Consider the following 114,190-nt stretch of genomic DNA (forward strand, 5'->3'; position numbering starts at 1 on the left):
TCGCTTTAAAATTGAATTCTCATTCGAAAGCAAAAAAATTTCAGCACAAGAATTCAATTTTGCAAATATCGGCAATCTCGAATATGCGAATACCTCAATGCATTGATCTTGCCTTGTAGCAAACTCGGAAAAAGTTTGCGCAAATTTTGCTGGGCCACCAGTCTCGGGAGCGTATATTCCTGAGAAAAGAGAGATTTTCCGTTTCATTATTCCAACTTACTACAAAAGCACCAAATCTAGCTTTAAGTTGGCTATTCTATGTATATGGATTCTAGATTCCAGCCCCTATCAAACTTGATGATTATAAAAAGATCAGCAAACGTTTTAACCCGAAGCGAGAGAATAAAAGTTCTAATTGTTGTTGCGATTCAAATATTCCTAAGTCTACTTGATTTGCTTGGCGTTGCACTTGTAGGCGTTCTGGGGTCGCTAGCAATTTCGGGGGTTGGTTCTCGCAAGCCGGGAAATAGAGTTTGGTCATTCTTGGAGTACTTGGGAATTCAAGACCTAACTTTGCAACGACAAGCTTTGATTTTGGGAATTATGGCTGCAAGCGTACTTGTGATAAAAACTGCTTGCTCAATGTTTCTTTTGCGAAAGGTAACTTTTTTTCTTAGCCGTCGAGGTGCTTTAGTATCTGCACGATTGCTGTCCAAACTACTATCACAGCCAATTTCCAGCCTTCAAAACCGTTCAATGCAACAAACGCTCTACTTAGTCAATACAGGCGTCGACTCCATTACCATGGGGATTCTCAATTCTGCCACCCAAATGACTTCCGATGCATCGCTTCTACTAATATTGCTGGCAGGACTTTTTTTGGTAGATCCAATAATTGCCCTGAGTACTCTTTTGGTTTTTGTAGGTGTAGCTTGGGTGCTCTATCGTTTACTAGAAGTCAAATCGAAGCAACTAGGAATTTCAGAAGCGTCACTGAGTATTGCAAATAACGAAAAAACTTTAGAAGTCTTGAATTCCTATCGAGAAATTATTGTAAGAAATAGAAGAAGCTTTTATGCACGTGAGATTGGAAAAATTCGAATGCTTGCAGCCGACAATGCTGCAAGTCGTAATTTCATGCCCAACATAAGTAAATATGTAATTGAACTTACCCTCGTTCTTGGTTCGCTTAGCATCTCGGCCATACAATTCATCCTTAATGATGCTGCACACGCAGTGGCGGTTTTGTCAGTCTTTATGGCTGCAAGCACCAGAATTGCACCTGCAGTTTTGCGAATGCAGCAAGCAGCATTGAATATTAAGGCACGAATGGGATCCGCAGAGCCAGCATTGGCTCTTATTGAGGAACTGGAGTCAATCCATCCGGTTGAAAAAGTTGATGACTCAATCCAATACACTCATCGAGGATTTGTACCAAAACTGACCCTCGAAAAAGTTTCATTTTCTTATCCAAATTCTAAATTAGCGGCGATTTCCGAAATTACACTAGATATTCAACCGGGAAGAATGGTTGCAATAGTTGGTCCATCTGGATCTGGAAAGACAACTCTCGTCGACTTAATGCTTGGAATACTCGAACCTAGCTCAGGGACTATTGGATTAAGTAGCCAGAAGCCTCTTCAAGCGATTTCACAGTGGCCTGGAGCAATCGGGTATGTTCCGCAAGATGTAATGATCTCGAATGGAACAATCGCAGAGAATATTGGGATGGGTTTTCCAACGCATGCCATAACTGACGAAGCGATATTGCAAGCCATTAAAGTCTCCCAGCTAAGTGATTACTTAGATTCTTTGCCTCGAGGCATTAATACCAAAGTGGGTGACAAAGGGAATTTAATGAGTGGTGGTCAAAGGCAGAGATTAGGAATTGCCAGAGCCATGCTCACAGTTCCAAAGTTGCTAATACTTGATGAAGCTACTAGCTCGCTAGATGGAGAAACTGAGTCCAATGTGACGAGCGCTCTCCTCTCATTAAAGGGAGAAGTCACGGTCATTCTTATTGCACACAGATTATCGACCATTCGGGAAGCGGACGATGTTGTATATATGGAGAATGGAAGTATTGTCGCAAAGGGAACTTTTGATGAAGTAAGAAATAGTGTCCCAAATTTCGAGAAGCAGGCTGCATTGATGGGACTTTAGAACCGTGTGAAGGTCGACATTTCTCTGGATTCCGACAACCTTTAGGTGATCTGCCAAGCAATACACGCTCTCGAGCGCCCTGTCGGAGTACTCCCAAGAGAGATTAGCTTCCTGTAAGTATGAAATGTCCGTTTTGTCCACTTCCCACTACAAACTAGACTGGAATTCGTAGTAGGGGATAGAGGCAGCGACGGCTGGCTCTGTAGGACATAACCGGTTAATGAAGGATCAATACAGTGGCACTTAGCGTATGGACAGTTGCTGAACTGGGGGCTTTTTACACTGAGCACCGTTCAGAGCTACTCGCGCATGCCAATCGCGTATTGAAGGATTCAGCTAAAGCTGAAGAAATCACCCAAGACTCACTTATTAAGTTCATGCTTGCTGCCCCTGAGCTTGAATCACAAGAACACGCACTCTCTTATTTGCACCGCACCATTGAAAACCTCTGCATCGACTACTTCCGCATTGAAGGGCGCCGTCCAAACCTTGTTGTTCTAGATGATGCCCAAGCTGAAGTTGAGGCTGCATGGCAGGTAAATGGTGATCACTCAGAAGTTCTTACTCAGGCTGAAGACGCAGCGATAATTCGCCAGGCTTTGGCTCTACTTTCTCCTGCCGAGCGCGCTGCGCTCGTTATGTGGGAGATGGAGGGTCGCTCAACAGAAGAAATCGCAGCTGAGCTTGGAATCAAAGAATCTGCAGTGCGCCACACTGTTTCGCGCGCTCGCACATCCCTTCGCCGCGTACTTTCAGAGCTTGTTATCGATCAAGAGCGTGGCCTTACAGCCCTCGACATGCTTTCAACTACCTACAAGAAGGCATCCGAGCTTGCAGCTAAGTCTTCGAAAGTTGCATTGTCCTTACTATTAGTAGTCACAGCATTCCTTGGCTTTAACTCAATGACAGGACGCGAAGGCGTACTTCCAACAGTTAACTCAAATGACTCAACAGGCGCAGTTGCTGGATCTGCTTCAACAGATTCACCGTCACCTGCTCCATCTATCTCGATGCCAGCTAAGAAGTCATCAACCATGGTTTCTGGCGTATACGTCAAGAGCGCAAAGGCCTACTGGCCTGGCCTTGATAACGAGGGCGTCCCAACAGGATTCACCGTCGCAGGTGAAAATGGTCCAATCGGAAAGATACGCGTAAACCGCAATACTCCGATTGCGACCGAAGAAGGCACAATTTTGGCCACCCAGGCCATCACATCTGGGGGTGGACCAAACGTGATGATCGATCAGACCATCACAGTCGATGGCAACGGCACAAAGTATGAGGTTAGTTACGTTGCGCTTGGAATGAAGGGCTCTTGGGCGGTAGCTAACGCTGACGCCACGAGCGTGGATTTTGAGCGTATGTCCAATGGCCAGTACCTTATGACCGTTACAATTTCCCTACTCTCTACCCCAACTTCAGAGTTCGTAATCCCCGTGGGCGACCGCGGCTACGACCTTGTTGGCACACCTAAGACGATCACGTCTCGTCTCTTGCTCAATGCGAGCAAGACCCAAATTTTAGCTCAGGCGGTATTAGTACCCGGAGCATAATTAAATAAGTTTCTTCACCGCGTCCGGATACACGGTGGAGAATTTGATTCATCAGCACGTGCGATGAATCGAGAGGAGTTAGGAAACTAATTCCAAGCCGACCTACGGAAATTCCGTAGATCGACTATCGAAAGGAAACAAATGTCTACAAAGACAACATTCAAGCGCATCGCGCTTGTAGCTGTTGCTGCGTTGGGCCTCGGAGTTCTCTCTGTTGCGCCATCATCAGCGACTGCGACTGCTGTTACGGTAACAGGTGCCAACGGTACCTCTACTCTTTCAGCTGATGCGGCAAATATCTCAGATTCAACAACAGCAGCGACTGTTACAGTTTCTGGTCTTCTTGATGCTGCAGTTCGCGCGGATACAATCACTGTTTACTTCCTGCAGAAGTCAGTTCCTTCAGGAGCTACAGGCACTGTCTACTCATACCTTATGGATACAACAACCCCAAACGGTAAGACTCTCGTAGATACAAACGCTGCAGTTGCAGCGGTACATCTACCTAACCCAGGCCAGAAGTACCTGAGTGCATTTGACACCAAGTCAGCAGCTGTACCAATTGGTGGAGCTACTGCTTTCCGCCTTATTGCTGATACAGCAGGATACGTTGGAGCTAAGTTTGCCGTTCAGCTTGACTCAGCTACATCTCGTATTGCTGGCACATACACATACACAGCTGTAATCAAGTCATATTCAGCTCTTGTTGCTGCCCCAGTAACAACCACACAGGATGTAAGCATTGTAGTTGCAGCTTCTGATGCAACTGTTGCGCTTACAGGTGCAACTGCTATTGATGCAGGACGTACCCGTGCGTGGATGAACGCTGGATCAACTTACACAACTGCTAACGATTCAGCGGTGTCTGTGGTCTCAACTGCAGCTGCAACTGATCACGCAGCGATTCGTGTGACAACATTTACGGCAGCTGGAGATGCAGCCCCTGAATCAGTAACTGTAACTCTTACAGGTGCCGGCGTTATCTGTCAGAGCACTGTCTGCGGAAAGAGCATTAAGGTTATTGGAACTGGTGGTTCTACAGACTTTACTGTTCGCGCAGATGGAACAGCTGGAACAGGTTCAATCGTTGTTGCTACAACTTCAAAGACATTCCCAGCTAAGACTGTGAACTTCTTTGCGAAGGCTGCAAGCACATTTGCTGCTCCTTCAGTAGCGCGTCCAGTTATCGACACAACAGCTACAAATGATGTTGTTCGCGTAACAGCAGCTGATGCAGCAGGAAACCCTTGGACTGGTGCGGCATACATCTATGCAACATCAGCAGCTTCTGCACTTATTGCAGGATCTGAGACACCAGTTGCATGTACTTTCGATGCAGCCGACAATCGCCACGAGTGCCCAGTAACAGGTAAGGCTTCAGGAACAGCATCATTCAAGATTATCGATGCTTCAACAGTCGCACTTGCTACAGCTACTTCAGCTGAAGTTTCAGTTCGTGTTTCAGTTGCAACTGCAGGTTCTGTAAGCCTTGCATTCGATAAGTCTTCATATGTTCCTGGAGAGCGTGCGATTATTCGTGCGACTGTCTTGGATACAGCGGGACTTGCAATGCCAGAGACAACTCTTGCAAACCTCTTCGCTACAGGCGCTATCTCGTCAAACATGGGTCTCACAGCAGTGAGCTCAAACGTTTTGACAAGCGTTTCTGGAACAGTCAAGGGCGCAAATAGCTCATCAGATGTAAACAACCTCGCAACAGCGGGAACTGTTACATACATCGTGACTATGCCACAGACAACTGGAACAGTTACTCTCACAGCTAAGGGCGGCACAAGCCTTGCTCTTGCTGGTCAGGTAACAGTTACAGCTTCAGCAGAAGTTACAAATCCTTCAGCAGATGCAGCTACAGATGCAGCTAACGAAGCTACAGATGCAGCTAACGCAGCTACAGATGCAGCACTTGCAGCAGCAGATGCAGCAGATGCAGCAACAGCTGCAGCTCAGGATGCATCAGATGCAGTTGCAGCACTTTCAGCAACTGTTGCTAAGTTGGTCGCAAGCCTCAAGGCTCAGATCACATCATTGACTAACCTAGTCATCAAGATCCAGAAGAAGGTCAAGGCTTAAGTAGCCCCTTTAACTGAAAAGATCAGAACCGAATCCCGGTTCCCCTTCGGGGGAGCCGGGATTCGGCCTTTCTAAAGATAAGATACGCACATGCTCAACAAGGAATCTGAATCATTACTTTCAAAGCTGCTATTAGTGGGACCTGCACTTGTAACTATCTTGGTTTTTACTTCGGGGGTTACTGACCCAGTCAATGTAAACAAATTACTTGCACTAGGAATAGTCTCTTGTTCAGCAATTGCAATACTAACTGTAAAGTCTTATCGCTTCATTTGGGCAGAACACAAATTCCTCATATTGACGCTTTTTGGATTCTTGCTTGCTTCAATAAATTCAATCATTCAAAGTGATTCTCCAATAACACAACAACTCTACGGCGTATATGGACGAAATAATGGTTTTCTACTTTACCTATTTTTGCTTCTCATTTTCATCGCAACTCTCTCAGCAGGGAAAATTTCAACTTCGAAAAACGTAGTTTATTCCCTTGTGGTAGCGGGTGCAGTAAACATCATTTATTGCGGATGGGTACTTGCTTTTGGAGATTTCGTAGGATGGACAAATCCCTACGGAAATATCCTGGGTACTCTGGGTAATCCTAATTTCATAGGCGCATTTCTAGGCATGTTTTCCTCTGTGTTGATTACTTTGGCTATTGCTAACTTTAAGAATCCAAAAATATTTCTTTTGATTACAACGACTCTTGGAGTTACAATCTTTGAGATTGTGAAGTCCAATGCCATCCAAGGTCGTGTTCTATTAGTCGTCGGTCTAGCAATCAATGGCTTCTTCTTCATCAGATCCAGATTTAAAAGCCAAATTCCTGCAGTAATTTACTCGGCCATGTGCACTCTGGGTGGCGTTGCAGGATTACTTGGGGCTCTGCAAATTGGTCCACTTGCAAAGATTATTTATAAAGATTCAGTCTCGCTACGTGGGGAGTACTGGAATGCAGGACTGAACATGGCAAAGACTCATCTATTTTCAGGGGTCGGCTTTGATTCATATGGTGATTGGTATCGATTGTCTCGCAGGGCGTCAGCTCTAGTTAAGCCTGGACCAGAAACAGTAAGCAATGCAGCGCACAATGTAGTAATTGACATATTTGCTTTTGGGGGACTTCCTCTACTCATTTCTTACTTAGCTATAATGGGGATCGTTCTTCAGTCAATCATCAGGCACACCTTGAGAAGCCAAGCGTTCGATTATGTCTTTGTCAGCCTTATTGGAGCCTGGCTGTGTTTTCAGCTGCAGTCAGTAATTAGCATTAATCAAATTGGATTAGCAGTCTGGGGCTGGGTACTTGGAGCAGCGATCGTTTCGTATGAACGGATTAAGCGAGTAGACAGCAGCCCAGAATTAACTAAATCTAAAACAATTAGATCAACAAGCGCAGAGGTCATCTCTCCGAATTTGCGTGCAGGCGTAGCCCTTGTTTTGGGAGCACTCATTGCAGTTCCACCCTTTTCGGCAGATGTTAAATGGCGTAGCGCACAAGTATCAATGGATGCGGCGAAAATCGAAGCGGTCTTAGTCCCCAGTTATTTCAACCCACTGGGTACCTTCAAATACCTTCAAATTGTTGGTGCGTTTGAGGAGAGCAACCTACCCAACTTGGCTCATAAATATGCAGTGGAAGCAGTAAATTTCAATCCACACAGTTATGAATCATGGCGCCTTTTTACCTTAATCCGAAGCACAACACCAGAGGAACTACAGATTGCATTGAGTAATATGAAAAAGCTCGATCCGAAAAACCCAAGAATTATCTCTGAATCTAAATGAAAATTGCAATTATAGGGCAGGGTTATGTTGGCTTAACCATTTCAGTATTTGCCGGTGAGTTCTACGAGGTTTTAGGTTTTGATAACAATTCAAAAATCGTGGATCAGCTGAATCGGGGTATCTCTCATATTGAAGGTGTAGCAAGCCCTACCTTGCAGAATTGGATCAAGGCTGGGCGCTATCGCGCAACTAGTATGGGAAGCGACATTGCTGATGCAGATTTGGTCGTGATTGCCGTACCTACACCGCTAACTAAAGATCGTAAACCAGATTTAACTTTTATCGATGCTGCATGTAAAACTATTGGTGAAAACGTGAAGAAGTCCGTACTAGTTATCAATGAGTCTACTTCTTTTCCCGGGACTCTCCGAAACTACATTAAGCCTGCCATCGAAAAGTATTCAAAAAGCCCAATTGAGCATTTGTATGCAATTTCACCAGAGCGAGTAGATCCAGGCCGCGGAGACTTTAATCAAAAGAACACCCCGCGTCTTTATGCAGGACTAACTCCTGAAGCTTCTGCCAAGACTTATACTTTTTATTCTAGGTTCTGTGACGAGCTAGTTGAGGTTTCTTCCCCCGAGGTTGCCGAGGCGGCTAAGCTATTTGAAAACTCATTCCGCCAGGTGAACATTGCACTTGTTAACGAATTTGCTCAGATTGCGCATTCACTCGGGATAAGTGTCTATGAGACTTTAGACGCAGCGAATACAAAACCGTATGGATTTATGAAGTTCACACCAAGTGCCGGAGTAGGTGGGCACTGCATCCCAGTGGACCCAACCTACTTGGCGGCTGTAGCTGAGGAACATGGGGCTCCTGCAACCTTCATTCGCCGAGCAAATGAAGTCAACTTAGAGATGTCGAAGTATGTGGTTGATCGAGTTCAAGCCGATAACGGTGGATCACTTTTAGGTAAGAGTGTTCTTGTTGTCGGAGTTGCCTACAAGCCAAACGTCGCTGATGTGCGAGAAACAGCAGCGAAGGTTGTCATTGAGCACTTGCGAGTACGAGGCGCAGTTGTTTCTTGGCACGATGACGTTGTCGGAAGTTGGGATGGCGAGAAGTCATCGCCGTTGTCGGGAGCAGATATTGCTCTTGTAGTAACCAAACACGATGACGTCAAGGAGAGCGATATCTTGGCAAGTGCACCGTACGTCTTCGATACGACTGGAAAAATTGCTGGAACTAAGGGGCTTTAAGCGAAACTCTTTGCAACGCTGTCGATAATTGAATCCAGAGTATGTGTTGGTGACCAGCCAACAGCTTTTTTGATCTTTGAAACATCAGGGACTCGGCGTTGCATATCTTCAAATCCCGCAGGGTAGGCATCCGAATATGGGATAAACTTAATACCTGAATTTGAGTGTGTTTGATATATGACTTTTTCGGCGAGCTGTTTGATTGTTACTTCACCAACTCCACCCACATTGAAGTAGTCGCCAATTGTTGAGTCAGAGTCCATGAGTGTAAGTACTGCCCGAACGGCATCTTCCACGTGGCAGAAGACGCGGGATTGGCTGCCATCGTCATAAATTGTGATGTCCTCGTTCTTCAGGGCTGCTTGAACAAAGCGAGGAACAACCATTCCGTATTGGCCGGTTTGGCGCGGGCCGACGGTGTTGAAGAATCGAACTGTGGTGACTTTGAGGCCGTGTGTCTTGTGAAGCGTGTGTGCGACGGCTTCTTCCAGGGCCTTTGCATCAGAGTAGGTCCAGCGTATTTTTTGAGGTGCGCCGACTACACGATCTGATTCTTCGTGAAGAGGTTGATTTGGATTCTTGCCATAAATCTCTGAGGTAGATGCGATGAGAAGACGCTTGTCATGCTTTGTAGCTGCATTGAGAACCACTTCAGAGCCTGTGAAATTGCGATCAATGGATTCGATGGTGTGCTCCATGATGTTCTTAACGCCAAGGGCTGCAGCCATATGGAAGACGATGTCGGATTCAGCGACTAACTTGTCGACGAGATCTTTATCGCGAATGTCGCCTTCGTGGATGCTGATCTTGCCTTCGAGATGAGTGATGTTCTTTTTCGAGCCGGTGGAAAGGTTGTCGAGGATTGTGACGCTATCGCCACGGGCGATGAGGGCATCGGTAAGGTGTGAGCCGATGAAACCGGCACCACCGGTGATGAAAGCGCGCATGGGTGTGAGTCTATCTTTTATGTTGGTTTGTCCAGACTTGTGTTACTGGGGGTGGCTCGGGTTTCATGCAGGTGGTTCTCAGGAAAGTAGGAGAAGGTTTGAGTATGAAAAGTACTGGGGCCACGTATAAGAAGTACTCATCAGCTGGGGTCGACTGGGCTTCGTGGTTCTTGGGGATTGGCTTAGGGCTGACGCTGGCAACAGCGTTGATGGTTGATGGGGTAGATGCGCAGAAGTGGATTGGGCGAGCAGAGCTTGCTGGATACTCTTTTTGGACAATCAATCGCCATGATGGTACTGCCTGGTCCTATGGTTCCAATAAGGGGTATTGAGTACGGCAAGATAGGCGAGTGGTTACAACCGGTGGGTTTACAAGTGAAGGTTTGGCTCTTGAGGCCAAGGCTTTGCAGTTGTCATCTTTGACGCAAGCAGAGGCACTTGAAATCGGTGCGATTGCACAGGCGATTGGTTTAGAGCGCAAGCTCCCGATTGCTGTTGAAGTTCGGATGAAAGATTGGATTGTCTTTCATGCATCGTTGCCGGGATCATCACCAGAAAATGATTGGTGGATTGGTCGCAAAGCTCGCGTTGTGAATTTAACGGGGCGTTCGACAATGCATGAGCGAGTGATTGCTGAAGAGCAAGGAATTAATTGGCATGTGAGCAAAGGCGTGGAAGAAGAGCTATATGCCATCCACGGAGGCGGTCTTGCACTTAACGTTGTGGGATTAGGATTGACAGGTATTTTGATTATTAGTGGCTTGCCACAAGTGGAAGATCACTTACTTGGAGTTGAAGTCATTACTGAATATTTGGCACGTAAGGGAGAACAGCAGTGAGCATCTGGGTGTGTGGTGAGGTGCTGATTGATTTAATTCCTGGCGCTGATGGTGTGAGAGTTCCGCATGTGGGTGGAGGGCCTGCAAATACTGCCAAAGCGCTGGCGCGCTTGGGTCATGATGTGCAATTCATTGATGGAATTTCCAGTGATCAGTACGGGCAGATGTCTCGTAAAGAGCTGCTCGATGATGAAGTGAAGTTAGATCTTGCTTTAAAGAGCGATAAGCCAACCTGCACAGCTGAAGTAACTCTTGCTGCCGATGGAAGTGGTTCCTATGTTTTTAACATTAATGGCACAGCAACTTTTGATTTCTCATTAGATTGGTTGCCAGATCCTTCTCGCTATAAGCCACAGGTGCTCCATATAGGCACCCTGGTCACTGTTATTGAGCCAGGGGCAGAAGTTCTCTATGACTGGGCTATTCGTGTGGCTGAGTTTGCACCCATTGTCTATGACCCCAATATTCGACCATCAGTGATGGGAGATCGAGATAGGTATCAAGCATCTGTGGAGAAGTGGGTTGCAATTTCATCAGTGATTAAAGTAAGTGATGATGATGTGGAGTGGTTATATCCAGGTGAGAGTGTTGAAAGTGTTGCACAGCGCTGGATTAACGATGGTGCTGCACTCGTTGTGATTACTCGCGGCATCAATGGACTACTTGGAGTAACAGCAAGCGGTTCTGTGGAAGTACCGGGTGTGAAGATTGAGGTTGCAGATACTGTTGGAGCAGGAGATACGGTGGGTGCGATCATTGTTGAAGCGATGATTGAAAAGGGAATCTTAAACTTGACCGATGAAGTATTGAAGGCAACTCTGCATCGCGCGGCAGTTGCTGCAGGGATTACATGTTCTCGTAAGGGAGCTCAACCTCCTTACAAGCATGAGTTGAAGGGTGTTTGATGCAATTTATTGATGATGCAGAGTTCCAGGTCGCAATCGATCTCGATGGCGGTGGAAAGATCACATCTGTTAAATGGCGTGAGATGGAATTTACTGTTCCATTCCGCGGCAACGTTCTTTCTAACGGTTGGTACCCAATGGCTCCGTGGGCTGGGCGTATTCGTGATGGATTGATTACATCTAGTTCAGGTGTTGAACATCAACTCCCCACGAACATTGACCCACCGAATGCAATTCATGGATTTGGTTTCTCCTCCTCTTGGCAAGCGATTGGTCCAGGGCGTTCTTTACTGCATTTACCAAAGCCATATATGGGCGCAACAGTTGAACAGACGATTGAAGTCTTAGATGATGCAATTCGCTGGTCTCTTGAATATGACGATAATGGTTGCGATATTCCTGTTTGGCTTGGAATGCATCCATGGTTTGCTCGTGATCTAGAACGAGGCGGAGCAGCTGAAATCGAATTTAGCGCAGCAAAGATGTTAAAGCGTGGCTCTGATGGATTGCCTACGGGTGAACTCATTTCACCAACGCCAGAGCCTTGGGATGATGCATTTACGCAAGTTCGTGGAACACCATCGGTTATTTGGGAAGATGTTGCACGTATTGATATTGAATCTGATGCGCCATGGTGGGTTGTCTATAACGAAGACCCAGATGGAGTTTGTATTGAGCCACAGACCGCACCTCCTGATGCGGCTAATTTAGGCATTAGTGGTGAGAACTACATTGAAGCCCTCTTTGTTTTCTCTGAAGGCTAATTAGGATTACTCGTATGAGCACTCAGATTAATCGCCAGCATCTTAAATCACTTCGCGCGAAGGAAGAACAGCGCTTTCTTGATACCCATAAGAAGTCAGCTGCAGCCTTTGAAGATTCGAAGAAGGTCATGCACGAGGGTGTGCCAATGTCTTGGATGGCTAAGTGGCCAGGTGCTCACCCTGTCTTTGTGAAAGAAGCCAAAGGTGCGCGCTTTACCGATGTTGATGGCCATACCTATGTTGATTTTTGTTTAGGTGACACAGGGTCAATGACAGGTCACTCACCGGATGCAACTGTGGCTGCAATTCGCGAGCAGGTTGGTAAAGGCATTACTGCGATGTTGCCTACTGGGGATGCTGCGATTGTCTCTGGTTTATTGAAGGAACGTTTTGGTCTGCCTTTGTGGCAATTTACGGTCTCAGCTACCGATGCAAACCGCCACGTTATTCGTTACTCCCGCATGATCACAGGACGCAGCAAGATTGTTGTCATCGATCGTTGTTATCACGGCTCTGTCGATGAAACCTTTGCAACTTTGGATGATGCAGGTTTTACGGTCAAGCGCGAAGGAAATATTGGAGCACCTGTTGATTTAGCTGAGACAACTCGCGTTGTTGAATTTAATGATTTAGCTGCAATGGAGAAGGCTCTTGCACACGGTGATGTTGCAGCAATCTTGATGGAACCTGCCATGACAAATATTGGAATTGTTCTGCCGCAAGATGGTTATTTAGTTGGTGTGCAGGCTCTAGCAAAGAAGTACGGCACGTATTTGATTATCGATGAGACCCACACAATCTCTGTGGGTCCTGGTGGAATGACAAAGGCGCTTGGTTTGAAGCCTGACTTCCTTACTATCGGTAAGGCACTTGCTGCAGGTATCCCAACAGGAACTTTTGGAATGACTCAAGAGATTGCGGATGCAATCAAGAAGATGGTTGAACTGGAAATTATCGACCTTGGTGGAATTGGTGGAACTCTTGCAGGAAATGCTCTGTCACTTGCTGCGATGAAGGCGACGCTGACTCAAGTACTAACAGAGGCAAACTTTGAGCGCATGATTGCTCTGGGTAACCGCTGGTGCGATGGCATTGATGCTGCAATTAAGGAGTTTGATCTTGATTGGCACTGCAACCGTCTAGGTGCACGCGGTGAGTACATCTTTAAAGGCAAGCAGCCTGTGACGGGTAAAGAAGCGGCTGATTCAGGTGACTTCGAACTTGAGCAGTACATTCACTTGCGTCTACTTAATGATGGTTACTTGATTACGCCGTTCCACAACATGGCTCTGATGTGTCCTGATACAACTCAAGGCGATGTTGATGGCCACACAGCAGCATTTAGGACAATGTGCGCGGAGCTTGTCTACTAATTCTCATTCGGCTGTAGTATTTAATCAATCGACTCAAAACAGAAAGTTGAAATGTGAATAATTCGCGATCCAAGTTAGCTGACAAACCCAGACTTTTTCTACTGGTTTCGAGTACTTGGAGATTTGTAAGATATTTTTTAATTGTTATTCGCCTGAAGGGTGCACGAAGTGTTGGTGTCGATGAATTTGAAAATGGATTACTAGTTCTGAATCGAACCACTTCTTTGGGTGAAAGGGGTGAACTAGTCACTACCCCTCGGGATGAAACCATTTACAGGTTTGTTGTTGAACATGGTGAGTGGGAGCCCGACGAATCTCGCTACCTCTCGAACCGACTAATCGCGGCCGAAGATGCAGGAGAGAATGGGCTGAAGATTGCACTTGTTGATATAGGTGCGAATTCTGGCCTTGTAACGAGGCAGGTACTAAACCTTTCAGGGAGCGCCTGTGAAGTAATTTTGGTTGAACCCATCCCGAATCATGTTCTTGCTATCCAAGCAAATTTGAAGAAGTGGGGTGACAGGGACCAGGTGCGAATTGTGGAGGCTGCGCTGGGTGAAATAAATGGCCAAAGCGAGATAAGTATCGAGAAGTCAAATAGAGGTAATTCTTCGCTTCTTTCAAGTGCAATGCCAGCAGCTGGAACTTTGAAGTTGTCCGTAGAAATTTTGGCAGTAGAGGATTTCTTTAAAAATTTCTTATCAAACCTTGACCGCTACATAGTTAAGTCAGATACACAAGGATATGATTCAAGAATTCTTTCTCTCCTACCCATTGAATTTTGGAATAAATGCCAAGGTGCGGTCATCGAAGTCTGGGCGCTTCCTGAAATAGAAGTTCTCCCGGTGCAGCTGTTGTTAACAAAGTGGCAGAGTTATTGGGATTTTAATTGGGCGGCAGATGGCTCATCTCCAACAAATCTTGAAGAAATCGGATCTTTCTGGTTAAGCAAGTCAGGAAAATCTAAAAACTTATTCATTAACTGTGCTAGATAGTTGTGTTTAATTGAATCCAAGGCTTTGATATAAGCCTTTCCCAGCTTCGTTATCGTCATCGACATACAACATGGCCTGTTTGATGCCCTTTTCCTTTAGGTAGATTAGACCCCCTGTGCAGACCGCTTTGCCAATACCTTTGCCTGATTCGCTTGGGTCAACGCCGATGACATATAGCTCACCGATTGGGTCCTGGTTAACAAATTCATGGTGAATCTTGGTCCAGCAGAAACCTGCAATCTTGCCGCCCTGAACACAGAGGAAGAATCCCTTTGGATCAAACCAAGCCTCTTGCATTCTGTTTTCTAGATCTGCCAATGCCCAATTTCCTTGGTCGGGATGTCCTGCAAAGATGAGGTTGTTGAGGTCGAGCCAGGCTTGGTCGTGAATTTCTGGGTCGAAGGTAATGAATTGATAGTTATGCGGAATGTGCGAAATTGGTGCTTCAAGTGTTCGGTAGAGCTTAAGAATGTGGCGCATGGTTAAACGAGTTCAGAAATAGAAGTTTCCTTGCCACCGTTTTGTACGGTGAAGCGGTATCCGACATTGCGGACAGTGCCGATGATTGATTCAAATTCAGGGCCGAGCTTTGAGCGAAGGCGACGGATGTGAACGTCTACTGTGCGAGTGCCACCGAAGTAGTCATAGCCCCAGATTTCTTGAAGAAGCTGCGCGCGAGTAAATACGCGACCTGGGTGTTGTGCGAGGTACTTCAGTAATTCGAATTCTTTAAATGTTAAATCAAGGGAAGTGCCCTTGATCTTGGCCGTGTAAGTATTTTCATCGATGACGACATCACCTTGACGGATTTCAGATGATGTGGGATCAAGGGACTCAAGTTGTGCGGCATGTGCCCCAACTGCGATGCGGATACGAGCATCTACTTCAGCTGGTCCCGCCGTATCGAGGATGACATCGTCAACGCCCCAGTCTGCAGTAAATGCTGAGAGGCCTCCTTCGGTTGTGATTGCAATAATGGGTGCACCGACTCCAGTAGTTGAGAGAAGTCGTGTGAGTGATTTTGCTGTGGGGAAGTCGCGACGAGCATCGACGAAGACAACATCCATAAGTGGTGTGTCGACGAGAACAGATGCTTCAAGTGGCATGACTTTGCAAGTGTGTTGCAAGAGGGCGAGAGCAGGAAGAACTTCTGCGCTTGCTCCTTGCGAATTAGTCAGTAGCAACACCTTGGCCATTGTGTGAGAATACTCTTGTGAAAACCTATCTTCCACTCGTCATTGTGCTGGCTCTTGCTTCAGCATATGGATTCTGGTGGAAGCGTAAACAAGGCGCTATCCGCTCCAATAAAGCTATTCCAGGCCATCGATTGACTCCTGCGGTACTGGGTGAGGCCCTGGGATCACGAGCGACCATGGTGCAGTTCTCATCAGCTTTCTGCACTCCGTGCAGAGCAACCCATGCACTGCTCTCTCAGATGGTCATTTCTATGGCTGATGTGAAGCACATTCATATCGATGCTGAGTCTCATCTTGAGTTGGTGCGAGAGCTCGATATCCGATCAACGCCAACAACCTTGTTTATCAATAAGGATGGGGTTGAGGTAGGCCGCGCTGCAGGAACACCTAAGCGTGAGCAGGTTCTGGCTGCGTTAGCAAGAATTGGATAAACGTTAATTAGGAATTTTCTTTTGCAGAATACATATGAGCATTCCGGTTGCAATTGGTTCTAGGATTATCTTAATTTCACAATCAACGAATAATTCCTGAAGCTGTGCTCTTGTTTGTATTCGTTCACTACCTTTCAGTATTCCTGGAACGCCATTCAACATCTGAATTTCTGAGACTTTTTCCACAGATATTGCAATTAGCCCCCCGGCGCTGGTAACTCTCATCATTTCCTTTGCTGCTTGTTTTGGATTAGCAGAATACGAAAGAGTCCATGAACAAAGCAAGTATGAAAATTCATTATCCGGGAAATTCATCTCATGCATATCACCGATATCGACCAGAGGTGAGTAAGAGAATGTGTCAAGAGTAGAAATAGACTTTAAGTCAAACCCTAGACTTCGAGCAATATAGATCTCATTTTCATATCGAGGGCCAAGAATAAGAAGTCTCTTGTTTAGTTCGGTTGGAATGCACATCATCGCGAATATTGGGTTATAAATTCGGGCGAGAGGTGTAAACTTACCGAATTGCTCTCGGGAGTATGAGACACCCAAAGTCGTATTCCTATTGACATCAAAATTTAATTTTCGTAGAATTTTGATGTAATAAAACCAGCGAAGAAAAGCAATTTGGTTCCCATAAGCCCAAAAAAACCCCGACCTTGTTCTTCTAAGAATCAGACTTGGTCTAAAGGTGTTCAGAAAATACAACAATGTTTCCATAGGATAAAACTACTTGTATTTGATCAGTCTCCCGGGATTTAGCACCTATACACCGACTCCCTTCGCAGTTGCCCAGAATTAGCAGTTGAAACATTTTTTGCAATGATGGCACCTCATGCCTTGGCCTCCATGCACTCGAGATTGCCACTAATCCAATAGTGCGAATCATTCGCAACTCGCTTATGTCAGGACGGTTCTCTACCCTATAGCCATGTCCGAAATTCTAGAAAAGCCAGAAGTGCAAAAGATTTATATCGATGCACGTGGTCCACGATTTTCTGCAAGCTTCACGGCAATCTTTCTTGCAACAGCCTTAGTAACTCATAACGTCTGGGTTCTTGTTGCTCAAGGGCTTGTCTTTCTTATCGGTGCTACTCGCGGTCCTCAGTTCACTCCCTACGGTTTGCTCTTTAAGAACCTCATCAAGCCTCGCTTGAAGAAGGAGGCTCCAACGGAGGATGTGCGCCCACCTAAGTTTGCGCAATCTGTTGGATTTGGATTCGCACTTGTTGGAACAATCGGCGCATTTGCTGGCGCAGATATCGTCTTCACGGTTGCAACCGCATTCGCACTAGCTGCAGCGTTTCTTAACGCTGCCTTTAATTATTGTTTGGGTTGTGAGATGTATCTGCTGCTCGTCCGTTTTAGATCTAAATAATTAAATACACATTTACCAACTAACCTAATAGGAGAAGAAAATGTCACGTGAAACATCGCTGGTTACCGCTGATTGGGTAGCTCAAAACTTAAATGACCCAAAGGTTGTTATCGTCGAGGTTGACGAAGATACAACCCTCTACGCACAGGGCCATATTGAAAATGCCATTACCTTCCACTGGCGCGAAGATCTACAAGATGGCTTGATCCGCGACCTCATCTCAAAGGAGAAGTTTGAAGCTCTTCTTTCAAAGAGTGGAATCTCAAATGATTCAACAGTGATCCTCTATGGAGGTAATAACAACTGGTTTGCTACCTATGCGTTCTGGTACTTCAAGGTCTATGGCCATGCAGATGTTCGCCTTCTTGATGGTGGTCGTAAGCGCTGGGAGCTCGATGCTCGCCCATTCGTAAGCGAAGTTCCTTCTCGCACACTTACTCACTACGTTGCAAAGGAGCGCGATAACTCAATCCGCGCATACCGCGATGAAGTGATTGCAGCTATTGGCACAAAGAACATCGTTGATGTGCGCTCACCTGCAGAGTTCTCAGGAGAGCTTGCAGCTCCTGCTCACCTTCCACAAGAAGGTGGACAGATCAAGGGACATATTCCAACAGCGAAGAACATCCCTTGGTCAAAGGCTGCAAATGAAGATGGGACGTTTAAATCAGATGCTGAACTTAAGGAGATCTACCAGAGCGCTGGTGTTGATCTAGCTAAGGACACTATTGCTTACTGCCGTATTGGTGAGCGCTCAGCGTTCTCTTGGTTTGTGCTTCACGAACTACTAGGTGTTAACAATGTAAAGAACTACGACGGATCATGGACTGAATACGGTTCACTCGTCGGAGTTCCTGTTGCAGTTGGCGCATAACTAACTATGCGTACTTGCGGTGCAACACCTGGTGGACCATCTCTTGATGGCATAGATCTATCTCAGCAGACCGTAATTCAGGGACAAATACTTCGGGACGGGAGTTCTGATTCAGTGCCCAATGGCACTGCGGTTGCTAATGGACATGTGCGATTACTTGATGCATCAGGTGAATTCACCGCAGAGGTTCCGACCAATAGTGATGGTCAGTTCTGTTTCTTCGCAGCTCCTGGTTCCTGGACTCTTGTGGTTCAGGCACCGGGTGCTCGCGTAGAGCAGAAGCTCATTGCCGCTCGTGGTACGCCTACAGATCTTGTTATCCACATTTGATTTAAGAAAGTAGACTTATCGCATGGCTGAAAAACACGAACTCCACGAAAAGGGCTTACGCCTTACGCCGCAGCGCGAACTTGTTCTCTCTGCTGTTCGTTCCCTAGGACACGCAACACCTGAAGAGGTGGCAGAGAAGGTGCGCCAGACACACCCTGGAATCAACCTTTCAACTGTCTATCGCAACCTTGAAACACTGGAAAACGTTGGCCTTGTTCAGCACACACACCTAGGCCATGGTGGTGCTACCTATCACGCAGCCGAAGAGCTAACCCATTTACACCTTGTCTGTGGCACATGCGGATCAGTGGGAGATGCTCCCATCGATGTTGCAGCGAACTTCGTGCAGAACCTTTCTGATGACTACGGCTTTAAGACCGATGTCACACACTTTGCCATCTATGGCACCTGTGCTGCCTGCGTTAAATAGCAGTTATTCGATGTCGCTCGTAGACTTACGAGCATGACAGCCGTATTTGTAGAAGATGGCCCCGATAAGGGCGCCATCTGGCATTTCGGTGAACCCAATAAAGAACAACGCGCACTGGCTGAAGGCAAAGCATGGGCGGATTTATCTCATCTTTCAGTCATTGCGATATCAGGAGATGATCGCCTGAAGTGGTTACACGATTTAACAACCCAGTACCTCGTTGATTTCGGTGCTGGCATGTGGCTATCTGCAATGGTCTTGGATCCACAGGGACATGTTGAGTATCAATTCAATGTTGTTGATGATGGAACCACTTCTTATCTTGTGATGGATCCACACTTTGTTGAAGGTTTGTCAACGTATTTGAACAAAATGCGATTTATGTTGCGCGTGGAAGTCCGCGATGCCACATCTGAATTTGCAGTCCTGCGCGCACCGGGAGCAGCCAATGAAATCGGTGGACCTTTTGCGCTGGTTCCCCGCGCAGAACTTGAAGAGATGAAGTCCGCATTTAACTCAACAGCCACACAGGTTGGCACATGGGCACTGGACGCCGAACGTGTTGCTGCAGGGCGCCCACGACATGGGATTGATACTGACTTTAAGACAATTCCTAATGAGCTCGGTGTGTTAAATGGCGCAGTCCATATGAATAAAGGGTGTTATAGAGGACAAGAGACAGTGGCAAAGATTTATAACTTAGGTAAGCCACCTCGTCGCCTTGTGATGTTGCACCTAGATGGCCATGCAGTTGTGATGCCACCAACGGGTACTCCTGTGATGAATGGTGAGACCCAAGTTGGATTTCTTGGGACTGTGGCTCGCCATCATGAATTAGGGCCGATTGCACTTGCAATTGTGAAGCGCAATACGCCAGTTGATGCGCAGTTGATGGTTGAGGGTGTGGCTGCATCACAGCAGATCATCGTGGAGGCATAAGGTGAAATTTATTGGCCAATTGTTTGTTGTTTCATTGGCTTGCCTTGCAATCATGTGGGCTGTTCGTAAGCTTTAACAGTTACTCTTACCCCATGGAGCTCTTCACAACAGTGGTACTGGCACTTGTCGCATTGGTTGTGGGTGTAGGGCTCGTTATCTATGGGATACGCGGTACTCGTGAATCTCAAGCTCGTGATGGGCGCACATATAAGAGAGGCAGGCTCTAATGGCCTTCACAATCCCTGAAGGACTACATCCTGATCTCAATCCACTTGCGTGGATGATTGGAACTTGGCGCGGTAAGGGCCGTGGTGAATATCCAACGATTGAAACCTTTGAATATGCCCATGAGGTGGTCTTTAACCATGATGGTCGCCCTTTTATGAATTACTACTCACGTTCATGGATTATTGATAAAGATGGGGAGATTATTCGCCCTGCGGCCTCTGAGACAGGTTTCTGGCGCGTGAAGGAAAATAATGTGTTAGAAGTTGTGATCTCACATAACACTGGAATCTCTGAAGGTTGGGTCGGACAATTTGATGGTCCCAAGATTCAATTAGTGATGGATCAGGGGTATTCAGCACCGAGCGCGAAGATTGTTACAGCGGGTGTGCGCTTGTATGGTCTTGTTGCAGGAGAGCTCTTCTTCGCCTATGACATGGCAGCTGAAGGACAAGAACTTCAGGCACATATCTGGTCAACACTTGAGCGTCAGTCTGAGTAGAGGCGAATAAATGAGTGATGCAGTATTAGCAGAGTATGTTCGCGATGGCGTTGTGGAATCTGTGCACCGCGGGTATTTGCTTGCACTCAACGCTGATGGTTCCGTCAACCTTGCTCTCGGTAGTTCTGAGCAGTTGATCTTTCCTCGCTCATGTGTGAAATCAATTCAAGGCGCTGCGATGGTGCGCGCAGGGTTGAAGTTAGAGCCGCGTCTACTTGCTCTCAGTTGTTCAAGCCATTCAGGCACAGCGGAGCATTTAACTGCAGTGCGCGAAATCTTGTCACTTGCCAAACTCGATGAGAGTGCGCTGCAGTGCATGCTAGATAAGCCGTTGGGGGATGAAGAACGTCGTGCTTGGGCAGATAAGGCACCTACACGTATTGCAATGAACTGCAGTGGAAAGCATGCTGCGATGTTGTTGACCTGCGTTACTAATGGTTGGCCTATTGCAAACTATTTAGATCCATCGCATCCTTTGCAAGTTGCTATTAAGAGTGAGTTAGAGGCGTTAGCAGGGGAATCAATCACACTGACATCTACTGATGGGTGCGGAGCACCGTTGTTCTTACTCTCTGTCACTGGTTTGGCACGTGCTGTTCGTGCAATAACTATCTCCAGTGATCCTGTGCATGTGAGTGTGTTGAGTGCATCGCGGACATATCCGCAGATGGTTGCAGGTAAGGGTCGTCTTACAACGCAGATGATGGAGGCTGTGCCTGGGCTCTATATGAAAGATGGCGCAGAAGCTGTTGAAGTTGCATCGATGCCTGATGGGCGAACACTGGTATTTAAAGTCTCTGATGGCTCATTGCGACCCTTTCGCGTATTGGTCCATGCAGGTTTGAAGCGATTGGGTATTGATAGCCCGTATGAGGCTGAGAACGTGCTTGGTGGTGACCGAGTTATCGGTGCCATTCGCGCAACCTTTTAATCGCGCGTACCCTTTCATCTATGACTTCTCGTCGCATCGCCACCTTGATGGTGCATACCTCACCTCTTGATCAAGCAGGCACAGGCGATGCTGGTGGCATGAATATCTATGTCGTTGAAGCAGCACAGAATATGGCTGCGATGGGCGTGCAGGTAGATATCTTCACACGTAGAACAAATACAGATATTGCAGATGTTGTCGATGTTGCACCGGGAGTGCGCGTCATACAACTCAACGTTGGCCCTGTCAGTGGTGTGACAAAAGAGCAGCTACCTAAGCTGATCCCTGAACTCTCAGTAGCTTTTAGTGATGCACTGAGCAAAACAAAGTACGACATCATCCATTCGCATTACTGGATCAGTGGCAAGGTTGCTATGCCGGTTGCTAAAGAGCTGGGTATTCCTCTTGTGCACACCATGCACACCATGGCAAGGGTTAAGAACTTGAATTTGGCAGAAGGAGAAACTCCTGAGCCAATGATTCGTGTGCAGGGTGAGACTCAAGTGGTTGCAGCAGCCGACGTACTCGTTGCCAATACCGATGCTGAGGCAGCATCTCTTGTCTCTCTCTATGAGGCATGTCCAGATAATGTTTTGGTGGTCAGCCCTGGTGTGAACCTGAAAGTCTTTACGGCCAGTACTGGGCGAGCAGCTGCCCGTGATGTATTAGATCTTGATAAGAGCGCTCATATCATCACCTTTGTGGGTCGTATTCAGCCGCATAAGGGCCCTGAGGTACTAATTCGCGCTATTGCAGAGCTTGTCTCGCACTCACCACATCTGCGTACTAAATTGATTACCAACATCATTGGTGGAGCATCGGGTGCTAACCAATCAGAAGTTGAAAGACTAAAAGAGCTCACCACATGGCTTGGTATTGATGATGTGGTGCGCTTTGCTCCTCCTGTGCCACGTGAAGATCTGCCGCAGTGGTATCGCGCATCTGATTTAGTCTGCGTACCAAGTTATTCTGAGAGCTTTGGTTTAGTTGCCCTTGAAGCACAAGCCTGTGGCACGCCAGTTGTTGCAACAGCGGTTGGCGGCCTTCGCACAGCGGTTGCTGACGGTATTTCAGGTGTTCTCGTTGATGGACATGATCCACGTGCTTGGTCATCTGTTCTCTCTCGCCTTCTTCAAGAGCCACAGCGCCGCGTGCTGCTCTCCATGGGTGCTATCGAGCATGCATCGCACTTTGGGTGGGATGCAACATCACGGGGCACCCTTGATATCTATGACCGTGTTCTCTCAGCCCGTGCTGATGCCCAGAAAAATATTGGATAGATGGCACTTGATCCACGGGAGGTCATTGAAGATTTCCTTCAATCCCACGATTTAGATTTTGATCGCAAGGATGCAAGCACCTTTATGGTGACGCTGCCTGGGGAGAAGAAACTACAGACTCATTGCGCTCTCGTTGTGGGAGATCACTCTTTGAGTATTAATGCCTTTGTTATTCGTAAGCCTGATACTCATGAAGATGCTGTGCATAAGTGGTGCATGACAAAGAATGCATCGATGTATGGGATTGCCTTTGCCATCAATGAGCTGGGAGATATCTATCTTGTGGGGCGTCTGCCACTGGATGCTGTGAATGCGCAAGAGATTGATCGTTTGATTGGATCAGTGCTGCAGTATTCAGATTCATCTTTTAATCCGCTATTGGAATTGGGCTTTGCAGATGCAATCCGCCGAGAATGGGCATGGCGAGTAAGCCGTGGTGAATCTCTTGCAAATCTTGAAGCCTTCAAGCATCTTGTGTGATGTGAGAAGATAGGCACATGTCTAACTACAACTTGATCTTGCTACGCCATGGCGAATCCGAATGGAATGCCCTCAACCTCTTTACAGGCTGGGTTGATGTGCGCCTATCTGAAAAAGGTATTGCAGAAGCCAGTCGCGGTGGAAAGTTACTTGCAGAGCGTGGTTTGTTACCTGATGTAGTGCACACATCTCTTCTTCGTCGCGCTATCCACACATCTCAACTTGCTCTTGATTCCTGTGATCGCCACTGGATTCCAGTAAAGCGTTCTTGGCGTCTTAATGAGCGCCACTATGGCGCGCTGCAAGGCAAGGACAAGGCGCAGACGCTGGCTGAATACGGCGAAGAGCAATTTATGTTGTGGCGCCGCTCCTATGACACCCCACCACCGTTGATTGAAAAGGGCTCTGAGTACTCACAAGATGCTGATGCGCGATATGCAGATCTTGGCGCAGAGTTGCCACTGACAGAGTGCCTGAAAGATGTTGTGGTGCGCATGGTTCCTTACTGGACCGAATCAATCATTCCTGACCTCAAGAGCGGCAAGACAGTGCTTGTGACAGCTCACGGCAATTCACTGCGCGCTCTCGTTAAGCACCTTGAAGGAATAAGTGATGCTGATATTGCTGGCCTTAATATCCCAACGGGTATTCCACTGCTCTATGAGTTAGATGCGAATTTCAAGCCAGTCATAGCTGGCGGTGAGTATTTAGATCCTGCGGCAGCTGCGGATGCAATTACAGCAGTTGCGAATCAGGGCAAAAAGTAATTAAGGAGTGACGTTTGCGTAATCATCGCGCTTATCGCGGATGATGACGTTGACTGTGACAACTCCTGCGCGAGCAAAGGCAAGTTGTAGTTCAACATTCTTACCAGCTTGTGCTCCAACGCCTGCAAAGACAGCTTTAGCGTTTGCAGAATCTCCTTCAAAGCGGATTGGCTTATCTCTCAGTAGGTTCTGCTCACCTGACAGGGTTGCTGTTGTGCCACCTGCTGAAATACCTAGGAGAGCATCTGCCTCATCCATGTAATTAACCATTGTGCCCACTACAACAGCTGATCCATCTTCTGTTGCAACAAGGAGAAGATTTGAGATGGAGAGATTGCTTCCATTTGTTGTGACTGTGGCTTCAGCACCGTCAGTAACGCGCTTGATTAAACGAGTAGCAGCATCTGGACCATAGCCACATGAAGTCAGTGAGAGAGTCAGTGCTACTGCTGTGATTGCAGTGGTGAACTTCTTAATATGTGGACGGCGCATGGGATGAATTATCGCATGTCAAATTAGCCTTATTTAACGCCGGTTTAGGCGCTTTAAATGGGGTTTTCTATGTCAGAGATGGCTGGTAGAATTGGTCGTCTATCGAAGGGCAATACATGTCATTTAAGGTCGGCGAAACCGTTGTTTATCCCCATCACGGAGCAGCTCTTATCGAGGCAATTGAAACTCGAGTCATTAAGGGCGAAGAGAAGACCTACCTCGTTCTCAAGGTTGCACAAGGTGACCTCACTGTGCGCGTACCTGCAGATAATGTGGATCTCGTCGGTGTCCGCGATGTCGTTGATTCAGCAGGCCTAGATCGCGTATTTAACGTCCTTCGTCAGCCATATACGGAGGAGCCAACAAACTGGTCACGTCGCTATAAGGCAAACCTCGAAAAGCTTGCATCCGGTGATGTCATTAAGGTCGCAGAAGTTGTCCGCGATCTCTACCGTCGCGATCTTGATCGTGGCCTTTCTGCCGGTGAAAAGCGCATGCTCGCCAAGGCGAAGCAGATTCTCGTCTCTGAGCTCGCTCTCGCTGAGCGCACAGATGAAGAGAAGGCTGCAACTCTCCTTGACGAGGTTCTCGCTTCGTAATTTAGTAACACTGTCATCATGATTGCCGCAATCGTCGCTGCCGCAGGTAGTGGCGAACGTTTCAGTGCATCTATTCCCAAAGCGCTCATTGCCTTAGGTGATCGCACACTCCTTGAACATGCAATCTCATCACTGTCTGCTGTCGCAGATCAGATTGTTGTCACAGCACCCGCAGGCTGTGAAGATCAGATCCGCGCGCTCGTTGGCGATGCCGTCACTGTCGTAACAGGAGGCGCAACTCGCTCAGATTCTGTGCGGGCAGGACTTGCGGTAATTAGCGGCGCAGACTTTGTCCTGGTTCACGATGCAGCGCGCGCTCTTGCAACACGAGAGCTAGCAGCCAGTGTTGTTGCAGCACTTCGTGCAGGAGAAGTCGCAGTAGTTCCAGCACTGCCGGTAGTCGATACGTTGCAGAACGTTGGCGCAGATGGGTATGTCGTAACGGCCGTTGATCGCACACCCCTTCGCCGTATTCAAACACCACAAGGTTTTTCATATGCAGTCTTGAAATCAATTCATGAGAGTGCAAGTGATGCAACAGATGATTCAACGCTGGCGCTCAATGCTGGCCATAAGGTGCGCGTTGTAGCGGGTGAAGAGCGAGCACTGAAAATCACAACCCCATCTGATTTAGCAAGGGCTCTTACATTCTTAGGCGATGCCGCAACATTTACTACTGGTGTGGGAGTTGATGCTCATGCATTTGGTGAGGGGCGCGAGCTTTGGCTTGCAGGACTTCATTGGCCTGATGAGGTGGGCGTTGAAGGCCACTCTGATGGCGATGTGGCAGCTCATGCAATCTGCGATGCGCTCTTTGCAGCAACTGGCCTTGGCGATTTAGGTAGTAACTTCGGCACATCGCGTCCTGAATATGCCGGTGCATCGGGAGTGACTCTCTTGAAAGAGACATATGAGTTGATATCTAGCGCTGGTTATTCGATCTCGCATGTATCTGTGCAGATCATCGGCAATCGTCCTCGAATTGGTGCTCGTCGAGCTGAAGCGATTTCAACGCTGTCACAAGCCTTAGGTGGGGCAGAGGTTGCGATTCTTGCAACAACGACCGATGGCATGGGCCTTACCGGTGAAGGCAAGGGCATTGCAGCGATTGCATCTGCGCTTGTAATCAAGCGTTAGAATTGCCTAATGAGTTCGCTATCTTTATATGACACGCTAACGCGAACCACCTCCGAATTTGTCCCCCTTAAAAAAGGTGAAGTCGGAATCTATTTGTGTGGTGCAACTGTTCAAGCACCTCCTCATATCGGCCATGTGCGCTCAGGCGTTAACTTCGACATCTTGCGCCGTTGGTTAACAAAGTCTGGTTACAACGTCACCTTTATTCGTAATGTCACAGATATTGATGACAAGATTTTGCATAAGGCTGTGCACGAGGAGATGCCTTGGTGGGCAGTTGCTATGAAGTATGAGCGTGCTTTTACTGATGCTTATGCTGCTTTGAATGTATTGCCACCAACCTATGAACCACGAGCAACAGGCCATGTCACTCAGATGATCGAACTGATGCAGTTGCTCATTGAAAAGGGTGCCGCATATGCCCCTGGCAATGGCGATGTGTATTTAGAGGTTCGCAAACTCTCTTCTTACCTCACACTTTCACGTCAGAAGCTTGATGATTTGCAACCGGCTGCGGACGCTGATGAAACTTATAAGAAAGATCCGCGCGATTTTGCTCTGTGGAAGGCTGCAAAACCCGGAGATCCATCATGGCCAACTCCGTGGGGACCAGGGCGTCCTGGTTGGCACCTTGAATGTTCTGCGATGGCGCATCAGTATTTAGGTGAGAGCTTTGATATCCACGGTGGTGGACTTGATCTGATCTTTCCTCACCATGAGAACGAGATTGCACAATCAGAAGCAGCAGGATTTGCCTTTGCTAAGCGATGGCTGCATAACGCATGGGTGACAGCATCCGGTGAGAAGATGTCGAAGTCTTTGGGTAATTCACTTCAGGTTCATGAATTGTTGAAATCTGTTCGCGGAATCGAACTTCGTTGGTATTTAGGTTCTGCTCACTACCGTTCGATGCTTGAGTTCTCACATGAAGCACTTGCAGAATCTGCAACAGCGTTTCGTCGTATTGAAGGTTTCTTGACTCGCTCTGTTGAGATTCTTGGGTCAGAGCCAACACCAGTTATTAGTGCAGCATTTACGGATGCCATGAATGATGATTTAGCTGTGCCGACAGCACTTGCCTCTATTTCTGAGGCGCTACGCATAGGAAATAGCGCAATTACTGCAGGAGATACTGCTGTTATTGCTTCTGCTGCCAATGAAATCCGTGGAGCACTTGATGTCCTTGGCTGTGACCCATTTGATCCTGCCTTTGCAACCAATGGTGGAAGTGAAGACCTCACCGCGGCCCTTGATGGCACCATCACATTAGCTCTAGAACAGCGCACGGCTGCGCGCGAGCGTAAAGATTTTGCAGCATCTGATTCAATTCGTGATGGGTTGGCAGCACTTGGAATTACTATTGAAGACACTGCACAAGGGCCACGTTGGTCAATCTCTAGAGATGGAAAATAACAATGGCCGGTAATGCAAAACCTAGAGGTGCAGTTCGTAAATCTAAAAAGGGTCCTTCTGCTGGTACTGGTGGAAATAATAAGCGCCGCCTTGAAGGTAAGGGGCCAACACCGAAGGCTGAAGATCGTCCCTATCACGCAGCTGCTAAGCGCAAGAAAGCTGCAGAGAAATCTGCGGCTAAAAAGCCAGCTGCAGCAACTCGTAAATACACCAAGGGTGATGGACTCCGCGGTGAAATAGTTGCAGGGCGTAATGCGGTCCTTGAAGCTCTGCGTGAATCTGTTCCAGCAACTGAGTTGTTGGTCGCGCGCAGTATTGATGTGGATGATCGCGTCGCAGAGTCCTTACAGATTGCTTTAAACTTAGGTTTATCAATTCGTGAAGCACACCGTGCTGAGGTTGAAGGAATTTCACCTAATAGCCAAGGAATAATTCTTTCGATTAAGCCTTTCCAATATTCATCCTTTGAAGAGATTATTCAGCGCGCAAAGAAGCCGATGCTTTTGGTTGCACTCGATGGTGTGACAGATCCACGTAACTTGGGTGCAATTGTTCGATCTGCTGCAGCCTTTGGCGCATCCGGTGTCTTGATGACTGAGCGTCGCGCAGCAGGTATGACAGCATCTGCGTGGAAGTCTTCCGCTGGTGCAGCAGCTCGTCTGCCTATCGCACAGGTGACAAATCTTGCTCGCACTATTGATGAAGCAAAGAAGCTGGGCTGCTTTGTTGTGGGCCTTGATGGTGAGTCTGATACAGCGATTGCAGATATGAAGGTCGCAACAGAGAACATCATGGTTATCGTGGGTTCTGAAGGTAAGGGGCTAGCTCGCCTCACACGTGAGAAGTGCGATCTGATTGTCTCTATTCCGATTAGCGCATCAACTGAGTCACTGAATGCATCCGTTGCAACATCTATCGCTTTATATGCAGTCGATGAGGCACGCCGTAAGGGCTAAGTAGCTATGGCATTTCAACGTTTCATTGTCTGTGGAGATTCATACTCTGAAGGTATGACTGATGAAGTCATCGATGGCAAATATCGCGGATGGGCAGATCGTGTTGCAGATGTGATGACAACAGCGCATCCAGATTTCACCTATGTGAATTTAGCTGTGAGAGGCAAACTCATTGCCCAGGTTGTTGAGAGCCAAGTCCCAGTCGCACTCAAGCTTGTCACTGGCAAAGAGACTCTGGTTTCATTTCATGCCGGTGCCAATGATGCGCTGCGTCCTGGATATCAAGCATCGATTGCTATTCCGCTCTATCAAGATGCTGTGCGATTGATTGCCAAATCTGGTGCAACGCTGATGCTCTTCACTGTTCTTGAAAATACAGGCAATAAAGGAAGAGGCTCCGAAATTTGGGAGAAGCGATTCTCTGAATTTAATCAAGGAGTTCGCGCAGTGGGTGCTGAAGTTGGCGCGATTGTCGTTGATGCCAACCAAGAGAAGTTCTTTAGTGATCGCAGATTCTTAGCATTTGATCGATTGCACCTTAATGCCGAAGGTCATAAGCGATGCGCTGATGCTGTGCTTGAAAGAATTGGGCTGCCATTTGATCCATCCTGGCGCACACCTCTGCCGCCTGCGAGAAAGACTCCGTGGGTTATTGAGAAGGCAATCACCGTTGTGTGGTTTGTGACCTTTGCTCTTCCTTGGGTTGTGCGTCGCTTGATGGGTAAATCATCAGGTGATGGGCGTAGTGCTAAATACCCAACACCTGTGAAGTGGCCTCTTCGTTAAATAGCGCGAACTGTCCAGGTAAAGTTATAAGTACCGCCAGATACTAAGTATTGCGGCAGAGTATCTGGACCACAGGATGCTGTTCCCACACCGCGATGAGCGGCATCGATATGAACAATGGTGTTTCCTGTTGGCACTAACTCAACATCATGTGTGGCATCAGCTAGCTGCTGCGCCCTAAATGGTGTTGCAGATACTTGACGTGGTTTATCTAGATCGATGCGCACACCGTGGCCTGCGTGATCTGTGAGAGCAAACCAACGAACCCCAGCATGTCCACCATTTTCTTGTGGTCGAACATAGGGAACATATTGCTCTGCAACTGTTGATACCCACTTATGAACGCGACCGATCTTGCGATCTGGGTAGTTCTCGTGTGAACCGATACCGAAGTAGGTGTAGTTGCTCAAAGTTCCATCAATCTCAAAGTTGATACCGATGCGAGCTAAATCTGTGAATTGCTTAGGGACAGTGATTGTCTCCTTCACCGAATAGCCACCTGCAACAGGTGTCACAAGTTGAACTTGCTTAACCTTATAGCCGGTACTTGTCTGCCATTCGCTAACTACTTTGTATGACTTGGCAGTCTCTGTAATGGTGCAATCTGTGCGCTCGAGCTCGCGCACGCCATATTGCTCCCACTTTGTTGTGATGCGACCGATGCGATCGTTATCTGTGGGTGCACGCCATAGTGAAAGCTCAGGTGCTAGAACACCAAATGGAATCTGGATTTCACCTGCATCATCGACAGCAATCTCAAAGAGATTGTTTGTCTTAGCAGTTTGAATAGTCTCTTTGCGTGATGGAAGTGCGAATTGGCTCCAGCCCACTTCATGACCAGCTGGCGCCCAATCGGTGCGGTTCTTGCGCACGATGGTGAAGTTGATAAAGCGCTCACCTGCAGCATCTGGCTTTAGGAGAGATTTTGATTTCACTGAAATCTTTGCACTCTTTTGTGGTGCGATCTTTGGCAAGACAACCTTGCCGCTATCGATGACTTCACCGTTGCGGTTGATGCTCCAAAAGAGGTCAAAATCAGCTACATCCTTGAAGTATTGGCGGTTGGTGACTGTGAAAGAACCTGATGATGCCTTCGTTGTGGTGATGACTACAGGGGCTGCAATTGCTTTGAACTCATGCATCGCAGGCTTTGGTGTGCGATCAGGAAAGACCATTCCATCGCAGACAAAGTTTCCATCATGAGGAGCTTCACCAAAGTCTCCGCCGTATGCAGAACGCTTTGTGCCATCAGGCAGAGTCTGTTCAATTCCGTGATCCCAGAACTCCCAGATAAATCCACCTTGAAGTCCAGGTGTTGAATGGATGGCATCCCAATACTCTTTGAGAGTTCCATTGGAGTTACCCATTGCATGGGAGTACTCACACATAATCAATGGGCGATCTTGTTTGCCTGACTTCACATAATCAAGGATTGCCTTAATCGATGGATACATCGGGCTGACGACATCTGTGAGTGAATGTCCACCGGTCCAATTTCCGTTGATGCCACCCTCATAGTGAAGTGGTCGTGATGGATCGAGTGCGCGAGCAAAAGCTGCTGCACCTTCATGGTTCTTGCCACGACCTGATTCATTACCGAGTGACCAGAAAATTACTGATGGGTGGTGCATATCGCGCTGGACCATGCGGCCAACGCGCTCAAGGAATGCTGATGCATAACGTGGGTCATCAGCGATGGAGTCATAGAAAGCGTGGGATTCAATATTTGCTTCATCGATGACATAGAAACCGAGTTCATCGCAGAGATCATAGAAAGCTGGATCATTGGGGTAGTGAGATGTGCGCACAGCGTTGAAGTTCCAACGTTTCATCTCAAGAAGATCCTGGCGCATATCATCGCGAGTAAGGACGCGACCTGTGAAGCGATTGAAGTCATGGCGGTTAACGCCATAGAGGTAGATGAGTTTGCCGTTGAGCAACATCTCACGGCCCTTGATGACGATAGAGCGAAAGCCAATCTTCTGTTGAGAGACTTCAATGACAGTGCCACTAGGGCTGACTAATTCAATGCGAAGTGTGTATAAACTCGGGGTTTCAGCAGACCAGGCTGCAATCTTTGGAATGGTGGTTTCAAAAACAACATGCCCTGGCCATGGTGATTTGAGCTTAAGGCGCATCGCCTTAGCGGACTCTGGAATATCACCTCTCCAGTATTCGCCAGCGAAGGATTTACGATCTGCCTCGCGCATCTCCGCAGTCATCTCAGTGAACAGTGGTGAGACATGATCCTTATAGGTTTGTGAAAGCTGTGCTGACTTTGTCTTAGGAAGTTCATCGATAAATGTGCGAAGGGTGTAACCATCAATGCTCTTGCCACCGATGGAGCCGATGATTGCATCGATCTTTAGCGTGCCTGTTGTGCCATCTGCCTGAAGACCTGCAGTTGTTGCAAATCTTTCGATGAAGACATGCTCGGTTGCATAGAGTTTGACGGAGCGAGTGATGCCACCGTGCCACCACTGATCTTGATCTTCGATATAGGTGGCATCTGACCATTTAGTGACTTTGATTTCAAGATTATTCTTACCGCGCTTAATCTGGCCAGTAATATCAAATTCTGCTGCAAGACGTGAATCTTTTGTTAGTCCTACTTCAACACCGTTAACAGTAATGAGTGCAACAGATTCATATCCACCTAAGTGCAAGACAACTCGCTTACCCTCCCATGATGCTGGGATATTGAAATCTCTTTCATATATTCCTGTTGGGTTCAGTGCTGGAACATCTGGTGCAACGTGATCCCAAGGCATTTGTGTATTGGTGTAGTGAGGCTTATCAAAGAAGTCATCACTTGTTGGTTGCATTGTCCACAAACCAGGAACAGGAATTTTGTTCCATCGTTTGCGTGAATCATCAGTGGGCGAATTTAAGAGTTGGAAGCGCCATGTGCCATCGAGCGAAATAGTTTCGAAGTGCTCGATGTTGAGCATCCCAAGTCGATTGATTGAATTGGTCTCAGGGCTCATCCAGTAGTTAGGCAACATGTCAGCAATCCTCTCACTTGAACTTGCATAAACGAATTCAAAATTGGCCCAGAAGTGTTGTTTTATAGGGCGAATTTGCCGATTTTTACTATCTGCCAATAACTGCCATAATTACGCCCGCAGTACGCCTCCCTAGCTCAGTGGTAGAGCAGCTCACTTGTAATGAGCAGGTCATCCGTTCAATCCGGATGGGGGGCTCCAGTATTACTCCATCGCAATGGAAGGAGCCGACATGACTGATAACTCTTTCCCTCACGATTCCTTCGATGATCTCTTGGCAGCAAATGCTGAATATCAGAAGAGCTTTAAATACTCAGGGCTCACTGGATCTGCAGCTAAAGGCTTAGCAATTGTCACCTGTATGGATTCACGTATCAACCCATTGTCTGTCATTGGATTGCGTTCAGGAGATGCCAAGATTCTTCGTAATGCAGGCGCTCGAGTCACTGAAGACGTAATTCGTACTCTAGTTCTTGCGACCTACCTTCTCAATGTAAGCCGCATCTTGGTGATGCCACATACTGATTGCAAGATGGCTGAAAATGATGAGGCCGATTTCCATAAGCTCATTGATGAGCAATATGGCGTCAACACATCAAGTCTTGAATTTCGCACATCGCGAGATCAGCTCGGAGCCCTTGCCTCTGACTTAAATCGAATTCGCTCATACCCACTCTTGCGTGATGGCGTTGTAGTCGCAGGTGCGATTTATGATGTGAAGACTGGAACAATTACTCCGTACGAGGGTTAGTACGGCGCATCGGCATGCGAGTTACTGGGTAACTCAAATCTTCAAGAAATTCACGGATCAATAGCTGGGCTAGAGCTGGTCGCTCTTTAATAAATTTATGCGATGTTGCAGGCACGATGGCCAGTTGTCCTAGCGGAATATTTTCATAGAGCTCAACGGTGTGGTTGTGCTGGATGACATCATCATCTCCTGCCATAACCATTACAGGGCATTGAATTTTCGCTAAATCCTTTGGAGTTAAATCTGGCTCAGTTCTCTGGATATTAATCATCTTCTGAATCTTCTTAGCCAGTGTCTCTGGTGCGTCAGGGGATGTGCGGTTGTACTCCTCTTGATTCTCAGCGGAAACAACACCATCAAAGTCATCGATATGAACGACGCCATTAGGGTGAAAGTTGGCACCGAGTGTGATGATTGAGCGCACAAGCTCTGGGCGTTGCATCGCAACCATCAGAGCCACAATTCCGCCATCGCTATAGCCGATCAGATGTGCTGGCTCTTTCACAACTTCCTCTAAATATGCGATCGCCTCTTTGGTTTGAAATGCATAATGAAAACTCTCTGTGCGATCGCCGGTGAAGCCATGTCCTGTGCGGTCATAGGCATAGACATGAAAATCATCTTCAACTGCTGGAAGGATGTATGAATCCCAGTGGGATGTTTGGCTTAGGCCACCGTGAAGAAGAACTACTGCTTCACCATTGTTATCCCATTCGTATGAATAGACCTGATGTCCATCAACGGTGAGATAACGCTCCATATTGTTAGAGAGTATCCATGATGTGTCGATTGCCGCGATCGAAAGTTAAGTAGTTCCAGGTCCAGTCAGCGATGGTGCCAATCTTGTTACGGCCACCAAGGAGATAGAACAAGTGAAGGAAGAGCCATGCAAACCAGGCAAGAGGGCCAGTCATTCTAAAGTTACGTACTTCAACAACTGCCTTGTGGCGACCAATGGTTGCCATTGATCCCTTATCGCGATACTTAAAGGGTTTGAGAGCTTTACCTTCATGCTTGCGCAAGATTTGTCTTGCAACCCATTTACCTTGTTGCAGAGCAACAGGTGCGACCATGGGATAGAAGCGACCATCTTTACCCTTTGAGCCGTTGATATCTCCGATGGCCCAGATATTTGGGTAGTGATTTACTTCTAGGTTTTCATCAGTATCAATACGCGTTCCAGCGATAGGAAGGTTGAGTAACCCTGCTGTTGGTTCACCCTTCACGCCAGCTGCCCAGATGGTGACTTCTGCTGGGATGGGTTCTCCAGTTTTGACAATAATCTGACGTGATTTGATTTCGCGCACAGAAGTATTTGTCTTCACAAAGACACCCAACTTATGAAGATCTGACTCTGCGCGGGCTGAGAGCTTCTCACTAAACATAGGAAGGATGCGAGGGCCTGCTTCAATCAAATAGATATCAATATGATCTGCAGCATGTGCCAAATCGTTCTTCAGTGGTCCGCGCTTAAGTTCTGCAAGTGCGCCAGCCATCTCAACGCCTGTGGGACCACCACCGACAACTGCGATAGAGAGTCGAGTGTTATCTTCAAAGCGGCATAAATCTTCAAAGCGGCGCATAACCTCTGCGCGAATCATGAGAGCCTCGTGAACACTCTTCATACCAAGGCCATGTTCGCTTACACCCGGAACTCCAAAGTCAGCAGTGGAAGAACCGAGTGCGACGATGAGGTGATCAAATTCAAGAGTCTCTGATGAATCAAGTTTGACCATCTTGTTCTTATGATCGACAGAGATGGGTGATCCCATTCGGAATTTCACTCCCGTATCGCGAAGAGCTCCGCGCACTGGGTGGACTACGTGATCGGCAGCCAATCCTGCAGTTGAAACCTGATAGAGAAGAGGGAGGAATGTTTGAAAGTTATGGCGGTCAACGAGTGTGACATCAGCCTTTCCGGCCAGAGCCTTCGCAGCACCTAGGCCACCGAAACCGGCTCCGAGAATGACGACGCGAGGTCGAGTAGAAGAAGGCATGAGGTAAGTCTAGGCTCAGATACATGAATACGCAGAATCACCAGACATCGCCTGAGGGGCGTCTCTACCTTGTTACCGGCGCATCTGGATATGTGGGTGGTCGTTTAGTCCGAGATCTGCTCAGCGATAAGAAGCGTGTGCGCGTATTTGTGCGCGATGCCAAGAAGATTCAAGGTCAGAGTTGGGCCTCACAGGTTGAAGTCGTTGAAGGTAATGCAAGTAATGTGCAAGATCTCGAGCGCGCACTTGCAGGCGTGAATACTGCTTATTACTTGCTGCACTCCATTAACGTTGCAACAGACTTCGGAGATATTGAATCTGCGATGGCACGCAGCTTTGCACTCGCCTCAGAGGCAGCACATGTGGCACAAATTATTTATCTTGGTGGAATTGCTAACGATGAGAATCGAAGCCGCCACTTAACCTCACGAATGAATACTGGCTCTCAACTGGCATCGACATCAGTGCCTGTTCTTGAGCTGCGAGCCGGCATCATTATTGGTTCAGGGTCAGCATCCTTTGAGATGTTGCGCCACTTAACTCACCGTCTGCCGATTATGACTACTCCTAAGTGGGTCTCAAATCGCACGCAACCGATTGCTATTCGCGATGTGCTCTACTACCTGCGCAGCGCTGCCAATTTAACAAAACCTGAAAATCGCATCTGCGATATTGGTGGACCTGAAGTTGTTACCTATGCCGCGATGATGCAGAACTTCTCCAAGCTATCTGGACTTCGTAAGCGCATCATCATTCAAGTTCCAGTTCTGACACCAAAGCTTTCAAGTCTATGGATTGGCTTTGTAACGCCTGTGCCCACTTCTCTTGCAAGACCCCTTGTGGAGTCGCTGATTAGTGAGGTCGTTGTTGATTCTCGTAAGAGCGTTACTGAGTTAATTCCTCTTCCACCTGAAGGTCTTTTGACTGTCTCGCAAGCGATTGAGTTAGCACTGACCCGAGTTGCAGAAAATCACGTTGACACACGGTGGTCTGATGCATCTTTCCCCATGGCACCGTGGCAGAAGGCGCAGAGCGATCCTGATTGGGCAGGTGAGCTAATGCTCAAGGATCATCGCGAAATTGAATCCGATGTTTCTATCGAAAAGATTTGGGAACAGATCGAAGGCATTGGCGGAGAACGCGGATGGTTTGGCTCTGGCTGGCTCTGGTATTTGCGTGGCCTGATCGATCGCATGGTCGGTGGAGTTGGACTTCGTCGTGGTCGTCGCGATCCTGTGCACTTGCGTGTTGGTGACACCGTTGATTTCTGGCGGGTGGAGGCGATGGAACATGGAAAGAGTCTGCGTCTCTATGCTGAAATGATTCTTCCCGGCAAGGCTTGGCTTGAATTCACATTGAGTGAAAGCGATGGCAAGAGCGTTGTGACGCAAGATGCACTCTTTGAACCACGTGGATTAGGTGGCCAGATTTATTGGTATCTAGTCTCACCATTTCACTTCTTTATCTTTCCTACGATGCTGCGCAATATCGTTAAAGCTGCTCGTAAATCCCACACTTCATAGCCACTCCAATCTAAGATTAGGTCTATGTCTGCGCTAGAAAATAACGAGACGGCTGGTTCACACTTGACCGACCTCGAAACGCGCATCCTGGACTTCGAACGCAATTGGTGGCGCTTTGCTGGAGCTAAAGAGACTGCGATTAAAGAGCTCTTTGACCTCACAGCCCCTCGCTACTACCAACTCCTGAATGACCTGATCGATCGCGATGATGCCCTTGCCGCCTCTCCGATGCTGGTCAAGCGCCTTCGCCGCCTGCGCGAGGCCCGCATGCAAGCCCGCACAGCCCTCTAAAGCACCTCAAGCCCACCCCTCGTTTTGCCCCGTGGAATAAACCCGTCTAGATTTGGCGTTAGCACTCGAGGGTCGAGAGTGATAATTCGGCCCAGTTTCAATTGATACATAGGAGCTAACAACTATGGCAAAGATGATTGCCTTTAATGAAGAAGCCCGCCGCGGTCTAGAGCGCGGAATGAACGTACTCGCAGATGCAGTCAAGGTAACCCTTGGACCCCGCGGACGTAACGTCGTACTTGAAAAGAAGTGGGGCGCACCAACTATTACTAACGATGGCGTCTCCATCGCTAAGGAAATTGAATTAGATGATCCTTGGGAGAAGATCGGTGCGGAGCTCGTTAAGGAAGTTGCTAAGAAGACAGATGATGTCGCAGGCGACGGAACAACGACTGCAACTGTTCTAGCTCAGGCTCTCGTTCGCGAAGGACTTCGCAACGTTGCAGCAGGATCAAACCCAATGGCGCTAAAGCGCGGAATTGAAAAGGCAGTAACAGCGATTGTGACCGAGCTCGGTGCAATGGCAAAGAGCGTTGACTCTAAAGAGCAGATTGCAGCAACTGCATCTATCTCTGCAGCAGATGCGACGATCGGCCAGATGATCGCTGAGGCGATGGATAAGGTCGGCAAGGAAGGCGTCATCACTGTTGAGGAGTCCAATACATTCGGTCTTGAGCTAGAGCTCACTGAAGGTATGCGCTTTGATAAGGGTTATGTCTCACCATATTTCGTCACAGATACAGATCGCATGGAAGCAGTTCTTGAAGATGCTTACATCTTGATCACCAGCAACAAGATTGGAAATATCAAGGAGCTCGTTCCTGTGCTTGAGAAGGTCATGCAATCAGGTAAGCCACTTGCAATCTTGGCTGAAGATATTGAAGGCGAAGCACTTGCAACTCTCGTGGTCAATAAGATCAAGGGAACATTTAAATCAGCAGCTGTTAAGGCTCCAGGCTTTGGAGATCGTCGTAAGGCGATGCTTCAAGACATTGCAATCCTTACAGGTGCGACAGTGATCTCTGATGAAGTAGGTCTGAAGCTTGAAACAGCTGGACTTGAACTTCTTGGTCGCGCTCGCAAGGTTGTTATTTCTAAGGATGAGACAACAATCATCGAAGGTCTTGGCGATGAAGCACAGCTCAAGGGCCGTGTTACTCAGATACGCACAGAGATCGAAAACTCAGATTCAGATTATGACAAGGAAAAGCTTCAGGAGCGCCTTGCAAAGCTTGCTGGAGGAGTTGCTGTCATCAAGGCAGGAGCTGCAACAGAAGTTGAACTTAAAGAGCGCAAGCACCGCATCGAAGATGCTGTTCGCAACGCAAAGGCTGCGGTAGAAGAAGGAATCGTCGCCGGTGGTGGCGTTGCACTTCTTCAGGCAGCAACTGCAGCATTTAAGAAGCTCAAGCTTGAAGGCGATGAAGCAACAGGTGCAAAGATTGTTGAACTCTCCATCGAAGCACCACTGAAGCAGATTGCAGTGAACGCTGGTCTTGAAGGTGGAGTTGTTGTTGAGAAGGTTCGCCACTTAGATGCTGGCTTTGGCCTTAATGCAGCAACTGGAGAATATGTAGACATGATTAAGGCTGGCATCATCGATCCAGCTAAGGTCACACGTTCTGCTCTTCAAAATGCAGCATCGATTGCAGCTCTCTTTATTACAACAGAGGCAGTCATCACAGATAAGCCAGAACCAAAGTCATCTAACCCAATGCCACAAGGCGGCGGGGATATGGACTTCTAAACTACGCGTAATCCGTTAGAGAAGGCCCTCGAGATTAACCTCTCGGGGGCCTTCTGCTTTACGATTAGAACATGAAGACATTTGATGCACAGACCGTTGCACGCGATGCCGCACTTCTTGAGGCAGAGTTTGCAACACAGGTCGGCGACTTTGTCTCAGTTGATTACGATGATGACAATCGCGTAGCGACATATTTATTTATTGCAGATATCGCTGGATACCGTGGATGGCGTTGGTGCATCACCGTTGCAAAAGTTGATGACGATGCGCAAGCAACCGTCTGTGATGTTGTAATCTTGCCAGGGCCTGATTCACTTCTAGCGCCCGATCACATTCCTTATATGGAACGAATCCTTCCTGAAGATATACAGCCAGGAGTAATTGTTCCAAGCGTTCTTGAAGATACTCGCCTTGTTCCTGGCATTAATGCACTTGCGCAAGATGAAGGCCTTGATGCCACTGAAGTATTTGATTTAGGTTTGATGCGTCCACGCGTTCTCTCAATTGAAGGTCGCGATCAAGCAAGCAAGCGTTGGTATTTAGGTGATCGCGGACCGAATACTCCTCTTGCACAAGGTGCTCCTAAGCCATGTGCTTCATGTGGATTCTTTATTCCTATTGCAGGTTCACTTCGATCATCATTTGGTGTCTGCGCCAATGCGATTGCACCTGATGATGCACGCGTAGTTTCAGTCGACCATGGCTGCGGCGCGCATAGCGAAGCAACGCTCTAAGCCCATTCACGCCTAAAACTAGGTCGCACGCCCCATCGCAGATGCGATAAATTAGCCCCCTGTCCGAATCCCCTCGGCTACACCACACGGAAATTCTTAAGGAGTAAGTGCAATGCCTACAGGAAAAGTTAAATGGTTTTCCCTTGAAAAAGGTTTTGGATTTATTGCCTCCGATGAAGGCGAAGATGTTTATTTAGCATCATCAGCACTTCCTGAAGGTGTTTCAACTGTTAAGCCTGGCACCAAGCTTGAGTTCTCTGTGATTGATTCACGTAAGGGACCACAGGCAATGTCAGTGCATATTGTTGATGCACCAGTTTCACTTGCTGAAAATTCACGTGTGAATAACGATGATCTTGCAGCGATGATTGAAGACACCATCAAGATTCTAGATCGCGTTGGAAATGGTCTTCGTCAAGGACGCCATCCATCAGGTGCTGAGGCAGAACGCCTTGGCCGTGTATTGCGTGGCATTGCTTCTCAGCTAGAGGCTTAAATACCCGTGCGACGTGATCGTCGTATTGAGTAACGAATACCCATCGCACCTAAAACTGCGCCCACTACGCATGTCCAAATAATCTTGGACTCAGCCCCTGCTGCAATAGCAACTACTCCTGCTGCAAGCCAGCAGATGGAGCCAATAGCGATTAGAGTTACAACAGATTTAATGTTTGATGCCATGGGAAAAGAGTAATGCGAATTAAGGTTGATGAGAACGGAAACTGGCGCTCGTTTCGCCATCGCAACTTCCGCATCCTCTACCCAGCCAATGCGATGTCGAATATCGGCACATGGGCACAGCGCGTTGCACAAGATTGGCTTGTTCTAGAGCTAACTGACAATAACGGTTTCTATCTCGGCCTTGTCACAGCTATCCAATTCGCACCTGTGCTGCTCTTTAGTCTGCAAGGTGGTGCGATGGCAGATCGCATCGATAAGCGAAAGTTATTGATCTGGACAAATATCGTCGCTGCCCTTGCCTGTTACACACTTGGCATTTTGGTTGTGGCAGAGGTAATTCAACTCTGGCATGTCTTTGTTTGTGCAGCTGTCTTAGGTATTTCATCAGCGCTAGATGCTCCCATTCGTCAGAGCTTTACGGCTGAGATTGTCGGTCACTCAGATGTTGCTAATGCAGTCAGTCTGAACTCAGCGAATTTCAATGCAGGACGCTTAGTAGGACCGGCTCTCTCTGGTTTTCTCATCGCCCGCTTTGATACAGGCCCTTCCTTTCTTATCAATGCAACTACTTATCTCTTTGTAATCCTTTCGCTATTTTTTATGCGCTCATCCGACTTCTTTATCCAGAAGAAGGAAGAGACTCTTGGCACCATTCGAGAAGGTCTTCGCTATGCCAAAGCTCGCCCTGATCTCTATGTTGTGATGGCGCTAGTCTTTTTTGCAGCAACCTTTGGTCTGAACTTTCAAATCTTTAATGCGTTGATGGCTTCTAAAGAATTTGGAAAAGGCCCTGCAGAGTTTGGCCTTCTTGGAACTTATATTGCAGTGGGTTCATTAACGGGTGCGCTACTGAGTGCTCGTCTTGAGCGCTTTAGAGATGCAAAGCTTGTGATGCGACTTGGTGTGTGGTTTTCAATTGTGGTCATTGTTCTATCAGTGATGCCTACCTATACCTGGTACTCACTCTGGTTACCTGTTTGTGGAATATCAGCGCTCACAATGTTGATTAGCGCTAATTCTTATGTGCAGGTCAATAGCGATCCTGCTGTGCGAGGGCGCGTAATGGGTATTTATCTCTTGGTATTTATGGGAGGAACTCCGGTTGGTTCACTTCTCATTGGTTATCTGACTGAAGCGCTGGGAACGAGAGAGACGATTGCGCTCTGCGGTGGATTCTCGTTGTTGATGTGTGTGCTGATCTGGGTCTTCTTCAACGACAAAGTTGAACGTCCTGCAGATTTACGAGTCTCTAGCGTCCTAAGAGAACAATAAGAACTAGCCCAATGAGTGTCAGGGCTGTGATTAATCTGCGGCTCTTAAAGTTCATTATCTATAAGGACTTTCTGTGGGACATATGATGGCGCAATCTTCACGATGCCATAAGCAATAAGAATCAATACCGGCACCATCAAATAGGCACGAGATATGCCGAAAGCATCACCGAGAACACCGAGTAAGAATGGTGATCCACCGATTGCAATACCTGCAGCGATAGAGCTGCGACCAATTGCAAGATCTGGTCTGTTATCGCTAAAGGCAATCATGCGAAGGGATGCCAGTGCGAATTGGTTAGAGATACCAAGGCCAGCAATGAGCACACCAATAAAGCTGATCTGTAAATTATGTGAGAACCAGACGATGGTGAAACCCACAGCTTGAATTCCAATAAAGGTATTGAGCTGCGTATCGATCTGCCAGCGCTTTAATATCCGCCCGCCATACCAACGACCCAGCGCCATTCCAGTGCCGAGTGCTGCAACGGTCAGAGTTGAAATAGCAGGTGTTGCACCTGTGCGATCGATGATGAGCGCTGCTGCCCAGAATGAAATAGCAAACTCACTTGAAATACAGGCAACATAGCCAACCCATGAGATCCAGAAAGCACGAGAGAGCTTTCCTGATTGAGAACCATCTTCGTGAGGAATGTGTACTTCTGTTGTCTTATCGCGCATTCCAAAGAAGAGAAATGCTGCAAGAGGAAGTGCGATGAGCATTCCAAAGCGCCAGAAGTCGCGGTAGTTATTGGCAATCGTTCCAACAATCAAAGTTCCTGAGACATACCCGCATGATGCAATGGCATTTGCTTGTGTGAGCGCCATAGGCGACATCTCTTTGTAGTGAGTGGTAATTGCAGTAATTGCATTGTTAATTGTGATGGAGATTCCAAAGCCTGCGATGAGGGCTGCGGGAATAGAGAAGAGAACAGAAGGCGATGCAACGAATGCAATAAGTCCCACGGAGAAGAATCCAATACCGATCCATGCAGTGACAGGGCGTCCAAAGCGATGAGCTAGGTGAGGATTAACAAGGCCTGCCAAGATAGATGCAACACCCATCGCAGTTCCGTGAAGGCCTGCAATAGTTAGTGATGTTCCTTGATCTGCACGTAGGAGTGGCTGAGAAGGACCAAAGCTTCCAAGGAAGATATTGACGCAGACTGTTTGTAGAGCGACAGTCCAGAAATATCTGTCGCGAGTGATCTTATGAGTCACTATGAAAGGTTAGCTACGACGTAGTCGATAGATGCTGTGAGGGCATCAATATCTGATGGGTCGATTGCAGGGAACATTCCAATACGAAGCTGGTTCTTACCGAGCTTGCGATAAGGCTCTGTATCAACAATTCCATTGGCGCGAAGGGCAGCTGCAACCTTTGTTGCATCGATTGCATCATCGAAGTTGATTGTGCCAACAACCTTGGAGCGCTGTGCTGGGTCTGTCACAAATGGAGTTGTGTAGCTTGTCTTTTCAGCCCATCCATAGAGGCGAGATGCTGAATCTGCACTACGACCTGCAGCGAACTTCAAACCACCGTTTGTATTCATCCACTTGAGCTGCTCATCGAGCAACATCAAAGTGATAAGAGCTGGAGTGTTATAAGTCTGATCAAGTCGTGAATTTTCAATCGCTGTTCCAAGATCGAAGAATGCTGGGATCCAACGTCCTGATGCTTTGATCTTCTCAGCACGTGCAATGGCAGCAGGGCTCATCAGTGCAAGCCAGAGACCACCATCTGATGCAAATGACTTCTGTGGTGCGAAGTAATAGGTATCAAATTCTTTTGCATCAACATCAAGTCCGCCTGCAGCAGATGTTGCATCAACGAGCACAAGTGCGCCATCTGTTCCTGCTGGGCGCTTGATTGGCATTGCAACACCCGTTGAAGTCTCGTTATGAGTGAGAGCGTAAACATCGATGCCTGCTTCAGCGCTAGCTGTAGGGTGTGTGCCGGGTTCAGATTTAACAACTGTTGGCTCACCAAGAAATGGTGCTTCCTTTGCAGCAGATGCAAACTTGGATGAGAATTCACCGAAAACTAAGTGCTGTGAACGATCTTCAATGAGACCAAATGTTGCGATATCCCAGAACGCTGTCGATCCACCGTTGCCGAGTATTACTTCATAACCTTCAGGTAGTGAGAAGAGTGAGTTCAGACCTTCGCGAACGCTTTTGACAACGTTCTTCACAGGCTTTTGTCTGTGTGATGTTCCAAGGATGTAGTTACTTCCAGGCGCAGTTAGTGTTGCAAGTGCTTCGGGGCGAATCTTTGAAGGACCACAACCGAAACGACCATCTTTTGGCTTGAGATTATCTGGAATAACAATGTCTGCGCTCATGGGGCAAGACTACGGGTAGTACCTATGTACTTCCCAATCGGATGCGATGTTAGACCGCTCATAGCGAAGGCGATCATGCAGGCGTGAGTAACGGCCCTGCCAGAATTCAATGTTGACCGGCGTCACACGATAGCCGCCCCACTGTGGTGGACAAGGAACTGTTGTTCCTTCAGGCCACTTCTCCGATGCGCCCTTAAAGCGTTGTTCGAGTTCTTCGCGAGATGCTAGGGGAGCCGACTGCGCAGATGCCCATGCACCAATCTGTGATGACCATGGACGCGTTGCAAAATAATCTTCTGATTCTTGCCGCGCAATTTTTTCTGCAAATCCGCTGATGGAAACTTGTCGCTCCATCGCATACCAAGGAAACAGGAGTGTGACTTGCGCATTCAATTCGATTGCTTGAGCTTTGCGAGATCCATAATTGCTAAAGAAGGTAAAACCACCTTGTGAGACATCTTTAAGCAAAACTGTTCGTGTGGTGATGGCATCTGCGCCGTTCTCATCTGTGCCAAGAGTTGAGAGCACCATCGCATTTGCTTCGACGATAAAGGCATTGGCTGCAGCTTCACGTAGCCACGAGTGAAAGGCTTCGAAGGGATCGTTGGGTAACGATTCAAGGCCAACCTCGCCATAGGAGCGACGCATTGCCCGGATGGCATCGCGTTCTAACTGTCCGTTTACCTGTTGGTCATCTTGGCTCATGGATGTATCGAACCTCACTTTCGGTAGGAGTGCATCCCCGTAGCAAGTGGTGGTCAGCACCCCTGCGGGAGGTGCAGAATTGCCCACAGGATTACAAGAGGAGCTCACCGTGTCAGATGATTTCAAGCCAGGTCTTGAAGGCGTAATTGCATTCGAATCAGAGATTGCAGAGCCAGATAAAGAAGGTAGCGCGCTTCGTTACCGCGGTGTTGATATCGATGATCTCGTAGGTCGCGTCTCATTTGGAAACGTATGGGGACTTCTTGTTGATGATGAATTTAATCCAGGGCTACCTAACGCTGAGCCATTCCCACTTCCTGTTCACTCAGGTGATGTGCGCGTAGATATTCAATCTGCGATTGCAATGCTTGCACCAGCCTGGGGCTTTAAGCCAATTCTTGATATTTCAGATGAAGAAGCTCGTAGCAACCTTGCACGTACTTCAGTCATGGTTCTTTCATACCTTGCACAAGCGGCTCGTGGACTTTTCAATCCAATGATTCCTGAGTCTGAAGTTGATAAGGCACATACTGTTGTTGAGCGCATGATGATTCGTTGGCGCGGAGAGCCAGATCCATTACACGTTCGCGCAATCGATGCTTACTTTGTATCTGCTGCAGAGCACGGAATGAATGCATCAACATTTACAGGCCGCGTTATTGCATCTACTGGTGCTGATGTGTGTGCTGCACTCTCTGGTGCAATCGGTGCAATGTCAGGTCCACTTCACGGTGGTGCGCCATCTCGCGTATTGCACATGATCGAAGAAGTTGAAAAGACTGGTAACGCTGAGGCCTACGTCAAGGATCTTCTAGATCGCAAGGAACGCCTTATGGGATTTGGTCACCGCGTCTATCGCGCTGAAGATCCACGCGCTCGCACACTTCGTCGTACAGCGAAAGAACTTAACGCTCCACGTTACGCAGTAGCTGAAGCGCTAGAGAAGGCAGCGCTTAAAGAACTTCACGAGCGTCAACCAGATCGCGTTCTTGAGACCAACGTTGAATTCTGGGCAGCAATTATCTTGGACTTCGCAGAAGTTCCAGCACCGCTCTTTACATCGATGTTTACAGCAGCTCGTACTGCTGGCTGGTCTGCACACATCCTTGAGCAAAAGCGCACCGGTCGTTTGATCCGTCCATCTGCTCGCTACGTCGGAAAGGCTCCTCGTAAGCCTGAAGATGTACAGGGCTGGGATGCTTCTGTTGAGCAACTTCATAAGTAACTAAGTACTCTCGCTCCATGCGAAATATCGTCTGGTTCCGCCGAGATTTACGTATCGGCGATCACCCAGCGCTCATCGCTGCCATGGAAGGCGCCGATGAGATAGTTCCTGTATTTATACTCGATAAGCAGCAGATTTCTGAAGCAGGAAGCAAACTCCTTGCCTATATGAGCCAATCACTTCGCGCACTCGATGAATCCCTGGGTAACCGCTTACACATCATTGAAGGCGATCAAGTAGAAGTATTGAAAGAGTTGATTGATCTTTATGATGTGAAAGAAGTTCATATCTCAACTGAGTATGAGCGCTATGGCGCAGAACGCGATGCACGCGTTGAAGCAGCTGGCATTCCACTTGTTCGCACAGGTTCTCCCTATGCAGTTGCACCGGGTCGAGTTCTCAAACCAAGTGATGCAACGCCATACAAGGTTTACACACCGTTCTATAAAGGTTGGTGTGCTCACGGTTGGCGTGCTCCTGCTAAGACGCCGAAAGAGATTAAGGCGCCGAAGCCCTCAGATAAATACCGCGCATTTCCTGACTTTCCTGTCCCTGAGGGAACAACAATTATTGAAGCGGGTGAAGCTGCTGCGCTCAAGCGCTTTAAGGAATTTACTAAGAATGGTCTTGATAGTTATGACGAGAACCGTAACTTTGCAGGAATAGATGGCACATCAAAGATGAGTAGTTATCTCAAGTTTGGCGAGATTCACCCGCGCACACTGCTTTTAGGTCTTGGTGAGACCAAGGCTCATGACACATTCCGCAAGGAGATTGCCTGGCGTGAGTTCTATGCAGATGTTCTCTTTAACAATCCCAATACCGATACTGAGTACTACGCACCGAGATTTAAAGAGATGCGTTATGACAAGCCAGGTAAGCAATTTCAGGCTTGGTGTGAAGGCAAGACTGGTTATCCATTTGTTGATGCTGCAATGCGTCAATTAGTTATTGAAGGATGGATGCATAATCGCACGCGAATGGTTGTTGCATCATTCTTGGTTAAGGACCTCCATCTTGAATGGCAGCTAGGTGAGCGATTCTTTGCAGAACACCTGACTGATTACGACCCAGCATCAAATGCCCATGGTTGGCAGTGGACAGCCGGCACTGGCACAGATGCATCTCCGTATTACCGAGTCTTTAATCCCATCGAACAAGGGCGACGTTTTGATGAAAATGGCGATTACATCCGCAAATATGTTGCAGAACTGGCCCACTTAAGTGCTGCTGAGATTCATGAGCCTTGGCTATTCCTCGATGGATATTCACATGGATATCCAGAGCGCATCGTCGATCACGCAGTAGAACGTATTGAATCTCTTGAAAGACTTAAAGAGATTAAGGCTGATAAGCCTGAACAACCCATAAAGAAATAATTGCTAAATACTCATTTTTACTATCTGCAAGTAATTTGCAATTTTACAACTCTGGATTAACTCTCTATCTTTCTCGTAATTAAGAACCTAGCGAGAGGTGGTCACGATGTTCCTTACTAAGCGTCGCGTTATTGACTACTGCCGCATCACAAGCACCAGCTGCTGATCTTTCCTTTTTTCTCATCCCTGTAACACAATTTTTTAAAACCCAAAAAACTAACAAAGGATAAAAATGTCAATTTCAAGAAAGTTAATCGCAGGAGCAGCAGTTGCTGGTCTCCTTTCGACGGTCGGAATCGTTCCTGCCGAAGCACGTCCAAAGAATCAGGCTCGCGCAGTTGCACAACCAGATTGGCTTGAGCAGAACATCGATAACCCTAAGGTTCGCATCATTGAAGTAAGCACTGAACCTGGTATCTATGAGCGCGGACATATCAAGAACTCAATCAAGTTTGTGTGGCACACAGATCTTGTTGACACAGTCAACCGCGACATCATCAGCCAGGCTAACTTCACAGCACTTGCCCAGAAGGCTGGCATCAGCGATGACACAACAGTTGTTCTCTACGGAGATAAGAACAACTGGTTTGCTGCATGGGGCGCATGGATCTTTAACATCTACGGTCAGAAGGATGTTCGCATTCTTGATGGTGGACGTGTGAAGTGGGAGAAGGATGGTCGTGCTCTCACAACAGCAGTTCCAACATTTAAGGCTGGTAACTTCAATGCAAATCCAGCTGATAAGAATCTTCGCGCAAACATCATCAAGGATGTAATCCCAGCAGCAAAGAAGACAAAGGTTGCAGCACTTGTTGATATCCGTTCAGCTGATGAATTCAGTGGAAAGATCTTTGCACCTGCTGGTTTCCAGGAGCTTGCAGTGCGCGCAGGACATATCCCAGGAGCGGTCAATATTTCTTGGGGACAGAATGTCAATGCAGATGGAACCTTTAAGACTGTTGCAGAGTTGAAGAAGCTCTATGCAGATAAGGGCATCACCGGAACAGATCAGATCATTACCTACTGCCGTATTGGTGAGCGTTCATCTCTCACATGGTTCGTGCTCAGTGAAATCCTCGGATTCCAGAAGGTAAAGAACTACGACGGTTCATGGACTGAGTACGGAAACACAATCGGTGCACCGATTAGTAATCCTTCAGGCACAATCTGGGGAGCAGCGTAATTTCCACCCTTCCAACACAGAGCAGCAACCTCGGAGATCCCGGGGTTGCTGCTTCTGCGTGGACGGCTAAAGAGAAGGTTCGCACTGCAATCTCCTTTGCAGTGATTGCCGCACTTCTTCTCCTTGCATTTATTCTCTCTTCAAATATATCTAATTCAACAGCGCCAATCTCACTTCTTATCGGTATGAGCCTTGGCTTATTGCTTGAGCGTGGTCGCTTCTGTTTCTTCTGCATCTTCCGTGATGGCATTGAAGATAAGAACACCACACCATTTCTCTCAGTATTGGTTGCGATTGCAACAGGATCTATTGGTTACGCACTCATCTTTGGTCAATTCCTTCCTGATACCAGCACCGATCGACTTCCACCGGTGGCACATATCGGACCGGTGAGCTGGGTCTTAGTAGTTGCAGCCTTTGCCTTTGGAATCGGAATGTCCTTATCTGGAGCCTGCATTAGCGGTCATCTCTATCGTCTTGGTCAGGGATACCTTCGGGCAATTCCCGCACTCATTGGAACATTGATTGGTTTTGTTCTTGCATTCTTATCCTGGAACTGGCTCTATCTCAACGCTATCTCTGATGCACCAACTATCTGGTTGCCACATTACGTTGGTTACTCAGGTGCTCTACTCATCACCTTATCTGCGCTCCTTCTCCTTGCCTTTATTGCAATTCGTAGAGGCACCAACTCAGATCCGATTCGCAAGGTGAGCGCTGCACCTCTCTCGCTCTCAGGAACTCTGAAAAATCTGATCACAGAGCGATGGAGCCCTATTGCGACAGGTGCTATCGCTGGAGTTCTAGGAACCATTGCTTACCTTCGCGTTGAACCACTCGGTGTGACACGTCAGCTCAGCACTACTGCTCGAACATTTATGGATTCCAACAAGATTGGACCTGAATCTCTTGTTGGCCTCGATCGCATGGCTGGATGTGTTGCAGTTGTTGCCGAGGCAATTACCAATAATGGCTGGCTTGTTATTGGAATTATTGGAACCTCATTTGCCGCTGCCCTTGCTGGGGGACGCTTTAAATTCTCTCGCCTGACTCCTACAAATTCAGCCACAGCACTGATTGGTGGAATCTTGCTCGGTTGGGGCTCGATGACATCCCTTGGTTGCACAATTGGTGTTCTTCTCTCTGGAACACAAGCATTTGCACTCTCTGGTTGGGTCTTCTTCGCCTTTGTATTCCTCGGTAGCTTTGTTGGAATCAAATTGAAATTTCACACAACAGGCTGAGCCTGAACAACCCCCACACCGCTCCTCTTAGCTTCATACATCGCAGCATCTGCACGTTCTAGTAGCTCTCCAGCTCCATCATTATGAACATGGCCGATGCTCACACCGATCTTTATTGAATGGCCTTCAAAGAGAAATGGATAACTACAGGTTGCTTGCAGCGCATAGGCAGCCTCCAAAGTCTCTTCATAACTTCCGTTTATCAGGACTCCGAATTCATCTCCACCAAGTCGGGCAAGGACAGAACCTGTGGGAAGTGAACGGGTGAAACGTTGGGCAACTTGTTGCAGAACAACATTGCCAATTTCATGGCCGTAGGTGTCATTGACTGGTTTGAATGCATCGAGATCAAGTAGTAGTAGCGCACCTTCTGTCTTTGAAAAGGTTGCGAGCTCTGCAATCAATCTGCGTCTATTGGGAAGACCTGTAATGTCATCGGTGCGGGCAAGTACTTTCTCTTCACCTAAATTCTTTGCTTGACGAATAACGATACTCATTCTAAAGAATGCCATAAACAGCGTTGCAACTGCAGGGGCCACGATGTAGATGGGAAAGATTCCAGGGCGCAGGGCGATGAGCGCTAACAAAGTGGGGCTAATGAAAATGGAGAGTGCAAGAAATGCAGGATGGATTCCCACATCGTATTCACTTTTACTTTGTGGCAACCAGAATGATGATGCAATCAGAACTATTCCAATCAACCATCCATCATCGGTGAGTTGGCCAAATGTGTAGGTTCCATTGACTGTGAGCCAGAGATAGAGAAGATCTGACATTGAAAAGAGTGCAATACCGAGAAAGAGAATGGCTGCCCGCATCTGAAGTCTGTGTGTGACAAGTGCAATGGAGGCGATAATCAGAAGGAGTAGGTCGCAGATGGGAAAGAGCAGTGAGAAGAATTGGTCCTGCAGATTAATCAGTGATTGCGGAAAGACGCGATTAAGAAAGAGCGCTGTGGCGATGGAAGAGATTCCAAGGCCGAAGATCGCTGCATCCAGAAGTTCAAGCGGGTTGAGCTTTCGACCTCGCGCTAGTGATCGTGGAATGGCAATAAGAGCCAAGGGATAGAAGAGGGTGTAACTGAGCTGGGCCAAGAGCCCTGCACTTTGAGGAAGAGAGTAGAAATCGCTATAGCTATTGAGTATTGAACCAAAGCCCCAGAAAGTAATTGCAAGACAAGCTGAAGCAAGTGCAACAGGATCATTGCTCAGTGGTGATTGTGCTATTGCTGCAATCGCGCAGATCCAGATTGCGTTATAGAGAAAGAGGTCCAGAAGTATGGAGCGCTCTGTGAAAATAGATTTAAAGGCGATATGAGAGAGCAAGAGCCATAGTGGCGCCCATCGAAGTACTCGGTACACCTGTCACATTAAATAAGTAAGGCTCCCACCTATAAATAGGGGAAGCCTTACTTTCGGGGCGTTGAAAAAACTCTTATACGTTAGAAGCCCTTAGCGCAGAGGAGATTTGCTGAAGCCTTCGCATCTGCTGCATTGGTCTTGAGCTGTCCTGGAGCGCCCAGAAGTAGCGCCTTCTTCGCTTCAAGGTCCTTTACCTGTGCAGAAAGTTTTGTCTTAGAAGCGCTCAATACAAGAACTGCATTGGCAAGCTTTGAGATTGCACCAGCAAGCTTCTGCTTATCTGCAGCATTTGTGGATGCATTCATCGTTGCCTGGAATTGGATTACTTGAGTACGCGCTTTGTCATAGGCGGCTGTGGTGCTGGCAAGGGCTGCTGCTGCTGCGGTGTATTCAGCATCAAGTGCTGCAGTCTGATCAGAGACATTGGCAAGATCTGCTTGAGCCTTTACCGCTGCTTGGAACTGTCCTACTGCAGTGAGGCACTCAGCTGAGAGCCATGTGAGCTTTGAATTCTTCACCAATGGGTTCTTTGCACACTTGTACTTATACCCAGCAACTGTCGTTGTTGCATTGACCTTCTTGCAGGCTGTGCCGTTGCTGATCTTTGCAGCAGCTGATGCTGGAACTGCAGAGATACCGCTTGCGACAATCACGGCAGAAAGTAGAGTGATAGATACCTTGCGAAACATAAAGTCCTCCATTAGATATGTTGCTATGGTATCGAGCCAATATTGAATTTTGAGCGTAACTCGGCGGTAGGACTATGGAATTTCATGTGAATTAGCACTGTCTTGCATCCTGTATGATTAAGCCATCGAAGCATCCCGCATCGATGTACTTCCCCCCAAAGTGCGCCACATGGCCACTTACTTGCGAGTCTTATCAAGACCCTGATGGCGCTGGTTTTTTAGCCAGTTTGAGACCATCTAACCGAGACGCGCTTGTCGTCTCGATTGGTGTTGAATTTTCTATGTCTCTACAATCCCGTACTGCTGCGCCCGGAAAAGCTCGTCGCGCTGCCAAAGGTAAACCCCGCCACACAACTGCCGAGAAGGCTGCCCGTAAGGCAGTCGTTGCAAAGCCAGCTGCTCGTGGAACTGCAAAGCGAAGCGCTCCTGTGAAGGAAGCAGCATCTACTGCAGCACGCACAACAGCTAAGACCACACGTTATTCAGATCGCGAGACTGGTACTAAGAAAGAAGTACGTCTTGCAGATCGTTCCAAGCTACGCGCACAGCGTTTTCAAGAGCGCACAGCATCAAAGTCTAAGAACGTCGAGGGTGCCATAAAGGGCAACCCAAAGCAGTCTCGTGAAGAGCGCACCTTCGAAAAGCCAAAGAGAGCCTTTAAGCCAGCTGGTGCAAAGCCTGTTGTGGGCCGTACAGCACCTGAGAGAACTGCAAAGCCACAATCACGTGCTGCAAAGTTCATTGCAGATCGCACAGAACGTTCAGAGCGTCCATTTCGTCCAGAGCGTTTAGAGCGTCCAGCAAAATCTGATGTTCGTCCAACAACTCGTCGCGAAGCGGTGAAGGCAAAGGTTGCTCACTCAGATGACGGCCGTCCAAACTTTGTTCCACAAAAGCGTGAAAAATATAATCCAGCAGCACCACAGTCAGCTGCGCAGCGTCGTGGAGATTCTCCTCGCACACCTGCAAAGCCACCACGCGATCGCCGCAATGATTCACGTGGTGAATCACCAGCATATGCACGCGATGATTTCCGCGCATCAAAGACTCATAACAAGGCAGCTGTCGATTTCGGCGCTGATGATAATTACATTTCAGTAAACCTTGCCGATGCAAACCTTGTTGAAGCAACACCGCTCACTGAGGTAACAACATCATTCCGCGATCTCGGTATTGCACCGGCGCTCGCAAATGCACTCAATGCTCAAGGCATTACGCATCCATTCCCAATCCAGATTGCAACACTTCCCGATGCTCTTGCAGGTCATGACATCTTGGGCCGTGGACAGACTGGTTCAGGAAAGACTCTGGCATTCAGCCTTGCACTTCTTACAAATATTTCAGATAAGACAGCGCGCCCTCACAAGCCACTGGCACTTATCTTGACCCCTACACGTGAACTCGCGCAGCAGATTGACGAAGTTCTTCGTCCATTAGCACGCGCTGTTGGCCATGAATCAGTAGTTATCGCAGGCGGAATGCCATATGCAAAGCAAATCACTGCAATGCGTAAGGCGACTGCAATCTTGGTTGCAACTCCTGGTCGCTTAATTGACCTTCTCAATAAGAATGAAGTTCAGCTCGATCAACTTCAGATCACTGTTCTTGATGAAGCAGATCAGATGGCAGATATGGGATTTCTTCCAGTAGTGAAGGAAATTCTTGATCAGGCTCGTCTTGATGGACAGCGTCTTCTCTTCTCAGCAACTCTCGATCGCGGTGTTGATTCACTCGTTCGTCAGTACCTCAAGAACCCAAAGACTCACTCATTGCAGAATGACCGTGCTTCTGTTTCAACTATGGAGCACCACGTTCTTCAGATGCACCCTGGCGATAAAGATGACATCACATCACAGATTGCAGCTCGTAATGGAAAGACAATTCTCTTCGTAAAGACTCAGCGCGGTGCAGATCGTCTTGCTGACAAGCTTGCTAACGCTGGTGTTCCAGTGGGTGCGTTGCACGGTGGAAAGTCACAGGCAGTTCGTACTCGCACACTTGCACTCTTTAAGGAGCAAGATAATTCAGCTCTCGTTGCAACAGATGTTGCAGCACGCGGAATCCACGTTGATGGAATCTCACTTGTTGTTCACGTTGATCTTCCACAAGATCACAAGGATTACTTGCACCGTTCAGGTCGCACAGCTCGCGCTGGCGAATCAGGAACTGTTGTTACCTTGTCATCATCAAAGAATCAGCGTGCAGTATCTGGTCTTCTCGGTCGTGCAGGTGTGACACCGAAGTTCCACGATGTGCGCCCTCTCGATGAGAAGCTCATGGTTATCACTGGTGCTCAAGAGCCATCAGGTGTTCCATATATTCCGCCAGTAATGGAGCGAAAGAGCCCAGGTGGTTCACGTTCAGGTGGCGGAGCTCGTCGCGGTGGTTCAGGTTCAGGTAAGTCTGGTGGATACCGTGGTGGCAATAGCCGCCGTGGCCGCTAACTAACGCTGCTTCTTACGAACATTCATTCCGATCTGGCGTACAAATTTTCTTGGAATAGTTGAGATAACTCCCACAAGAAGTTTGTATTGCCAGCCAGGAATGCTCACTGGCTTATTTGCCAGGGCATCTTTCCACGATTGAGCAACTAACTTATCGGCGTTAAGCCACATAAAGTTTGGTAGCCCGCCCATCTTCATTCGCCCTCGCTCGTGAAATTCTGTGCGAGTAAATCCAGGGCAGAGCGCTGAGACTTTTACCCCACTGCTTGCAAGTTCGGTATTCATGGATTCAGAGAGCACAGTCATATATGACTTGGCAGCGCTATATGTGCCACCTGCGATAAAGCTTGCAACGGATGAGTTATTGATAATGATTCCAGATTTGCGCTCTTTCATTCCAGGGATGACGGTGTGCATAAGGCGCATAGGTGTTCGCACCAATACATCAAACATCTGTTGTTCTGCATCCATCTGACTTGCACTAAATGCCTTATTGATTCCAAATCCAGCGTTGTTAATCAACACTTCAATCTCATAGGTGCTGATGTAATCCTCAACTGATCGACAACCTTCATTAGTTGAAAGATCTGCAGGCAATACAAATGTCTGCACGCCATACTTTTCACGAAGCCCCGCTGCGCGTTCATGAAGACGAGCTTCATCGCGCGCAACGAGTGCGACGTTATAACCCTTAGATGCAAGTAAGCGAGTGAAACTTTCACCAATTCCAGCAGTTGCACCTGTAACAAGAGCCCATTGCGCCATTTAAGCCACGATCCCCTTTGGTTCTTCTTCGCGGATATGCCATGAAGATCCGTACTCGGAGATTAAATCAAGGAAGGGCTGTGCTGGGAACCATTCAGGGCCAGATATTCCTGTTGGCTTCCATTCACCACTTGCAATGAGCTCCATTGCAATCAATGGGTTGATAGCTGTCTGCCATACAACTGCTTGATTGCCATAATTCTTCATCGACCATTCGTTATCGACAACGTTATAGATATAGACAGCCTTTGGCTTGCCGTCCTTACCTAAACCTTTAACGAGAGTTCCTGCACAGGTTTTTCCGTGCATTTTGTCACCGATAGTTGCAGGATCTGGAAGTAGGGCTGCAAGAAGTTCGCGAGGTGACACCTCAACTCCTTGCACGGAAACCTTCTCCTTCTTATCAAGTCCCAGTGTGTGAATAGTCTTCAAGGTCTCAATAAATTGAGCGCCAAGTCCATATTTAAAGCGAACTTCCTTCGCCTTGACCTTCATTGGAATCAAGACAGCTTCTTCATGTTCAACGTTGACGCATTCAACTGGTCCAATGCCATCTGGGAAGTCATATGTTTCTAGTTCGCTAAAAGGCTCAGTTGTATACCAACCGCGACCTTCTTCGAAGATCAAGGGTGGATTCAGACACTCTTCAATCGTTGTCCAGATAGAAAACGATGGTGCGAAGTCATAACCATCAACGGTGAGGTTCGAGCCATCCATGACAGCTAAGTAATCAATGCGAGAGAAGAGTTCATCTTCGGCATAACGGGCAAAGACATCGCTCATTCCAGGTTCAATACCCATTCCAACAACAGCGTAGTTACCGTTCTTGTTCCAAGCATCTGCACGAGCAAATTGCTCATCACCTAACTTAACTCCAGGCTTATTCATCGGATCTGTTGGATGCGGCGTCGATAGTGACATCGCCATATCCATGTAATTAACTTTCTCTTCTTCACATGCCAAAAAGATTGGCATAACAAAGCGCGGATCTACCGCGTTCACGACAATATCGGGAGCAGCTTTACGAATGAGAGCGCGAATATCGTTCACATCAGAGGCATCCACCTCCTGCGCAGAAAATCGTGGGTCATTGACCTTTGTTACGGCTGCTTGAGCTCTAGACAGGCTGCGATCTGCAACGACCATTGACGTAATAAATGGTCTACGTGATGCGATATTTGCGATTGCACTGCCAACTCCGCCTGCGCCGATAACGAGCGCTTTCATGGGTGGCCTTTCATTCTTAGTTATACGCGCTTGAAATAAGTGCGTTAAGGCAAGGCTATCTATACCGATAACCTTTGCCAAGTAACTTCGCTATTGAAGTGCCCACGTCCCCGTAGCTCAGTGGATAGAGCAACCGCCTCCTAAGCGGTAGGTCGCAGGTTCAACTCCCGCCGGGGACACTCACCTAGGATTGCATTATGAAATTTCGAATTGCAATTGTTGTGTGCGTCATCACAGCCTTTGCAATTCTTGCAACACAGCCCATATCGAGTCCATTAAAGGGCAATAAAAGTAGAGATGTAGTTATTAATGTCGTTGGCGATATTCATGGCGAGAGCGCCATTGATCGCACTGCAATTCCAGCCTTGAAGCGATATTTTGCAGATGGCAATCTCAATATGTTTAATCTGGAAACCGCAGTCACGAATGAAATGAAGAAAGAAGTGAAGGAATATAACTTCAAGACAGATCTTGAATTTCTTCAATCACTTAAATCTGTGGGATTAAATGTTGCAACCGTTGGCAATAATCACAGTTTTGACTATGGCTCACAAGGCTTCCTCGACACTCTGCAGAACCTGACAAAAGCTGGAATCTCCTATGTTGGTGGTGGGGTCAATAGCGATCTCGCATATCAAGGTCAGATTTATAAGGTGAATGGCTTAAAGATCGGCGTCTTAGGTCTTGCAAAGGTCAATGGTGGACCTGGCTCAATTGCAAAAGTAGATAGAGCTGGAACAACAAATGGTTATGACGCACGTTCCACAGAGCGAGCAATCACAGCCATGAAGAAGGTCAGTGATGTATTGATAATTCTGACCCACTGGGGCGAAGAAGGCTTCTTCTGCCCAAGAGATTATGAACTCTCCAGTGCGAAGAGATGGAGCGCACTAGGTGCTGACATCATTCTGGGAAGCCATACCCATACTCTGCAGCCGATTACTTATGAAGATAACAAGCTTGTGGCCTACTCATTAGGCAATTTCATCTTTTACTCATCAAATATCGAAAATAGAAGTACTGGGATATTGAAAATTCGAATTACTCCCAACAAGGAGATTACCTACACACTTCAGCCAATGCTAATCAATAACCAGACCAAGGTTCCAGAGATAAGTGCCGCTTTTTACACACCCACTATTAATTGCGAAGATCAGGCAAAGACAACGGTGCGATGACCGACGATAAAGATTCGATCTTCTGCATAGAGCTTTACTGCGCGCGCTAGAACACGTCGTTCGATATCGCGACCAAGAGCAATCATTTCCTCTGGTGTTGCTGAGTGATTTACGTGTGCAACATCTTGTTCGATGATTGGACCTTCATCCAAGTCAGCTGTAACAAAGTGGGCAGTTGCGCCAATGATCTTTACGCCACGCTCATGTGCTTGGTGATAAGGCTTTGCACCCTTAAACCCTGGCAAGAATGAGTGATGGATGTTAATTATCTTTCCAGGCATCGCAGCTGTAAATGTGGAAGAAAGAATCTGCATGAAGCGAGCAAGGACAACGAAATCAATCTTGAGTTCTGAAATCTTTGCAAGCATTACTTTCTCTTGCTCAGCCTTATTCTCTTTAGTCACTGGAAGGTAGAGGAATGGAATTCCATGGGATTCAACAAGTGATTTAAGTTCTTCGCGATTTGAAATAACAAGTGGGATTTCAATGGGAAGTTCGCCAAGTTCAAGCAAATACATCAAGTCACGAAGACAGTGGCTCTCTTTTGTAACTAAAACAAGTGCGCGAGGCTTCTGAGCCGTTGGACGAATATGCAGAGCAGGTGAGAATTTACCTAGGCTTTCATTGAGGCTCTTCTGTGCAGCTTCAAGTCCTTGAGTTGTTTCAAAGCGAGTGCGCATTACAAAGGCGTTAGTGGTGGTGTCGGTGAACTGTTGGTTCTCAATGATGTTGCCGCCGCAATTGAGCACGGCAGTAGTCATCGCGTGAACGATGCCTGGCTGATCGGCGCATTGCAGGGAAGCGATGAGATCCATGCGATGAGTTTAAAGGAAACTAGTGGGTAATCGTAAATCGCTGTAAACGCTTAGGAGCCCACCAGTTGCGCTCACCGAAGAGTCGCATCAGAGCAGGCACGAGAAGGGCACGAACGATGGTTGCATCCAGTATTACCGCGAGTGCAACACCAAAGCCCATCGATTTAATCGATGTGACACCACTTGTGATGAAAGCTGCGAATACAACAGCGAGCAAGACTGCAGCCGCAGTAATGATTCGTGCTGAACGCTGAAGGCCAGTTGCAACTGCTTCAACATTGCTCTTACCTGCCAAGTGTTCTTCACGAATACGTGAGAGCAAGAAGAGTTCATAGTCCATCGATAATCCGAAGACAACGACGGCAATCAAAATAACAATGGAGGTATCAAGTGTTCCCGTGAGGGTGAATGAACCCACCAGCCATTGCAGATGTCCATCGATAAATACCCACGTGAGCACACCCATCGTCGCTGCAAGAGAGAGCACGTTGAGCAAGACTGCCTTGATTGGCAAGATGATGGAACCGGTGAAGATAAAAATCAGAACAAAAACGCTGAGTGCAATCCAACCGAGAGCCCATGGAAGTGTGGATGAGATTGCATCTTGAGAATCTGTGTAGTCAGCGGCAACTCCACCAACAAGGGCACCTTGTGGCGCTGGAATATCTCGAATTGTGTGGATCAAGTTCTGAGCTTCGGGAGTTCTGGGCAACATTGCTTGGTATGCAACGAGTCGAACGTCCTTGCCGATTACCTCTGGCGCTGCAACGCCAATTACTCCGGAGACTGCTGCAATCTTCTTGGCATATGTTGCAACTTCACCAGTTATCTCTGCACCATCAAAGATAACTATTTCGATGGGAGTTCCAGTCTGCCCAGGAAATCTCTTATCTTGAAGTGCAGTTGCAATAGCTGCTTTATTGGTAGCGGGCAGCATTCGAGAATCACCTTGCGCGAATTTAATGTTCTGCACTGGGGCAGCAAGAACACCTAGAACTATGAGAGAGACAATTACGACAGCTGCAGGGCGTTTCATCACCATGCGTGCTGTATCAGCCCAACGCCCATCTTCTTTAGGTGTGATTGCAGATTTTCTCACTACACCTTTATCAATTTTCTCACCCATAAGAGCAAGGATTGGTGGAAGTCCAAAAATTGCACCTATGACTGCAATTGCTACTACTGATACTCCTGCATATCCAAATGATTTTAAGAATGGAAGTGGGAAGAAGATGAGCGAAACCATTGTGACGAGGACAGTGAGCCCAGAGTAAAAGACCGTCTTTCCTGCTGTGCCCATTGTGGTCACTACTGCATCTTCAACACTCTTTCCATGGTGGATCTCTTCGCGGAAACGATTGACCATAAGTAAGGCGTAATCGATACCGAGTCCAAGACCCATACCTGTAGTGAGGTTGAGTGCATAGACACTGACATCAGTGAAGAGTGACAAGAGGTAGAGAATAAAGAATGCTCCCAAGATTGCGGCAACACCGACTATGAGTGGCATTGCAGAGGCAGCTAATGCACCAAAGACAAATGCAAGGAGTATGAAAGTCAGTGGAATTGAGATTACTTCAGCTAACTTGAGATCTTTTGAAATCTTCTCTGTGATTGCGTTACCAACAACGCCAACTCCGCCTGCATAGAGAGTCAAGCCATCAATCTTGCCGTCATATTTTTCCTGAAAAATCGCTCCGAGCCTCTGGCTTTGTGGTGTGAATGCTTCGCCTTCACCGTAGATGAGTACGAATGCAGCCTTTCCATCAGAGGATTTCAGTGTTGCCTCACCACCAGAGCTCCAGAATGAAAGAGTCTTGGTGACACCATCTTCTTGCGACATCTTCTTTTCAAGAGCAAGAGATTTCTGTGTAACAACAGAATCTGTGACATCGGTGTTTCCCGCATCAATGACGACGACAACAGCAGGATCTTGAACCTTTAATTCATCGCGCAAGTACTCGTATACCTTGTATGAATCACTCTTTGGGTTTGAGTAACCACCTGAATCAAGTCTGCTGAAGATCAGTGAACCAATCGCCCCTGCCAGCAGAATGCCAATGACAAAGAGTGCTACCGCCATCTTGCGATAGCGGACTAATACATGACCTAGGCGCTCGAACATAGGGTTAAGTATGTAGGATGGTGTAACCGCTATCGAATTGAAAGAACAGGTGTTCCCTCATGAGCGATGTGTTTCCTACAACACCTGATGATGAACGCGACCCTCGTGAAGACCAGAAGGAAGATAAAAAGCGAGAAGAAGAGATTAAGGGCGATAAGCCCCCACACCACGGCTAACTTTTATCAGTTGTAGCTGCAGGTTTTGTAACAGAATCGGTTTTATAGAAACCAGATCCTTTAAAAACAACTCCGACTGCCGAATACACCTTGCGAACTTCACCCTTACATTCAGGGCATTCAGTAAGTGGTGATTCTGAAAATGACTGGAAAGCCTCAAAGGCATGGTCACACGCAACGCATGCATATTGATATGTAGGCAATGTGTGACCTTTCTCTTCTCGGGTATCTATGCCTAAGTCTAAAGAAGTGAGACGATAGGTGCGAATCCGCAGGGGTTCTGAGCACAATCGCCGATGTTTAAGAGGAGCATGAAGACTATGAAGAAGGTCAGCGCTATTGCAGTGGTTATAGGAGCAATTCTCTTCACGCCAATAGCTGCCTTTGCTAACTCTCTCGTTGCGACATCTCCAATGTCCGGTGCGACACTTCAGAGCGCACCGAGTGCAATTACCGTCACCACTGAAATTGCTCTCATGGATGCGGGTAATGAAATCTCTGTAACTGATCCAACGGGAGTTCGTGTCGATGATGGCGCGCTCACCATTGATGGAGTCAATGCTGTCATTGGTTTAAAGCAATTAGTGAAGACTGGAATATATACAGTCAATTATTCGTTGCTTGCCGAAAATGACATCCCACTCATTGGGAAATTTACCTTTAACTTCGCTGAGCCAACGGTGATTGCAACAACTGCTCCTGCACCTACAAATGCACCAACTCCTTCAGGAAATAACCTTGGAACAACAATCTTTGTTCTTGGCCTTCTTGCAGCGGCAATTGTTGTGACTGTTGCACTCTCTCTTTATGCGCGAAAGCTCTATCGCGACCGATGAACCTTCTGTCAGGAAATCTGACTGCTGTTGATCCTTTGGTAAGTGCCCTTGGCACACTGAACAAATCAATCTCACTCTTTGCAGCTTTTAGTCTTGTTGGCGTATTGCTCTCACTCTCATTCTTCTTAATAGAGCGCGAAGGTAAGTTAGAAGAGAATGCGCTTCGACTTCGCAATATTGGCAAAGTCCTTGCTGGAGTCTGGTTTCTTACCAGCGCCTTTCAAATCATTATCACCTTAGCCAATATTTTGGGAACTTCTCTTGGTTCAGCCCTCGATCCAACAACGCTAAGTTCATTTGTGCGCCAGATTGATCTGGGCAGATTCCTTGCATTTCAAACTTTCCTCGCAGGCGTTGTCTTGATCAGCCTTACCTTTCTTCGACGAGTATTGCCTGCAACTGTTCTTCTTGGAATCTCATTACTCGCACTTGTTTCACCAGTCTTTCAAAGTCACTCAGCATCAAGTGGATCGCACTCTTTAGCTATCGGGTCACTAGTGATTCACGTTGTTGCCCTCTCACTGTGGGTCGGTGGAGTTTTTGCTCTTGTTCTGCTCAATGATTCAGATCGCAAAGTAGCGCTACCTCGCTTTAGCCAGTTAGCTCTCTGGGCTGCAATTGCAGTGGTGGCAAGTGGACTCATTAATGCGTGGACACGACTTAACTTTGCATCCGCGTGGTCTTCTTCCTATGCGCGCATCATCATTGTGAAAGCACTCCTGACTGTTGTACTTCTTGTGATTGGTTACCGCAATAGAAAATCACTTGCTCAAGGAGATAAGACGGGATGGAATCTTCTCTCTCGAGTAATCATCGTGGAAGCGTTGATCATGGGAGCCGTCGTTGCACTTGGTAGTTGGTTATCGGGTTCTCAACCACCGGCTGGAAAAGAGTTGCCGTTTAATGCAGCACTTTCCATTGTTGGTTATCCAACTCCTGCTGCTCCGAATTTCACTCGATTACTGACTCTTTACGATCCAGATGCGCTCATTATCGGAATTCTCATCACACTTGTTGCTCTCTATATCAAGGGTGTAGTGATCTTGAAAAAGCGCGGTGACTCATGGCCTGTGGGTCGCACGGTTGCATTTGCATTGGGAGTTTCAGCAATGGATTTTGCAACAAGTGGTGGTCTTGGTGTTTATGCAAAGTTCTCATTTGAATATCACATGATTGCTCACATGGTCATTGGAATGGTTGCACCTATTGGATTAGTACTTGGAGCACCAATAACGTTGGCACTTCGTACACTCCCACAAGGGCGAACACCTGAGGAGCGTGGAGTTCGCGGAATGCTGATTGCGCTCCTACATTCGCGCTACTCAATCGTGTTGACCAATCCGATAACAGCTCTTGCACTCTTTGATGGCTCACTCTTTGTTCTCTACTTCACCGATCTCTTTGGTAACTTGATGCAATCTCATGTGGGACATCTCTTTATGAATGTGCATTTTCTTTTGGCTGGCTACCTTTTCTTCTATGTCATTATTGGAATCGACCCAAATCCGCGCAAGGTTCCGCACTTATTTCGCATAGTCATTCTCTTTGCTGCAATGAGCATTCATGCCTTCTTTGCTATTTCACTTCTTGCGACTACAACGCTGATTGATAAGGGTTACTACGGCTCTCTCAATACTCCATGGCTAGGTGATTTATTAGCTGACCAACATGCAGCCGGTTCGATTGCCTGGGGGATGGGTGAAGTTCCCATCATCTTGGCTTTGATTGCAACCTTTATTCAATGGATGCGTGATGATTCACGCGAGGCAAAGCGCATCGACCGCAATGAAGCCCGCATGGCTGCACTGGGTGAACCTGATGAACTTGCTCAATACAATAAGTACCTGAGCCAACTGCAGAGCCGCGATAAGAAAGAAGGTGGGTCATGAGTTTAGAGAACATATTCACGCTACCCTCTGAATACAACGATCTTCGCGATTCAGTTCGTGCTCTCTCTGAAAAAGAGATTGCACCTCATGCCCATGCAGTAGATGAAGACCATCGCTATCCACAAGAGGCACACGATGCTCTTACCAAGGCCGGACTCTTTGCAGCACATGTGCCCACTGAATTCGGTGGCGATGGCGCTGATGCACTTGCTGCATGCATCATTATTGAAGAAGTGGCACGAGTATGTGCATCATCCTCACTTATTCCTGCAGTGAATAAATTAGGTTCATTGCCACTTATTCTTGGTGGAAATAAAGAACAGAAAGAACGTTGGCTTCGCCCATTGGCACAAGGAAAAGGTTTTTCTTACTGTCTCTCAGAATCTGAAGCAGGCTCTGACGCCTCCGCCCTAAAGACAAAGGCTGAACGCAAAGGCGATGGATGGGTTATCAATGGAAGTAAGAAGTGGATTTCAAATGCAGGAGAATCACATTTCTATACCGTCATTGCTCAAACTGATCCTTCACTTGGATCCAAGGGCATCACAGCATTTATAGTTGAGAAATCTGATCCAGGTGTTTCATTTGGGGCGCCAGAGAAGAAGATGGGCTTTCGTGGATCTCCCACCCGTGAGGTCTATTTCGACAATGTGAGTATTGGCGATGACCGTCGCATCAGTGAAATAGGTAAAGGTTTTTCACTTGCCATGGACACTCTCGATCACACACGCATCACTATTGCGGCCCAGGCTCTTGGAATTGCACAAGGTGCCCTAGATACTGCCAAGAAGTATTCACATGAGCGTAAGCAATTTGGCAAAGAGATCTTTGATTTCCAAGGTGTTCAATTTATGTTGGCAGATATGGCTATCGCTGTTGAGACTGCGCGCCAGATTACCTATGCAGCAGCTGCAAAGAGTGAGAGATTAGATAAGGATCTGAAGTTCTTCTCCGCCGTAAGTAAGACATATGCAACAGATGTGGCAATGAAGGTCACAACAGATGCTGTGCAGATTCTTGGTGGATATGGATATGTCTCTGACTATCCAGTTGAGCGCATGATGCGCGATGCCAAACTAACTCAGATCTATGAGGGCACAAATCAGATTCAGCGCATTGTGATTGCGCGCAATCTTCCTTAATTACTACCTTCGAAAGCGCAGAACCAGATCTGGAGTTGCTGCTGCATTGAGCGGTTGATCCCATTCTTGGCGAGGTAAATCTTCACTCGATATCTCATCAGGATGAATCAAACCAATAGACCATGCGCGAAGTTTTGGTAGAGCGCGGTCGTAGTAACCACCACCTTGACCTAATCGATAACCACTTCGGTCAATACGTAGTGCTGGAACAATGACGACATCGATTGTGGCAAGGTCGTTGAAGACATCACCAGCTGGTTCAAGAATTTTCTTCTTGGCAACAAGGCTAGATTTTGATCCATCCCACTTCACCCAATCGAGTTGGTCGCCATTGATTCTGGGTAGTAGAAGAATCTTTCCCGCTTTGATAAGAGCAGTATTTAATGAAGATGTATCAGGTTCATCGCCATAAGACATATAACTTGCGATTATCTTCGCCTGTGAAATTTCAGGGGATGTAGCCAGAAATTGAAAGCTGTGTTCCATGTAACGCTCGTTACGTTCGTGACGATATCGAGTGCGAAGTGCTGACTTTTCTTCGCTCTGACCCATGGAAATCCCCTAGTAGTAAGTGATGTACAAGTAAGGTTAGTGATTATGTCAGAACGTATGCGTGTAGATGAAGTACTTACCTCTCTTCTAGATCTATGCCGTCCTCTTGAGCCCTTTGATATGCCGCTACTTGATGCACACGATGGAACTCTCGCTGAAGATATCTATGCGGGAGAACGTCTTGTCATGAAGGCCGGCAGTCGCATTCGTTCAACCCAGATTGGTTTGGCTGCATCGATTGGCCTTGATCATCTTCCTACGCGCCCGCATCCACGCGTAGTTGTAATTTCAGCAGGTCCTGACTTAGTTGAACCTGGCATCCCACTTAAAACTGATGAAGAGTATGAAACTAACTCCTGGTTACTCACAACTGCAGTTCGTGAAGTTGGTGCAGTTGCCTATCGCGTGCACTCCATTCCTGATGATGAGTCGCAATTGCAGAGTGTGATTGAAGATCAGCTCGTACGCGCCGACCTCATCATCATTAGCGGTGAACGCCATGATGATTCATTTGATCTCATCACTCGCACCTTAGAGAAGATGGGTGAGATTAAGACTGTTGAAATCTCCATTGAATCAAGTGGCCGCCATAATTTTGGAACTATCGGACCCGATAAGACTCCGGTTGTCACACTTCCAGGTGATCCGATTGCTGCATACATCTCCTTTGAACTTCTGATCCGCCCGATGATTCGCACAATGCTTGGCACAGTAAATATCCATCGCCCATCAGTGAAGGCAAAGCTTGAGAAAGCTCTGACTTCTTCAGGCGGTAACCGTTCTTATGTGAGAGCAATTTTGAGTGAAGATGGAAAGTCTGTGGCGCCACTGAGTTCTCAAGATGAACAGGCAACGCTTTCGGATGCTAATTGTTTTATTGCAGTTCCTGAAGGTGAAACTAGTTTGTCTGCAGGTGCGCAGGTCACTGTCGTAGTTCTTGAGCGACGTTATCTCTAAGCAGGTGAGTTGATCTCATGTGGCCGGTAACGCTTTATGGTGATGAAATCACTCTTCGCCCGGCCCGTTTCCGAGATCGCACTGCATGGAATGATGTTCGTGCAGAAAATAAAGAGTGGCTCACTCCATGGGAGGCAACCCTTCCTGTGCTTCCGCAGGATTCACCCGCATATGAGAATCAGGGCCGACCATCCTTCTATGAAATGGTCCATCTCCTTCGTCGCGAGGCCCGTGCTGGGCGTTCCTACTCATTTCTAATCTGGAATGAATCCAATCTCATCGGCCAGATAACAATGGGTGGCGTTATGCATGGCGCACTTCGTGGGGCGCATATCGGTTATTGGATTGATCGAAACTATGCCAATCGCGGCTTTACTACGCAGGCGGTAAAGCTAGTCACTGCTTTTGGATTCTCTCAAATAGGGCTGCATCGCATAGAGATAAATGTGCGCCCTGAGAATGCTGCCTCCTGCAGAGTTGCCGAGAAAGCTGGGTATGTTCTAGAAGGTGAGCGCAAGGCCTTCTTACATATCGATGGTGCATGGAGAGACCATCTGTCCTATGTAAAGAGCAATGAATTAATCCAGTAAACCCCCCTTGAAATCCACAGAGTTACGCTCAGTCGCCTCTAACCTTTACCCATCATGGCCTCAGGAATTATCTATCTAGCAATTATTGGCATGTGGGTTGCCTATTTTCTGCCACGCTGGGTACATAACAAGAATGAATTCTCCGGTAAGAGCGTCGAACGTTATAAGAGCGCACTCCGAGTAGTTGCAAGTACTACACCGGGTGCACAAATTGGCTCTGGAGCAATTTATACAGATGTAGATCGCGCAGGACGCGTAGCACAACAACTCATGCGCCGCAGAATTATCTTCTCACTTATTACTACAACACTTATCCTCACAACGGCAGGTGCCATCATGCAGACATTCACATACATCGCAATCGCTATTCCTGTTACTGGATTAGTTCTCTATATTGCCCATGTTCGTCGTCAAGAAAATAGCGATCGCATCACGCGCCGTCGTATGGATCAATTGCATCGCACAACCGAAGGTGTTTCACATACCAATCTTGCAGATGTGCTTACACATAATTCTCACAGTGAAGTTAAAGTCAATCAAGATCACTGGATTCCTTTGTCAGAACGCGAACTCACAGGTGTCACACTTCTTCCTAAGGGAACAGCGCAATCACGTGCTGAGTGGCAACCTAATGAGATTCCAGTTCCAACATATGTAAACGCGCCAAAGGCTGTTCAGTCAAAGCGTGTCCTTGATTTAACCGAACCAGGTAGATGGACTGAAGAGCAAGAACGTTTAGAACGCGAAGCGCTCGCTGCAGCTGCTCCATCACGCGATGAAGTATTTGATCAACAGCTTGCAGATGAAGCAGTACAGAAGCTTCGCGAAATGCGCGCTGCTAACGAATAGCTAAATCCAGCTCTCAAACCACATGCGTGCATGCCATGCGTCATAGGTGATCAGATCGCCCATATAGAGCGGTAAGAAGTATAAGAAGTTAAAGAAGAGCACGATATATACCCCTGCTACAACAACTTCTCCCAAGCGACCGTAATTAGTCAGTATTGATCGAGTGCAATAAATGAGTGCAAGAATCAGAAAAGGCTCAAAGACAATTGCATAGAAAGAGAACACCGTGCGCTCTTGGAAGAAGAACCACGGCAGATAACCTGCAGTAATTCCCGTAACAATGACTGTGAGAGCGGGATCTAATCTGTGCTTAGCAATACTGCGAGCCCATAAGCCAAAGACAACCACGATTGCAATTGTTCCAAGCCACCACAACAGCGGTGTTCCTAAAGCAAGGATTTCTTGTGAACAGCTGTCGGCGCCACACCCTTTCGGTGATTCGTAATAGAACGAGGTTGGTCGTCCCATGACAAGCCAACTCCATGGATTTGCTTGGTAGACGTGTTTCTCCGTTAACCCTGTATGAAAGTCCAACATCTGTTGGTGGTAGTAGATAATTGATGAAATTACATTTGATGAGTAATCACGATTCCAACCACGGTTACTAAGGAACCAGCCAGTCCATGATGTTATGTAAACGAGAAGTGGGACTGCACCAAATTGACCAATGCGGGCAAGAGTCGGCTTTATCAAATCTTTTCCTGAGTAATGCGTGAATGCTCGGTAGAAACCAATTGCTGCAAATGCGATGATGAAATAGAGAGCGCTCCACTTTGTGGCCAGAGCTAATCCCAGAACAACGCCTGTCCACCAGTAGCGTTTTGTCAGGAAGAGATAGGAAGCAAGCAGAACGAAGAAGGTTAAGAAGTTATCGAGAAGTGCTGTGCGTGAATGTACTAGTGCTAAACCATCAATTGCCATCAGTGCACTTGCAAGTCCAGTCAGAACTGCACTCCTAAAGAGGCGATGTGCAATAAGTGCAATGAGCAGAATCATCAAAGAACCAACAAGGGCTGTTGTAAATCGCCATCCAAAGCCAGTATCGCCAAATACTTGTATACCAAGACCTATCAACCATTTACCCAGTGGAGGGTGCACAATGAATTCAGGTTTTGATCCCGCTACTTCAACGCCATATTTCAGTAAGTCACGGGCGCCATCGACGTAATAGACCTCATCGAAGATAAATCCCTTCACTCTTCCAAGATCTGAAAGACGGAGAATAAAGGAGAGCAGTGCGATGAGTACCGGAGCGATACCAACAACCATATGTAAAGAATATGGGAGGATTCGCATATGGCCCTAGTTCTTGCAGCGACTCCTCTTGGAAATCCGCTCGATGCGAGCCAGCGACTCAAAAATGCAATCGAATCAGCGCAAGTTATTGCCGCTGAAGATTCACGCAGATTTCATCGATTGGCATCAGATCTAGGTGTGACATTTACAGCGCGCATCATCTCCTTCTTTGAAGGCAATGAGACAGATCGCACGCAAGAGATATTGCAGCTCCTTCGCGAAGGTAAAGAAGTCCTCGTCGTGACAGATGCAGGCATGCCAACCATCAGCGATCCTGGATTTCGCTTGATGCGCGATGCGATTGCAGAAAACCTTCCCACCGTTGTTATCCCTGGCCCGAGTGCGCCAACAATGGCAATTGCGCTATCGGGTCTTCCGACAGATCGCTTTACCTTTGAAGGTTTCGCACCTCGCGCACAAGGCGCTCGCAATACTTTCTATGAGAACCTTCGATTTGAAGAGCGCACCATGGTTATCTTTGAAGCACCACATCGCCTTCATGAATCACTTGTCGATGCTGCTGCGATTCTTGGGGATTCTCGCAAAGGTGCCATCTGTCGCGAGATGACAAAGACCTATGAAGAAACTATTCGTGGCACACTCACTGAATTGATTATGTGGGCAGCAAGCAAAGAGGTCCTTGGTGAAATCACACTCGTGATTGCAGGTGTTGAGGCAGGTTCTGCGAACAAGACGGCAGATGATGCCGTTGCTCGTGTTCGTGAATATGAGGCTGCTGGAATGGACCGAAAAGGTGCGATTGCTACAGTCGCCGATGAGTTCGAGCTTCCTAAGAAGATCGTTTATGCAGCCGTAGTCGATGCGAATAAGATGAGCAGATGAAGTCTTTCTACCTGACTACGCCGATTTACTATGTAAATGATGCGCCGCATATTGGCCATGCATATACAACGGTTGCCGGCGATGTCCTTACTCGTTGGCATCGCCAACGTGGTGAATCTGTCTGGTTCCTTACAGGAACAGATGAGCACGGTCAGAAAGTTATGCGCACTGCAGAGCAGAACAACGTCGCCCCTCAAGCATGGGTCGATAAGTTAGTTGCTGATGCGTGGAAACCTAATTGGCAAGCGCTCAATATCGCAAATGATGACTTTATCCGCACCACTGAACCTCGTCACACAGAGCGTGTGCAGAAGTTCTTGCAGTCGCTGAAAGACTCTGGCCATATCTATGCCGGTAAATATGAAGGCCCTTACTGTGTTGGCTGCGAAGAATTTAAATTACCTGGCGATCTCATTGATGCAGATGGTGAAAAGCTCTGCCCGATTCACAGCAAGCCAATTGAGCTAGTCAACGAGAACAACTGGTTCTTTAAACTCTCTGAGTTCACGCAACCACTTCTTGATCACTATAAGAATAATCCTGATGCATGCCAGCCAGAGAGTGCTCGCAATGAAGTTGTCTCATTCCTTGAAGGTGGAGTATCAGACCTTTCTATCTCTCGCTCCACATTTGACTGGGGAATTCCAGTTCCGTGGGATACCGATCAAGTTGTCTATGTTTGGTTTGATGCTCTACTTAACTATGCGACAGCTGTAGGACTTACCGATGCGTCAGATTCTGAAGGTGGCAAGAAGTTTGCAGCCACCTGGCCTGCAGATGTTCACCTGGTTGGAAAAGATATTTTGCGATTCCACGCCGTTATTTGGCCAGCGATGCTCATGGCCGCAGGTATTGATATTCCTAAGAAGGTCTTTGCACACGGTTGGTTACTTGTCGGTGGCGAGAAGATGTCGAAGTCAAAGCTGACAGGTATTGCGCCATCAGATATCACCGATCACTTTGGCGTCGATGCATTCCGCTATTACTTCTTGCGTGCAATTCCATTCGGAAGCGATGGATCTTTCTCTTGGGAAGATATGAGTGCTCGTTACACATCAGAGCTGGCTAATGACTTTGGAAACCTCGCCTCACGTCTTGCTGCGATGATTGAAAAGTATTGCGGTGGAAAGATTCCAGCTGTTGCTAAAGATGAAACCCTTGCACAATCACTGCAGGCAACTGTCGATAAGGCAGATGCTGCAATGGTTGCACTTGATTTCCAAGGTGGAATTAATGCTGTGATGGATTACTGCAAGCAGGTCAATGGTTATGTAACTATCAAAGAGCCTTGGATTCTTGCTAAAGATCCAGCAAACCAAGCGATTCTTGAAGAAGTTCTCTATAACACTGCTGAATCACTTCGCGCACTGGCTGTCTTACTCCACCCAGTAATGCCTGCAACAACTGAGATCTTGTGGGAAGCGCTGGGCGCGAAGGCATCACTAGGTGAGATTGGTAAACAAGAAATTTCTAAGGTTGCGACCTGGGGTCAGTTGCCACAAGGTGCAACTGTCACAAAGACTCCGGTCTTGTTCCCACGGTTAGAAGTTAAAGAGTAATTTTCTTATGACAGATCGCCACAAACGCGATATCGATCGTCAACCTGCTCCACTTCCTGAAGCACTTCCTGTTCCCACGGTAGATGCGCATGCTCATATTGAAATTGTCACCAATGATGCGCCTGATTCAGATGCTGTTCGCCAAGTTCTTGATGATGCGAAGTCAGTTAATGTCGATCGCATCGTGCAGGTTGGATATTCGGCAGAACAATCACAATGGTGCGTTGATATGGCAAACGCCTTTCCGGGTCGTGTACTTGCAGCAGTTGCACTCCACCCCAATGAAGCACCCGTTGTTCCTGATCTAGAAGCTGATTGGGCAATCATTGAAAAACTTGCACAAGATCCTCGTGTGCGCGCAATTGGTGAGACTGGACTTGATTACTTCCGCACCGAGCCTGCGCTACGCAAGCGTCAACAAGATTCATTTAAGTGGCATATTGATTTAGCTAAGCGCACCAATAAGGCCCTAGTCATTCATGATCGCGATTCTCATGATGATGTTCTCTCTATCTTGCTTGAGGTAGGAGCTCCCGAGAAGACTGTCTTTCACTGTTTCTCAGGCGATGTTGAAATGGCAAAGATCTGCATAGATCGCGGATATATCCTCTCTTTTGCTGGCACTATGACATTTAAAAATGCGCCTGCTCTGCGTGATGCACTCAAACTTGTTCCACATGATCAGCTCTTAGTTGAAACTGATTCACCGTTCTTGGCACCGATGCCTCATCGAGGAGCGCTCAATACTCCAGCACAGATTGCCAATATCGTGCGGGCAATGGCCACAGAGCGCAATGAAGATGTGGCAGAGCTTGCAACAGCGCTATCTGTGAATGCCGAGCGCATCTTCGGTTCTTTCGCATGAGCCTTCTAGGAGCTGCAGAGATTCGCGAGCTTGCAGAAGCTCTTGATCTCAAACCTTCCAAATCACTAGGGCAGAACTTTGTTCATGATGGCAATGTCTGTCGCAAGATTGTTCGTACGGCAGGGCTGACAGAAACAGATATCGCACTGGAAATTGGACCAGGTCTTGGATCTCTGACTCTTGCAATGATGGAAGTGGCTCAAGCAGTTGTTGCCGTTGAGATTGATTCCCGCCTTGCCACACAACTTCCCATCACTGCAGCAAGGCATTCAGAGCGTGCAGATATCTTGACTGTGATTAATCAAGATGCGCTTGCCTTAAAAGAACTTCCCGTTGCACCCACTGTCTTGATTGCAAACCTGCCTTATAACGTCTCTGTTCCAGTATTTCTGCATCTACTTGAAATCTTGCCATCACTGCGTAGTGGTGTCGTGATGGTGCAGGCAGAGGTTGCAGATCGTTTAGCTGCAAAGCCAAATTCAAAAGAGTATGGAATTCCTAGTGTGAAAGCTGCATGGTGGGCTGATGTGACAGGTGCTGGCTCTGTCTCACGCAATATCTTCTGGCCACAACCTAATGTGGATTCAAAGCTTGTGGGATTCATAAGACGTGCAACACCAGGTGATGAAGAACTTCGTAAGAAAGTGTTTGCCATTATCGATTTAGCCTTTGCTCAACGTCGCAAGATGCTGCGCTCTGCGTTGTCATCGATGTATGGAGGCTCTGCCGCGGCAGAAGCTCATCTGACAAAAGCAGGAATTGATCCCACACTTCGCGGAGAAGCACTTGATATCTCAGCCTTCTGCGCGATTGCCAGAGAAGAGTAGAGTTTTCACGTGGCGCATAATTCAGTGACGGTTCGAGTTCCTGCAAAGGTTAATTTGCAGCTCTCTGTTGGACCTCGCGAAGCAGATGGATTTCATAACCTTGTCTCTGTATTTCAGGCAATCTCCATCTTTGATGATGTCACTGTCACTAAATCCAATCCTGGAAGTGGCGTGACTATCTCTGTCACAGGTGAGCACACACACGGTGTGCCTGAAGATCACTCAAATCTTGCCGTCAAAGCAGCTCAATTGATTGGTGAGAAGTTCGATTTTGCCGTAGATGTTCATATCGAAATCAAGAAATCGATTCCTGTTGCAGGTGGCATGGCAGGCGGAAGCGCTGATGCTGCAGGCACCTTGGTTGCTATGGATTCACTCTTTCAACTAGAGATGTCACGCGAGGAGCTTCATGCACTCGGTTCAGAGTTAGGTAGTGATGTGCCATTTATGATTTCAGGCGGCACTGCAATTGGTCAGGGACGCGGAGATCAACTCACTGCTGCACTATCGCGCGGCACATATCACTGGGTACTAGCACTCTCTAGCGTTGGTTTATCTACTCCTGCTGTCTATACAGAGTGTGATCGCATGCGCGCAGAACTTGATATTGCACCCCCACAAGTTTCAGATGCCTTGATGCAATCTCTGCTTGCTGCCGATAGCGATGCTGTGGGTCGCGCACTCACCAATGATCTGCAGAACGCGGCATGTTCTCTGCGCCCTGCCCTCAGTCTTGTTCTTGAAGTAGGCAGAGATTACGGAGCACTCGGTGCAATTGTCTCTGGCTCCGGTCCCACAGTTGCGTTCTTGGTGGCCGATGAAGATTCAGGACTTGATTTAGCTGTGGCCCTTACGGCGAGTGGCGTTGTGGGAAGTGTTGCGCGAGCACACGGACCTGTGCATGGAGCAAAAGTAATCTAGTTTTCGTCAAACTCCGCAACGAGTTTGCTCAATAAATCAGCAAGTAGTTCGCGATCTTTAGCAGTCAGCGTTCCTAGCAATTCACGTTCATTCTCAAGCAGACCTTCCAGCGCAGCATCAACAGCGCGCACCCCAGATTTTGTGAGTGTGACAAGTGAGCCGCGACCATCATCCGGATCTTGTTCACGAGTAATCAATTGCAACTCTTCAAGTCGATCAAGGCGATTAGTCATCGTTCCACTCGTCACCATCGTCTCTTGCATTAACTGACCAGGGGAGAGTTGATGTGGTGCACCTGCACGACGCAGAGCTGCAAGAACATCGAATCCCCACGTCTCAAGATCTGCGAATGCATCACGACGAGCAATATCCAGGTGGCGGGCAATGCGGGTAATGCGGCTTAGGACTGCAAGGGGAGAGAGGTCGAGATCTGGGCGCTCGCGCTTCCAGGCCGCTATGAGGCGGTCTACTTCATCTCGATTATTCTGCATAGTAAATGGAGTTTAGTGGTCGCCAGCACTACCGAAGATAAGGGAGAATATAGGTTCCGCCATTGTGTAGTGGCTAGCACATGGGCCTTTGAAGCCCAGGGTCCAGGATCGATACCTGGTGGCGGAGCCACCGTTTCAATCTCAGCCCGAGCAAGTAGACTGCACACATGAGCCTTGAAACAGTAGTGATTCTCGCTGCTGGAGAAGGTACTCGCATGAAGTCGAGCACTCCCAAGGTTCTTCACTCAATCGCAGGTCGCTCACTTGTTGGCCATGTTCTCAGCGCAGTGAGTGCACTCTCTCCTAAGCAGGTGCGCGTAGTTGTTGGAGCAGGTCGCGAACAAGTAGAGGCACACCTTTCAGAAGTAGCACCACATGTCACAACAGTCTTTCAAGAAAAGCGCGGCGGCACAGGACATGCAACACAGCTCGCACTCGATGGTTTGAAAGCAAGCGGAACAATTCTTGTACTTGCAGGCGATACACCAATGCTCACAGGATCATCTCTGACTCAACTTCTTACAGAACATCATGCAGGTGGTTTTACAGCATCCGTTCTCACAGCAGAACACCCAGATCCAACAGGCTATGGCCGCATTATTCGCGCTGATGATGACTCACTTCTTCGCATTGTGGAAGAGCGCGATGCCGATGAGATTCAACGTGACATCCTTGAAGTAAATTCAGGTGTGTATGCATTTGATGCAGTCAAACTTGCCAGTGCTATCGGCAAGCTGAAAAACGATAATTCACAGGGCGAGCTCTACCTCACCGATGTCATTGAAATCCTTCGCAATGAAGGCGGCAAGATCGCAGCAGTTCTGATTGATGATTTCATTGAAATCCTAGGAGTCAATGACCGCGTGCAGCTTGCAGAATCAGCGGCCCTCTTGCGCGATCGCATTAACGAAGATTTGATGCGCGATGGTGTGACCATTGTGGATCCTTTGAGCACATGGGTTGATGCAACTGCGACTGTGGCAAGTGATGTAGTGCTTATGCCTGGTACTGCTATTAGTGGAAAGAGCACAGTGGCAACGGGCGCCGTCATCGGCCCTCGCACAACACTTGTTGATTGCACAGTGGGCACAGGCGCTCGCGTAATTGAATCTCGTTGCACAGAAGCCATCATCGGCGATGGTGCAAATGTTGGCCCTTTCACATTCTTGCGACCTGGAACAAAGTTGCTACCGAATTCAAAGGTTGGCGCATACGTTGAGATGAAGAATGCGACTTTGGGCGAAGGCTCCAAAGTGCCTCATCTTTCCTATGTGGGAGATGCTGTTATCGGTGAGGGCTCCAATATTGGCGCTGCAACTATCTTTGTTAACTATGACGGTGTTGAAAAGCATTACACCGTCGTGGGCGATCACGTTCGAATCGGAAGCGATTCGATGTTAGTAGCCCCGGTCACAATCGGAGATGGCGCATATACGGCAGCCGGATCTGTGATTACTGAAGATGTTCCGCCCGGTGCAATTGGTGTCGGTAGGGCAAAGCAGCGAAATGTAATAGGTTGGGTTCTGCGTAAGCGAGCCGGCAGTAAATCTGCTGAGGCCGCAATGCGCCACAGTAACGATGAGCAGAAAGGCTAACTTCCTTGAGCGAGATCCGTTTATCTTCAGAGAAAAAACTTCGTCTTTTTTCAGGCCGCGGATTCCCAGAGTTATCTGAACAAGTTGCTACCGAACTAGGTATTCCCCTCACACCAACGTCTGCATATGACTTCGCTAATGGTGAGATCTTTGTTCGCTTTGAAGAATCAGTTCGTGGCTGCGATGCATTTGTGATTCAGTCACACTCAACTCCTATTAATAAGCAAATCATGGAACAACTCATCATGATTGATGCTCTCAAGCGCGCATCTGCAAAGCGCATCACTGTTGTTGCACCGTTCTATGGTTACGCTCGTCAAGATAAGAAGAGCCGTGGTCGCGAACCAATTACTGCGCGCCTGATGGCAGATCTCTTTAAGGCAGCAGGAGCTGATCGACTTATGGTTGTTGATCTGCACACTTCACAAATTCAAGGATTCTTCGACGGACCCGTCGATCACTTGTTCGCACTTCCTATGCTTGCAAATTATGTTGGCAGCAAGGTCGATCGTTCAAAGCTCACGATTGTTTCACCTGACTCAGGTCGCGTCCGCGTTGCAGAGCGTTGGTCTGAACTTCTTGGTGGCTGCCCGATTGCATTTATCCATAAGACTCGCGATCCACTTGTTCCTAACGAAGCAGTTGTTGGAAAAGTTGTGGGAGATGTTGAAGGTCGCACATGCGTCGTTATCGATGACATGATCGACACAGCAGGCACCATCACAAAGGCAGTAGATGCTCTCTTTGAAGGGGGCGCAAAAGATGTCATCGTTGCTGCAACCCACGCTGTCTTCTCTGGTCCGGCCGTTGATCGCCTCAAAGAGTCTCGCGCTGTAGAGGTCGTTGTCACAGATTCTCTTCCTCTGTCTGAGGATCAAAAGTTCGACAAGCTGACTGTGCTCTCCATCGCCCCACTCTTGGCTCGCGCCATCCGTGAGGTCTTCGAAGATGGCTCAGTAACCAGCCTTTTTGACGGGCATAGCTAACTCACGCTAACCTTCACCTCGTTCCGGCGAGGGTGAAATTTATCCGTGATCGACGGCGTAGGTATCAACTCCTGCTGGAACTTCGCAACACAAAGAGGTTTCGATAACAGCAACGAGGGAGTTTTAAAATGGCAGAAGTATCAATCAAGGGAACTACACGTACCGAATTCGGTAAGGGTGCATCACGTCGCGCACGCGTTGCAGGTCTTGTTCCTGCTGTCATCTATGGACACGGCGAGAAGCCAGTTCACATCACTCTTCCAGCTCGCGAACTCGGCGTTGCTCTCAAAGAGTCAAACGTTCTTCTTAATATTGATATTGATGGAAAGGCTGAACTGACACTTCCAAAGTCAATCGTTCGCCACCCACTCAAGCAGATCCTTGAGCACATCGACCTCGTACTTGTCCGTCGCGGTGAGAAGGTTGTTGTTTCAGTTCCCGTTCACCTTGAAGGTAAGCATGATCCAGACGGCATCCTTGAGACTCAGCACAACTCAATTGAAGTTGAGGCAGAGGCAACTGCGATTCCTAAGTTCCTTACACTTGATATTGAAGGAATGGCTGCTGGAACTTCTAAGCATGCTTCAGATGTTGTTCTTCCTGCAGGCATCATTCTTGTGAGCCCAGCGAACACAATCATTGTTCACTTGTCTGAGCGCTCAACAGTTGTTGAAGAAGTTGCTGTTGTGGCACCTGCTGCAGATGCAGCTGCTGCGGCACCTGCTGCAGATGCAGAGAAGAAGGACTAACAACCCTTACGATTTCGCATATGACGTGGTTGGTAGTGGGTCTCGGTAATCCCGGGGATGAATACGCTGCCACCCGTCACAATGTGGGTCAGATGGTCATTGATCATCTTGCTAAACGCCACAACGTAAAACTCTCTTCGCATAAATCTCGCAATGATATTGCAGCCTATAAATTAGGTGTTGGCGCAGATATGCACTCAATCATTCTCGCAAAGTCTAAGAGCTATATGAATGAATCAGGTGGGCCGATTAAGGCACTTGCATCTTTCTATTCAGTTGAACCTGCCAACATTATTGTTCTTCACGATGAACTCGATATTGGTTATGCAGCAATTCGCACCAAGGTTGCAGGTGGCGATAATGGCCACAATGGTTTGAAATCACTGACTTCATCATTTGGAACAGCAGAGTATTTCCGAGTTCGCCTTGGAATTGGTCGCCCTATGGGACAGCAGGATCCAGCTGACTTTGTCTTGAAGCAATTTAGTAAAGAAGAGAAGAAGACCCTTGATGAATTTATCGACCGAGGAGCAGATTGTGTTGAGTACTTGATTGCTAATGGGCTTGATTTAACGCAATCTAAATTTAATAGCTAAAAATCAGCCGGTATTACGTAGACCTGCAGCCACACCGTTAATAGTCAGAAGTAGAGCACGAATCAGCGCTGGATCTGCTTCACCTTCAGTGCGCACGCGGTGCAGGAGATTTACTTGAAGCAATTGAAGTGGCGCGAGGTATGTATCGCGCACTTGAAGTGTGCGAGCAAGAACTACTTGATCGCCCAGTAGCGATGTCTTTCCTGTGAGTGCAAGTATCTCTGAGACAGTTAAATCAAACTCTTCCTTGATTGTGCCAAGGAAGTGCTGCAGCTCAGCTGGAACAAGTGTTTCCACATAACGCTTTGCTGTTTCAAGATCTGTCTTAGCAAGTGTCATCTCGACATTGCTGATGAAGGTTGAGAAGAAGTGCCACTCTGCGAGCATCTTCTTAAGCACTTCACTCTGACCTGCCTCACGCGCTGCCTTCAACCCTGAGCCAACTCCATACCAACCAGGAACAATCTGACGTGATTGTGTCCAGCCAAATACCCAAGGAATAGCGCGCAGTGAATCAAGACCACCTGCAGCATCAGGGCGACGTGATGGACGGGAGCCAAGGAAGAGATTTCCTAGTTGTTCAACGGGAGTAGATGCATAGAAATAGGCAGGTAGATCTGGATGATCAATGAGTGAGCGATAGCGAGTAAATGCGTTATCGCTAACCATATTCATGCATTCATTCCATTTAGCTAAATCTTCTGGACTTTGACGCGGTCCACGGTTAAGGACTGTGGCTTCGAGAGATGCTGCAAGTGTGAGTTCAACGTTCTCGCGTGCAAGAGCAGGTAGTGCGTATTTATCGGAGATAACTTCACCTTGTTCGGTCATCTTGATTTGTCCATCAACAGATCCCCAAGGCAGTGCAACGAGAGCTTCATATGTTGGTCCGCCACCGCGACCGACAGAACCGCCACGACCATGGAATAAACGAAGCTTCACGCCATACTTCATTGCAACATCGCGCAGCTTGCGCTGAGCACGGTGGATCTCCCACTGCGATGTTGCGATACCGGCATCTTTATTGGAATCTGAATAACCGAGCATGACTTCTTGCACATTCTCGCGCAGCTCAACGAGCTTGCGATAGGTGGGATCTGAGAGAAGCGTTTCAAGAATTTCACCAGCTGCGCGAAGTTCTGCAACTGTTTCAAGAAGGGGAGCAAAACCAATCTTTGCAACCTTCTTATCAATATCAACAAGGCCTGCCTGCTTACCAAGGACAGTTGCAGCAATGAGGTCATCTGCGCCCTTTGTCATAGAGACGATATAGGTCTCAATTACTTCAGGACCAAAGCGTTCAATGAGATCTTCAATTGCAACAAAGGTATTGAGGGTCTTAAGCCCTGCAGCATCAAGCTTTGATGAATCAAGCTTTTCAGATGAGGCCAAGTGCTTGATAAGAAGAGGGAATTTATCTGCATGAGAGAGTGCGATGTACTCACCTGAAATCATCTGTTTGAGAGCGTTGTGGTGAGCATCTGAGTGCTCGCGAATATCTAGCGTTGCATGTGTTAATCCAAATGCTGCAACGGTGCGGATGGTGCGCTCGAGTAGGCCTGTGGCAAGGAGTTCACCACGGTGCGCAAAGAGTGAATCGCGCATCAAGGTGAGGTCTGCAAGGAGCTCTGCAGTGTTCTTGTAATCGCGACCTGGAACATGTGGGCTGCGATCTGCGTGACGTGTGCGTGTAGCAGCAAGTCGATGCACGATTGCAGTTGCCTTAAGTCGATATGGCTCTTGTGCATTTAGGCGCAAGAAGCGTGCTTCAAACTCTGGAATATTCTTGAGATCTTCTTCAACAGATGCGCTCAGCTCTGGGGTTGCACCTGTGATGCGCGTTGATACAGAGAGCATCTGGCGCAGTCGGTTCATCGCAGCCATGGTTGAGCGAATTGCATGGGCTACTTGTAGAACAACAGCCTCTTCAGTGATTTTAGGTGTGATGTTGGGGTTGCCATCGCGATCGCCACCGATCCATGTGCCAAATGTCAGTGGACGCGCAGTTACGGGCAAATCAATCTTCAGACGCTTGAGTTCGCGGGCAAAGTCATTGAGAACTTCAGGAACAGTCTGTGCTGCTAGGTCATCGAGGTAATAGAGCGCATTCATCGCTTCATCAAGAGGCTCTGGGCGATTGAGACGAAGCTCATCTGTCTGCCATAACAAATCAACAGTTTCAGCAAGACGTTCATCTTGAACGACCGACTTTGGAGTATCAAGCAGTGATGCAATCTCACCGAGCTTAATCAAGATAGAGCGGCGCGCTGCTTCGGTTGGGTGCGCTGTGAAGACGGGGCGAATATCGAGATCGTTAATCCATTTTGATAAATCAGCATGCGAAATTTCATGCCCTGCAACAGGGTTCTTCATCGCCTCTTCAATTTTGTCGATTGCTCGAGTAATCCATGAACCACCTTGTGCGCGAACTTCTGCCAATACGCGAGAGCGGTGTACTTGTTCTGCAACATTTGCTAAATGGAAATAGGTGCTGAGTGCTCGCACGAGTTGCGTTGCATCATCAACTGAAAGGTTTTCAAGGATTTCAATTCCGCTACCTTCGCGGACTCCCTTGCGGACGCTCTCTACGAGATCAAGGAGGTGTTGTCCTTCTTGGCGGACAAGTGATTGGCCGAGGAGATCGCCGAGGCGGCGCACATCGCTGCGCAGCGTTGCATCATCTGATTCAACGATCTGCTTCGTCTTGGAGGTCTCGGTCACTGGAGAATTATCACAGATGGAGCAGGCCCGATAGACTGTAATTGTTCGCCCCCCTTCTTTTTGAAGTGGGGCTTTGAGTCGTTTAAAGGAGCGTGCAATGAGAGGAATTCTCGCGGTATTACATAGTGATACCGAAGTAGCTTCCGCGCTCCTTGATTCCTCCAAGATCATTGCACCAGCATCGAGCTACCCATTCCTGATTGCTCTCAAAGCTCAAGAGAAGCCTGTGCTGGTCATCACCAGCTCCAGTCGTGGCGCAGAAGATGTGAGTGAATATCTCAGAAGCCTTCATTCACATGTCTATGAATTTCCTGCATGGGAAACACTGCCCCATGAGCGCTTAAGTCCGCGAAGTGACACCGTGGCGCGCAGACTCTCAACTTTGTATTTGCTGAAAGAAAAGCAGAACAACCCCGTTGTTGTCGCACCCGTGCGCGCAGTAATTCATCGCTTTATTGCATCCCTTGCTAAGACAGAGCTGTGGACTTTAGAGATTGGTCAAGAGATTGGCCTTACCGAACTCATCAACCATCTGACTGAACTTTCATTTACACGAACTGACCTTGTTGAAAAACGTGGGGAGTTTGCCGTGCGTGGCGGCATCGTCGATGTATTCCTTCCTCTTGCAATGCACCCAGTGCGTATTGATTTCTTCGGCGATGAGATTGAAGAGCTTCAGTATTTTGAGGTTGCAGATCAGCGCACCAGTGAGCCGGTCGTAGGAAAGCTCGCAATCTTGCCTTGTCGTGAGTTACTTCTTACAGATGCTATTCGTAAGCGAGCAGAGAAGTTAAAGAGCCAATATCCAAGTGCGTTAGAGATTCTCGACAAGATTGCACAAGGCATGATTGTCGAAGGAATGGAATCACTCATTCCACTTCTTACCGATGACTTTGAAACGATTTTAGATCGCATGCCCCAGGGCACCGAAGTATTTTTTATTGATGATGAACGCATCCGCTCTCGCACAGCAGATCTCATTGAGACAAACCAAGAATTCCTCGAAGCATCATGGTCTAACGCTGCAATCGGTGGTGTGGCGCCTTTGCCAGTTGAGCAAGTGACTTATTTGGATTGGAAAGCACTACAGGATGAGATTGCACGCCTTTCTCTTCCGGTGCGCGCATTTAATGCTTTTGGAAGCGATCTCGATGAAGATGCTCGTTTTCTCGATATCTCAGCCATTGACCCGATGCGCGCAAATGTGGAAGCGCTCTGCGAGCTACTGCGCACTGGCTTAGAGGCGCATCACAGCGTTGTGTTTTCAACGACAGGCCATGGAATGGCTGAGCGATATGCAGGAATCTTCCGTGATGCAGATCTGCCAGTGCAGATGGTGGAGACCCTTGCGGCCCAACCAACAAAAGGCTCAATTCATGTTACTCAATCCTCACTCGGATATGGCTTTAAGAGTGATCATGCGCAGATTCTCTTTGTTACAGAACGCGACTTATCTGGAAGTAAGACGAGTACGAAAGATGGTGCACGCATGCCATCTAAGCGAAAGCAAGCCATTGATCCCCTTGAACTTCACACAGGTGATTTTGTAGTCCATGAGCAACATGGAATCGGTAGATATGTTGAATTAGTCCAGCGCACTGTTGGGGGAGTAACCCGCGAATATCTAGTTATTGAATATGCCCCAGCAAAGCGCGGGCAACCAAGTGATCGCATCTTTGTTCCAACCGATACGTTAGAACAGGTAAGTAAATATGTGGGTGGCGAGACTCCCACTGTGCACCGCATTGGAAGCGGTGAATGGCAGAAAGCAAAGGGACGTGCTCGAAAGGCTGTGCGCCAGATTGCTGGCGAACTCATTCGATTGTATGCAGCCCGCACAAGTGCACCAGGCTTTGCCTTCTCACCGGATACTCCATGGCAGCGCGAATTAGAAGATGCATTTTCCTATATTGAAACCCCTGATCAGCTATCAACGATTGAAGATGTGAAGCGGGATATGGAGCGCCCATATCCAATGGATCGCATCATCTGTGGTGATGTGGGATATGGAAAGACGGAGATTGCCATTCGCGCTGCCTTTAAAGCGGTGCAAGATGGAAAGCAAGTAGCAGTCCTTGTTCCAACAACGCTTCTTGTGCAGCAGCATTCCAAGACTTTTGCAGAACGTTATGCAGGCTTTCCCATCAAGGTAGCTGGCTTATCTCGCTTTAATACAGCGAAGGAGAGTAAGGAGATTCTGGCAGAGCTGACATCTGGCGTTGTCGATGTTGTTGTGGGTACGCACCGCATCCTTTCGCAGGATGTGCAGTTTAAGGATCTAGGTCTTGTCATTGTTGATGAAGAGCAGCGCTTTGGCGTTGAGCAGAAAGAATCCCTTAAAAAGATGCGCACGACTGTCGATGTCTTAGCGATGTCTGCAACACCTATTCCTCGAACCCTTGAGATGGCTGTAACGGGAATTCGCGAGATGTCGACGATTACAACACCGCCAGAGGAGCGCCATCCCATCCTTACCTATGTGGGGCCAGCTGAAGATGCGCAGATTAAGGCTGCTATTCACCGCGAACTACTTCGCGATGGTCAGATCTTCTATATCCATAATCGCGTTGAATCAATCGATCGCGCTGCATCAAAGTTGCAAGAGTTAGTTCCCGAAGCACGTATTCGTATTGCACATGGCCAGATGTCTGAAGGACAGTTAGAAGATGTGATTCTTGCTTTCTGGAATCGCGACTTTGATGTTCTGGTCTGCACGACAATCGTTGAGAGCGGACTTGATATTGCCAATGCAAATACTCTGATAGTTGAGCGCTCTGAGAATTTTGGTCTCTCACAGCTTCACCAATTACGAGGGCGCGTGGGCCGTGGACGTGAGCGTGCCTATGCCTACTTCCTCTATCCGCAAGATCAACCCTTATCTGAAGTTGCACTGGATCGATTAAAGACGATTGCTACAAATACCGATCTTGGTTCAGGAATGAGAGTTGCACTCAAAGATCTTGAAATTCGTGGAGCCGGCAACTTACTAGGCGGTGAGCAATCAGGACATATAGCTGATGTGGGATTCGATCTCTATATGCGCATGGTCGGTGAAGCGGTCAATGACTACAAGACAGGCTTTATCGAAACGGAGGAGAAGAACCATGAGTGCAAAGTGGAACTTCCTATTAATGCGCACTTGGCAGAAGAATATGTTCCAGGTGAGCGTCTGCGTTTAGATCTCTATCGCCGGTTAGCTGATGTTCGCACCAGCGCCGATGTTGAATCTATTCGCGAAGAGCTCGTTGATCGCTTTGGTGAACTTCCACAAGAGGCACAATCACTTCTGCAGGTTGCACAATTGCGAGCATCTGCAAAGGCGCTGGGAGTGAGAGAAGTTGTTGCTGCTGGTAAATTCTTGAGAATTTCACCGCTGGTCTTGCCGGAATCAAAGCAGCTGCGGCTCAACCGACTTTTCCCTGGTTCGCTCTATAAAAGTGCGACAAATACTGTGATGATTGCAATTCCACGTGCGGCAGCATGGACGCCGACTGCACAAGGCTCTCAACTTATAGGGGATACTTCTCTTCTGGAGTGGGCGGCTAAGTCCCTCGATGAATTAACGAAAGCGAGCACTACGTGAAGAAGATCCTTGCACTCTTGGGTGTTATCTCAGTCTTAGCGCTCTCAGGATGCGGCAAAGTTGATAGCGCAGCAACCATTGGCGATATCACCATCTCGCAAGCTTCAGCACAATCAATTATTGATGAGATTCTTTCAGAGCGCACAAAGATTGACACAGCAGGGATGCAGATTCAGACAGGTAATGCACTCAACCGTGCTCAGCTTCGCTTCACAATCGTTACAACACTCTTTGATGAAATTGCAAAGGAACTTAAGCTTGAGATTTCTTCTACTGAAATCGAGCAGGCAAAGTCAGATCTGATTGCTCAAAGTGGTGGGCAAGAAGCACTTGCCAAGAACTTGGTCGCTGCAGAAATTGCACCGTCAAACTTTGATAACTATGTGCGCGCAATCGTCACCTCAAATAAACTTCAGGACGCACTCCTAGCATCAGGAGTTGCCGAAGCCGAAGTGTCAGCGCGTATTAATCAGCTCATCAATGCAAAGGCAGCTGAACTCACAGTCAAGGTCAATCCACGTTATGGAACATGGGACCAAGACACTGGCGATATCGTGGCGACAGATTCAGCAGGATCTGCAGTCGTTCCCTCAGGCAAGTAATTCAGATGGCTGATTCACAACTTCAACGCCTTGTTGAAGTCATGGATCGACTCCGCTCACCCGGAGGATGTCCGTGGGATGCCGAGCAGACGCACGAATCACTGATCAAGTACTTGCTGGAAGAGTCCTACGAATTTATTGATGCGATAGAAACAGATGATCGTGCCGGCATGCGTGAAGAGCTAGGCGATGTTCTCTTGCAGGTCTACTTCCATTCACGTATTGCCCAAGATCATCCATCAGATCCCTTTTCTATTGAAGATGTTGCAGGTGCGATTGCAGATAAGTTAATTAGCCGCCACCCACATGTCTTTGAAAACCTTGAAGTCAGCGGCACCGATGAAATCATTGAAAACTGGGAAGCGATCAAAGCTCGCGAAAAGGGGCGCACATCAGCAATTGATGGCATCGCGATGGCCCAACCTGCTCTTCCACTTGTTGCAAAGATTCTCTATCGCGCTGAGAAATACAACGTTGATCTCCACGTCGATCAATATTCTTCAGAGAAAGCTACTGAGAAGTCCGTCGGTGAGGCACTTGCATCAGTGATTGCCTGGGCTCATGAAAACGGTATTGACCCTGAAAACGCCTTACGTGCTCAGGCTCGAGAGATGATTCGGCAGATTCAGGCGGCCGAACAGCAAGGTAAGTAGTCGCGGTAGACTAGCCACCTGCCGTTCAGAGTTGAGCGCTGACGTTCATAATCTCAAGTTTTTAGGAGACATCTCATGGCAATTATCGATGCAATCTACGCTCGTGAAATTCTAGATTCGCGCGGAAACCCAACTGTTGAAGTTGAAGTAACGCTCGAAGATGGAACACAAGCACGCGCTGCAGTTCCAAGTGGTGCATCAACTGGTGCATTCGAAGCATCAGAGCTGCGTGATGGCGATAAGGGCCGTTACCTCGGTAAGGGTGTTCAGAAGGCCGTTGCATTCGTTAACGATGAAATCGCTCCAGCAATCGAAGGTTATGACTCACAAGATCAGCGCCTGATTGATTCAGAGATGATCGCACTTGATGGCACACCTAATAAGTCACGCCTTGGTGCAAACTCAATTCTTGGTGTTTCACTTGCTGTTGCTAAGGCGTCTGCTGACTCATCTGATCTCTCACTCTTCCGCTACCTCGGTGGCCCAAATGCACATGTTCTTCCAGTACCAATGATGAACATCCTCAACGGTGGAGCACATGCTGATACCAATGTTGATATTCAAGAATTTATGATTGCTCCAATCGGTGCAGAGACATTCCGCGAATCACTTCGCTGGGGCGCTGAGATCTATCACGCACTTAAGGCAGTTCTTAAGAAGCGTGGACTTGCAACATCTGTCGGCGATGAAGGCGGCTTTGCTCCTAACCTTGATAGCAACCGTGCAGCACTAGATTTAATTATCGAAGCAATCACAGCTGCAGGCTTTAAGCCAGGTTCTGAAATTGCACTTGCTATGGATGTTGCTGCAACAGAATTTCACGATAACGGTAAGTACAAGTTCGAAGGCTCACTTCGCACGTCAGATGAAATGATTGCGTACTACGCAGAGCTTGTGAGCGCATACCCAATCGTTTCCATCGAAGATCCACTCAATGAAGAAGATTGGGCTGGCTGGAAGTCAATGACCTCATCCCTTGGCTCAAAGATTCAGATTGTTGGCGATGACCTCTTCGTAACAAACCCAGTGCGCCTTGCAAAGGGAATTGATACTGATACAGCAAATGCTCTTCTTGTGAAGGTTAACCAGATTGGCACACTGACAGAGACTCTCGATGCAGTAGATCTTGCACACCGTGCCAACTACCGCAGCATGATGTCTCACCGTTCAGGTGAAACAGAAGACACCACAATTGCTGATTTAGCGGTTGCAACGAACTGCGGCCAGATTAAGACTGGTGCTCCTTCTCGCACAGAGCGCGTTGCTAAATACAACCAGCTTCTTCGCATTGAAGAAGAGCTTGCTGATGGCGCTATCTATGCAGGTCGCCAGGCATTCCCACGCTTTAAGGGGTAATTTTTAAATGGCGCGCAGATCCTCTGGGAGCAAGAGAAGTAAGAGTTACCGTTCACGTAACCTGAACTTCAATCGCAATACTGGATCTGGGCGAACATTTGCCGTTGCTGCAATCTTCTTTATGTTGGCGCTCTTTCTAGCACCTCCAATTAAGAGTTACTTCGTTCAGCGGGCCCAGATCAGCGCACTCCAATCACAGCTTAAGAGCGATAACACAGCGCTGGATGAAGCTCGTAAAGAGTTAACGCTCTGGCAGGATCCTGATTACATTAAATCTCAAGCACGTGAACGTCTTCACTTTGTCCTGCCAGGTGAGCGTCAATACATCGTCACTGGAACTGATGGCACTAATACAGATGAAGCAGCACAGACAGATGTTGTGAAGAATCTTCCTGAAGGACAGCCTTGGTATACACGCTTGATTGCATCCATTACAGAGGCAGGTAAGGCGTGAGTATCGAAAGCCGTAAGGCAACAGAGGATGATCTGAAGACAATTGAAAACCAATTGGGTCGCACGCCACGTGATGTCCATGCGATTTCCTATCGTTGTCCATGTGGAAAAGCTGCAGTTGTTGAAACCCCACCGCGACTATCAAATGGTGAACCTTTCCCAACTTTCTACTACGCAACATGTCCGCGTTTAACTGCAGCCATTTCCACCCTTGAAACAACAGGGATGATGGAGGAGATGACCAATCGCCTTGAGACTGATGCAGAGCTTGCTGGTGCATATGCAGCAGCACATGATGATTACATTGCAGCACGTTCAGCGCTAAAAATAGATGTCCCTGAAGTTGAGAATATCTCTGCAGGTGGAATGCCTAATCGCGTGAAGTGTCTGCACTCACTGATTGCGCACTCACTTTCTGCCGGCCCTGGAGTTAACCCACTCGGAGATGAAGCACTGGCTGAACTTCCTGAGTGGTGGAAGCACCTTTCATGCGAGTAGCAGCCATTGATTGCGGCACCAACTCCATCCGTTTACTCATTGCAGATGTTGAAGGTAGTAACTTTCGCGAAGTCTTTCGCGATATGGAGATTGTTCGTTTAGGACAAGGCGTCGATAAGACTGGCCAATTCCATCCAGATGCAATCGTTCGCACCCTTGCAGCCGTTGATAAATATGCACTTGAGATTGCAAAGCGAGGCGTTGAAAAGATTCGCTTCTGTGCCACCAGTGCAACACGCGATGCCACCAACCGTGATCTCTTCATTGATGGCGTCAAAGAGCGCCTCGGTATTGCACCAGAAGTAATTCCCGGTGAAGTAGAAGCTGCGCTCTCATTCCAGGGAGCCACGAAAGATTTTGATAAGGCAGAAGGTCCATTTCTTGTCATCGATATTGGTGGAGGATCAACTGAATTTGTCTTTGGTACAGATAAAGTCGAATTCGCAAAGAGTATGAATATTGGTTGCGTTCGCATGTCAGAGCGCCACTTCACCAATGGCGACCCAGATCCAGGACAGATTGCTGCCGCTATCGAAGATATTGATGAAGCAATTAAGCAGGCAGGCAAAGTAGTTCCTATTACCCAAGCAAAGACTCTAATTGCAGTAGCGGGCACAGCCACAACAGTCTCAGCAGCTGCTCTCGAACTTGGCGCCTATGACCGATATGCAATCCATCTTTCTCGCATCTCTGCTGAGAAGACTCATGCAATCTCAAAGATGTTCTTAAGTGCAAAGCGTGAGGATCGAGAAGCACTCGGATATATGCACCCGGGCCGCGTTGATGTCATTGGCGCAGGCTCCCTTGTTCTCTCACGCATCATGCTTGCTACTGGTGCAACTGAATTCGTCGCATCTGAATCAGATATTCTCGATGGAATGGCTTGGTCGCTTGTATAAGTCGATCGAACTTCTCGATAAGGCGATTGTTAAGTGCCATAAGTGCCCGCGGTTAGTCCAGTGGCGAGAAGAAGTAGCTGTTGTTAAACGTAAGGCATATGAAAACGAGAAGTACTGGGGTAAGCCTGTTCCAGGATTCGGCTCTAGCAAACCAAAGATGCTTATTGTTGGATTAGCACCTGGTGCACATGGTGCAAATAGAACCGGCCGTATCTTCACTGGTGATTCATCTGGCGATTGGCTCTATGGATCTCTCCACCGCATCGGTATTGCAAAGATAGCAACATCAACATCTCGCGATGATGGACAAGAGCTGTGCGATACACGCATCTCAATGGCGGTGCGTTGTGCTCCGCCTGAGAACAAACCAACTACCGAAGAGCGCGATGCATGTGCACCATTTTTTGAAAATGAGCTAGAACTGATCGCACCGACTGTTCGTTCATTTGTAGCACTCGGTAGCTTTGGTTGGCAGGTTTTAATCAAATCGCTTAAGGCCCAAGGACATAAAGTTCCCGCTGGAAAATTCGGGCATGGGTCAACGATTAAGTATTCGTATGACGGCATTAACTATCTAATAGTCGGTAGTTATCACCCAAGCCAGCAGAACACATTTACAGGCAAACTCACCAAACCAATGTTGGATTCAGTACTCAAAAAGGCAGCAAAGTTCGCGGGAGTTCTCTAACTTTTCACCTAGTAGACTTTCGCCTCTATTGGCCCCCGTAGTCCAATGGCAGAGACAGAGGACTTAAAATCCTTCCAGTATCGGTTCGAGTCCGATCGGGGGCACACTTCACAACATTTTCTAAAGCTTCACGCTCATCCTGAAGTGGAAATCCTGCGGCTTTGCCGTATTTTAGGAACTGTACGGAGAGCCTTTCTCCGCACGTATATAAGGAGAAATTAATGCGCAGTTCTAACCCAGTCCTTACCGGCCGTGGTTTCGCTCGTATCAAAGAAAGCACGACCACAAATACGGATCTCAATACCCTCGAGACCCGTCCAACATCTGCACCAATGTCAATTGACGATGTCGTCATCAAGACAGCTGGACTCTTTGCAGTCCTCGTTGCAGTAGGAACATTTGCATGGCGTGCAAATAGCCCTGGTCTTGCACTTATCGGATTCATCGGCGGATTTATTCTCGCGATGGTCAACTCATTTTCTAAGAAGGTTCGTCCTGCGCTCATCGTTGCATATGCAGCATTCCAGGGACTTGCTCTCGGAACAATCAGCGCAATCTTCGAAGCAACTTATCCAGGCATCGTAAGCCAGGCAGTTTTAGGAACTGCATGTGCATTCGGTGGAGTACTCCTTGCATATCGCAGCGGAAAGATTCGTGTAACACCTAAGTTCACACGCATCATGATGGGATCCCTCATCGGATACTTCGTCTTCGCACTCATCACAATGTTCACAGGCCGCCCAACAGGTGGTCTCGGACTACTGATTGCAGTTGCTGCTGTTGGTCTTGCAACGATGTTCATCGTGATGGACCTCGATCAAATCGAAAAGGCAGTTGCAGCGCGCGTGCCACAAGAAGAGTCATGGCGCATGGCATTTGGCCTCATGGTTACTTTGGTCTGGTTGTATCTTGAAGTATTGAGACTGATCTCAATCCTTCGTAGCAACGACTAAAAGTTATTTACTAGATTGCCCGAGATGCGAAGCCCGCGTCTCGGGCAATTTTGTTGCCACAAGAACTGCAAGCGACATAAGTACGGCTGTAACTAAGAATGCAGGCCTATATCCATAATGGTCGGCAATAAAGCCAAGAATGATGGGCGCCACCATTGCGCCTGCATCGCCTGACATCTGAAAGAGGCCAATGACCTGGCCGCCTTTGCCTTCCAAAACATCTCCCACGATTGCAGATGGGGTAGTTGATAGAAAAGCACCACCAAAGCCAACAATGACACTAGCTGCGATGAAGTGCCATGGCTTAGTTGTGAATGCCAGCGCAAAGATTGACAGAGTGACGAAGGAAGTTCCGATCACGGCTGAATAGCGGCGGCCATTGAGATCCGATAACTTTCCCGCTCGCAGCAAGAAGAGCCCATTAATGATTGTGGTGATCGTAAATCCAAGTCCCATAAAGCTAGGAGTTACTTTGATTTCCTCCACCATAAATAGCGGCAGGATAGAACGGCTCATTCCGAAGAGAACCCAGGAAGTAATGAAAGAGATGATGAGTGCACTGCGATAAGGGCTTAAGGCCAGAGCAGATTTAAGAGTAATTGTTGCGCGCTCTTGAGTGGCAGTTGGTTTTGCAGCCAGAACTGAATTACGTAACAGGATGGCACCAGATGCACTTGCTGCGATAAGAAGGAAACCATAAATAATTAGCGGTGCACGCAGTGAAACAACAGAGAGTGCGCCACCAACGACTGGACCTGCCATCATTCCAACAAGAAATGATCCGTTATAGAGAGATTGTGCTCGAGCGCGATGATCATCATCGACTGCTCGAAGCAAGATAGATCCAGCTGCAACAGAGAACATCGAAGACCCAAAGCCACCAACTGCACGGAAGATGAGTAGCTGCTCGTAATTCTGAGCCATTCCAGCTGCAAATGATGTGATGGAAACAAAGCCAATTCCAAATGAGTAGACAAGTCGCTCACCGAAGTGATCTACGAGTTTGCCGCTGATAAGGCCTGTGGCAAAACGCGCAAAAGCAAAGGCAGAGAGGATCGCACCTACCTGTGCGTTATTGACTCCGAAGGAGCGAGCGAAGAGTGGAAGCGTGGGGGAGATGATTCCAAAGCCCACTGCAACAAAGAAGGATGCGAAAACAAGAACACCAACCTCGCGTGGAAACTCTGCAAAGGGGTTGGAGAACTTGTTTTTCAAGATCTTGCGAGATGAAAATCGCTGTGATTGTGCGCCCGTAGTCATTAGATGTAAGTTTACTCTGTGAAATCAGTTATCGCCGAAAACCTTGTTAAGACCTATGACAAAGGCAATGTCCGCGCACTTGATGGCCTGAGCCTTGATGTTGAAGAAGGCACTGTATTAAGCGTATTAGGACCAAATGGCGCGGGTAAAACAACTGTTGTTCGTATTCTGACAACGCTATTACGTGCAGATTCAGGTAGCGCAAGCGTGGCAGGCATCGATGTTATAAAGAATCCTGAGAAAGTTCGCGAAGTTATTGGTTTATCTGGTCAATATGCAGCAGTTGATGAAATTCTCACAGGTTATGACAATCTAGTGATGTTCGGTGAGTTGTATCACCTTGGCAAGAAACAAGCAGTTGTCCGCGCAAATGAACTCCTTGAACGCTTCTCTTTAACTGAAGCTGCAAAGCGCCCCATCAAGACTTATTCAGGTGGAATGCGCCGCAGACTAGATCTAGCAGCATCGCTCATCGTTAAACCAAAAGTTCTCTTCCTTGATGAACCCACAACAGGTCTTGATCCACGTGGTCGCCAAGAGATGTGGGGAGTAATTCAAGAGCTCGTTAAAGGTGGCGTGACGCTACTTCTTACAACGCAATATCTTGAAGAAGCTGATCAATTAGCCGATGACATCGCAGTTATTGATACCGGCAAAGTAATTGCTCGAGGAACATCAGATGCCCTCAAGAAGCAAGTGGGCGGTGAACGTCTTGAAGTTGTTGTTGAACAAGTCCACGTTGCTAAGACGATGGAGATTGTTGCAGCTGTAAGCGGACATAAGGCAGCGCTCGATGAAGGCCTTCGCCTTATCTCAGCCCCAGTCTCAACAGGATCTGCTGCTCTCTTTGAAGTCTTGAAAGCCCTTGATAGCGCAGGAATTCACGCACTCGATGTTGGCTTAAAGCGCCCATCCCTTGATGATGTATTCCTTTCTCTGACTGGACACGCGGCAGAGGAGAAGAAGGAAGAGATTGCAGAAAAGAAGAGAGGCAGAAAATGAGCGCCGTCAATGACATCTACATCATCACCCGCAGACAACTCTTATTGCTCAGTCGCGTCCCAGAAGTTTTGATCTTCTCAACGATTCAACCAGTGATGTTTGTACTTCTCTTTCGTTATGTATTCGGCGGCTCGATCGACACAGGTCAACCTGGTGGATATGTGCAACTACTGATGCCTGGCATCTTCGTGCAGACAGTCGCATTTACCCTAGCGGGCACTGCTTCTGGCCTTGCTGAAGATATGAAGAAAGGTTTAATTGATCGATTTAGATCACTGCCTATCTCACAATCCGCTCTCGTCATTGGTCGAACTCTCGGTGATTCACTTCTGAATATTGTTGTTCTTGCAGTGATGGGTATCGCCGGATACATCGTTGGGTGGCGTCCATCTGCAGGCCTTGCCAATGTGGCACTCGGTTTCTTATTCCTACTCTTCTTCGGATATGCGCTCTCGTGGGTGGGAGTTCTTGTGGGACTTTCAGCATCTGATGCACGTGTTGTGCAGAACGTCAGCTTTATCGTGACATTCCCGCTCACATTCTTATCTAACGCATTTGCTCCAACAACAGGAATGCCACGGGCGCTGCAGTACTTCGCTGAGTGGAATCCCGTCTCAACGATGGTGGCAGCATGCCGCCAGCTCTTTGGACTTGAGAATCAATTTGGCGCAACAGCTGGATCTTTCCCGAGCGAGCATCCACTGACAACATCACTGATTTATATGCTCATTATTATGCTGATCTTTATTCCGCTGAGCTTACGTAAATATCGTAACTACGCAGATTAAGAATTAAGCGTAGAACTCAGCCGCTTTAATCTCGACCTTGATTTCGCGACCGTTAGGTGCCGAATATGCGACTGTGGCGCCAATCTCTGCGCCAAGGACTGCGGCGCCTAGTGGTGATTTCTCAGAGTAAACATCGAGATCACCGGATGCGATTTCACGAGAGCCCAGTAAGAACTTCATCTCATCTCCAGCAATGACTGCTGTGACAACCATTCCGGCGCCAACTTTTCCATCAGCACTTGCAGGCGGTGTTCCAATATGGGCATTTTCCAACATCTGCTTAAGCTGACGGATGCGAGCTTCCATCTTTCCTTGCTCATCACGAGCTGCGTGATAGCCACCGTTCTCCTTGAGATCGCCTTCTGCGCGCGCTGCTTCAATCTTTGCAGTGATCTCTTTGCGACCTTCACCTTCAAGGCTGGCAAGTTCAGCAGCTAAGCGATCAGCTGCTTCTTGGGTTAGCCATGTCTGCTGTGAACTCATAGTCCGCAATCCTAGGGCAGAACGCGACAGCGTTCGATACCTGCATTGACCGCTTCAGCACGCGTAGGGATCGAGATAGTGCGCTCAAGGTAGGTCTCACCCGCAGCAATAGTGTCTTCAATCTGGCCGACAACATTCATATCGAAGTCACGAGCTGTGAGTGTGCAGGTGATGACGTCATCACCTGATGCGCGTTGTATGGAATATCGAATTTCAGGGTTGCGAGGGTCTTGGGTAATAAATGAAATCAGCTCTGTGCGAAGTTCAGGATTGGAGTGATGAAGGCCGGCCCAGAGCAACCAAGCGCCACCCACAACTGCACAGACAACTGCATACTTCACCCACGCCCGCGCAGGCTTAACACCGTAGCGATCATTGAAATCAAATTGGTTGTTGCCCTGTGACATGGGAGAATCCTCTCATGGTTAAAGATTACGATGTAGGAATCGCAGGCTCCCTCACGATGATCGTTCTCTTTACTACCGTTACCTTATTGCTGCGCAGCTTCTATAAACGCTTTAACCGTTTGCAGAAGAATTCAGAAGTCGTCCAGGAGAATGAAGACGACAATTAAGAGGACTCTTCAAGCGCTCTTAGTCCTTGTTCTTGCTCTCACATTTATTGGACTTGGCGTATGGCAGCTACAACGTGCCCAAGATTTACAGGACTATGCCGCTCTCCCCATAGATAGAACTATCTATCCGCTCCTTGAAAAGAGCGCTGCCACAGGGATTGTTCCCGGTGAAAGTATTGGAAAGTTAGTCACCACATCGGGTTACTACATCGCAACCTATAAAGCCCCCAATCAGAAAGATGGCAATGACGTTGTCGATGATTGGGAAGTTGGGCTTTTGCAGAATGAGACTGATACTGCGATCTTGGTAGTGCGCGGGCTCTGGAGCCAGCGACTGTCCAGCCCAGAAATTGCGATGTCAACCAGAGTTGAAGTAGTGGGCACCTTATTGCCTGCCCAAAATGATGATCGCGCAGCTAACACTGCCTCACAACTCTCACGCCTTGATAGCAGCATCCTTGTTGCAAGCACCGATGCCCAACTCTTTGAGGGCTTCATCTTGGCAAGTTCGGAAGTCAGCCGAAGTGGCATGGTCGAACGCACCCGAATTACTCCGCCGGAACTGACCTCTGAGATCCCCGGCTTCTATTGGCAACATATCTCCTACGTTGTCATCTGGTGGTTTATGGCTCTCCTTGTGTTGTGGCTGCCTTTCTATAAGAGAGATGACGAGAGGGTTTAGAGTTCTGCCATGACTCAACCATCGACTGCAGTCCTTACTCGCTTTCGATTGATGGCCATCCTCTGCGGCGTCAATCTTCTTCTGCTGATCTTCGGATATATGCCAGCGAAATATCTCTTTGATGCTGTTGAGACCAATAAGTGGTTGATCTCAATTCCGATCGCCCACGGCTACCTCTACATCGTCTATATCCTCACCGCCCTGCAGATTGGCGTGCAGAAGAAGATGTCACTTCCAACAATTCTTGCTCTCATTGCAGCAGGCACCCTGCCCTTTGCCTCCTTTGTGGCCGAGCGCCGTATTGTGAAGAAGTACAGCTAACTTCGCTTCACGTGCGGCCAAGGTAAACAGTTGATTACCTTTTCCTAGTTAATGGCGTGTCGCACCAAAAGTCCGATTCATAAGTTCTATCTTTTACGAGTCAGAAGCAACTCCCAACTCTTTCCCCCTGTAGCGATCGCGGCTTTGCGGCAATCGATGCGGCTAGATAAAACTAAAGAGAATGGTTAAGCCTTGGCTACTTCAAAAGCGGCAGCAAGTGCAAAGAACAATCCGGCCCGTAAGACCTATGTATTGGACACTTCAGTTCTGCTGGCAGATCCTGGTGCGTTGAAACGATTTGAAGAACATGAAGTCATCATTCCCATAGCCGTCATTGGTGAGCTTGAGACAAAGCGCGATCATCCTGAACTCGGCTACTTTGCCAGGGCAGCCCTTCGCGCACTCGATGATCTCCGTGTTGAACATGGACGCCTTGATGCACCACTGACCATTACCCCTGAAGGTGGAACCCTTTCAGTAGAGCTCAATCACACTGATTTAAGCACTCTGCCACATGGCTTCTTGCGCGATGGCACCAATGATTCACGCATCCTTGCCATCTCCAAAAATCTCATGTCCGATGGAAAGCATGTAGTCCTGGTTACTAAAGATCTTCCTCTTCGCGTTAAGGCATCCTCTGTCGGAGTTGAAGCACAGGAATATCTTGCAGAGCTAGTCTCTAATAGCGGATGGACAGGAATTGAAGAAGTCTCTGTCGGCCACAACACCATCGATGAGCTCTATGCATCAGATCGAGCAGATCATGAATGTGCCCATCAATTCCCAGTTCACACCGGCATCGTTCTCCACTCAGAAAAAGGAAGTGCGCTCGCCCGAGTCACAGCAGATAAGCAGCTGCAATTAGTCCGTGGCGATCGCCAGGCATTTGGATTACATGGCCGCTCTGCAGAACAACGCATTGCACTTGACCTCCTTCTCGATGACAGCATCGGCATCGTCTCGATGGGTGGCCGGGCTGGAACAGGAAAGTCGGCGCTCGCACTCTGCGCCGGCCTTGAAGCGGTGATGGAAAAGCGTCTGCATAAGAAGGTGCTCATCTTCCGTCCTCTCTATCCCGTTGGTGGACAAGAGCTTGGATACTTGCCAGGCAGTGAAGGCGAGAAGATGTCGCCGTGGGCCCAGGCCGTCTTCGATACTTTGGGGGCGTTGGTCAGCCAAGCTGTCATCGATGAGGTCATCGACCGAGGTCTGATTGAAGTTCTGCCACTGACCCACATCCGTGGCCGCTCCCTCCATGACTCATTCGTCATTGTTGATGAAGCCCAGTCGCTGGAGCGAGGAGTTCTGCTCACCGTGCTCTCGCGAATCGGCCAAGGTTCAAGGGTTGTGATGACCCACGATGTGGCCCAGCGCGATAACTTGCGAGTTGGTCGCCACGATGGAGTCGTGGCAGTGGTTGAGACCCTCAAGGGACACCCGCTCTTCGCCCACGTGACCCTGACTCGCTCCGAGCGCTCGCCGATCGCAGCCTTGGTCACTGAGATGCTCGAGGGGCCTCAGGCGTAAGCCAACTGTTCACCCTCTCTTTACCACCCATTTAAATCTCACAGTCACAAATAGGACATTTAGGACTTTGCCCTAACTGACCTGCGCTTTTACCTATCCACAGGCACCGCCAATCCTGAGAATTTGCGACTCACGCACCTTTAAATTTGCGACTCACCCCATCCCTTGCCAGCCTTTACCCATTCCCCCAAGGCTCCAACCTCAATTCTGAGGTTGATAGGCCATGGGGCGAGAGTGATCGATGAGATGGAAGGAGTAGAAGATGAAGCACGATATCCGTGAGTTCTTCACCGCCTTCTCCACCCTGCGCATTTCTAGGGCGAGCAAGGTCGCTATCTGGGCAACCGTCGCCTCGATGCTCTTTATCGCAACTGCCCAACAGAGCGCCTATGGTCTGGACTTTCCAATGACCACTCGCCTGACTCTTACCGACTCCAAGAACCTGACCGTCTCCAAGTTACCTGCAGCATCACTTTCCACCCAGATCACTGAAATGGCATTAGTCGCCAACATCAGCGCGCAGGTGGAGATGGCTCGCTCGATTGTCGGGGCTAAGAAGGTCGCAAAATCCATTATGAATACCGACTACGCCTGGGGCGATGACGAGTATGCATGTTTGAATCGTCTCTGGACTAAAGAGAGCCACTGGAATTACAAAGCTCATAACAACCGCTCAGGAGCACATGGAATTCCACAGGCCCTTCCAGCGGTCAAGATGGAGATCATCTCAACTGACTGGCGCACCAACCCCGTGACTCAGATCCGTTGGGGCCTTCGTTATATCGATATTCGCTATGAGACTCCATGCCAAGCATGGGCAAAGTTCAAGCGCAGCCGTTACTACTAGAAGAGAAGATTAATTCTCAGGCTTGAGTCCAATTGTTAAAGGACGCATAGTCTCTTCAAAGAAATCATTGCCCTTGTCATCGACAACGATAAATGCTGGAAAGTCGACCACATCAATCTTCCAGACTGCTTCCATCCCAAGCTCTTGGAAATCTAGAACTTCTACTTTTGTAATGCAATCTTGGGCAAGGCGAGCTGCAGGGCCACCGATAGACCCGAGATAGAAACCACCATGCTTGGCACATGCATCAGTCACTTGCTTTGACCGATTTCCCTTTGCCAACATCACAAAGGAACCACCAGCTGCTTGGAATTGTTCGACATAGGAATCCATACGGCCGGCAGTTGTGGGACCAAATGATCCTGATGCCATACCTGTGGGAGTCTTTGCAGGACCTGCGTAATAGATGGCGTATTTCTTCATGTATTCAGGCATTGGCTTGCCCGCATCTAACATCTCTTTAATCTTTGCATGAGCAATATCGCGAGCGACCACAATCGTTCCGGTCAGTGAAACTCTGCTCTTTACAGGGTGCTTGGAGAGCTCAGCGCGGATTGCCTCCATCGGCTGGTTGAGATCAATGGCCACCACATTGTCATTGAGGTGTTCATCAGTGGTCTCAGGCAAGAAGTGGGCGGGATCTGTCTCCAGTTGCTCAAGGAAGATGCCATCCTTGGTGATCTTCGCCTTTGCTTGGCGATCTGCAGAGCATGAGACTGCGATGGCAATGGGCAGAGATGCACCATGGCGAGGCAGGCGCACAACCCGCACATCGTGGCAGAAGTACTTGCCACCAAATTGAGCACCGATTCCCAGCTTCTGAGTCAGCTTAAATACTTCTTCCTCCAGTGCAAGGTCACGGAATCCATGTCCTGTTGCAGCATCACCTGTTGTTGGCAGGTCATCGAGGTAGTGAGTACTTGCAAGCTTTGCAGTCTTCACTGTGTGCTCAGCACTTGTTCCACCGATGACAATTGCTAAGTGATAGGGAGGACATGCTGCTGTTCCAATGGAGCGCAACTTTGCATCTAACCAATTCATAAATGAGGTTGGGTTAAGGACTGCCTTGGTCTCTTGATAGAGGAATGATTTATTGGCGCTACCGCCACCTTTAGCGATAAACATAAAGTTGTATTCATCCTGATGATCACTATCTGCATAGATCTCAATCTGAGCAGGCAAGTTATTGCCTGTGTTCTTCTCTTCCCATGTTGTTATAGGGGCCATCTGTGAATATCGAAGGTTGAGCTTAGTAAAGGCGTCATAGACACCTTGGGAGAGTGCAACTTCAACTTTTGCTGTGGTCAGAACATACTGACCCTTCTTGCCCATGATGAGTGCAGTTCCTGTGTCCTGGCACATCGGCAGAATTCCACCTGCTGCAATGTTGGCGTTCTTTAAGAGATCAAGGGCGACAAAGCGATCATTGGCTGATGCTTCAGGGTCTGTGAGAATCTTTGCTAGTTGTTCAAGGTGTTCTGTGCGAAGGTAATGTGAAATATCGTGAATGGCTGTCTCTGTCAGCAGGGTCAGTGCTGATGGTTCTACTTGCAGAAATTCTCTATCGCCTAACTTGATAACGCTGATGCCCTCTTTTGATACAAGGCGATACTTCGTTCTATCTGCACCAAGGGGCAGAAGATCTGAGTAGGTGAAATCTGGTGACATTATTCGGCAGGCTTCTTTGCAGCATCTAACTTCTTCTTAGCGCCATCGAGCCACTCCTGGCAGATCTTTGCTAACTCTTCGCCACGTTCCCAGAGCTTGAGTGATTCCTCTAAAGTCGCGCTGCCATCTTCGAGTGATTCAACAATTCCAGCGAGCTCATCGCGAGCTGCTTCATATGAAGGCTTGGAATCTTTAGTGGCCATGTGCTCAATCTACTCTCTGTCGATTACTCGTTGACTGTGGCGCGGGTCTCGCCCTTAGCCACGCGGATGCGCAGATGCGTGCCCGCCTTTGCCTTTGAGGCATCGCGAACAATGGAGCCATCTTCTAATTGCACAACCGCATAGCCACGATCCATTGTCGATTGTGGAGATAGGGAACGAAGGTGGGCCTTAACGCCTTTGAGCTCTTTCTTCTCGATTTCAAGAAGGGATGCAAAGCCGCGGATAGAGCGATCTCGCCAGCCTTTGATTTCATCGCGGCGAGATGTGACCATGACGCTGGGATCTTTCATCACAGGGCGATTGCGCAACTGTGCGATTTGGTTGAGTTCATAGTCAATCGTTGAGACGAGTCTGCGAAACATGCGATCTCTAATCTTCTCAATATCGCTAATCTCCTGAGCAATATCTGGCACAACTCTCTTTGCTGCATCTGTGGGAGTTGATGCGCGATAGTCGGCAACGAGATCCAGCAGTGGTGAATCTTTCTCATGGCCGATGGCGCTGACAATCGGGGTTGTGCAACTAGCTGCAAGGCGAACAAGTGATTCATCGCTGAAGGGTAAGAGATCTTCAAATGAGCCACCACCGCGAGTAATGATGATGACATCAACTTCTGGGTTAGCTTCTAACTCAGATAAGGCAGCTGAGACTTCTACAACGGCTGCAGCTCCTTGTACTGCAACTTCACGAATCTCAAATTGCACAGAGGGCCATCTGCGTCGAGCATTTTCAACAACATCTTTTTCTGCATCTGTATTGCGACCACAGATAAGTCCTACTCTGCGCGGCAAGCGAGGCAGTGCAATCTTTCGATCTGCGCTGAAGAGGCCCTCAAGAGCTAATTTCTCTTTCAGCGCTTCAAGGCGTGCCAGGAGTTCACCGACTCCTACCTGACGAATTTCTCTTGCCGACAGAGTCAGCGATCCATTTTTAGTAAACCATGATGGCTTTGCATAAATAACAACGCGAGCATTGGCAGGAAGTGGCTGCACACTTGCTAATACTGTTTTGTAACACATCACCGAGATACTCATATCCGCACTCGTATCGCGAAGGCGCATAAAGGCCATTCCGCCGCTGCGTTCATTGAGTTCTGATATTTCGCCCTCAATCCAGATGGGGCCTAATCGATCGATGTAATCCTTAATGGCTTCAGAGACCACACGCACTGGTGCGGGGGATTCACTTGAAGTTTCGAACATGGCGAGAGCCTAATAGACTGCGCGATATGAGCAAGAAGATTCTCCTAGCTGCCCCTCGTGGATATTGCGCAGGCGTTGACCGAGCAGTTGTGGCTGTTGAGAAATCCCTTGAACTCTATGGAGCTCCTGTCTATGTCCGTAAAGAGATCGTCCATAACAAGCATGTGGTCTCAACTCTTGAACAACGTGGCGTCATCTTCGTGAATGAAACAGATGAAGTTCCAGAAGGTGCAACTGTTGTCTTCTCAGCCCACGGTGTTTCACCTGCGGTGCATGCAGAAGCTGCTGCACGAAACTTGAAGACCATCGATGCAACATGCCCTCTCGTTACTAAAGTGCATAACGAGGTAAAGCGTTTTGCTAATGAAGAGACAGAAATTCTTCTCATCGGCCACATTGGCCACGAAGAAGTTGAAGGAACTGCGGGTGAAGCTCCAGGAAAAGTTCGCGTCGTCGATGGCCTAGATGAAGCTCGCACGATCCAACCCACACCTGGAAAGAAACTTGTCTGGCTCACACAGACCACTCTCTCTGTCGATGAGACTATGCAATCTGTTGCAATCCTGAAAGAGCGATTCCCAGAGATTGCAAACCCACCTAGTGATGACATCTGTTATGCAACACAGAATCGCCAAGAAGCGATTAAGGCAATTGCACCCAATGCAGATCTCGTTCTCGTTGTTGGTTCTACTAACTCATCAAATTCTGTGCGCCTTGTTGAGGTCGCTCTCGAATATGGAGCAAAGGCCGCTTACCTGATTGATTATGCAGATGAGGTTAAAGAGGAGTGGTTAGTAAACGCTGAGACTATTGGCGTCACAAGTGGTGCATCTGTTCCTGAAATTCTTGTCGATGATCTCCTCAAGCACCTGAGTGGTCATGGCTATCACGATGTTGAAGAGGTACGCGCAACCGAGGAAACTCTCCTCTTTGCTCTGCCCAAAGAGCTCCGCGCTGATCTGAAGAAAGCTTAACTTTGACTACATTTGTTGAGATTCAGGGCGAGAATCTCGCTGTTGAAATCTATGAACCAAAGGTCCGCATTGCAGATGTAGTGCTTGTGCATGGATTTACTGGCAGCAAAGAAGATTTCGAGGTCATCGGGCCGCTTCTCGCCGATATGGGTTATCGCGTTCTGACCTTTGATAATCGTGGGCAACATGAATCAGCCCACAGCAAACGTGAAGATGCTTATTCCATGCACTCTCTTGCACGTGATGTCATTGAGCTTTCCAAGCACTATGGATTTGTGAAACCACATTTACTGGGGCATTCATTTGGCGGACTTGTGGCTCAACGCGCGCTTGTGCAATCGCCAGAAACCTGGAGATCGCTCACAATATTCTGTAGTGGCCCTCATTGGATTCCAGATAAGCCAGATCTCGATGCCACAATTCATATTCTTCAAACTATGACGATGGAAGAATCTTGGTATAAATATAAGGATGAGACAGATAAATTGCTGCCTCGTTATGAAACATATAAGAAGCGCTGGACTGCATCAGATCCGAACTCCACCCACACTATGGCCCTTCACCTAAAGGATACTCAAGCCCTCACTGCAGAAATTGTTGCGACAAAGATTCCAGTGCATGTCATCTATGGTGAGAACGATGATGCATGGCCACTAGCGATGCAGGACCAGATGGCTAAGGATTTATCAGCCCCGCGCACCATTATTAAGGATGCAGGACATTGCCCCAATGAAGATCAACCAGAGGAAACTGTGAAGGTATTAACGAACTTCTGGAGTGGCCTGTAACCGTTGTGAAGGACGGCTCTTAGCCTTCTCATTAAAGAACATAAACCATCCATAGAGCGCGCTGATAAGTAGGAATGGCGCAACGCTTGCAAGGGATGCAATGAAATCAATACCAACGCGTGATGGACGAAGTCCATCGCTGAAGATTGTGTAGATAAGAGTGGTTGCTGCATAGGCAAGCGGTGGGGTAACAGCTGATACGTAGCGAGTTCCGGTGCGACCGTATGCAATACCGCCATATGTGACAAGACAAATTATTAAGCCTGAGAGAATTCCTGCACCACCGCGAATCCACATCTCAAGCCAGACAAATATGAAGATGAAGAAAGATTGTAGAACAACAACACCTTGCTTCTTAAGGCCAGGGCCTGAGATTGCCGGCTTCTTGATTGCTGTTGCCATCTCTTACTCCTCTACTACTTCTACATCGATGAAATCATCTGTTTCAAGATCTGGGTTATTGAGCGCCCTGACATCTGCAGGAGCATCAGGATATTCGATTGCAAGCTTCTCTTTATCACCTGCAACTCCCAGCTTATGAATACGGCGAGCAGGTGAGAGAACAGTCTTTTCAGCCGTTGGCACCAGATCCTCATATGCCTTAGATGTGGAGTTAATCGCCTTACCGACCGCCACAATCTTTGAATGCAAAAGGGTGATGTTCTTTAGAAATGTTGCTGCAACCTTGGTGATGTCATCTGCATTTTCAGCTAATTGGTTGCGAGTAAAGATATGTCCAACGGTGCGAAGAAGTGCCATGGTGGTTGTGGGAGTTGCAAGCGTGACGCCGACTTTAAAGGCTTTCTCAAGCAGCGTTGGATCGATACGAAGTGCCTCTGCCAGAAGGGTTTCAAATGGGAGAAAGAGAACGACGAAATCTGGTGAGCCCTGTGACTTGTGATAGCCGCGCTTTGAGAGTGCATCCACGTGCTTAAGTAAATCTTTGGTATGAAGAGCTAAGAGTTCATCTCGCTCTGCCTGATCTTCAGTACCAAATGCTTCAAGGAAACGATCAAAGGGAAATTTGGAGTCGATAAACAACTTAGAACCACCAGGCATATGCACGGTGATATCGGGAATGCCAGATGAATCTGAGTCAGTTGTTGAACGCTGTGCATCATATTCATGGCCTTCGCGAAGTCCTGCTTGCTCCAGCAGTAATTGCAATTGTGCTTCGCCAAATTTTCCGCGGGTCTGCGAACTCGCTAACGCTCCAGCAATCTTTTTTGTCTCATCAAAGAAGGTAGTGGAGGCTTTGCGCATCTCATCGATGGTGCCTACTAATTGCGTCTCTGATGCAATACGTTTTTCTGCAGCTTCTTGAGATTGTGCGCGCATACGTTCAACGCTTGCCTTCATCTCCTCCATCTGCGTTGCAATCTTTGTATCGTTTTCAGATTTTGCCTCAGCAGCTTTGAGGCGATCATCAGATGCTTTGAGCAAGACCTTCACATCGTTGAGTTCTTGCGCCAATGAATGAGATGAGGAGGAAGTATTTTTCATCCGTGAAATCCAGATACCAAGGCCCAATCCAAGAAAGAGGCCGATAATCAGAGTTATTAAGGTCACGAGTGCGCTGGACATGGGGCAATCGTGGCAGGAGGCACTGACAATTCCCCGTAGGCTGTCCTACTTATGAGCCTCTCTATTGGAATCGTCGGTCTTCCGAATGTCGGAAAGTCGACCCTTTTTAATGCTCTCACGAAGAACAATGTCTTGGCCGCCAACTATCCCTTCGCCACCATCGAGCCTAATGTCGGCGTCGTGGGCGTTCCGGATGAGCGTTTAGCCAAGCTCGCCACAATCTTCGGCTCTGAAAAGCTTCTTCCCGCAGCTCTCTCCTTCGTTGATATCGCAGGAATTGTGAAGGGTGCATCAGAAGGTGCTGGCCTTGGCAATAAGTTCCTCGCCAATATCCGTGAGACCGATGCCATCTGTCAGGTCATCCGCGTCTTCACCGATGGCGATGTTGTTCACGTCGATGGTCGTATCGATCCTTCCAGTGACATGGAAACAATCAATATGGAACTTGCGCTCGCAGATCTACAGACAATTGAGAAGGCAATCCCGCGTCTTGAGAAAGAGGCGCGCGTTGCTAAAGAGAAGGCGCCAATTCTAGAGGCGGTCAAGCAAGCAAATGAGTGGTTGCAATCTGGAAAGCCATTGTCACAATCAAAGATTGATCGCGAATTACTCCACGAACTGCATTTACTTACCGCAAAGCCATTCCTCTATGTCTTTAACGTTGATGCTGCAGAGCTTGCAGATGATGAACTTCGAAAGAAGTTATCAGCACTGGTTGCCCCAGCCGAAGCAATCTTCTTGGATGCAAAGACAGAGGCAGAACTTGCTGAACTCTCAGATGAAGATGCACTCGAGCTTTTGCAGGCGATTGGTTTAACTGAACCAGGCCTTGCAACTCTTGCTCGCGTCGGCTTTGACACTCTTGGTCTTCAAACATACTTAACAGCAGGTCCAAAGGAGGCACGCGCTTGGACTATTCATAAAGGCGACACTGCACCTATGGCAGCCGGCGTCATTCACACAGATTTCCAAAAAGGTTTCATTAAAGCTGAAATCGTTTCTTTTGCCGACTTGGTAGAAGCGGGCACAATGGCTGATGCGAAAGCAAAGGGCAAGGTCCGTATGGAAGGCAAGGAATACATCATGCAAGACGGAGACGTAGTGGAGTTCAGATTCAATGTCTAATAACCCAGCCCTAAACACAGCCCGAGCCCGACTTAATCAGGCACACCTGAAGGGTCTTCCTAAGAAGACCCGTGACAACCTTCGCAACGTTGCGATCATCGCTCACGTTGACCACGGTAAAACAACACTCGTTGATGCGATGTTGTGGCAATCCGGAGCCTTCGCTGCTTATAAGAAGCAAGAAGAAGGTCAAGATCGCATGATGGATTCAATGGATCTAGAACGCGAAAAGGGAATTACGATTCTTGCGAAGAACACATCTGTTCGTCGCGGTGACACTGTCATCAACATCATTGACACACCAGGCCACGCAGATTTCGGTGGTGAAGTTGAACGTGGTCTTGAGATGGTCGATGGAGTAATCCTTCTCGTTGATGCATCAGAAGGTCCACTTCCACAGACACGCTTTGTATTACGTAAAGCGCTACAGAAGAATCTTCCCGTCATTCTCCTTATTAATAAGGTTGACCGTTCTGACTCACGTATTGCAGAAGTTGTGGATGAGGCATATGCACTCTTCCTTGACCTTGATGCAAATGAAGAGCAGATTGAATTTCCTGTTGTCTACGCCTCCGCTAAGGCAGGTCGTGCATCGCTGACTCGTCCTGCAGATGGTGGAATGCCAGAGGAAGAAAATCTCGATGTTCTCTTCGACACTATCTTCTCTGCAATTCCAGCTCCTGTTTATCACGAAGGTGCACCACTTCAAGCACACGTGACAAACCTTGACTCTTCACCATTCCTTGGACGCCTTGCACTATGCCGCGTTCACGAAGGAACAATCAAGAAGGGCCAGACAGTTTCATGGATTAAGACAGATGGGACAACAGAGCGTGTGAAGGTCTCAGAACTTTTGATGACTGAAGCACTCGAACGTGTTCCAGCACTTGAGGCAGGCCCTGGCGACATCATCGCTGTTGCCGGCATTGAGACCATCACTTTAGGTGAAACCCTTGCAGACCTTGAGAATTCACATGCTCTTCCACTGATTACAGTTGATGAGCCATCTATCTCGATGACAATCGGTATTAATACATCACCACTAGCGGGCAAGAGCGGCAAGATGCTTACTGCGCGCCAAGTTAAGGATCGTCTTGATAAAGAGTTGGTCGGTAACGTCTCACTTCGTGTTCTGAACACAGAACGTCCTGACACATGGGAAGTTCAAGGTCGTGGCGAACTTCAGCTAGCAGTGTTGGTTGAAATCATGAAGCGCGAAAGCTTTGAACTCACAGTGGGTAAACCACAGGTTGTTACCAAGATGATTGATGGAAAACTTAATGAACCGATGGAACATCTAACTATTGATGCACCTGAAGATTACTTAGGTGTTCTTACTCAGTTGATGGCACTTCGTAAGGGCCGTATGGAGCAGATGGTTAACCACGGAACCGGTTGGATTCGTCTTGACTACAAGGTTCCATCTCGTGGTCTTATTGGTTTCCGTACTGAGTTCTTAACTGAAACTCGCGGAACAGGTTTGCTTCACCATGTCTTTGATTCATATGAACCTTGGTATGGAGAACTTCGCACACGTGCAACAGGTTCTCTTGTCTCAGACCGTATTGGCGCAGTGACTTCTTATGCACTCGCCGGTATTCAAGAGCGCGGTTCAATCTTCGTTGAACCAGGTGATGAAGTCTATGAAGGCATGGTTATTGGTGAGAATTCACGATCCGATGATATGGATGTCAACTGTGTTCGTGAGAAGAAGCTCACCAATATGCGCGCGTCAGGCACAGATGATTCTGAAAAGTTGATTCCACCTAAGAAGCTGAACATGGAAGGCGCTCTCGAATTCTGTCGCGAAGATGAGTGCGTAGAAGTAACTCCAGCTGTTGTTCGAATCCGCAAGGTGACTCTCGATGGCGCAGAGCGCGCCCGAGCAACATCACGCGCAAAGAAGAACAACCAGAGCTAAATTGTCAGTGGCTTACGGTTGAATTAGAACTGTGAGTAAGAACCCTTCAGCACCTCTTCGCCTCGTGCGAGCAGATGCTGAGGGGTTCTCTCTTTCCCTCAGCGCTGATCAAAAGGCTGCCGTTGCCCATCGTGGTTCACCACTGATTCTTAAAGGTGCAACGGGCACAGGAAAGACAACTGTTCTGATTGAAGCAGCGCTATCGCGCATTGCAGCAGGGCAATCTCCTGACTCCATTCTTTTACTTACCTATGGCCGCGAACGCGCATCTGAAATGCGTGATGTGATTGTGACAAGGTCGCAAGCGACAGCCTTTGAACCACTAGCTCGAACATTTCACTCACTTGCATATTCGATTCTCAAGATGCGTACTGGTGATAACTATCGCGAGATTGTTCTTCTCTCCGGCGCTGAACAAGAAACTTTTATCTCTCAACTTCTTGATGGCGATATTGAAGATGGATATAAGCAGTGGCACGATGACTTAAAGAAGACTCCTGAATCACTGGGTGAGCCTTTGCAGACACAAGGATTTGTTCGAGAGCTTCGAGATTTGATTATGCGCGCTAATGAACGCGGCATCACACCGGATGCATTGGCAGAGCGTGGTCACCAACTGGGTGAGAAGTATTGGCCAGGCGCTGCAGATTTCTGGAAGCGCTATTTAGGGGCTATGACTTTGCAAGAGGTATTGGCAGGAGATGCCAAGGTGCGCATTGATCCATCTGAAATCATTAACTCTGCAATTAATTACTTGCGTGCCAACCCTGAATTATTAACTGAACTTCGCGGGCGATTTAGCACCATCATTGTTGATGAATTCCAAGAGAGTGATCCAGCTCAGCGCACACTGCTCTCACTTCTTGCAGGCTCAGACCTTGTGATTGTTGCAGATAGCGCAAGTGCTGTTGGGCGATTCCGAGGAGCAGATCCTGAAGGAGTTGCTGCAGTCATTGGCTCCTATGTGGCAGCAGGTGCTAAAGAGATTGTGTTAACTGAGAATTTCCGTGGCATACCTACTGCCCAGACTGCGTGCTTGCATTCAGAATCTGAAGAGGCGCAATACATCGCATACCTATTTAAGCGAGCACATCTCATGCAAGGAGTTCCTTATTCTCAGATGGCTGTGATTGTCAGATCTCATGGACAGACTGCATCGGCCATTAGACGTGCTTTTGCGCAGGTCTCTATCCCAACGGCAGGAGATGTTGAAGCGCTTGCTCATAACGCTGCAATTGCTCCACTCCTTTTACTTGCACGCGTTGCAACAGGTGCCCAGCCCCTGAACCTTGATACGGCGGAGAAGTTACTGACATCTGAATTTGGGGGAGCAACCTCGGTCTCACTGCGTCGCACAAGAGCTGCACTCCTTGCTGCCCGTGATGAAGCAAGCGATAAGAGATCTGGAACCCAGTTGATTCTGGATGCGATCCTCACAGGAGATATCGCTATCGAAGATTCTGCTGAGTTAATACGAATTCACAACTTGCTCGCACTTGCCAAGAAATCAATTGCAAAGAAGAGTGCAACGATTCATGATCTGTTGTGGGCAATCTGGAATAACGCTACCAATAGCGATAACGAGAAGATTGCAGATGCGTGGAGGGCAGCAGCTCTGAAGGGTGGATCTCGCGGAGCATCGGCTGATCGCGATCTGGATGCGATGATCCAACTCTTTGATACAGCAGCACGGCATATTGAACGTTTTCCTGGTGCTAAACCTGACTTATTCTTGACTGAAATTTCCAATGAAACAATTGTCTCTGACCTTATTACTGCAAAGGGTGTTCGCCCTGATGTCGTTGAAATCCTTACTGTGCACTCTGCAAAGGGACGTCAGTGGCAATATGTTGCAGTAGCTGGCGTGCAAGAAGGTGCTTGGCCAAACTTGAAGCAGCGCAGTTCACTTCTTGGCGCTGAACGACTTGTTGAGCGAGTGCGCCATGGCGATGAACTTGCACAAGTCACCCTGGACATGATTGCTGCATCATCACTTGCAGAAGATGAAGCGCGACTATTTCATGTTGCAACAACTCGTGCTCGTCAATCACTTCTTGTGACAGCAATCTCTCGCGAAGATGAAACCCCATCCATCTTCTTTGAAGATCTTGCAGAATCACTCGGAACAGCAGCTGCTGAAGTCGAAGTGCCAAGGCCGCTGACAGCATCCGCACTTGTTGCAACGCTGCGACGCGAAGTAAACCTTTCAGGCAATACTGGTGCAGCATCTCTGCTGAAGACTTTGAGTGCCAATGGAATTCATCTCGCTCAACCATCACAGTGGCTGGGATCGGCCTCTATTACGAGTGAGCTACCTGTGGTTGATGAGGGTGCTCTTGTTCCTGTTTCACCATCGGGTGCTGAGAACTTCACTGAATGCGGCCTTAAATGGTTCTTGGAGAAAAGCGGTGGCACCGATGGTGATTCCACAGCGCAGTTACTGGGATCTGTTATTCACGAATTTGCACGTCTTAAAGTAGATGAACCAGGAATTACTGATGAGGCGTTGCAGAGCAAACTTATTGATTCATGGCCGTTGATTGACGATAGCCAGGGCTGGATTAGCCATGCAGCCCTTGCACGGGCTAAGAAGATGCTCGAGCGCTTCTCGCTCTTTCATACCAAGTCGCTAGCCGACAATAACCGCACAGTTGCAGGTGTTGAGAAGAGCTTTGAGATCACTGTGGGACGCGCACTTATCCGAGGAAATGTTGACCGTATTGAAGTAGATAGTGATGGCAAGCATTACATCATCGACTTTAAGACAGGAAAGAAAGAGATTTCGGGAGATGATGCAAAGACTAACTTGCAACTTGCTTGCTATCAGCTAGGTGTTGTCCTTGATGGATTTGAAGAGAAGTTAAAGTCCACAGATGTCACCGGTGCTCAGCTTGTCTATCTGGCAAGTAAGAATAAGAGCTATAGCACTCGTGAGCAGGGCGCGCTTGTTGATGTTGAGGCGACTACAGCAATTCTTGAAGAGATTGCAGTGGGTATGGGTGGTGCAACATTTACTGCGCGCAAGAACGATATGTGTAAGCAGTGCAAGGTAAAGCCTTCTTGTCCTCTCTATCTTGAAGGTAAGGCGGTGCATCAGTGATAGAGAAATACTCACCTGACCAAGTCGCCGAGATGATCATCTCGATTGATCCCACCTTCCATCTGCCATCGGATGAGCAGCGCCCGATTATTTCTATTCACGATAATCCACTTGAACCTGCTGTTGTTATTGCTGGTGCTGGATCTGGAAAGACAGAGACGATGGCAGCGCGCGTTGTCTATCTCGTTGCAAATGAAATCGCACGCCCTGATCAAATTCTTGGTCTTACCTTTACACGCAAGGCAGCAGGTGAGCTCAATACTCGTATCCGCAAACGACTTCGCCAATTCCAGCAGGCTCAAGATAAGCAAGGAATAGCGCGCACTTTTAGCTCACTCGATACCGCAGTAACTACCTATCACTCCTATGCAGGACGTCTCTTGAGTGAACATGCAATTCGTTACGGCATTGATGCTGATGTTCAACCACTGGGTGAAGCCGCTGTGTGGATGTCTGCTAATAAGTTGGTGCGTGAGTGGGATGACGGCACCTTTGCAACCAGTGATGCTGCAAGCACTGTTGTGAAGGATTTATTGGGACTCACATCGATGGTCTTAGAGCACCGAGTGACGGTGGATCAAATCAGAGATGCTGATGAGAAGGTATTGCATGAAGTAGCACAGATGACAGGTGCTACCAATGAAGAGACTCGTAAGGTTGCCAAGGTTCTCAACCAACGCATTGCGATGCTGCCGATGATGCAAGCCTTCTTAGAGGCACGACGTCAATCAGGTGAACTCTCATTCGATGATCAGATTGCACTCGCTGCAGATATCGCAGTCAACTTCCCTGATGTGGGAGTGTTAGAGCGCGCTAAATATCCAATTGTTCTGCTCGATGAATATCAAGATACATCGCAATCACAGGTGCGCTTGTTATCTGCTCTCTTTGGTGGGGGACACCCGGTTACAGCTGTGGGCGATCCATGCCAATCTATCTACACATGGCGCGGTGCATCATCTGGCACCATCAGCGCATTTAACGCAAACTTTCCTAAATCAGATGGTGCAACAGGTAAAAATGTCTATGAACTCCTTACTACCTATCGCAACGATGAATCAATTCTTACTCTTGCCAATGCAATTTCAGCAGATGTTCGAAAAGATGAAGGCATCACTGTTGCAGCGCTTAAGCCACGTAAGGGTGCTGGAAAAGGAAATCTCACTTGCGGTGTATTTGAAAACCTTGAAGGTGAAGCAACTGCTATCGCTGAATACTTCACGCCTTTGTGGAGTAATCCAGAGCGCCTAAAGGTTGGCAGCAAAGTTCCAAAAACATTTGCCGTATTGGTCCGAAAGCGCGCACAGATTGCTCTGATTCAGGAAGCTCTTGCAAAGGCTGGAATACCTTCTGAAGTCCTTGGTTTAGGTGGACTTGTGCATGTTCCTGAGATTGCAGATCTTGTTGCAATGCTTAAAGTAATCAATAACCCAGATGCAGGTGCCTCACTCATGCGTCACCTGACAGGGCCACGTATCAACCTTGGACCGCGCGATATTGCAGCTTTGGGCCGCTTTGCTCGCTCACGCTCTGAATCACTTTCAGCCGATAGTCGCAGCATCGTGAAGAACATTGTTGTCGGCAATCCACAATCTGCTGAAGCAGATGATCAATTCATTGGAAGTGTCATTGATGCACTCGATGAGATTGAGAAGTGTGAGAAGTCAAAGTTCAGCTCAGTGGGATATGAACGGTTAACTTCATTTGCATCTGACCTGCGTCGTCTGCGCGCTCGTGCATCTGCGCCCATTACAGATCTCATAGTTGATATCGAGCGATATTTGAACTTAGAGACTGAAGTGATGTTGCGCGATGGCGGAACACATGGTCGTCGCCATCTTGACCGCTTTATGGATGAGGCTGCAAAGTTTGCTCGTAGTGGTGGAACGCTGACCGCCTTCTTGCAATGGCTCGATGTTGCAAGTGAAGAAGAGGGTGGCCTTAAGGCTGGAACACCTGATGTTGATGCAAGCGTTGTTCAGATTCTCACCATCCATATGGCAAAGGGAGCTGAATGGGATGTTGTTGCTGTCCCAGGACTTGCTGAAGGAACTTTCCCTGGGGCTAATTCATCAGATTCCGATAACTGGATTACCAATGAACGACATATTCCATTCTCACTGCGAGGCGATAAGGATATTTTGCCTGGCTTTTCTTGGAACGCAGCAACTACCAATGCAGCTGCGAAGAAGGCCATTGATGCATTTGCTGATCACTGTGTTGATTTCAAGATGCGGGAGGAGATCCGCCTTGGTTATGTGGCCATCACTCGTGCCCGCACACATCTCTTCTGCTCGACATCTTTCTGGCGAGATGGTGCAAAACCTGTGGCACCTTCTGTTCTCTATGAAAAGGTGCAAGAGGTCGCAAGTGCTGTGGGAACAGTGATTTCAGCCCCCATTGCACCTGCAAGCACTGATCGAAATCCTGCAAAAGATATTGAAATCACCGCGCAGTGGCCACGAGATCCTCTCGGTAATCGCCGTGCAGATTTTGATCGCACAGTCTCTCTTGTTGAGTCTGCAGCTCCTATAAATCTTGAAGGCACCGTCGATGATGGGCTTCGTGATTTTGCAGATGATGCCCGTGCCATCATCGCTGAATTCAATGAATACAAGGCAGGTGCTCACAGCGTTGCACTGCCACCACGCCTTTCCACATCAACTCTTATCGCACTGCATGAAAACCCTGCTGAACTTGCACGCACTATTCGCCGCCCGATGCCACGTGCTATGGATGAGTACTCACATCGTGGAACGGCATTTCACTTATGGATTGAAAATCACTTCAATGCAAAGACTCTCTTTGACGATGAAGATTTCGATCTGCTCACTCCCTTTGAGGAAGATCAGAAGCTTGAAGATCTCAAAGCTAAGTGGCTTGCATCAAGTTGGGCATCTTTGCAACCACATGCAGTTGAAGTTCCTTTTGAAACTGTTATTGCTGGAATTCTTGTTAGAGGTCGTATCGATGCTGTCTATAAGACAGATGCTGGGTTTGAAGTGGTGGATTGGAAGACAGGTTCTAAGGTCTTGGGTGAATCTTCTGCCGTGCAGCTTGCTGTCTATCGCTTAGCCTGGGCGAAGTTGCAGGGAATTTCAGTAGACCAAGTCACTGCGGCATTTCATTACGTGCCCACAAATACAACAGATCGACGAGCAAACCTCTTATCTGAAGGTCAACTCATCGATCTGTTGAGTGTGAAGTAGTTACTTCTTTAGATCAAAGCGATCAAGATTCATTACCTTGGTCCACGCAGCAACGAAGTCCTTGATGAATTTCTTCTCAGCATCGTTACTTGCATAGACCTCAGCAAGGGCGCGTAATTCAGAGTTTGAACCAATGACTAGGTCAGCACGGGTTGCACTCCACTTAACTTTTCCGCTCTTGCGATCATGTGCTTCAAAGAGGTTGCTATCACCTGACTTGGGAGCCCATTGGTATTTGATATCTAGAATATTGATGAAGAAATCAGTACTGAGAGTCTCTTTCTTATGAGTTAAGACACCTGTCTTTGAACCATCGTGATTTGCACCAAGTACGCGCATTCCACCAAGAAGGACTATGACTTCAGGAGCAGTGAGCCCCAAAAGCGCTGCGCGATCAA

111 protein-coding genes and 4 tRNA genes (2 of these 115 only partly in view) are annotated in these 114,190 nt (G+C 47.9%); 82 read left to right on the plus strand and 33 right to left on the minus strand.

The annotated features are described in order from the left end of the window. A protein-coding gene (locus A1sIIA65_RS00270; RefSeq protein WP_095675623.1) for a glycosyltransferase family 4 protein crosses the window boundary here: on the minus strand, positions 1 to 207 show its start. Its footprint begins 906 nt before the window's first position; the window shows 207 of its 1,113 coding nt (coding positions 1-207); it begins with the start codon at positions 205 to 207; the stop codon falls past the left edge of the window. A gap of 57 nt (positions 208 to 264) precedes the next feature. Between A1sIIA65_RS00270 and A1sIIA65_RS00275 the strand changes: the two genes are divergently transcribed. From A1sIIA65_RS00275 to A1sIIA65_RS00295, 5 genes are all read left to right on the plus strand, one after another. Continuing rightward, positions 265 to 2,103 carry an ABC transporter ATP-binding protein gene (locus A1sIIA65_RS00275; protein WP_190277125.1) on the plus strand — a complete coding sequence of 613 codons (1,839 nt, stop codon included), beginning with the start codon at positions 265 to 267 and terminating at the stop codon, positions 2,101 to 2,103. 236 nt (positions 2,104 to 2,339) lie between these two features. Then, entirely contained in the window at positions 2,340 to 3,656 is a 1,317-nt protein-coding gene (locus A1sIIA65_RS00280) for an RNA polymerase sigma factor (RefSeq protein WP_095675625.1), read from the plus strand. Between the two features lie 141 nt (positions 3,657 to 3,797). Next, positions 3,798 to 5,744, plus strand: coding sequence for a hypothetical protein (locus A1sIIA65_RS00285; RefSeq protein ID WP_095675626.1), 1,947 nt, complete (start codon positions 3,798 to 3,800; stop codon positions 5,742 to 5,744). 90 nt (positions 5,745 to 5,834) lie between these two features. After that, on the plus strand, positions 5,835 to 7,529 hold the full coding sequence (locus A1sIIA65_RS00290; protein WP_095675627.1) for an O-antigen ligase family protein: 1,695 nt from the start codon (positions 5,835 to 5,837) through the stop codon (positions 7,527 to 7,529). Continuing rightward, positions 7,526 to 8,731 (plus strand): nucleotide sugar dehydrogenase, encoded by a 1,206-nt coding sequence (locus A1sIIA65_RS00295; RefSeq protein ID WP_095675628.1) that lies wholly within the window; start codon positions 7,526 to 7,528, stop codon positions 8,729 to 8,731. The genes A1sIIA65_RS00290 and A1sIIA65_RS00295 overlap by 4 nt, the downstream gene beginning before the upstream one ends. Here the strand turns inward: A1sIIA65_RS00295 and A1sIIA65_RS00300 are convergent. Beyond that, positions 8,728 to 9,678 (minus strand): NAD-dependent epimerase/dehydratase family protein, encoded by a 951-nt coding sequence (locus A1sIIA65_RS00300; RefSeq protein WP_095675629.1) that lies wholly within the window; start codon positions 9,676 to 9,678, stop codon positions 8,728 to 8,730. The genes A1sIIA65_RS00295 and A1sIIA65_RS00300 overlap by 4 nt on opposite strands. A 104-nt stretch (positions 9,679 to 9,782) precedes the next feature. Here A1sIIA65_RS00300 and A1sIIA65_RS00305 point away from each other — a divergent pair, with 104 nt between their 5' ends. Genes A1sIIA65_RS00305 through A1sIIA65_RS00330 form a run of 6 tightly spaced genes read left to right on the plus strand, consistent with a single transcriptional unit; the run spans position 9,783 to position 14,554 of the window. Beyond that, complete coding sequence (locus A1sIIA65_RS00305; protein ID WP_095675630.1) at positions 9,783 to 10,010, plus strand: hypothetical protein; 228 nt, start codon at positions 9,783 to 9,785, stop codon at positions 10,008 to 10,010. Positions 10,011 to 10,028: 18 nt separating this feature from the next. Next, positions 10,029 to 10,517 (plus strand): heme-degrading domain-containing protein, encoded by a 489-nt coding sequence (locus A1sIIA65_RS00310; RefSeq protein WP_095675631.1) that lies wholly within the window; start codon positions 10,029 to 10,031, stop codon positions 10,515 to 10,517. Next, a complete protein-coding gene (locus A1sIIA65_RS00315) occupies positions 10,514 to 11,422 on the plus strand; it encodes a carbohydrate kinase family protein (protein WP_095675632.1) in 909 nt (302 codons plus the stop codon). The genes A1sIIA65_RS00310 and A1sIIA65_RS00315 overlap by 4 nt, the downstream gene beginning before the upstream one ends. After that, positions 11,422 to 12,186 (plus strand): aldose epimerase family protein, encoded by a 765-nt coding sequence (locus A1sIIA65_RS00320; protein ID WP_095675633.1) that lies wholly within the window; start codon positions 11,422 to 11,424, stop codon positions 12,184 to 12,186. Before A1sIIA65_RS00315 ends, A1sIIA65_RS00320 begins: the two co-directional genes overlap by 1 nt. Before the next feature lie 14 nt (positions 12,187 to 12,200). Next, entirely contained in the window at positions 12,201 to 13,559 is a 1,359-nt protein-coding gene (locus A1sIIA65_RS00325; protein ID WP_095675634.1) for a transaminase, read from the plus strand. Between the two features lie 53 nt (positions 13,560 to 13,612). Then, positions 13,613 to 14,554, plus strand: a complete 942-nt coding sequence (locus A1sIIA65_RS00330; RefSeq protein WP_095675635.1) for an FkbM family methyltransferase — start codon at positions 13,613 to 13,615, stop codon at positions 14,552 to 14,554. 6 nt (positions 14,555 to 14,560) lie between these two features. Here A1sIIA65_RS00330 and A1sIIA65_RS00335 read toward each other — a convergent pair whose 3' ends face one another. Both A1sIIA65_RS00335 and A1sIIA65_RS00340 read right to left on the minus strand, forming a co-directional pair. Then, positions 14,561 to 15,034, minus strand: a complete 474-nt coding sequence (locus A1sIIA65_RS00335) for a GNAT family N-acetyltransferase (RefSeq protein ID WP_095675636.1) — start codon at positions 15,032 to 15,034, stop codon at positions 14,561 to 14,563. A 2-nt stretch (positions 15,035 to 15,036) separates the two neighbouring features. Continuing rightward, on the minus strand, positions 15,037 to 15,750 hold the full coding sequence (locus A1sIIA65_RS00340; RefSeq protein WP_095675637.1) for a response regulator transcription factor: 714 nt from the start codon (positions 15,748 to 15,750) through the stop codon (positions 15,037 to 15,039). 17 nt (positions 15,751 to 15,767) lie between these two features. Here A1sIIA65_RS00340 and A1sIIA65_RS00345 point away from each other — a divergent pair, with 17 nt between their 5' ends. Then, positions 15,768 to 16,181: a thioredoxin family protein gene (locus tag A1sIIA65_RS00345; protein WP_095675638.1), complete on the plus strand. Its 414-nt coding sequence runs from the start codon at positions 15,768 to 15,770 to the stop codon at positions 16,179 to 16,181. A gap of 3 nt (positions 16,182 to 16,184) precedes the next feature. Here the strand turns inward: A1sIIA65_RS00345 and A1sIIA65_RS00350 are convergent, their stop codons facing one another. Beyond that, positions 16,185 to 16,904 carry a class I SAM-dependent methyltransferase gene (locus tag A1sIIA65_RS00350; protein ID WP_095675639.1) on the minus strand — a complete coding sequence of 240 codons (720 nt, stop codon included), beginning with the start codon at positions 16,902 to 16,904 and terminating at the stop codon, positions 16,185 to 16,187. A 211-nt stretch (positions 16,905 to 17,115) separates the two neighbouring features. Between A1sIIA65_RS00350 and A1sIIA65_RS00355 the strand changes: the two genes are divergently transcribed. From A1sIIA65_RS00355 to A1sIIA65_RS00400, 11 genes are all read left to right on the plus strand, one after another. Beyond that, positions 17,116 to 17,562 carry a DUF4395 domain-containing protein gene (locus A1sIIA65_RS00355; protein WP_095675640.1) on the plus strand — a complete coding sequence of 149 codons (447 nt, stop codon included), beginning with the start codon at positions 17,116 to 17,118 and terminating at the stop codon, positions 17,560 to 17,562. A 40-nt stretch (positions 17,563 to 17,602) separates the two neighbouring features. Next, positions 17,603 to 18,436, plus strand: a complete 834-nt coding sequence (locus A1sIIA65_RS00360; RefSeq protein ID WP_095675641.1) for a sulfurtransferase — start codon at positions 17,603 to 17,605, stop codon at positions 18,434 to 18,436. Between the two features lie 6 nt (positions 18,437 to 18,442). Then, a complete protein-coding gene (locus A1sIIA65_RS00365; RefSeq protein WP_095675642.1) occupies positions 18,443 to 18,766 on the plus strand; it encodes a DUF1416 domain-containing protein in 324 nt (107 codons plus the stop codon). A 22-nt stretch (positions 18,767 to 18,788) separates the two neighbouring features. Then, positions 18,789 to 19,196, plus strand: a complete 408-nt coding sequence (locus tag A1sIIA65_RS00370) for a Fur family transcriptional regulator (protein WP_095675643.1) — start codon at positions 18,789 to 18,791, stop codon at positions 19,194 to 19,196. 33 nt (positions 19,197 to 19,229) lie between these two features. Continuing rightward, positions 19,230 to 20,135, plus strand: coding sequence for a CAF17-like 4Fe-4S cluster assembly/insertion protein YgfZ (ygfZ, locus tag A1sIIA65_RS00375; RefSeq protein ID WP_095675644.1), 906 nt, complete (start codon positions 19,230 to 19,232; stop codon positions 20,133 to 20,135). Between the two features lie 92 nt (positions 20,136 to 20,227). After that, complete coding sequence (locus A1sIIA65_RS07055; RefSeq protein WP_257789649.1) at positions 20,228 to 20,362, plus strand: hypothetical protein; 135 nt, start codon at positions 20,228 to 20,230, stop codon at positions 20,360 to 20,362. Next, on the plus strand, positions 20,362 to 20,862 hold the full coding sequence (locus tag A1sIIA65_RS00380) for a heme-binding beta-barrel domain-containing protein (protein WP_095675645.1): 501 nt from the start codon (positions 20,362 to 20,364) through the stop codon (positions 20,860 to 20,862). Before A1sIIA65_RS07055 ends, A1sIIA65_RS00380 begins: the two co-directional genes overlap by 1 nt. Before the next feature lie 10 nt (positions 20,863 to 20,872). Beyond that, on the plus strand, positions 20,873 to 21,793 hold the full coding sequence (locus tag A1sIIA65_RS00385; RefSeq protein WP_095675646.1) for an asparaginase: 921 nt from the start codon (positions 20,873 to 20,875) through the stop codon (positions 21,791 to 21,793). A gap of 20 nt (positions 21,794 to 21,813) precedes the next feature. Continuing rightward, positions 21,814 to 23,073, plus strand: a complete 1,260-nt coding sequence (mshA, locus tag A1sIIA65_RS00390) for a D-inositol-3-phosphate glycosyltransferase (protein ID WP_223298529.1) — start codon at positions 21,814 to 21,816, stop codon at positions 23,071 to 23,073. Continuing rightward, the gene (locus A1sIIA65_RS00395) at positions 23,074 to 23,553 is read left to right on the plus strand and encodes a type III secretion system chaperone family protein (RefSeq protein ID WP_095675647.1); all 480 of its coding nucleotides are present in this window, start codon (positions 23,074 to 23,076) and stop codon (positions 23,551 to 23,553) included. A 17-nt stretch (positions 23,554 to 23,570) separates the two neighbouring features. Beyond that, the gene (locus A1sIIA65_RS00400) at positions 23,571 to 24,320 is read left to right on the plus strand and encodes a phosphoglyceromutase (protein WP_095675648.1); all 750 of its coding nucleotides are present in this window, start codon (positions 23,571 to 23,573) and stop codon (positions 24,318 to 24,320) included. On the opposite strand, the gene A1sIIA65_RS00405 is transcribed toward A1sIIA65_RS00400, so the two are convergent. After that, positions 24,321 to 24,812: a hypothetical protein gene (locus A1sIIA65_RS00405; protein WP_095675649.1), complete on the minus strand. Its 492-nt coding sequence runs from the start codon at positions 24,810 to 24,812 to the stop codon at positions 24,321 to 24,323. It abuts the gene before it with no gap. Positions 24,813 to 24,928: 116 nt separating this feature from the next. On the opposite strand from A1sIIA65_RS00405, the gene A1sIIA65_RS00410 reads away from it, so the two are divergent. From A1sIIA65_RS00410 to A1sIIA65_RS00430, 5 genes are read left to right on the plus strand one after another with little or no spacing between them, the layout of a single operon-like run. Beyond that, positions 24,929 to 25,411, plus strand: coding sequence for a CarD family transcriptional regulator (locus A1sIIA65_RS00410; RefSeq protein ID WP_095675650.1), 483 nt, complete (start codon positions 24,929 to 24,931; stop codon positions 25,409 to 25,411). Between the two features lie 18 nt (positions 25,412 to 25,429). Then, on the plus strand, positions 25,430 to 26,548 hold the full coding sequence (ispD, locus tag A1sIIA65_RS00415) for a 2-C-methyl-D-erythritol 4-phosphate cytidylyltransferase (protein ID WP_095675651.1): 1,119 nt from the start codon (positions 25,430 to 25,432) through the stop codon (positions 26,546 to 26,548). A gap of 9 nt (positions 26,549 to 26,557) precedes the next feature. Beyond that, the gene (gene cysS / locus A1sIIA65_RS00420) at positions 26,558 to 27,961 is read left to right on the plus strand and encodes a cysteine--tRNA ligase (RefSeq protein WP_095675652.1); all 1,404 of its coding nucleotides are present in this window, start codon (positions 26,558 to 26,560) and stop codon (positions 27,959 to 27,961) included. 2 nt (positions 27,962 to 27,963) lie between these two features. After that, the gene (gene rlmB, locus A1sIIA65_RS00425) at positions 27,964 to 28,917 is read left to right on the plus strand and encodes a 23S rRNA (guanosine(2251)-2'-O)-methyltransferase RlmB (RefSeq protein ID WP_095675653.1); all 954 of its coding nucleotides are present in this window, start codon (positions 27,964 to 27,966) and stop codon (positions 28,915 to 28,917) included. Positions 28,918 to 28,923: 6 nt separating this feature from the next. After that, positions 28,924 to 29,703, plus strand: a complete 780-nt coding sequence (locus A1sIIA65_RS00430) for an SGNH/GDSL hydrolase family protein (RefSeq protein WP_095675654.1) — start codon at positions 28,924 to 28,926, stop codon at positions 29,701 to 29,703. On the opposite strand, the gene A1sIIA65_RS00435 is transcribed toward A1sIIA65_RS00430, so the two are convergent. Further along, the gene (locus A1sIIA65_RS00435; RefSeq protein WP_095675655.1) at positions 29,700 to 32,708 is read right to left on the minus strand and encodes a glycoside hydrolase family 2 TIM barrel-domain containing protein; all 3,009 of its coding nucleotides are present in this window, start codon (positions 32,706 to 32,708) and stop codon (positions 29,700 to 29,702) included. The two genes, A1sIIA65_RS00430 and A1sIIA65_RS00435, sit on opposite strands and share 4 nt — an antisense overlap. A 126-nt stretch (positions 32,709 to 32,834) precedes the next feature. On the opposite strand from A1sIIA65_RS00435, the gene A1sIIA65_RS00440 reads away from it, so the two are divergent. Both A1sIIA65_RS00440 and A1sIIA65_RS00445 read left to right on the plus strand, forming a co-directional pair. After that, a tRNA-Thr gene (locus A1sIIA65_RS00440) sits at positions 32,835 to 32,909 on the plus strand. 31 nt (positions 32,910 to 32,940) lie between these two features. Further along, on the plus strand, positions 32,941 to 33,459 hold the full coding sequence (locus A1sIIA65_RS00445) for a beta-class carbonic anhydrase (RefSeq protein WP_095675656.1): 519 nt from the start codon (positions 32,941 to 32,943) through the stop codon (positions 33,457 to 33,459). Here the strand turns inward: A1sIIA65_RS00445 and A1sIIA65_RS00450 are convergent. Both A1sIIA65_RS00450 and A1sIIA65_RS00455 read right to left on the minus strand, forming a co-directional pair. Beyond that, positions 33,440 to 34,219 carry an alpha/beta fold hydrolase gene (locus tag A1sIIA65_RS00450; RefSeq protein ID WP_095675657.1) on the minus strand — a complete coding sequence of 260 codons (780 nt, stop codon included), beginning with the start codon at positions 34,217 to 34,219 and terminating at the stop codon, positions 33,440 to 33,442. The genes A1sIIA65_RS00445 and A1sIIA65_RS00450 overlap by 20 nt on opposite strands. 4 nt (positions 34,220 to 34,223) lie before the next feature. Beyond that, positions 34,224 to 35,456 (minus strand): NAD(P)/FAD-dependent oxidoreductase, encoded by a 1,233-nt coding sequence (locus tag A1sIIA65_RS00455; protein WP_095675658.1) that lies wholly within the window; start codon positions 35,454 to 35,456, stop codon positions 34,224 to 34,226. Between the two features lie 23 nt (positions 35,457 to 35,479). On the opposite strand from A1sIIA65_RS00455, the gene A1sIIA65_RS00460 reads away from it, so the two are divergent. The 5 genes from A1sIIA65_RS00460 to A1sIIA65_RS00480 all read left to right on the plus strand — a co-directional run bounded on the left by A1sIIA65_RS00460 (position 35,480) and on the right by A1sIIA65_RS00480 (position 40,247). Next, entirely contained in the window at positions 35,480 to 36,979 is a 1,500-nt protein-coding gene (locus tag A1sIIA65_RS00460; protein ID WP_095675659.1) for an SDR family oxidoreductase, read from the plus strand. Positions 36,980 to 37,003: 24 nt separating this feature from the next. Then, on the plus strand, positions 37,004 to 37,270 hold the full coding sequence (locus tag A1sIIA65_RS00465) for a DUF3263 domain-containing protein (protein ID WP_095675660.1): 267 nt from the start codon (positions 37,004 to 37,006) through the stop codon (positions 37,268 to 37,270). Between the two features lie 124 nt (positions 37,271 to 37,394). After that, entirely contained in the window at positions 37,395 to 39,017 is a 1,623-nt protein-coding gene (groL, locus tag A1sIIA65_RS00470) for a chaperonin GroEL (RefSeq protein WP_095675661.1), read from the plus strand. A 71-nt stretch (positions 39,018 to 39,088) separates the two neighbouring features. Continuing rightward, positions 39,089 to 39,751 (plus strand): DUF3027 domain-containing protein, encoded by a 663-nt coding sequence (locus A1sIIA65_RS00475; RefSeq protein ID WP_095675662.1) that lies wholly within the window; start codon positions 39,089 to 39,091, stop codon positions 39,749 to 39,751. A 112-nt stretch (positions 39,752 to 39,863) separates the two neighbouring features. Then, positions 39,864 to 40,247, plus strand: a complete 384-nt coding sequence (locus A1sIIA65_RS00480; RefSeq protein ID WP_095675663.1) for a cold-shock protein — start codon at positions 39,864 to 39,866, stop codon at positions 40,245 to 40,247. Here A1sIIA65_RS00480 and A1sIIA65_RS00485 read toward each other — a convergent pair. Then, positions 40,244 to 40,432 carry a DUF2530 domain-containing protein gene (locus A1sIIA65_RS00485; RefSeq protein ID WP_095675664.1) on the minus strand — a complete coding sequence of 63 codons (189 nt, stop codon included), beginning with the start codon at positions 40,430 to 40,432 and terminating at the stop codon, positions 40,244 to 40,246. The two genes, A1sIIA65_RS00480 and A1sIIA65_RS00485, sit on opposite strands and share 4 nt — an antisense overlap. Before the next feature lie 12 nt (positions 40,433 to 40,444). Between A1sIIA65_RS00485 and A1sIIA65_RS00490 the strand changes: the two genes are divergently transcribed. After that, complete coding sequence (locus A1sIIA65_RS00490) at positions 40,445 to 41,704, plus strand: MFS transporter (RefSeq protein WP_095675665.1); 1,260 nt, start codon at positions 40,445 to 40,447, stop codon at positions 41,702 to 41,704. A gap of 44 nt (positions 41,705 to 41,748) precedes the next feature. Here the strand turns inward: A1sIIA65_RS00490 and A1sIIA65_RS00495 are convergent, their stop codons facing one another. Genes A1sIIA65_RS00495 through pdxH form a run of 3 tightly spaced genes read right to left on the minus strand, consistent with a single transcriptional unit; the run spans position 41,749 to position 44,753 of the window. After that, positions 41,749 to 42,924 carry an MFS transporter gene (locus A1sIIA65_RS00495; RefSeq protein ID WP_095675666.1) on the minus strand — a complete coding sequence of 392 codons (1,176 nt, stop codon included), beginning with the start codon at positions 42,922 to 42,924 and terminating at the stop codon, positions 41,749 to 41,751. Continuing rightward, complete coding sequence (serC, locus tag A1sIIA65_RS00500; RefSeq protein ID WP_095675667.1) at positions 42,924 to 44,048, minus strand: phosphoserine transaminase; 1,125 nt, start codon at positions 44,046 to 44,048, stop codon at positions 42,924 to 42,926. Before serC ends, A1sIIA65_RS00495 begins: the two co-directional genes overlap by 1 nt. A gap of 9 nt (positions 44,049 to 44,057) precedes the next feature. After that, on the minus strand, positions 44,058 to 44,753 hold the full coding sequence (pdxH, locus tag A1sIIA65_RS00505; RefSeq protein WP_095675668.1) for a pyridoxamine 5'-phosphate oxidase: 696 nt from the start codon (positions 44,751 to 44,753) through the stop codon (positions 44,058 to 44,060). 109 nt (positions 44,754 to 44,862) lie between these two features. Here pdxH and A1sIIA65_RS00510 point away from each other — a divergent pair, with 109 nt between their 5' ends. The 4 genes from A1sIIA65_RS00510 to A1sIIA65_RS00525 all read left to right on the plus strand — a co-directional run bounded on the left by A1sIIA65_RS00510 (position 44,863) and on the right by A1sIIA65_RS00525 (position 49,784). Next, the gene (locus A1sIIA65_RS00510; protein WP_095676804.1) at positions 44,863 to 45,978 is read left to right on the plus strand and encodes a citrate synthase 2; all 1,116 of its coding nucleotides are present in this window, start codon (positions 44,863 to 44,865) and stop codon (positions 45,976 to 45,978) included. Positions 45,979 to 45,995: 17 nt separating this feature from the next. Beyond that, entirely contained in the window at positions 45,996 to 47,357 is a 1,362-nt protein-coding gene (locus tag A1sIIA65_RS00515) for a cryptochrome/photolyase family protein (protein ID WP_095675669.1), read from the plus strand. A gap of 232 nt (positions 47,358 to 47,589) precedes the next feature. Further along, the gene (locus A1sIIA65_RS00520; RefSeq protein WP_095675670.1) at positions 47,590 to 48,540 is read left to right on the plus strand and encodes a sulfurtransferase; all 951 of its coding nucleotides are present in this window, start codon (positions 47,590 to 47,592) and stop codon (positions 48,538 to 48,540) included. 101 nt (positions 48,541 to 48,641) lie between these two features. Further along, positions 48,642 to 49,784: a YeeE/YedE family protein gene (locus A1sIIA65_RS00525; protein WP_223298530.1), complete on the plus strand. Its 1,143-nt coding sequence runs from the start codon at positions 48,642 to 48,644 to the stop codon at positions 49,782 to 49,784. Here A1sIIA65_RS00525 and A1sIIA65_RS00530 read toward each other — a convergent pair. Both A1sIIA65_RS00530 and A1sIIA65_RS00535 read right to left on the minus strand, forming a co-directional pair. Then, the gene (locus tag A1sIIA65_RS00530; protein WP_125932719.1) at positions 49,769 to 51,109 is read right to left on the minus strand and encodes a GGDEF domain-containing protein; all 1,341 of its coding nucleotides are present in this window, start codon (positions 51,107 to 51,109) and stop codon (positions 49,769 to 49,771) included. The two genes, A1sIIA65_RS00525 and A1sIIA65_RS00530, sit on opposite strands and share 16 nt — an antisense overlap. 116 nt (positions 51,110 to 51,225) lie before the next feature. Then, positions 51,226 to 51,834 (minus strand): hypothetical protein, encoded by a 609-nt coding sequence (locus A1sIIA65_RS00535; protein WP_095675673.1) that lies wholly within the window; start codon positions 51,832 to 51,834, stop codon positions 51,226 to 51,228. Positions 51,835 to 52,115: 281 nt separating this feature from the next. On the opposite strand from A1sIIA65_RS00535, the gene A1sIIA65_RS00540 reads away from it, so the two are divergent. Continuing rightward, positions 52,116 to 54,278, plus strand: coding sequence for a DEAD/DEAH box helicase (locus A1sIIA65_RS00540; RefSeq protein WP_095675674.1), 2,163 nt, complete (start codon positions 52,116 to 52,118; stop codon positions 54,276 to 54,278). Here A1sIIA65_RS00540 and A1sIIA65_RS00545 read toward each other — a convergent pair whose 3' ends face one another. Continuing rightward, entirely contained in the window at positions 54,279 to 55,043 is a 765-nt protein-coding gene (locus A1sIIA65_RS00545; RefSeq protein ID WP_095675675.1) for an SDR family NAD(P)-dependent oxidoreductase, read from the minus strand. Further along, positions 55,044 to 56,270 (minus strand): saccharopine dehydrogenase family protein, encoded by a 1,227-nt coding sequence (locus A1sIIA65_RS00550; RefSeq protein WP_095675676.1) that lies wholly within the window; start codon positions 56,268 to 56,270, stop codon positions 55,044 to 55,046. A gap of 106 nt (positions 56,271 to 56,376) precedes the next feature. Between A1sIIA65_RS00550 and A1sIIA65_RS00555 the strand changes: the two genes are divergently transcribed. Together A1sIIA65_RS00555 and A1sIIA65_RS00560 are read left to right on the plus strand one after the other, a co-directional pair. Next, a tRNA-Arg gene (locus tag A1sIIA65_RS00555) sits at positions 56,377 to 56,449 on the plus strand. 18 nt (positions 56,450 to 56,467) lie between these two features. Next, positions 56,468 to 57,448: a CapA family protein gene (locus tag A1sIIA65_RS00560; RefSeq protein WP_095675677.1), complete on the plus strand. Its 981-nt coding sequence runs from the start codon at positions 56,468 to 56,470 to the stop codon at positions 57,446 to 57,448. Here A1sIIA65_RS00560 and purU read toward each other — a convergent pair. The 3 genes from purU to A1sIIA65_RS00575 all read right to left on the minus strand — a co-directional run bounded on the left by purU (position 57,424) and on the right by A1sIIA65_RS00575 (position 60,767). Further along, on the minus strand, positions 57,424 to 58,263 hold the full coding sequence (gene purU, locus A1sIIA65_RS00565; RefSeq protein WP_095675678.1) for a formyltetrahydrofolate deformylase: 840 nt from the start codon (positions 58,261 to 58,263) through the stop codon (positions 57,424 to 57,426). The genes A1sIIA65_RS00560 and purU overlap by 25 nt on opposite strands. A 19-nt stretch (positions 58,264 to 58,282) precedes the next feature. Next, the gene (locus A1sIIA65_RS00570) at positions 58,283 to 60,388 is read right to left on the minus strand and encodes an MMPL family transporter (protein ID WP_095675679.1); all 2,106 of its coding nucleotides are present in this window, start codon (positions 60,386 to 60,388) and stop codon (positions 58,283 to 58,285) included. A 172-nt stretch (positions 60,389 to 60,560) separates the two neighbouring features. Further along, entirely contained in the window at positions 60,561 to 60,767 is a 207-nt protein-coding gene (locus A1sIIA65_RS00575) for an FmdB family zinc ribbon protein (RefSeq protein ID WP_095675680.1), read from the minus strand. A 108-nt stretch (positions 60,768 to 60,875) separates the two neighbouring features. Between A1sIIA65_RS00575 and A1sIIA65_RS00580 the strand changes: the two genes are divergently transcribed. Genes A1sIIA65_RS00580 through A1sIIA65_RS00590 form a run of 3 tightly spaced genes read left to right on the plus strand, consistent with a single transcriptional unit; the run spans position 60,876 to position 64,431 of the window. Next, complete coding sequence (locus A1sIIA65_RS00580) at positions 60,876 to 61,400, plus strand: copper resistance CopC family protein (RefSeq protein WP_223298049.1); 525 nt, start codon at positions 60,876 to 60,878, stop codon at positions 61,398 to 61,400. Further along, positions 61,397 to 63,289: a bifunctional copper resistance protein CopD/cytochrome c oxidase assembly protein gene (locus A1sIIA65_RS00585; RefSeq protein ID WP_095675681.1), complete on the plus strand. Its 1,893-nt coding sequence runs from the start codon at positions 61,397 to 61,399 to the stop codon at positions 63,287 to 63,289. The genes A1sIIA65_RS00580 and A1sIIA65_RS00585 overlap by 4 nt, the downstream gene beginning before the upstream one ends. Continuing rightward, positions 63,286 to 64,431, plus strand: a complete 1,146-nt coding sequence (locus A1sIIA65_RS00590; RefSeq protein WP_095675682.1) for an acyl-CoA dehydrogenase family protein — start codon at positions 63,286 to 63,288, stop codon at positions 64,429 to 64,431. The genes A1sIIA65_RS00585 and A1sIIA65_RS00590 overlap by 4 nt, the downstream gene beginning before the upstream one ends. A gap of 3 nt (positions 64,432 to 64,434) precedes the next feature. On the opposite strand, the gene A1sIIA65_RS00595 is transcribed toward A1sIIA65_RS00590, so the two are convergent. Next, positions 64,435 to 64,983, minus strand: a complete 549-nt coding sequence (locus A1sIIA65_RS00595; RefSeq protein WP_095675683.1) for a 5-formyltetrahydrofolate cyclo-ligase — start codon at positions 64,981 to 64,983, stop codon at positions 64,435 to 64,437. Between the two features lie 45 nt (positions 64,984 to 65,028). Here A1sIIA65_RS00595 and A1sIIA65_RS00600 point away from each other — a divergent pair, with 45 nt between their 5' ends. The 3 genes from A1sIIA65_RS00600 to A1sIIA65_RS00610 are packed head-to-tail and all read left to right on the plus strand — an operon-like array spanning position 65,029 to position 67,379. Continuing rightward, positions 65,029 to 65,940, plus strand: a complete 912-nt coding sequence (locus A1sIIA65_RS00600) for a molybdopterin-binding protein (protein WP_095675684.1) — start codon at positions 65,029 to 65,031, stop codon at positions 65,938 to 65,940. A gap of 17 nt (positions 65,941 to 65,957) precedes the next feature. Then, positions 65,958 to 66,530, plus strand: coding sequence for a GNAT family N-acetyltransferase (locus A1sIIA65_RS00605; RefSeq protein WP_095675685.1), 573 nt, complete (start codon positions 65,958 to 65,960; stop codon positions 66,528 to 66,530). Positions 66,531 to 66,584: 54 nt separating this feature from the next. Then, entirely contained in the window at positions 66,585 to 67,379 is a 795-nt protein-coding gene (locus A1sIIA65_RS00610; protein WP_095675686.1) for a hypothetical protein, read from the plus strand. On the opposite strand, the gene A1sIIA65_RS00615 is transcribed toward A1sIIA65_RS00610, so the two are convergent. Then, positions 67,380 to 68,648: a dolichyl-phosphate-mannose--protein mannosyltransferase gene (locus A1sIIA65_RS00615; protein ID WP_223298531.1), complete on the minus strand. Its 1,269-nt coding sequence runs from the start codon at positions 68,646 to 68,648 to the stop codon at positions 67,380 to 67,382. Positions 68,649 to 68,675: 27 nt separating this feature from the next. On the opposite strand from A1sIIA65_RS00615, the gene rsmI reads away from it, so the two are divergent. From rsmI to A1sIIA65_RS00640, 5 genes are read left to right on the plus strand one after another with little or no spacing between them, the layout of a single operon-like run. Beyond that, a complete protein-coding gene (gene rsmI / locus A1sIIA65_RS00620; protein WP_095675688.1) occupies positions 68,676 to 69,518 on the plus strand; it encodes a 16S rRNA (cytidine(1402)-2'-O)-methyltransferase in 843 nt (280 codons plus the stop codon). Beyond that, positions 69,515 to 71,077, plus strand: a complete 1,563-nt coding sequence (gene metG, locus A1sIIA65_RS00625; protein ID WP_095675689.1) for a methionine--tRNA ligase — start codon at positions 69,515 to 69,517, stop codon at positions 71,075 to 71,077. Before rsmI ends, metG begins: the two co-directional genes overlap by 4 nt. Positions 71,078 to 71,084: 7 nt before the next feature. Beyond that, entirely contained in the window at positions 71,085 to 71,942 is an 858-nt protein-coding gene (locus A1sIIA65_RS00630) for a TatD family hydrolase (protein WP_095675690.1), read from the plus strand. Continuing rightward, positions 71,939 to 72,769 carry a 16S rRNA (adenine(1518)-N(6)/adenine(1519)-N(6))-dimethyltransferase RsmA gene (rsmA, locus tag A1sIIA65_RS00635; RefSeq protein WP_095675691.1) on the plus strand — a complete coding sequence of 277 codons (831 nt, stop codon included), beginning with the start codon at positions 71,939 to 71,941 and terminating at the stop codon, positions 72,767 to 72,769. Before A1sIIA65_RS00630 ends, rsmA begins: the two co-directional genes overlap by 4 nt. Positions 72,770 to 72,778: 9 nt before the next feature. Then, complete coding sequence (locus A1sIIA65_RS00640) at positions 72,779 to 73,690, plus strand: 4-(cytidine 5'-diphospho)-2-C-methyl-D-erythritol kinase (RefSeq protein ID WP_095675692.1); 912 nt, start codon at positions 72,779 to 72,781, stop codon at positions 73,688 to 73,690. Here the strand turns inward: A1sIIA65_RS00640 and A1sIIA65_RS00645 are convergent. Beyond that, a complete protein-coding gene (locus A1sIIA65_RS00645; protein ID WP_095675693.1) occupies positions 73,687 to 74,181 on the minus strand; it encodes a MarR family winged helix-turn-helix transcriptional regulator in 495 nt (164 codons plus the stop codon). The genes A1sIIA65_RS00640 and A1sIIA65_RS00645 overlap by 4 nt on opposite strands. Positions 74,182 to 74,236: 55 nt before the next feature. On the opposite strand from A1sIIA65_RS00645, the gene A1sIIA65_RS00650 reads away from it, so the two are divergent. The 5 genes from A1sIIA65_RS00650 to pth all read left to right on the plus strand — a co-directional run bounded on the left by A1sIIA65_RS00650 (position 74,237) and on the right by pth (position 78,107). Further along, positions 74,237 to 74,311, plus strand: a tRNA-Gln gene (locus A1sIIA65_RS00650). 37 nt (positions 74,312 to 74,348) lie between these two features. Beyond that, the gene (gene glmU, locus A1sIIA65_RS00655; RefSeq protein WP_095675694.1) at positions 74,349 to 75,776 is read left to right on the plus strand and encodes a bifunctional UDP-N-acetylglucosamine diphosphorylase/glucosamine-1-phosphate N-acetyltransferase GlmU; all 1,428 of its coding nucleotides are present in this window, start codon (positions 74,349 to 74,351) and stop codon (positions 75,774 to 75,776) included. Positions 75,777 to 75,781: 5 nt separating this feature from the next. Continuing rightward, a complete protein-coding gene (locus tag A1sIIA65_RS00660; protein WP_095675695.1) occupies positions 75,782 to 76,762 on the plus strand; it encodes a ribose-phosphate diphosphokinase in 981 nt (326 codons plus the stop codon). 128 nt (positions 76,763 to 76,890) lie between these two features. Continuing rightward, positions 76,891 to 77,511 (plus strand): 50S ribosomal protein L25/general stress protein Ctc, encoded by a 621-nt coding sequence (locus tag A1sIIA65_RS00665; protein WP_095675696.1) that lies wholly within the window; start codon positions 76,891 to 76,893, stop codon positions 77,509 to 77,511. A 20-nt stretch (positions 77,512 to 77,531) separates the two neighbouring features. Beyond that, on the plus strand, positions 77,532 to 78,107 hold the full coding sequence (pth, locus tag A1sIIA65_RS00670) for an aminoacyl-tRNA hydrolase (RefSeq protein ID WP_095675697.1): 576 nt from the start codon (positions 77,532 to 77,534) through the stop codon (positions 78,105 to 78,107). 3 nt (positions 78,108 to 78,110) lie between these two features. Here pth and ppc read toward each other — a convergent pair whose 3' ends face one another. Beyond that, complete coding sequence (gene ppc / locus A1sIIA65_RS00675) at positions 78,111 to 80,828, minus strand: phosphoenolpyruvate carboxylase (protein WP_095675698.1); 2,718 nt, start codon at positions 80,826 to 80,828, stop codon at positions 78,111 to 78,113. 97 nt (positions 80,829 to 80,925) lie between these two features. On the opposite strand from ppc, the gene mfd reads away from it, so the two are divergent. From mfd to A1sIIA65_RS00725, 10 genes are all read left to right on the plus strand, one after another. After that, positions 80,926 to 84,411, plus strand: coding sequence for a transcription-repair coupling factor (gene mfd, locus A1sIIA65_RS00680; protein WP_095675699.1), 3,486 nt, complete (start codon positions 80,926 to 80,928; stop codon positions 84,409 to 84,411). After that, on the plus strand, positions 84,408 to 85,013 hold the full coding sequence (locus A1sIIA65_RS00685; protein WP_095675700.1) for a SurA N-terminal domain-containing protein: 606 nt from the start codon (positions 84,408 to 84,410) through the stop codon (positions 85,011 to 85,013). Before mfd ends, A1sIIA65_RS00685 begins: the two co-directional genes overlap by 4 nt. A 5-nt stretch (positions 85,014 to 85,018) precedes the next feature. Then, a complete protein-coding gene (locus tag A1sIIA65_RS00690; RefSeq protein WP_095675701.1) occupies positions 85,019 to 85,666 on the plus strand; it encodes a nucleoside triphosphate pyrophosphohydrolase in 648 nt (215 codons plus the stop codon). Positions 85,667 to 85,741: 75 nt separating this feature from the next. Beyond that, complete coding sequence (gene eno, locus A1sIIA65_RS00695; RefSeq protein ID WP_095675702.1) at positions 85,742 to 87,022, plus strand: phosphopyruvate hydratase; 1,281 nt, start codon at positions 85,742 to 85,744, stop codon at positions 87,020 to 87,022. A gap of 7 nt (positions 87,023 to 87,029) precedes the next feature. After that, positions 87,030 to 87,476, plus strand: coding sequence for an FtsB family cell division protein (locus tag A1sIIA65_RS00700; protein WP_095675703.1), 447 nt, complete (start codon positions 87,030 to 87,032; stop codon positions 87,474 to 87,476). After that, positions 87,473 to 87,973: a DUF501 domain-containing protein gene (locus A1sIIA65_RS00705; RefSeq protein ID WP_095675704.1), complete on the plus strand. Its 501-nt coding sequence runs from the start codon at positions 87,473 to 87,475 to the stop codon at positions 87,971 to 87,973. Before A1sIIA65_RS00700 ends, A1sIIA65_RS00705 begins: the two co-directional genes overlap by 4 nt. Further along, a complete protein-coding gene (locus A1sIIA65_RS00710; RefSeq protein WP_095675705.1) occupies positions 87,964 to 88,872 on the plus strand; it encodes a Ppx/GppA phosphatase family protein in 909 nt (302 codons plus the stop codon). Before A1sIIA65_RS00705 ends, A1sIIA65_RS00710 begins: the two co-directional genes overlap by 10 nt. Continuing rightward, positions 88,865 to 89,560, plus strand: coding sequence for a uracil-DNA glycosylase (locus A1sIIA65_RS00715; protein ID WP_223298532.1), 696 nt, complete (start codon positions 88,865 to 88,867; stop codon positions 89,558 to 89,560). Before A1sIIA65_RS00710 ends, A1sIIA65_RS00715 begins: the two co-directional genes overlap by 8 nt. Positions 89,561 to 89,591: 31 nt before the next feature. After that, positions 89,592 to 89,664: transfer RNA gene (locus tag A1sIIA65_RS00720), tRNA-Leu, on the plus strand. 117 nt (positions 89,665 to 89,781) lie between these two features. After that, positions 89,782 to 90,513, plus strand: a complete 732-nt coding sequence (locus A1sIIA65_RS00725; protein ID WP_095675707.1) for a Bax inhibitor-1/YccA family protein — start codon at positions 89,782 to 89,784, stop codon at positions 90,511 to 90,513. Positions 90,514 to 90,516: 3 nt separating this feature from the next. Here A1sIIA65_RS00725 and A1sIIA65_RS00730 read toward each other — a convergent pair whose 3' ends face one another. After that, on the minus strand, positions 90,517 to 91,773 hold the full coding sequence (locus A1sIIA65_RS00730; RefSeq protein ID WP_223298052.1) for an MFS transporter: 1,257 nt from the start codon (positions 91,771 to 91,773) through the stop codon (positions 90,517 to 90,519). Positions 91,774 to 91,791: 18 nt separating this feature from the next. On the opposite strand from A1sIIA65_RS00730, the gene A1sIIA65_RS00735 reads away from it, so the two are divergent. Beyond that, complete coding sequence (locus A1sIIA65_RS00735) at positions 91,792 to 92,775, plus strand: ATP-binding cassette domain-containing protein (protein WP_095675708.1); 984 nt, start codon at positions 91,792 to 91,794, stop codon at positions 92,773 to 92,775. After that, entirely contained in the window at positions 92,772 to 93,563 is a 792-nt protein-coding gene (locus tag A1sIIA65_RS00740) for an ABC transporter permease (protein ID WP_095675709.1), read from the plus strand. Before A1sIIA65_RS00735 ends, A1sIIA65_RS00740 begins: the two co-directional genes overlap by 4 nt. 3 nt (positions 93,564 to 93,566) lie before the next feature. Here A1sIIA65_RS00740 and greA read toward each other — a convergent pair whose 3' ends face one another. Both greA and A1sIIA65_RS00750 read right to left on the minus strand, forming a co-directional pair. Next, the gene (gene greA, locus A1sIIA65_RS00745) at positions 93,567 to 94,046 is read right to left on the minus strand and encodes a transcription elongation factor GreA (protein WP_095675710.1); all 480 of its coding nucleotides are present in this window, start codon (positions 94,044 to 94,046) and stop codon (positions 93,567 to 93,569) included. 11 nt (positions 94,047 to 94,057) lie between these two features. Beyond that, positions 94,058 to 94,453, minus strand: coding sequence for a DUF4307 domain-containing protein (locus A1sIIA65_RS00750; protein WP_095675711.1), 396 nt, complete (start codon positions 94,451 to 94,453; stop codon positions 94,058 to 94,060). 14 nt (positions 94,454 to 94,467) lie between these two features. Here A1sIIA65_RS00750 and A1sIIA65_RS06985 point away from each other — a divergent pair, with 14 nt between their 5' ends. From A1sIIA65_RS06985 to A1sIIA65_RS00770, 5 genes are all read left to right on the plus strand, one after another. Further along, entirely contained in the window at positions 94,468 to 94,620 is a 153-nt protein-coding gene (locus A1sIIA65_RS06985) for a hypothetical protein (RefSeq protein ID WP_190277126.1), read from the plus strand. Beyond that, positions 94,604 to 95,302: an SURF1 family cytochrome oxidase biogenesis protein gene (locus A1sIIA65_RS00755; RefSeq protein WP_095675712.1), complete on the plus strand. Its 699-nt coding sequence runs from the start codon at positions 94,604 to 94,606 to the stop codon at positions 95,300 to 95,302. Before A1sIIA65_RS06985 ends, A1sIIA65_RS00755 begins: the two co-directional genes overlap by 17 nt. Positions 95,303 to 95,311: 9 nt before the next feature. Then, positions 95,312 to 95,623, plus strand: a complete 312-nt coding sequence (locus A1sIIA65_RS00760) for a DUF3817 domain-containing protein (protein ID WP_095675713.1) — start codon at positions 95,312 to 95,314, stop codon at positions 95,621 to 95,623. A 192-nt stretch (positions 95,624 to 95,815) separates the two neighbouring features. Beyond that, entirely contained in the window at positions 95,816 to 97,150 is a 1,335-nt protein-coding gene (locus A1sIIA65_RS00765) for a PhoH family protein (protein WP_095675714.1), read from the plus strand. A gap of 262 nt (positions 97,151 to 97,412) precedes the next feature. Further along, entirely contained in the window at positions 97,413 to 97,997 is a 585-nt protein-coding gene (locus tag A1sIIA65_RS00770) for an aggregation-promoting factor C-terminal-like domain-containing protein (RefSeq protein WP_095675715.1), read from the plus strand. Between the two features lie 9 nt (positions 97,998 to 98,006). Here the strand turns inward: A1sIIA65_RS00770 and A1sIIA65_RS00775 are convergent, their stop codons facing one another. From A1sIIA65_RS00775 to xseA, 3 genes are read right to left on the minus strand one after another with little or no spacing between them, the layout of a single operon-like run. Then, positions 98,007 to 99,665 (minus strand): fumarate hydratase, encoded by a 1,659-nt coding sequence (locus tag A1sIIA65_RS00775; RefSeq protein ID WP_095675716.1) that lies wholly within the window; start codon positions 99,663 to 99,665, stop codon positions 98,007 to 98,009. Beyond that, positions 99,665 to 99,868 carry an exodeoxyribonuclease VII small subunit gene (locus tag A1sIIA65_RS00780; RefSeq protein WP_095675717.1) on the minus strand — a complete coding sequence of 68 codons (204 nt, stop codon included), beginning with the start codon at positions 99,866 to 99,868 and terminating at the stop codon, positions 99,665 to 99,667. Before A1sIIA65_RS00780 ends, A1sIIA65_RS00775 begins: the two co-directional genes overlap by 1 nt. 23 nt (positions 99,869 to 99,891) lie before the next feature. Continuing rightward, complete coding sequence (gene xseA / locus A1sIIA65_RS00785) at positions 99,892 to 101,091, minus strand: exodeoxyribonuclease VII large subunit (protein ID WP_095675718.1); 1,200 nt, start codon at positions 101,089 to 101,091, stop codon at positions 99,892 to 99,894. A 26-nt stretch (positions 101,092 to 101,117) separates the two neighbouring features. Between xseA and A1sIIA65_RS00790 the strand changes: the two genes are divergently transcribed. Next, entirely contained in the window at positions 101,118 to 102,065 is a 948-nt protein-coding gene (locus A1sIIA65_RS00790) for a 4-hydroxy-3-methylbut-2-enyl diphosphate reductase (protein ID WP_190277127.1), read from the plus strand. Between the two features lie 2 nt (positions 102,066 to 102,067). After that, positions 102,068 to 102,853, plus strand: coding sequence for an alpha/beta fold hydrolase (locus A1sIIA65_RS00795; protein WP_095675719.1), 786 nt, complete (start codon positions 102,068 to 102,070; stop codon positions 102,851 to 102,853). Here A1sIIA65_RS00795 and A1sIIA65_RS00800 read toward each other — a convergent pair. Beyond that, positions 102,827 to 103,255, minus strand: coding sequence for a hypothetical protein (locus A1sIIA65_RS00800; protein WP_095675720.1), 429 nt, complete (start codon positions 103,253 to 103,255; stop codon positions 102,827 to 102,829). The two genes, A1sIIA65_RS00795 and A1sIIA65_RS00800, sit on opposite strands and share 27 nt — an antisense overlap. Positions 103,256 to 103,258: 3 nt before the next feature. Further along, positions 103,259 to 104,437, minus strand: a complete 1,179-nt coding sequence (locus tag A1sIIA65_RS00805) for a DNA recombination protein RmuC (RefSeq protein WP_095675721.1) — start codon at positions 104,435 to 104,437, stop codon at positions 103,259 to 103,261. Between the two features lie 51 nt (positions 104,438 to 104,488). Here A1sIIA65_RS00805 and ychF point away from each other — a divergent pair, with 51 nt between their 5' ends. From ychF to A1sIIA65_RS00825, 4 genes are read left to right on the plus strand one after another with little or no spacing between them, the layout of a single operon-like run. Next, the gene (ychF, locus tag A1sIIA65_RS00810; protein ID WP_095675722.1) at positions 104,489 to 105,562 is read left to right on the plus strand and encodes a redox-regulated ATPase YchF; all 1,074 of its coding nucleotides are present in this window, start codon (positions 104,489 to 104,491) and stop codon (positions 105,560 to 105,562) included. Then, on the plus strand, positions 105,555 to 107,483 hold the full coding sequence (gene typA, locus A1sIIA65_RS00815) for a translational GTPase TypA (RefSeq protein WP_095675723.1): 1,929 nt from the start codon (positions 105,555 to 105,557) through the stop codon (positions 107,481 to 107,483). Before ychF ends, typA begins: the two co-directional genes overlap by 8 nt. 31 nt (positions 107,484 to 107,514) lie before the next feature. Further along, positions 107,515 to 110,583 (plus strand): ATP-dependent helicase, encoded by a 3,069-nt coding sequence (locus tag A1sIIA65_RS00820; protein ID WP_223298533.1) that lies wholly within the window; start codon positions 107,515 to 107,517, stop codon positions 110,581 to 110,583. Beyond that, positions 110,580 to 113,792 carry an ATP-dependent DNA helicase gene (locus tag A1sIIA65_RS00825; RefSeq protein WP_223298534.1) on the plus strand — a complete coding sequence of 1,071 codons (3,213 nt, stop codon included), beginning with the start codon at positions 110,580 to 110,582 and terminating at the stop codon, positions 113,790 to 113,792. Before A1sIIA65_RS00820 ends, A1sIIA65_RS00825 begins: the two co-directional genes overlap by 4 nt. Here A1sIIA65_RS00825 and katG read toward each other — a convergent pair whose 3' ends face one another. After that, positions 113,793 to 114,190: the end of a catalase/peroxidase HPI gene (gene katG / locus A1sIIA65_RS00830; RefSeq protein WP_095675724.1), read on the minus strand. 1,801 nt of this gene lie beyond the right edge of the window; 398 of the gene's 2,199 nt are visible here — the last part of the coding sequence; its start codon lies off the right edge, out of view; its stop codon occupies positions 113,793 to 113,795.

Origin of the sequence: Candidatus Planktophila dulcis (genome assembly GCF_002288225.1) — a bacterium.
In the GTDB taxonomy this organism is placed as follows: domain Bacteria; phylum Actinomycetota; class Actinomycetes; order Nanopelagicales; family Nanopelagicaceae; genus Planktophila; species Planktophila dulcis.

Bases quoted from the DNA above. Each gene is read 5' to 3' on its own strand.
- A1sIIA65_RS00515 (WP_095675669.1), top strand. From the start codon at position 45,996: ATGCGAAATATCGTCTGGTTCCGCCGAGATTTACGTATCGGCGATCAC.
- A1sIIA65_RS00340 (WP_095675637.1), bottom strand. From the start codon at position 15,750: ATGGCCAAGGTGTTGCTACTGACTAATTCGCAAGGAGCAAGCGCAGAA.
- A1sIIA65_RS00775 (WP_095675716.1), bottom strand. From the start codon at position 99,665: ATGTCACCAGATTTCACCTACTCAGATCTTCTGCCCCTTGGTGCAGAT.
- A1sIIA65_RS00380 (WP_095675645.1), top strand. From the start codon at position 20,362: ATGGCCTTCACAATCCCTGAAGGACTACATCCTGATCTCAATCCACTT.
- A1sIIA65_RS00475 (WP_095675662.1), top strand. From the start codon at position 39,089: ATGAAGACATTTGATGCACAGACCGTTGCACGCGATGCCGCACTTCTT.
- glmU (WP_095675694.1), top strand. From the start codon at position 74,349: ATGAGCCTTGAAACAGTAGTGATTCTCGCTGCTGGAGAAGGTACTCGC.
- A1sIIA65_RS00545 (WP_095675675.1), bottom strand. From the start codon at position 55,043: ATGGCGCAATGGGCTCTTGTTACAGGTGCAACTGCTGGAATTGGTGAA.
- A1sIIA65_RS00275 (WP_190277125.1), top strand. From the start codon at position 265: ATGGATTCTAGATTCCAGCCCCTATCAAACTTGATGATTATAAAAAGA.
- A1sIIA65_RS00630 (WP_095675690.1), top strand. From the start codon at position 71,085: ATGACAGATCGCCACAAACGCGATATCGATCGTCAACCTGCTCCACTT.
- A1sIIA65_RS00540 (WP_095675674.1), top strand. From the start codon at position 52,116: ATGTCTCTACAATCCCGTACTGCTGCGCCCGGAAAAGCTCGTCGCGCT.
- eno (WP_095675702.1), top strand. From the start codon at position 85,742: ATGGCAATTATCGATGCAATCTACGCTCGTGAAATTCTAGATTCGCGC.
- A1sIIA65_RS00740 (WP_095675709.1), top strand. From the start codon at position 92,772: ATGAGCGCCGTCAATGACATCTACATCATCACCCGCAGACAACTCTTA.
- mfd (WP_095675699.1), top strand. From the start codon at position 80,926: ATGAGAGGAATTCTCGCGGTATTACATAGTGATACCGAAGTAGCTTCC.
- A1sIIA65_RS00410 (WP_095675650.1), top strand. From the start codon at position 24,929: ATGTCATTTAAGGTCGGCGAAACCGTTGTTTATCCCCATCACGGAGCA.
- A1sIIA65_RS00590 (WP_095675682.1), top strand. From the start codon at position 63,286: ATGAGTTTAGAGAACATATTCACGCTACCCTCTGAATACAACGATCTT.
- A1sIIA65_RS00535 (WP_095675673.1), bottom strand. From the start codon at position 51,834: ATGTTTCGCAAGGTATCTATCACTCTACTTTCTGCCGTGATTGTCGCA.
- A1sIIA65_RS00805 (WP_095675721.1), bottom strand. From the start codon at position 104,437: ATGTCCAGCGCACTCGTGACCTTAATAACTCTGATTATCGGCCTCTTT.
- A1sIIA65_RS00350 (WP_095675639.1), bottom strand. From the start codon at position 16,904: ATGGAAACATTGTTGTATTTTCTGAACACCTTTAGACCAAGTCTGATT.
- A1sIIA65_RS00435 (WP_095675655.1), bottom strand. From the start codon at position 32,708: ATGTTGCCTAACTACTGGATGAGCCCTGAGACCAATTCAATCAATCGA.
- A1sIIA65_RS00645 (WP_095675693.1), bottom strand. From the start codon at position 74,181: ATGCAGAATAATCGAGATGAAGTAGACCGCCTCATAGCGGCCTGGAAG.
- A1sIIA65_RS00690 (WP_095675701.1), top strand. From the start codon at position 85,019: ATGGCTGATTCACAACTTCAACGCCTTGTTGAAGTCATGGATCGACTC.
- mshA (WP_223298529.1), top strand. From the start codon at position 21,814: ATGACTTCTCGTCGCATCGCCACCTTGATGGTGCATACCTCACCTCTT.
- A1sIIA65_RS00465 (WP_095675660.1), top strand. From the start codon at position 37,004: ATGTCTGCGCTAGAAAATAACGAGACGGCTGGTTCACACTTGACCGAC.
- A1sIIA65_RS00385 (WP_095675646.1), top strand. From the start codon at position 20,873: ATGAGTGATGCAGTATTAGCAGAGTATGTTCGCGATGGCGTTGTGGAA.
- A1sIIA65_RS00520 (WP_095675670.1), top strand. From the start codon at position 47,590: ATGTCAATTTCAAGAAAGTTAATCGCAGGAGCAGCAGTTGCTGGTCTC.
- serC (WP_095675667.1), bottom strand. From the start codon at position 44,048: ATGAGCGCAGACATTGTTATTCCAGATAATCTCAAGCCAAAAGATGGT.
- rlmB (WP_095675653.1), top strand. From the start codon at position 27,964: ATGGCCGGTAATGCAAAACCTAGAGGTGCAGTTCGTAAATCTAAAAAG.
- A1sIIA65_RS00610 (WP_095675686.1), top strand. From the start codon at position 66,585: ATGGCCTCAGGAATTATCTATCTAGCAATTATTGGCATGTGGGTTGCC.
- A1sIIA65_RS00320 (WP_095675633.1), top strand. From the start codon at position 11,422: ATGCAATTTATTGATGATGCAGAGTTCCAGGTCGCAATCGATCTCGAT.
- A1sIIA65_RS00355 (WP_095675640.1), top strand. From the start codon at position 17,116: ATGTCCGAAATTCTAGAAAAGCCAGAAGTGCAAAAGATTTATATCGAT.
- A1sIIA65_RS00455 (WP_095675658.1), bottom strand. From the start codon at position 35,456: ATGCCTTCTTCTACTCGACCTCGCGTCGTCATTCTCGGAGCCGGTTTC.
- A1sIIA65_RS00305 (WP_095675630.1), top strand. From the start codon at position 9,783: ATGAAAAGTACTGGGGCCACGTATAAGAAGTACTCATCAGCTGGGGTC.
- A1sIIA65_RS06985 (WP_190277126.1), top strand. From the start codon at position 94,468: ATGGTTAAAGATTACGATGTAGGAATCGCAGGCTCCCTCACGATGATC.
- A1sIIA65_RS00490 (WP_095675665.1), top strand. From the start codon at position 40,445: ATGCGAATTAAGGTTGATGAGAACGGAAACTGGCGCTCGTTTCGCCAT.
- A1sIIA65_RS00605 (WP_095675685.1), top strand. From the start codon at position 65,958: ATGTGGCCGGTAACGCTTTATGGTGATGAAATCACTCTTCGCCCGGCC.
- A1sIIA65_RS00700 (WP_095675703.1), top strand. From the start codon at position 87,030: ATGGCGCGCAGATCCTCTGGGAGCAAGAGAAGTAAGAGTTACCGTTCA.
- A1sIIA65_RS00365 (WP_095675642.1), top strand. From the start codon at position 18,443: ATGCGTACTTGCGGTGCAACACCTGGTGGACCATCTCTTGATGGCATA.
- A1sIIA65_RS00665 (WP_095675696.1), top strand. From the start codon at position 76,891: ATGGCAGAAGTATCAATCAAGGGAACTACACGTACCGAATTCGGTAAG.
- greA (WP_095675710.1), bottom strand. From the start codon at position 94,046: ATGAGTTCACAGCAGACATGGCTAACCCAAGAAGCAGCTGATCGCTTA.
- typA (WP_095675723.1), top strand. From the start codon at position 105,555: ATGTCTAATAACCCAGCCCTAAACACAGCCCGAGCCCGACTTAATCAG.
- A1sIIA65_RS00800 (WP_095675720.1), bottom strand. From the start codon at position 103,255: ATGGCAACAGCAATCAAGAAGCCGGCAATCTCAGGCCCTGGCCTTAAG.
- ychF (WP_095675722.1), top strand. From the start codon at position 104,489: ATGAGCCTCTCTATTGGAATCGTCGGTCTTCCGAATGTCGGAAAGTCG.
- A1sIIA65_RS00750 (WP_095675711.1), bottom strand. From the start codon at position 94,453: ATGTCACAGGGCAACAACCAATTTGATTTCAATGATCGCTACGGTGTT.
- ispD (WP_095675651.1), top strand. From the start codon at position 25,430: ATGATTGCCGCAATCGTCGCTGCCGCAGGTAGTGGCGAACGTTTCAGT.
- A1sIIA65_RS00725 (WP_095675707.1), top strand. From the start codon at position 89,782: ATGCGCAGTTCTAACCCAGTCCTTACCGGCCGTGGTTTCGCTCGTATC.
- A1sIIA65_RS00760 (WP_095675713.1), top strand. From the start codon at position 95,312: ATGACTCAACCATCGACTGCAGTCCTTACTCGCTTTCGATTGATGGCC.
- A1sIIA65_RS00780 (WP_095675717.1), bottom strand. From the start codon at position 99,868: ATGGCCACTAAAGATTCCAAGCCTTCATATGAAGCAGCTCGCGATGAG.
- A1sIIA65_RS00560 (WP_095675677.1), top strand. From the start codon at position 56,468: ATGAAATTTCGAATTGCAATTGTTGTGTGCGTCATCACAGCCTTTGCA.
- rsmI (WP_095675688.1), top strand. From the start codon at position 68,676: ATGGCCCTAGTTCTTGCAGCGACTCCTCTTGGAAATCCGCTCGATGCG.
- A1sIIA65_RS00615 (WP_223298531.1), bottom strand. From the start codon at position 68,648: ATGGTTGTTGGTATCGCTCCGGTACTCATCGCACTGCTCTCCTTTATT.
- A1sIIA65_RS00710 (WP_095675705.1), top strand. From the start codon at position 87,964: ATGCGAGTAGCAGCCATTGATTGCGGCACCAACTCCATCCGTTTACTC.
- pth (WP_095675697.1), top strand. From the start codon at position 77,532: ATGACGTGGTTGGTAGTGGGTCTCGGTAATCCCGGGGATGAATACGCT.
- A1sIIA65_RS00790 (WP_190277127.1), top strand. From the start codon at position 101,118: ATGAGCAAGAAGATTCTCCTAGCTGCCCCTCGTGGATATTGCGCAGGC.
- A1sIIA65_RS00585 (WP_095675681.1), top strand. From the start codon at position 61,397: ATGAACCTTCTGTCAGGAAATCTGACTGCTGTTGATCCTTTGGTAAGT.
- A1sIIA65_RS00770 (WP_095675715.1), top strand. From the start codon at position 97,413: ATGAAGCACGATATCCGTGAGTTCTTCACCGCCTTCTCCACCCTGCGC.
- metG (WP_095675689.1), top strand. From the start codon at position 69,515: ATGAAGTCTTTCTACCTGACTACGCCGATTTACTATGTAAATGATGCG.
- xseA (WP_095675718.1), bottom strand. From the start codon at position 101,091: ATGTTCGAAACTTCAAGTGAATCCCCCGCACCAGTGCGTGTGGTCTCT.
- A1sIIA65_RS00370 (WP_095675643.1), top strand. From the start codon at position 18,789: ATGGCTGAAAAACACGAACTCCACGAAAAGGGCTTACGCCTTACGCCG.
- ygfZ (WP_095675644.1), top strand. From the start codon at position 19,230: ATGACAGCCGTATTTGTAGAAGATGGCCCCGATAAGGGCGCCATCTGG.
- purU (WP_095675678.1), bottom strand. From the start codon at position 58,263: ATGGATCTCATCGCTTCCCTGCAATGCGCCGATCAGCCAGGCATCGTT.
- A1sIIA65_RS00460 (WP_095675659.1), top strand. From the start codon at position 35,480: ATGAATACGCAGAATCACCAGACATCGCCTGAGGGGCGTCTCTACCTT.
- A1sIIA65_RS00430 (WP_095675654.1), top strand. From the start codon at position 28,924: ATGGCATTTCAACGTTTCATTGTCTGTGGAGATTCATACTCTGAAGGT.
- A1sIIA65_RS00580 (WP_223298049.1), top strand. From the start codon at position 60,876: ATGAAGACTATGAAGAAGGTCAGCGCTATTGCAGTGGTTATAGGAGCA.
- A1sIIA65_RS00570 (WP_095675679.1), bottom strand. From the start codon at position 60,388: ATGTTCGAGCGCCTAGGTCATGTATTAGTCCGCTATCGCAAGATGGCG.
- A1sIIA65_RS00595 (WP_095675683.1), bottom strand. From the start codon at position 64,983: ATGGGTCAGAGCGAAGAAAAGTCAGCACTTCGCACTCGATATCGTCAC.
- A1sIIA65_RS00325 (WP_095675634.1), top strand. From the start codon at position 12,201: ATGAGCACTCAGATTAATCGCCAGCATCTTAAATCACTTCGCGCGAAG.
- A1sIIA65_RS00290 (WP_095675627.1), top strand. From the start codon at position 5,835: ATGCTCAACAAGGAATCTGAATCATTACTTTCAAAGCTGCTATTAGTG.
- A1sIIA65_RS00730 (WP_223298052.1), bottom strand. From the start codon at position 91,773: ATGACTACGGGCGCACAATCACAGCGATTTTCATCTCGCAAGATCTTG.
- A1sIIA65_RS00450 (WP_095675657.1), bottom strand. From the start codon at position 34,219: ATGGAGCGTTATCTCACCGTTGATGGACATCAGGTCTATTCATACGAA.
- rsmA (WP_095675691.1), top strand. From the start codon at position 71,939: ATGAGCCTTCTAGGAGCTGCAGAGATTCGCGAGCTTGCAGAAGCTCTT.
- A1sIIA65_RS00485 (WP_095675664.1), bottom strand. From the start codon at position 40,432: ATGGCATCAAACATTAAATCTGTTGTAACTCTAATCGCTATTGGCTCC.
- A1sIIA65_RS00395 (WP_095675647.1), top strand. From the start codon at position 23,074: ATGGCACTTGATCCACGGGAGGTCATTGAAGATTTCCTTCAATCCCAC.
- A1sIIA65_RS00300 (WP_095675629.1), bottom strand. From the start codon at position 9,678: ATGCGCGCTTTCATCACCGGTGGTGCCGGTTTCATCGGCTCACACCTT.
- cysS (WP_095675652.1), top strand. From the start codon at position 26,558: ATGAGTTCGCTATCTTTATATGACACGCTAACGCGAACCACCTCCGAA.
- A1sIIA65_RS07055 (WP_257789649.1), top strand. From the start codon at position 20,228: ATGGAGCTCTTCACAACAGTGGTACTGGCACTTGTCGCATTGGTTGTG.
- groL (WP_095675661.1), top strand. From the start codon at position 37,395: ATGGCAAAGATGATTGCCTTTAATGAAGAAGCCCGCCGCGGTCTAGAG.
- A1sIIA65_RS00400 (WP_095675648.1), top strand. From the start codon at position 23,571: ATGTCTAACTACAACTTGATCTTGCTACGCCATGGCGAATCCGAATGG.
- A1sIIA65_RS00285 (WP_095675626.1), top strand. From the start codon at position 3,798: ATGTCTACAAAGACAACATTCAAGCGCATCGCGCTTGTAGCTGTTGCT.
- A1sIIA65_RS00755 (WP_095675712.1), top strand. From the start codon at position 94,604: ATGAAGACGACAATTAAGAGGACTCTTCAAGCGCTCTTAGTCCTTGTT.
- pdxH (WP_095675668.1), bottom strand. From the start codon at position 44,753: ATGAGCCAAGATGACCAACAGGTAAACGGACAGTTAGAACGCGATGCC.
- A1sIIA65_RS00335 (WP_095675636.1), bottom strand. From the start codon at position 15,034: ATGCGCCACATTCTTAAGCTCTACCGAACACTTGAAGCACCAATTTCG.
- A1sIIA65_RS00480 (WP_095675663.1), top strand. From the start codon at position 39,864: ATGCCTACAGGAAAAGTTAAATGGTTTTCCCTTGAAAAAGGTTTTGGA.
- A1sIIA65_RS00405 (WP_095675649.1), bottom strand. From the start codon at position 24,812: ATGCGCCGTCCACATATTAAGAAGTTCACCACTGCAATCACAGCAGTA.
- A1sIIA65_RS00550 (WP_095675676.1), bottom strand. From the start codon at position 56,270: ATGAAAGCGCTCGTTATCGGCGCAGGCGGAGTTGGCAGTGCAATCGCA.
- A1sIIA65_RS00360 (WP_095675641.1), top strand. From the start codon at position 17,603: ATGTCACGTGAAACATCGCTGGTTACCGCTGATTGGGTAGCTCAAAAC.
- A1sIIA65_RS00445 (WP_095675656.1), top strand. From the start codon at position 32,941: ATGACTGATAACTCTTTCCCTCACGATTCCTTCGATGATCTCTTGGCA.
- A1sIIA65_RS00600 (WP_095675684.1), top strand. From the start codon at position 65,029: ATGTCAGAACGTATGCGTGTAGATGAAGTACTTACCTCTCTTCTAGAT.
- A1sIIA65_RS00295 (WP_095675628.1), top strand. From the start codon at position 7,526: ATGAAAATTGCAATTATAGGGCAGGGTTATGTTGGCTTAACCATTTCA.